The 115,343-nt window shown below is 68.4% G+C and carries 92 protein-coding genes and 3 pseudogenes (2 of these 95 running past the window's edge); 61 read left to right on the top strand and 34 right to left on the bottom strand.

Annotated elements, in window-relative coordinates:
- Positions 1–65 carry the 3' end of a DUF3943 domain-containing protein gene (locus F0U63_RS13740; protein WP_395846349.1) on the top strand. 1,399 nt of this gene lie to the left of the window's left edge, so 65 of the gene's 1,464 nt are visible here — the last part of the coding sequence; its start codon lies beyond the left edge, outside the window; its stop codon occupies positions 63–65.
- A gap of 13 nt (positions 66–78) precedes the next feature.
- Here F0U63_RS13740 and tsaB read toward each other — a convergent pair whose 3' ends face one another.
- The 5 genes from tsaB to F0U63_RS13715 form a co-directional block, all read right to left on the bottom strand.
- Complete coding sequence (gene tsaB / locus F0U63_RS13735; RefSeq protein ID WP_395846348.1) at positions 79–813, bottom strand: tRNA (adenosine(37)-N6)-threonylcarbamoyltransferase complex dimerization subunit type 1 TsaB; 735 nt, start codon at positions 811–813, stop codon at positions 79–81.
- An 11-nt stretch (positions 814–824) separates the two neighbouring features.
- Positions 825–1,286, bottom strand: a complete 462-nt coding sequence (locus tag F0U63_RS13730) for a septal ring lytic transglycosylase RlpA family protein (RefSeq protein WP_395846347.1) — start codon at positions 1,284–1,286, stop codon at positions 825–827.
- Positions 1,287–1,296: 10 nt separating this feature from the next.
- On the bottom strand, positions 1,297–2,931 hold the full coding sequence (gene rseP / locus F0U63_RS13725) for an RIP metalloprotease RseP (RefSeq protein ID WP_395846346.1): 1,635 nt from the start codon (positions 2,929–2,931) through the stop codon (positions 1,297–1,299).
- A 78-nt stretch (positions 2,932–3,009) separates the two neighbouring features.
- On the bottom strand, positions 3,010–3,837 hold the full coding sequence (locus tag F0U63_RS13720) for a phosphatidate cytidylyltransferase (protein ID WP_395846345.1): 828 nt from the start codon (positions 3,835–3,837) through the stop codon (positions 3,010–3,012).
- Positions 3,834–4,631: an isoprenyl transferase gene (locus F0U63_RS13715; RefSeq protein ID WP_395846344.1), complete on the bottom strand. Its 798-nt coding sequence runs from the start codon at positions 4,629–4,631 to the stop codon at positions 3,834–3,836. The genes F0U63_RS13720 and F0U63_RS13715 overlap by 4 nt, the downstream gene beginning before the upstream one ends.
- 296 nt (positions 4,632–4,927) lie before the next feature.
- Between F0U63_RS13715 and F0U63_RS13710 the strand changes: the two genes are divergently transcribed.
- Entirely contained in the window at positions 4,928–5,977 is a 1,050-nt protein-coding gene (locus F0U63_RS13710) for an aldo/keto reductase (RefSeq protein WP_395846343.1), read from the top strand.
- Positions 5,978–5,995: 18 nt separating this feature from the next.
- Positions 5,996–7,633 (top strand): CocE/NonD family hydrolase, encoded by a 1,638-nt coding sequence (locus F0U63_RS13705; protein ID WP_395846342.1) that lies wholly within the window; start codon positions 5,996–5,998, stop codon positions 7,631–7,633.
- An 8-nt stretch (positions 7,634–7,641) separates the two neighbouring features.
- Here F0U63_RS13705 and pip read toward each other — a convergent pair whose 3' ends face one another.
- Positions 7,642–8,601 (bottom strand): prolyl aminopeptidase, encoded by a 960-nt coding sequence (gene pip, locus F0U63_RS13700; protein WP_395846341.1) that lies wholly within the window; start codon positions 8,599–8,601, stop codon positions 7,642–7,644.
- Between the two features lie 196 nt (positions 8,602–8,797).
- On the opposite strand from pip, the gene F0U63_RS13695 reads away from it, so the two are divergent.
- Both F0U63_RS13695 and F0U63_RS13690 read left to right on the top strand, forming a co-directional pair.
- Positions 8,798–10,315, top strand: coding sequence for a Crp/Fnr family transcriptional regulator (locus F0U63_RS13695; RefSeq protein ID WP_395846340.1), 1,518 nt, complete (start codon positions 8,798–8,800; stop codon positions 10,313–10,315).
- Between the two features lie 182 nt (positions 10,316–10,497).
- Positions 10,498–11,745, top strand: coding sequence for a hypothetical protein (locus tag F0U63_RS13690; RefSeq protein WP_395846339.1), 1,248 nt, complete (start codon positions 10,498–10,500; stop codon positions 11,743–11,745).
- A gap of 569 nt (positions 11,746–12,314) precedes the next feature.
- Here F0U63_RS13690 and F0U63_RS13685 read toward each other — a convergent pair.
- Positions 12,315–12,611, bottom strand: coding sequence for a hypothetical protein (locus tag F0U63_RS13685; RefSeq protein WP_395846338.1), 297 nt, complete (start codon positions 12,609–12,611; stop codon positions 12,315–12,317).
- Positions 12,612–12,815: 204 nt separating this feature from the next.
- On the opposite strand from F0U63_RS13685, the gene F0U63_RS13680 reads away from it, so the two are divergent.
- The 5 genes from F0U63_RS13680 (at position 12,816) to F0U63_RS13660 (ending at position 22,927) form a co-directional block, all read left to right on the top strand.
- Entirely contained in the window at positions 12,816–17,285 is a 4,470-nt protein-coding gene (locus F0U63_RS13680; RefSeq protein ID WP_395846337.1) for a hypothetical protein, read from the top strand.
- A gap of 25 nt (positions 17,286–17,310) precedes the next feature.
- Positions 17,311–19,473 (top strand): hypothetical protein, encoded by a 2,163-nt coding sequence (locus F0U63_RS13675; RefSeq protein ID WP_395846336.1) that lies wholly within the window; start codon positions 17,311–17,313, stop codon positions 19,471–19,473.
- 134 nt (positions 19,474–19,607) lie between these two features.
- Positions 19,608–20,744, top strand: a complete 1,137-nt coding sequence (locus F0U63_RS13670; RefSeq protein ID WP_395846335.1) for a serine/threonine-protein kinase — start codon at positions 19,608–19,610, stop codon at positions 20,742–20,744.
- Positions 20,741–21,685 carry an RluA family pseudouridine synthase gene (locus F0U63_RS13665; protein ID WP_395846334.1) on the top strand — a complete coding sequence of 315 codons (945 nt, stop codon included), beginning with the start codon at positions 20,741–20,743 and terminating at the stop codon, positions 21,683–21,685. Before F0U63_RS13670 ends, F0U63_RS13665 begins: the two co-directional genes overlap by 4 nt.
- A gap of 36 nt (positions 21,686–21,721) precedes the next feature.
- On the top strand, positions 21,722–22,927 hold the full coding sequence (locus F0U63_RS13660; protein WP_395846333.1) for a DNA polymerase IV: 1,206 nt from the start codon (positions 21,722–21,724) through the stop codon (positions 22,925–22,927).
- Positions 22,928–22,942: 15 nt separating this feature from the next.
- Here F0U63_RS13660 and pcnB read toward each other — a convergent pair whose 3' ends face one another.
- A complete protein-coding gene (gene pcnB, locus F0U63_RS13655; RefSeq protein WP_395846332.1) occupies positions 22,943–24,667 on the bottom strand; it encodes a polynucleotide adenylyltransferase PcnB in 1,725 nt (574 codons plus the stop codon).
- Between the two features lie 370 nt (positions 24,668–25,037).
- Here pcnB and yjjX point away from each other — a divergent pair, with 370 nt between their 5' ends.
- A complete protein-coding gene (gene yjjX, locus F0U63_RS13650) occupies positions 25,038–25,577 on the top strand; it encodes an inosine/xanthosine triphosphatase (RefSeq protein WP_395846331.1) in 540 nt (179 codons plus the stop codon).
- 93 nt (positions 25,578–25,670) lie between these two features.
- On the top strand, positions 25,671–26,450 hold the full coding sequence (locus tag F0U63_RS13645; RefSeq protein ID WP_395846330.1) for a hypothetical protein: 780 nt from the start codon (positions 25,671–25,673) through the stop codon (positions 26,448–26,450).
- A 10-nt stretch (positions 26,451–26,460) separates the two neighbouring features.
- Here the strand turns inward: F0U63_RS13645 and F0U63_RS13640 are convergent, their stop codons facing one another.
- The 7 genes from F0U63_RS13640 to F0U63_RS13610 all read right to left on the bottom strand — a co-directional run bounded on the left by F0U63_RS13640 (position 26,461) and on the right by F0U63_RS13610 (position 33,895).
- Complete coding sequence (locus F0U63_RS13640; protein WP_395846329.1) at positions 26,461–27,072, bottom strand: hypothetical protein; 612 nt, start codon at positions 27,070–27,072, stop codon at positions 26,461–26,463.
- Between the two features lie 173 nt (positions 27,073–27,245).
- Positions 27,246–28,028, bottom strand: coding sequence for a sugar nucleotide-binding protein (locus tag F0U63_RS13635; RefSeq protein ID WP_395846328.1), 783 nt, complete (start codon positions 28,026–28,028; stop codon positions 27,246–27,248).
- The gene (locus F0U63_RS13630) at positions 28,025–29,068 is read right to left on the bottom strand and encodes a phosphatase domain-containing protein (protein ID WP_395846327.1); all 1,044 of its coding nucleotides are present in this window, start codon (positions 29,066–29,068) and stop codon (positions 28,025–28,027) included. Before F0U63_RS13630 ends, F0U63_RS13635 begins: the two co-directional genes overlap by 4 nt.
- Positions 29,065–30,093 carry a phosphate acyltransferase PlsX gene (plsX, locus tag F0U63_RS13625; RefSeq protein ID WP_395846326.1) on the bottom strand — a complete coding sequence of 343 codons (1,029 nt, stop codon included), beginning with the start codon at positions 30,091–30,093 and terminating at the stop codon, positions 29,065–29,067. Before plsX ends, F0U63_RS13630 begins: the two co-directional genes overlap by 4 nt.
- A gap of 129 nt (positions 30,094–30,222) precedes the next feature.
- Entirely contained in the window at positions 30,223–32,211 is a 1,989-nt protein-coding gene (gltC, locus tag F0U63_RS13620) for an adventurous gliding motility protein GltC (protein WP_395846325.1), read from the bottom strand.
- Positions 32,208–33,068, bottom strand: a complete 861-nt coding sequence (locus tag F0U63_RS13615; protein ID WP_395846324.1) for an outer membrane beta-barrel domain-containing protein — start codon at positions 33,066–33,068, stop codon at positions 32,208–32,210. Before F0U63_RS13615 ends, gltC begins: the two co-directional genes overlap by 4 nt.
- A complete protein-coding gene (locus F0U63_RS13610; protein WP_395846323.1) occupies positions 33,065–33,895 on the bottom strand; it encodes an outer membrane beta-barrel domain-containing protein in 831 nt (276 codons plus the stop codon). Before F0U63_RS13610 ends, F0U63_RS13615 begins: the two co-directional genes overlap by 4 nt.
- Before the next feature lie 42 nt (positions 33,896–33,937).
- Here F0U63_RS13610 and cglC point away from each other — a divergent pair, with 42 nt between their 5' ends.
- From cglC to ybaK, 5 genes are all read left to right on the top strand, one after another.
- A complete protein-coding gene (gene cglC, locus F0U63_RS13605; RefSeq protein ID WP_395846322.1) occupies positions 33,938–34,675 on the top strand; it encodes an adventurous gliding motility lipoprotein CglC in 738 nt (245 codons plus the stop codon).
- 95 nt (positions 34,676–34,770) lie between these two features.
- Positions 34,771–36,192, top strand: coding sequence for a VWA domain-containing protein (locus tag F0U63_RS13600; protein ID WP_395846321.1), 1,422 nt, complete (start codon positions 34,771–34,773; stop codon positions 36,190–36,192).
- A gap of 179 nt (positions 36,193–36,371) precedes the next feature.
- Positions 36,372–36,833: a 5-(carboxyamino)imidazole ribonucleotide mutase gene (purE, locus tag F0U63_RS13595; RefSeq protein ID WP_395848368.1), complete on the top strand. Its 462-nt coding sequence runs from the start codon at positions 36,372–36,374 to the stop codon at positions 36,831–36,833.
- On the top strand, positions 36,830–37,972 hold the full coding sequence (purK, locus tag F0U63_RS13590; RefSeq protein WP_395846320.1) for a 5-(carboxyamino)imidazole ribonucleotide synthase: 1,143 nt from the start codon (positions 36,830–36,832) through the stop codon (positions 37,970–37,972). The genes purE and purK overlap by 4 nt, the downstream gene beginning before the upstream one ends.
- A 9-nt stretch (positions 37,973–37,981) precedes the next feature.
- On the top strand, positions 37,982–38,458 hold the full coding sequence (gene ybaK, locus F0U63_RS13585; protein ID WP_395846319.1) for a Cys-tRNA(Pro) deacylase: 477 nt from the start codon (positions 37,982–37,984) through the stop codon (positions 38,456–38,458).
- A 25-nt stretch (positions 38,459–38,483) separates the two neighbouring features.
- Here the strand turns inward: ybaK and F0U63_RS13580 are convergent, their stop codons facing one another.
- From F0U63_RS13580 to F0U63_RS13565, 4 genes are all read right to left on the bottom strand, one after another.
- Positions 38,484–40,247 (bottom strand): hypothetical protein, encoded by a 1,764-nt coding sequence (locus F0U63_RS13580; protein WP_395846318.1) that lies wholly within the window; start codon positions 40,245–40,247, stop codon positions 38,484–38,486.
- Positions 40,248–40,331: 84 nt separating this feature from the next.
- Positions 40,332–42,332: an alkaline phosphatase PhoX gene (locus tag F0U63_RS13575; protein WP_395846317.1), complete on the bottom strand. Its 2,001-nt coding sequence runs from the start codon at positions 42,330–42,332 to the stop codon at positions 40,332–40,334.
- 112 nt (positions 42,333–42,444) lie between these two features.
- Positions 42,445–43,014: a DUF192 domain-containing protein gene (locus tag F0U63_RS13570; protein ID WP_395846316.1), complete on the bottom strand. Its 570-nt coding sequence runs from the start codon at positions 43,012–43,014 to the stop codon at positions 42,445–42,447.
- 7 nt (positions 43,015–43,021) lie between these two features.
- Complete coding sequence (locus tag F0U63_RS13565) at positions 43,022–43,444, bottom strand: TIGR02266 family protein (protein WP_395846315.1); 423 nt, start codon at positions 43,442–43,444, stop codon at positions 43,022–43,024.
- Between F0U63_RS13565 and F0U63_RS13560 the strand changes: the two genes are divergently transcribed.
- Together F0U63_RS13560 and F0U63_RS13555 are read left to right on the top strand one after the other, a co-directional pair.
- Positions 43,443–45,803: a hypothetical protein gene (locus tag F0U63_RS13560; protein ID WP_395846314.1), complete on the top strand. Its 2,361-nt coding sequence runs from the start codon at positions 43,443–43,445 to the stop codon at positions 45,801–45,803. The genes F0U63_RS13565 and F0U63_RS13560 overlap by 2 nt on opposite strands.
- A gap of 73 nt (positions 45,804–45,876) precedes the next feature.
- A complete protein-coding gene (locus F0U63_RS13555) occupies positions 45,877–46,344 on the top strand; it encodes a YybH family protein (RefSeq protein WP_395846313.1) in 468 nt (155 codons plus the stop codon).
- Between the two features lie 19 nt (positions 46,345–46,363).
- Here the strand turns inward: F0U63_RS13555 and F0U63_RS13550 are convergent, their stop codons facing one another.
- Positions 46,364–47,335: a homoserine kinase gene (locus F0U63_RS13550; RefSeq protein WP_395846312.1), complete on the bottom strand. Its 972-nt coding sequence runs from the start codon at positions 47,333–47,335 to the stop codon at positions 46,364–46,366.
- 113 nt (positions 47,336–47,448) lie between these two features.
- Between F0U63_RS13550 and F0U63_RS13545 the strand changes: the two genes are divergently transcribed.
- Positions 47,449–49,053 (top strand): tetratricopeptide repeat protein, encoded by a 1,605-nt coding sequence (locus F0U63_RS13545; protein ID WP_395846311.1) that lies wholly within the window; start codon positions 47,449–47,451, stop codon positions 49,051–49,053.
- Here F0U63_RS13545 and F0U63_RS13540 read toward each other — a convergent pair.
- The 3 genes from F0U63_RS13540 to F0U63_RS13530 are packed head-to-tail and all read right to left on the bottom strand — an operon-like array spanning position 49,050 to position 52,866.
- A complete protein-coding gene (locus F0U63_RS13540) occupies positions 49,050–49,541 on the bottom strand; it encodes a hypothetical protein (RefSeq protein ID WP_395846310.1) in 492 nt (163 codons plus the stop codon). The genes F0U63_RS13545 and F0U63_RS13540 overlap by 4 nt on opposite strands.
- The gene (locus F0U63_RS13535) at positions 49,541–50,884 is read right to left on the bottom strand and encodes a cyclic nucleotide-binding domain-containing protein (RefSeq protein WP_395846309.1); all 1,344 of its coding nucleotides are present in this window, start codon (positions 50,882–50,884) and stop codon (positions 49,541–49,543) included. Before F0U63_RS13535 ends, F0U63_RS13540 begins: the two co-directional genes overlap by 1 nt.
- A gap of 41 nt (positions 50,885–50,925) precedes the next feature.
- Positions 50,926–52,866, bottom strand: a complete 1,941-nt coding sequence (locus F0U63_RS13530; protein ID WP_395846308.1) for an FHA domain-containing protein — start codon at positions 52,864–52,866, stop codon at positions 50,926–50,928.
- A gap of 176 nt (positions 52,867–53,042) precedes the next feature.
- On the opposite strand from F0U63_RS13530, the gene F0U63_RS13525 reads away from it, so the two are divergent.
- From F0U63_RS13525 to gspN, 16 genes are all read left to right on the top strand, one after another.
- A complete protein-coding gene (locus F0U63_RS13525; RefSeq protein ID WP_395846307.1) occupies positions 53,043–54,038 on the top strand; it encodes a ParB N-terminal domain-containing protein in 996 nt (331 codons plus the stop codon).
- 22 nt (positions 54,039–54,060) lie between these two features.
- Positions 54,061–55,473, top strand: a complete 1,413-nt coding sequence (locus tag F0U63_RS13520) for a sigma-54-dependent transcriptional regulator (protein ID WP_395846306.1) — start codon at positions 54,061–54,063, stop codon at positions 55,471–55,473.
- A 192-nt stretch (positions 55,474–55,665) separates the two neighbouring features.
- Complete coding sequence (gene gspC, locus F0U63_RS13515; RefSeq protein ID WP_395846305.1) at positions 55,666–56,586, top strand: type II secretion system protein GspC; 921 nt, start codon at positions 55,666–55,668, stop codon at positions 56,584–56,586.
- 23 nt (positions 56,587–56,609) lie between these two features.
- Positions 56,610–59,177: a type II secretion system secretin GspD gene (gspD, locus tag F0U63_RS13510; protein WP_395846304.1), complete on the top strand. Its 2,568-nt coding sequence runs from the start codon at positions 56,610–56,612 to the stop codon at positions 59,175–59,177.
- A gap of 3 nt (positions 59,178–59,180) precedes the next feature.
- Positions 59,181–60,971 carry a type II secretion system ATPase GspE gene (gene gspE / locus F0U63_RS13505; RefSeq protein WP_395846303.1) on the top strand — a complete coding sequence of 597 codons (1,791 nt, stop codon included), beginning with the start codon at positions 59,181–59,183 and terminating at the stop codon, positions 60,969–60,971.
- 50 nt (positions 60,972–61,021) lie between these two features.
- Positions 61,022–62,278, top strand: coding sequence for a type II secretion system inner membrane protein GspF (gene gspF / locus F0U63_RS13500; RefSeq protein WP_395846302.1), 1,257 nt, complete (start codon positions 61,022–61,024; stop codon positions 62,276–62,278).
- Between the two features lie 14 nt (positions 62,279–62,292).
- Positions 62,293–62,463 carry a hypothetical protein gene (locus F0U63_RS13495; RefSeq protein ID WP_395846301.1) on the top strand — a complete coding sequence of 57 codons (171 nt, stop codon included), beginning with the start codon at positions 62,293–62,295 and terminating at the stop codon, positions 62,461–62,463.
- Positions 62,464–62,503: 40 nt separating this feature from the next.
- Positions 62,504–62,923: a type II secretion system major pseudopilin GspG gene (gspG, locus tag F0U63_RS13490; RefSeq protein ID WP_002624540.1), complete on the top strand. Its 420-nt coding sequence runs from the start codon at positions 62,504–62,506 to the stop codon at positions 62,921–62,923.
- Between the two features lie 16 nt (positions 62,924–62,939).
- A complete protein-coding gene (locus F0U63_RS13485; RefSeq protein WP_395846300.1) occupies positions 62,940–63,428 on the top strand; it encodes a type II secretion system protein GspG in 489 nt (162 codons plus the stop codon).
- Positions 63,425–64,147, top strand: coding sequence for a Tfp pilus assembly protein FimT/FimU (locus tag F0U63_RS13480; RefSeq protein ID WP_395846299.1), 723 nt, complete (start codon positions 63,425–63,427; stop codon positions 64,145–64,147). The genes F0U63_RS13485 and F0U63_RS13480 overlap by 4 nt, the downstream gene beginning before the upstream one ends.
- Positions 64,144–64,995, top strand: coding sequence for a prepilin-type N-terminal cleavage/methylation domain-containing protein (locus tag F0U63_RS13475; protein WP_395846298.1), 852 nt, complete (start codon positions 64,144–64,146; stop codon positions 64,993–64,995). The genes F0U63_RS13480 and F0U63_RS13475 overlap by 4 nt, the downstream gene beginning before the upstream one ends.
- A complete protein-coding gene (locus F0U63_RS13470; RefSeq protein WP_395846297.1) occupies positions 64,992–65,666 on the top strand; it encodes a type II secretion system protein J in 675 nt (224 codons plus the stop codon). The genes F0U63_RS13475 and F0U63_RS13470 overlap by 4 nt, the downstream gene beginning before the upstream one ends.
- 2 nt (positions 65,667–65,668) lie before the next feature.
- On the top strand, positions 65,669–67,018 hold the full coding sequence (locus tag F0U63_RS13465; protein WP_395846296.1) for a general secretion pathway protein GspK: 1,350 nt from the start codon (positions 65,669–65,671) through the stop codon (positions 67,016–67,018).
- Between the two features lie 2 nt (positions 67,019–67,020).
- Complete coding sequence (gene pilM, locus F0U63_RS13460; protein ID WP_395846295.1) at positions 67,021–68,604, top strand: pilus assembly protein PilM; 1,584 nt, start codon at positions 67,021–67,023, stop codon at positions 68,602–68,604.
- A gap of 3 nt (positions 68,605–68,607) precedes the next feature.
- A complete protein-coding gene (gene gspM, locus F0U63_RS13455; RefSeq protein ID WP_395846294.1) occupies positions 68,608–69,180 on the top strand; it encodes a type II secretion system protein GspM in 573 nt (190 codons plus the stop codon).
- 2 nt (positions 69,181–69,182) lie between these two features.
- Complete coding sequence (gene gspN, locus F0U63_RS13450; protein ID WP_395846293.1) at positions 69,183–70,163, top strand: type II secretion system protein GspN; 981 nt, start codon at positions 69,183–69,185, stop codon at positions 70,161–70,163.
- 217 nt (positions 70,164–70,380) lie between these two features.
- Here gspN and F0U63_RS13445 read toward each other — a convergent pair whose 3' ends face one another.
- Positions 70,381–70,875, bottom strand: a complete 495-nt coding sequence (locus F0U63_RS13445) for a MarR family winged helix-turn-helix transcriptional regulator (protein ID WP_395846292.1) — start codon at positions 70,873–70,875, stop codon at positions 70,381–70,383.
- Positions 70,876–70,970: 95 nt separating this feature from the next.
- On the opposite strand from F0U63_RS13445, the gene F0U63_RS13440 reads away from it, so the two are divergent.
- From F0U63_RS13440 to F0U63_RS13430, 3 genes are all read left to right on the top strand, one after another.
- A complete protein-coding gene (locus tag F0U63_RS13440; RefSeq protein ID WP_395846291.1) occupies positions 70,971–72,239 on the top strand; it encodes an MFS transporter in 1,269 nt (422 codons plus the stop codon).
- A 134-nt stretch (positions 72,240–72,373) separates the two neighbouring features.
- Positions 72,374–74,008, top strand: coding sequence for a sigma 54-interacting transcriptional regulator (locus tag F0U63_RS13435; RefSeq protein ID WP_395846290.1), 1,635 nt, complete (start codon positions 72,374–72,376; stop codon positions 74,006–74,008).
- 145 nt (positions 74,009–74,153) lie between these two features.
- Entirely contained in the window at positions 74,154–74,663 is a 510-nt protein-coding gene (locus F0U63_RS13430) for an RNA polymerase sigma factor (RefSeq protein ID WP_395846289.1), read from the top strand.
- Positions 74,664–74,689: 26 nt separating this feature from the next.
- On the opposite strand, the gene F0U63_RS13425 is transcribed toward F0U63_RS13430, so the two are convergent.
- The 3 genes from F0U63_RS13425 to F0U63_RS13415 form a co-directional block, all read right to left on the bottom strand.
- Entirely contained in the window at positions 74,690–75,358 is a 669-nt protein-coding gene (locus tag F0U63_RS13425) for a hypothetical protein (RefSeq protein ID WP_395846288.1), read from the bottom strand.
- 1 nt (position 75,359) lies between these two features.
- The gene (locus tag F0U63_RS13420; RefSeq protein WP_395846287.1) at positions 75,360–77,531 is read right to left on the bottom strand and encodes a S46 family peptidase; all 2,172 of its coding nucleotides are present in this window, start codon (positions 77,529–77,531) and stop codon (positions 75,360–75,362) included.
- Between the two features lie 81 nt (positions 77,532–77,612).
- Entirely contained in the window at positions 77,613–78,272 is a 660-nt protein-coding gene (locus F0U63_RS13415; protein ID WP_395846286.1) for an MBL fold metallo-hydrolase, read from the bottom strand.
- A 133-nt stretch (positions 78,273–78,405) separates the two neighbouring features.
- Between F0U63_RS13415 and F0U63_RS13410 the strand changes: the two genes are divergently transcribed.
- The 11 genes from F0U63_RS13410 (at position 78,406) to F0U63_RS13360 (ending at position 95,396) form a co-directional block, all read left to right on the top strand.
- Positions 78,406–79,083, top strand: a complete 678-nt coding sequence (locus F0U63_RS13410) for a hypothetical protein (protein ID WP_395848367.1) — start codon at positions 78,406–78,408, stop codon at positions 79,081–79,083.
- A gap of 413 nt (positions 79,084–79,496) precedes the next feature.
- Positions 79,497–81,893, top strand: a complete 2,397-nt coding sequence (parC, locus tag F0U63_RS13405) for a DNA topoisomerase IV subunit A (protein WP_395846285.1) — start codon at positions 79,497–79,499, stop codon at positions 81,891–81,893.
- A 12-nt stretch (positions 81,894–81,905) separates the two neighbouring features.
- On the top strand, positions 81,906–83,846 hold the full coding sequence (locus F0U63_RS13400) for a type IIA DNA topoisomerase subunit B (protein WP_395846284.1): 1,941 nt from the start codon (positions 81,906–81,908) through the stop codon (positions 83,844–83,846).
- 84 nt (positions 83,847–83,930) lie between these two features.
- Complete coding sequence (locus tag F0U63_RS13395) at positions 83,931–85,313, top strand: PEGA domain-containing protein (RefSeq protein ID WP_395846283.1); 1,383 nt, start codon at positions 83,931–83,933, stop codon at positions 85,311–85,313.
- A gap of 24 nt (positions 85,314–85,337) precedes the next feature.
- A complete protein-coding gene (locus tag F0U63_RS13390) occupies positions 85,338–86,558 on the top strand; it encodes a PEGA domain-containing protein (protein WP_395846282.1) in 1,221 nt (406 codons plus the stop codon).
- Positions 86,559–86,605: 47 nt separating this feature from the next.
- On the top strand, positions 86,606–89,089 hold the full coding sequence (gene sppA, locus F0U63_RS13385; protein WP_395846281.1) for a signal peptide peptidase SppA: 2,484 nt from the start codon (positions 86,606–86,608) through the stop codon (positions 89,087–89,089).
- 258 nt (positions 89,090–89,347) lie between these two features.
- The gene (gene rho, locus F0U63_RS13380; RefSeq protein WP_395846280.1) at positions 89,348–90,874 is read left to right on the top strand and encodes a transcription termination factor Rho; all 1,527 of its coding nucleotides are present in this window, start codon (positions 89,348–89,350) and stop codon (positions 90,872–90,874) included.
- A gap of 303 nt (positions 90,875–91,177) precedes the next feature.
- On the top strand, positions 91,178–91,366 hold the full coding sequence (locus F0U63_RS13375) for a hypothetical protein (RefSeq protein ID WP_395846279.1): 189 nt from the start codon (positions 91,178–91,180) through the stop codon (positions 91,364–91,366).
- Positions 91,367–91,466: 100 nt separating this feature from the next.
- Complete coding sequence (locus F0U63_RS13370) at positions 91,467–92,633, top strand: alpha/beta fold hydrolase (protein WP_395846278.1); 1,167 nt, start codon at positions 91,467–91,469, stop codon at positions 92,631–92,633.
- A gap of 102 nt (positions 92,634–92,735) precedes the next feature.
- The gene (locus F0U63_RS13365) at positions 92,736–94,472 is read left to right on the top strand and encodes a serine/threonine protein kinase (protein WP_395846277.1); all 1,737 of its coding nucleotides are present in this window, start codon (positions 92,736–92,738) and stop codon (positions 94,470–94,472) included.
- A gap of 24 nt (positions 94,473–94,496) precedes the next feature.
- Positions 94,497–95,396, top strand: coding sequence for a DUF2381 family protein (locus F0U63_RS13360; RefSeq protein WP_395846276.1), 900 nt, complete (start codon positions 94,497–94,499; stop codon positions 95,394–95,396).
- 23 nt (positions 95,397–95,419) lie between these two features.
- Here the strand turns inward: F0U63_RS13360 and F0U63_RS13355 are convergent, their stop codons facing one another.
- Both F0U63_RS13355 and F0U63_RS13350 read right to left on the bottom strand, forming a co-directional pair.
- Complete coding sequence (locus tag F0U63_RS13355) at positions 95,420–96,178, bottom strand: DUF5953 family protein (RefSeq protein WP_395846275.1); 759 nt, start codon at positions 96,176–96,178, stop codon at positions 95,420–95,422.
- Position 96,179: 1 nt separating this feature from the next.
- Positions 96,180–96,773 carry a DUF6310 domain-containing protein gene (locus tag F0U63_RS13350; protein ID WP_395846274.1) on the bottom strand — a complete coding sequence of 198 codons (594 nt, stop codon included), beginning with the start codon at positions 96,771–96,773 and terminating at the stop codon, positions 96,180–96,182.
- 741 nt (positions 96,774–97,514) lie between these two features.
- Here F0U63_RS13350 and F0U63_RS13345 point away from each other — a divergent pair.
- The 4 genes from F0U63_RS13345 to F0U63_RS13330 all read left to right on the top strand — a co-directional run bounded on the left by F0U63_RS13345 (position 97,515) and on the right by F0U63_RS13330 (position 100,514).
- Positions 97,515–97,970 carry a DUF4265 domain-containing protein gene (locus F0U63_RS13345; RefSeq protein ID WP_395846273.1) on the top strand — a complete coding sequence of 152 codons (456 nt, stop codon included), beginning with the start codon at positions 97,515–97,517 and terminating at the stop codon, positions 97,968–97,970.
- A gap of 117 nt (positions 97,971–98,087) precedes the next feature.
- Entirely contained in the window at positions 98,088–98,588 is a 501-nt protein-coding gene (locus F0U63_RS13340) for a hypothetical protein (protein WP_395846272.1), read from the top strand.
- A 35-nt stretch (positions 98,589–98,623) separates the two neighbouring features.
- A complete protein-coding gene (locus F0U63_RS13335) occupies positions 98,624–99,346 on the top strand; it encodes an HAD family hydrolase (protein ID WP_395846271.1) in 723 nt (240 codons plus the stop codon).
- 424 nt (positions 99,347–99,770) lie between these two features.
- Entirely contained in the window at positions 99,771–100,514 is a 744-nt protein-coding gene (locus tag F0U63_RS13330; RefSeq protein WP_395846270.1) for a CAP domain-containing protein, read from the top strand.
- A 54-nt stretch (positions 100,515–100,568) separates the two neighbouring features.
- Here F0U63_RS13330 and F0U63_RS13325 read toward each other — a convergent pair whose 3' ends face one another.
- A complete protein-coding gene (locus F0U63_RS13325; RefSeq protein WP_395846269.1) occupies positions 100,569–103,055 on the bottom strand; it encodes a glycoside hydrolase family 3 protein in 2,487 nt (828 codons plus the stop codon).
- 137 nt (positions 103,056–103,192) lie between these two features.
- Positions 103,193–103,897, bottom strand: coding sequence for a DJ-1/PfpI family protein (locus F0U63_RS13320; protein WP_395846268.1), 705 nt, complete (start codon positions 103,895–103,897; stop codon positions 103,193–103,195).
- A gap of 114 nt (positions 103,898–104,011) precedes the next feature.
- On the opposite strand from F0U63_RS13320, the gene F0U63_RS13315 reads away from it, so the two are divergent.
- Entirely contained in the window at positions 104,012–104,902 is an 891-nt protein-coding gene (locus tag F0U63_RS13315) for an alpha/beta fold hydrolase (RefSeq protein ID WP_395846267.1), read from the top strand.
- A gap of 29 nt (positions 104,903–104,931) precedes the next feature.
- Here the strand turns inward: F0U63_RS13315 and F0U63_RS13310 are convergent, their stop codons facing one another.
- The gene (locus F0U63_RS13310) at positions 104,932–105,843 is read right to left on the bottom strand and encodes a phosphatidylinositol-specific phospholipase C domain-containing protein (RefSeq protein WP_395846266.1); all 912 of its coding nucleotides are present in this window, start codon (positions 105,841–105,843) and stop codon (positions 104,932–104,934) included.
- 504 nt (positions 105,844–106,347) lie between these two features.
- On the opposite strand from F0U63_RS13310, the gene F0U63_RS13305 reads away from it, so the two are divergent.
- From F0U63_RS13305 to F0U63_RS13280, 6 genes and pseudogenes are all read left to right on the top strand, one after another.
- On the top strand, positions 106,348–108,426 hold the full coding sequence (locus F0U63_RS13305) for a hypothetical protein (RefSeq protein ID WP_395846265.1): 2,079 nt from the start codon (positions 106,348–106,350) through the stop codon (positions 108,424–108,426).
- 179 nt (positions 108,427–108,605) lie between these two features.
- Entirely contained in the window at positions 108,606–109,967 is a 1,362-nt protein-coding gene (locus F0U63_RS13300; protein WP_395846264.1) for an amidohydrolase family protein, read from the top strand.
- A 221-nt stretch (positions 109,968–110,188) separates the two neighbouring features.
- A complete protein-coding gene (locus F0U63_RS13295; RefSeq protein WP_395846263.1) occupies positions 110,189–110,944 on the top strand; it encodes a class I SAM-dependent methyltransferase in 756 nt (251 codons plus the stop codon).
- A 9-nt stretch (positions 110,945–110,953) separates the two neighbouring features.
- Positions 110,954–111,211, top strand: a pseudogene (locus tag F0U63_RS13290) (hypothetical protein); the annotation flags it as partial.
- Between the two features lie 106 nt (positions 111,212–111,317).
- Positions 111,318–112,564 (top strand): annotated as a pseudogene (tnpC, locus tag F0U63_RS13285) (IS66 family transposase).
- A 49-nt stretch (positions 112,565–112,613) separates the two neighbouring features.
- Positions 112,614–112,872 (top strand): annotated as a pseudogene (locus tag F0U63_RS13280) (integrase core domain-containing protein); the annotation flags it as partial.
- Between the two features lie 327 nt (positions 112,873–113,199).
- On the opposite strand, the gene F0U63_RS13275 reads toward F0U63_RS13280, so the two are convergent.
- Both F0U63_RS13275 and F0U63_RS13270 read right to left on the bottom strand, forming a co-directional pair.
- Positions 113,200–113,544: a hypothetical protein gene (locus tag F0U63_RS13275; RefSeq protein WP_395846262.1), complete on the bottom strand. Its 345-nt coding sequence runs from the start codon at positions 113,542–113,544 to the stop codon at positions 113,200–113,202.
- A 10-nt stretch (positions 113,545–113,554) separates the two neighbouring features.
- On the bottom strand, positions 113,555–115,343 hold the 3' portion of the coding sequence (locus F0U63_RS13270; protein ID WP_395846261.1) for a SpvB/TcaC N-terminal domain-containing protein. It continues 8,789 nt past the right edge of the window; 1,789 of the gene's 10,578 nt are visible here — the last part of the coding sequence; the start codon falls outside the window, past its right edge; its stop codon occupies positions 113,555–113,557.

Below are 115,343 nucleotides of genomic sequence, written 5' to 3'. Positions count from 1 at the left end.
GAGGCGGCGCGCGCATCACCCTGAGCTTCATGCCCGACGATGCCTTCGGCGTCGCCGGCCCCTGACTCAGTCGTCGAGTCAGTCTTCCTTGAGGCGCGCGGTGGGCGCGGGCCCGGGCAGCGGAGGGAACTTGGGGTTGAGCTCGGGCGCGGAGGCGCGGACGTAGTGCGGCTCCAGCGCGAAGAGCGCCTCCAGCGACTGCGCCTCGGGCAGCCGCGCCAGGTGCGCGAGCGCCACCGCCGAGGGGAACGTGGGAGCCTCAAGCAGCCGCGACGGGGCCACCCCCAGGCGCTCCAGGGCCGCGCGGTACTCGGGCAGCGCGGGGCCCAGGGCGAGCGCCTCGGGCTCGGCGGCCATGCGCTGGGCGACCTCCTCGGGACTCATGGCCTCCTCGGGGCCCAGGGCCTCCACCCCCAGGCCCGTGCGCCGGTAGGGCCCCAGGTAGAGGTCGTCCTTGCGCGCCACCGCGAGGGCGAAGAGCGACGGCCCCTCGGGGCCCTCCAGCGCCACGGCCGCGAGCGACGAGGCCCCGGCCACCTTGAGCCGCGCCGCGTACGCGAGCCCCTTCACGCACGACAGGCCAATGCGCAAGCCCGTGAAGGAGCCCGGCCCGAGGCCAATCACCAGCCCCTCCAGCGCGCCGAGCGTCACCCCGTGACGGGCGAGCACTTCCCCCACGACACCGGGGAGCGCCTCGCTCTGCTTGCGCGGCGGCGCCACCACCAGGTGCTCGAGGACGCGCAGCCCCTCGCCCTCCCGCTCCACCAGGGCCAGGGACAACGTGAGGGTGGAGCTGTCGAGGGCGAGGAACATGGGGAGGGCTTCTACCCCGCCCGCGACTCGTTGGGCACGTCGAGCTGCGCGTCGAGCTGCGAGACGCGGGTCGCGCAACGGTAGAGCCGCACCCGGGCGAGCCCCTTGTCCAGGAGATCCAGCTTCCTGGCCGCGGCGTGCGACACGTCCACCACCCGGCCCTTCACGTAGGGGCCCCGGTCGTTGACGCGCACCTCCACCGAGCGGTTGTTCTCCATGTTCACCACCTTGAGGCACGTGCCGAAGGGCAGCTTCGGGTGGGCGGCGGTGAACTTCTTCGGATCCAGCTTCTCGCCGCTGGCGGTGGCCCGGCCGTTGTAGCGATCGGCGTAGTAGGAGGCGAGCCCCTCCTCCAGGTAGCCCCGCGTGGCGGAAGCGCGCTCCGCCGTGTCCTCGTCGCCCCGGGTGGCCCGCGCGGCGCAACCCGACAGCAGCCCCAACCCCACGCTCACTCCCACGAACAACCGCCGCATTCCCACCTCGCTATCGGGTGATGTCGTTGAAGAAGGCCATGCCCATGAGCGCCACGAGCAGGATGAGGCCGACCACGTTGGCCATCTCGCGCACGCGCACCGGAATGGGGCGGCGGCGGATGGCCTCCCAGAACGCCGACAGCAGGTGGAAGCCGTCGAGGATGGGAATGGGCAGCAGGTTCATCACCCCGAGGTTGATGGAGATGATGGCCATGAGGTGCAGGAAGCTGTCCCAGCCCTGCTCCGCGCTCTTGGAGGCCAGCTGGTACATCATCACCGGGCCGCCGAGCGTCTTGGTGGACACCTGGCCGCTGACGAGCCCGCCGATGACCTTCACCATCTGACCGACGATCTTCGGCACCACGACGACGGCCTCGCGCAGCGCCTCGCCCACCCCGAGCGTCACCACCACCGTGTCCACCGGCAGCAGCTCCGCCGAGGAGGGCAGCCAGGGCCGCACGCCCAGCTCCAGCCGCGAGGACTCCTGGCCCATCTCGTCCGTGGTGGTGCGCATCGCCTGGGCGAACTGCTGGGTGTGCTCCTGCCCGTCCGTGGACGAGCGCCAGGAGAGCGTGAAGGGCTTCTCCTTGAGGGTGCTCAGCTCTCCGGCCAGGACGTTGAAGGAGCGCAGCGGCTCGCCGTTGAAGCTCACCAGCCGGTCTCCCGCGCGCAGGCCGGCCTTCTCCGCCACGCTGCCGGGGAACACGGACGACACGTACATGTCCGAGGGCTCGGCCCCCAGGGCGGAGAAGCCATCTCCCCCCGGCTGCCGCTCCAGCTTCACCGTGGCGAGGGTGGGCACACCGCCCGACACCGCGCCCACCTCCACCGGCTGCGAGCGCTGCACGGTGACCTCGAGCGGCCCCTGCAGCTTCGCCAGCTGCTCATGCAGCGCCGCCTCGTCCGGGATGTTCACCCCGTTGACGGACAGGACGCGGTCGAAGCTCTTGAACCCCGCCTGGGCGGCGACCGAACCCGCGGGCACGCCCAGCACGGCGGGCTTGCGGATGGGCTGGATGCCAATCTGGCCCCGCTCCACCGAGTCGACGGCATTGGACTCGACGATCTTGCGCGGCGTCACGCTGAGCGTCGTCGACTGGCCATCGCGCTCGATGGTGACGGGCACGGGCCGGTCGAAGCGGCCGACGAAGGCCTCGCGCAGGTCCTCGAAGGTGCGCACCGACTCACCCTCTACCGCGGTGATGCGGTCACCCGGGCGGATGCCGGCGACGGCCGCGGGCATGGCTGGATCCACGAAGCCCACACGGGTGGAGGTGGCCTCGTGCGCGCCCACGAACACGAAGAAGTAGATGAGGATGGGGAAGACGAGGTTGAAGACCGGCCCGGCCACCACGATGAGCGCGCGCTTCCACGGCGCGGCGTTGAGGAAGCCCCGATCCGCGTCCTCGGGCGCCAGCTCCTCGTGGGGCGCGTCGCCGGCCATCTTCACGTAGCCGCCCAGGGGCAGCAGCGCCACCTGGTACTCCGTCTCCCCCTTGGTGAAGGCGAACAGCTTGGGCCCGAAGCCGATGGAGAAGCGGATGACCTTCACCCCACAGGCCTTGGCCACCAGGAAGTGGCCCAGCTCGTGGACGGTGACGAGCACGCCGAGCAGCAGGATGAACAGGGCGGTGTCTTGAAACATGGGCCCAACAGTAACCGTGGGCCTCCGGCACGACAATCCGCTTCGAGGCCCGGCCACCAGGCGAGCGGACATTCGATGCTACGGCAGAACTCCACGCAGGAAGGTGACGTAGACGAAGACCAGGGGCGCGTTGAAGACGAGCGCGTCGATGCGGTCCAGGATGCCCCCATGCCCCGGCATGGCGCGGCCCGAGTCCTTCACCCCATAGGCGCGCTTGAGCATGGACTCGCACAGGTCCCCAATGGGCCCGAGGATGCCGCCGCAAATGCCCAGGAACAGACAGTCCGTCACCGTGAGCAGCGGGAAGAAGCCGGCCCGGGCGATGAACATGCCGACCACCGAGCCCACCAGCCCTCCCGCGAAGCCCTCCCAGGTCTTGTTGGGGCTCACCGCCGGGTAGAGCTTGTGGCGGCCCAGGAACCGCCCGGCGAAGTAGGCGGCGGTGTCATTGGCCCAGGTGATGACGAGCGCGGCGATGACCCACATCAGGCCTTCCTGCATCTGGCGCAGGGCACACATGGCCGTCAGCCCCACCGAGCCGTACAGGAACCCCATCACCAGGTGGGCCACCCGCGTGGGCGCCTCCTGCAAGGGGCCCCGGATGAGGTGGTAGGTGAAGGAGAAGATGAGGAAGAAGGCCGTGACCCAGAAGGCCCCCTCGCCCGTGCGCTCGGGATGGCGCAGGGCCAGCAGGGGCAGCGCGCCGGCGAGCACGATGCCCACCCAGGCCGCGGGCGACAGCTCCTTCTGGGTGATGAGGTAGTACTCGCTGACACAGATGGCCGACGCCACGCCCAACAACAGCGCGGTGTACAGGCCACCCATGTAGAGCAGGAAGACGACGACCGGCAGCAACGACAGCGCCGACACCGCCCGGAGGACGAGATTCTTGTTCTTCTCGTTCACGCCTTGGCCCGCTGGGAGTCCTCTCGCTTGACTTGCGCGGAGGTGAGACCGAAGCGCCGTTCGCGCTGCTGGAACTGCGCCAGACACCGCAGGAAGGCCTCGGTCCGGAAGTCCGGCCACAGCACGTCGCTGAAACACAGCTCCGCGTACGCCATCTGCCAGAGGAGGAAGTTGGACATGCGCTGCTCGCCACTGGTGCGCACCACGAGATCCACCGCGGGCAGATCGTGCGTCCAGAGATAGGACTCGAAGGTCTCGCTGTCCAGGTTCTCGGGCAAGAGCTCGCCCCGGCTGGCGGCCTCGGCCACCCGGCGTGCCGCCTGCAGGAGCTCCTCGCGCCCTCCATAGGAGAGTGCCAGCGTGAGCACCATGCCCGTGTTCTTCGCCGACTCCGCGCGCAGCCGGTCCAACGGCTCCTTCACGAAGCGCGGCAGCTTGTCCACCTCGCCAATGGCGTTGAGGCGGATGCCGTTCTGCAGGATCTCCTCCCGCTCGCTCTCGAGGTACTCGCGCAGCAGGTCCATCAGCGCGGCCACCTCCTCGGCCGGGCGGGCCCAGTTCTGGGAGGAGAAGGCGTAGAGGGTGAGGGCCTTGAGCCCCACGCGGCGGGCACAGCGGGTCACCTCGCGCACGCTGGTGGAGCCCTCGCGGTGGCCCTCCATTCGCGGCAGGCCACGCATCTCCGCCCACCGGCCGTTGCCATCCATGATGATACCCACATGGCTCGGCAGGGGGCGCTCCTGCACGAGTCGCTCGAGGGCTGTCAGAGAAGGGGGTGAGGCAGGGCGTTCCATGAGGGTGCGCAAGATAGAGATCCCACCGGGCCGCGTCCACGGGCGCGTGCGGGAGTGGTCGTCCAACCCCCCCGAGCGGTCGTCCCGTCAACGGGAACGGTCCCTTCCTCCCCAGGCGGGTTCCCGAAGCACCCCTCTTTTCCACCCAGCCGGAATCCAGCCCGGCGGCGAGGGGCCTGGTGGGCGAACCGGGTGGGATGGACGCGCAGGTCGACATCTGGACACCGGGACGCCCGGGAGCCGCCGCGAGGGGGCCCGGCATGCGAGCCTTCCTCGTTCACCCTCGAGAGGAGCACATGGACTCGTCACGCAGGAAGTTCTTGCAACTGGCCGGGATGGCCGCCGTCACGGCGAGCCTGGGGACGCAAGCCGAGGCCGAGGCGGCCGAGGGCCCGACGACCCAGGGCAGCGAGGCCACCAGCCCGGAGGCCATTCCCATGAGGCCGTTCGGCAAGACCGGCGTGAAGGTCTCGGCCATCGGCGTGGGCGGCTTCCACATCGGCAAGCCCCAGGACGAGCAGGTCGGCATCCGCATCATCCAGGAGGCGCTCGACGCGGGCATCAACTTCATGGACAACGCCTGGGACTACAACAAGGGCCGCTCCGAGGAGATCATGGGCAAGGCCCTCAAGGATCGCCGGGACAAGGCGTTCCTGATGACCAAGGTGTGCACGCACGGCCGCGGCAAGGACGTGGCCATGAAGCAGCTGGAGGACTCGCTGCGGCGGCTGCAGACGGACCACCTGGACCTGTGGCAGATCCACGAGGTCGTCTACCCGAACGATCCCGAGCTGCACTTCAAGAAGGACGGCGTGGTGGAGGCGCTCACGCTGGCCAAGAAGCAGGGCAAGGTGCGCTTCGTGGGCTTCACCGGGCACAAGCACCCGGACCTGCACCTGGAGATGCTCAAGCACGGCTACCCGTTCGACGCGGTGCAGATGCCGCTCAACGCCTTCGACGGCTCTTTCCGCAGCTTCGAGCAGCGGGTGCTCCCCGAGGTCCTCCGGCGCAAGATGGCGCCCCTGGGCATGAAGAGCCTGTCGGGCAACGCCGAGCCCGTGAAGAAGGGCGTGGTGACGGTGCAGGAAGCCCTGCGCTACGCGATGAGCCTGCCGGTGGCCGTCACCATCAGCGGCATGGACTCGATCGAGGTCCTCCATCAGAACCTGGCCATCGCACGCGGCTTCAAGCCGATGACGAAGCAGGAGATGGCCGCCCTGCGAAACCGGGTGGCGCCGCTGGCCGCCGACGGCCGCTACGAGCTGTTCAAGTCGACCATGGTCTACGACGGCAACGAGGGCCGGGAGCAGCACGGCTTCCCGCCCCAGGGACAGATGCAGGGCTAGGTGTTAAGGCTGGCAGCCATGACCGTCGCCAGCCGCGTCCTCTCGCGTCTCCTGGAGCTGCCCCCCGCGGACACCCACGACGTCACCGTCGAGCGAGACCTCGAGGTGCCGATGCCCGATGGGGTCAAGCTGCTCGCCGACCGCTACGTTCCTCGGGGAGGCGGGATGTTGCCCACCCTCTTGGTCCGCTCGCCCTATGGCCGGCGGGGCTTCTTCGGGCTCCAGTTCGGAAGGCTCTTCGCCGAGCGCGGCTTCCAGGCGCTCGTCCAGAGCGTGCGCGGCACCTTCGGCTCGGGAGGCCAGCTCGACCCGTTCCGCGACGAGGGCTCCGATGGACTGGCGACGATCGAGTGGATGAAGCGTCAGGAGTGGTTCACCGGTGAGTTCGCCACCGTGGGGCCCAGCTACCTGGGCTTCGTGCAGTGGGCACTCGCGCGCGAGGCGGGGCCCGCCTTGAAGGCGATGGTGGCGCACGAGACGGCGTCCCAGTTCCGCGACCAGACCTACGCGGGCGGTGCCTTCTCGCTCGATACCGTGCTGTCCTGGGTCCACCTCGTGCGCACCCAGGAGAAGACCGGGCTGGGTGGCACGCTCGCGCGGCTCGGCGCGGCCCGCAAGCTCAAGCCCCTCTTCCGGCACCTGCCGTTGAACGAGGTGGACACCCTCGCGGTCGGCGAGCGCGTTGCCTTCTACCAGGACTGGCTCCAACACGACGCGGCGGGCGACCCGTGGTGGAACCCCGCGGACTTCAGCGGCTCGGTCTCCGAGGTCACCGCCCCCGTGCACCTGATCGGCGGCTGGTACGACATCTTCCTGCCCTGGCAGGTGAACGACTACGCCGCGCTCCGCCGGGCCGGGCGCAACCCCTACCTGACCATCGGCCCCTGGACCCACGTCGCTCCCGCGGGGATGGTGGCCGCCGCGCGCGAGTCCCTGGTGTGGCTCAAGGCCCACCTCAAGGGGGAGCGCCATCTGTTGCGAGAGGCGCCCGTGCGCGTCTTCGTCATGGGCGCGAACACCTGGCGCGACTTCCCGGAGTGGCCCCCGCCGGGCGCCCGTCCGCAGCGCTGGCACCTGCAACCCGGCCGGAGCCTGTCACCCGCCACGCCCGAAGCCTCGGAGCCCGACCGCTACCGCTATGATCCGGCCGACCCGACCCCCACCGTGGGCGGCGCGCTCCTGACGCGCGAGGCGGGCCCCCGGGACAACCATGAATTGGAGTCGCGGCCCGACATCCTCACGTACACCAGCGCGCTGCTGGACGAGGACCTCGAGGTCATCGGTCCCGTCCGGGCCGAGCTCTTCGTCCGCTCCAGCCTCGCCCACACCGACTTCTTCGCCCGCCTGTGTGACGTCGACGGCGCGGGCAGGTCCATCAACGTCTGCGATGGACTGCTGCGCCTGGTTCCCGGTAGGCCCGCGCCCGAGCCCGATGGCACCCTGCGCGTCACCCTCGAGCTGTGGCCCACCGCCCACCGGTTCCTCAAGGGCCACCGCCTCCGGCTCCAGGTCTCCAGCGGGGCACACCCGCGCTTCGCCCGGAACCCCGGCAGCGGCGAGCCCCTCGCCACCGCGACGACGCTCGTGCCCGCGGACCAGAGCGTCTTCCACGACCCCGCCCACCCCTCCGCCCTCGTGCTGCCCGTCATGGGCTGAGCGGGAAACTACGCGCGGAACCGGTCCGTGGCCTCGACGAGCGCGTGGGTGATGCCCGGCTCGTACGCCGAGTGCCCCGCGTCCGGGATGATCTTCAGCTCCGCCTCGGGCCAGGCCTTGTGCAGGGCCCAGGCACTCTCGATGGGACAGGGGATGTCGTAGCGGCCCTGGACGATGACGCCCGGGATGTGGCGGATGCGCGGCACGTCGTCCAGGAGCTGGGTGTCATTGCGCAGGAACGCGCGGTGGACGAAGTAGTGGCACTCGATGCGCGCGAAGGCGAGCGAGAACGCGTCCTGGCCGAAGCGCGCGATGAGATCCGTACTGGGCACGAGGTTGCTGGTCCGGGCCTCCCAGACGCTCCAGGCCCGCGCCGCCTCCTGCCGCACCCGGTCATCCTCCCCCATCAGGCGCCGGTGGTAGGCCTGGACCAGGTCTCCACGCTCCTCGGGCGGAATGGGCGCGAGAAAGTCCTCCCACGCATCCGGGAAGAAGGTGTGCGCGCCGTGCTGGTAGAACCAGCGGATCTCCTGCGCGCGCAAGAGGAAGATGCCGCGCAGCACCAGCTCCGTGACGCGCTCCGGGTGCTTCTGGGCGTAGGCCAGCGCGAGCGTGCTGCCCCACGAGCCCCCGAAGACGAGCCACCGCTCGATGCCCAGGTGGCGGCGCAGCGTCTCCATGTCCTCCACGAGGTGCCAGGTGGTGTTCTCCTCCACGCTCGCGTGGGGCGTGCTCCTGCCGCAGCCGCGCTGGTCAAAGAGGATGATGCGGTACGCCGAGGGATCGAAGAAGCGCCGCTGCTTGGGATCCGAGCCCCCGCCCGGCCCTCCGTGGACGAAGACGACCGGCTTGCCCTTCGGGTTGCCGCTCTCCTCGAAGTAGATCTCATGGAGCGCGGATACGCGCAGGTGGCCGGAGTTGTAGGACTCGAGGGGCGGGTAAAGGGAACGAAGCACGGGGGGGGCCATGGCAACCTCTCTTTCGGTCGGGCCGCGCACCCTAGCAGAGGCGTCCCCGCGAAGCGCACGCCTCACGAGCACCCTGTGACGGCGCTCACTCGCCGGATGTTGGCCCCGTCACAGCCTCCCCGCCGCCCTCGGAGCAGAGTGCTTCGTGTCAGGGCAAGCCACTCCCCACGACACGACATTCCCATTCGAGGCCGCCATGTCCCGCATCACGAGCACCGACGTCATCCGCCCCCACACCTTGTCCACCGAGGAGCGCCGCCAGCTCACCGACGACCTCTTCGCCGTCCACCAGCACATCTTCGACGGAGTGGACCGGCAGGCCTTCGCCCGCTACGTCGTCGAATCGAAGGCCGAGCACACGTGGATCCTCGTTCACAAGAACGAGGCGGGCGCCCCCGTCGGCTACTGCGCCGTGCACCTCTTCGAGAAGCAGCTCGGCGGAGAGCCCCTGGCCGTGTTCCGCGCGGAGGCGGGCTCGCTGCGCGCCTACCGGGGAGGCAACGTCAACGCGCGCTTCATCCTGGCGCGGCTGGGGCGCTACATGCTGGAGCATCCGGGCCGGCGCGTGTTCTACCTGGGCTCGTTGGTGCACCCGTCCAGCTACTCGCTGCTCACCAAGTACTTCGGAGAGGTGTGGCCGCGGCGCGAGCAGCAGACGCCACCTGAAATCCTGTCCCTCATGTCCACCCTGGCCTCGGAGTTCGGCCACGAGATGGTGGATCCCTCCCAGCCGCTGGTGCGCCGCGTCGGCTGGCGCACGCGCGAGTCGGAGATGGAGAGGGAGTACTGGAAACACTGCGACAAACCCGCGGCGCGCTACTTCCTCGAGGCCAACCCGGGATACGGCCAGGGGCACGGACTGGTGACGGTGGTGCCCATCACCCCGAGCAACCTGCTGAGCGTCGTCCGGTCGCGGCTGGAACAGCAGCTGCGCCAGCCCCTGGAGAAACTCGCGGCCCGGGTGCAGCGCACGTGGCTCGGGGCCCACCTGCGCTCCACCCAGATGGTTCGCTCGTTGCGCCGCGTGCCGTTCCTCGCCCACCTCGACGAGAGCACCCTGCGCCGCCTCGCCACGCGCGCCGAGCGCCACGTGCTGCCCGCGGGCCAGTACGTCTTCCAGGCGGGCAGCGCCAACGACGAGCTGTACCTGCTCGAGCGCGGCGCGGTCTACGTGCTGGCCCCCACGGCCCAGGGTGAGGCGCTCGTGGACGAGCTCGGTGGCGGCACCGTGTTCGGGGAGAGCGCCCTGCTCACGGGCGAGCGCCGCTCGGCCTCCATCCGCACGGCGACGGCCTCGACGTTGGTGCGCATTCCCCGCTCGGCGCTCCAACCACTGCTCGAGGGGGATGGGCGTCTGCGCGAGGGGATGTGGAAGATGTTCGCCGAGCGGCGCTTCGACGACCTGGTGCGAGGGTTCGAGCGGTACGGGTTCCTCGGACGCAAGGACCGGCTCGGCCTGTTCCAGCACGGCGAGCACCGCGAGCTGACGCCAGGGCAAGTGCATGCGCTCGAGGAGGGCTCCCAGCTGTTCGTGTTGTCGGGCGCGGTGGACTTCGAGCACGAGGGGCTGAGAGTGTCCCAGCGCGGCTCCACACTCCTGGAGGCCCGGCGGCCGCTCCAGGTGGAAGCCCGGGAGAACACGCGGCTCGTCCTCCTGAAGCCGGAGGCGGTGCGGGGAGACGGAAAGGATGAGTCCCCGCGCTTCGCGGCGTAGCACCGGGAGGAGGAGCAACCAGCGCATGAATGTGGCGCGGCCGGAGCCGTCCTTGACCCCAATCCGGCGCTTCGCGCAGGCTTCTCCCTCGTGAGGAACGTCGGAAGGGTGGACGAAACGGTGCCGCACCGGATGGTGCGGACACGGGCCCACCCCATCCTACATTCCCGAGGGAAGGATTCATGCGGAAGAGGACCAGTGGGTTTCACCTGCGGAGCTGGGCGCTGTGCCTGGGAGTGATTGGGGGGGCGTCAGTCCGGGCGCAGGAGGCCGGGAGCGTCTACATCCAGGGCTCGGAAGTGAATCTGCGCGGCAGCGCGAGCACGGATGGGGAGGTGGTGAAGAAGGTCCTCATCGGCACGGAGTGCCAGAAGCTGGAGGGCGCGCAGAAGAAGGGGTGGGTGCGCCTGAAGTGCGGCAAGGCGGAGGGCTTCACGCTGGAGAAGCTCGTGGGGGCGGACAAGCCTGGCCTGGAGACACTGCTGGCGCAGGCCCAGGACGCGGCGAAGAGCGCCAAGGAGCGCCTGGACGCCGCGGCGCGTGCGGCCACGTTGGACCCCCAGAACGAGCAGGCGTCGCAACTGCTCACGCAGCTCTTCTTCGACGTCAACTTCGAGCAACTCGCCAAGGACAAGAAAAAGGGCGGCCTGCACGAGTCCTTCCTCGTCGTGTGCAACCAGAGCATCATGCGGTCGAGTTTCACGCATGAGGAGTGCCTGACTCGGGAATTGGAAAAAATCGAGTACGACTGGCATCAGCTCAGCATCAGGGACAACCGCTTCGTCAGTGCCATGCTCCGGGAGGGGAATCTGGTCGTCTACACCGGGCACATGAAATCCAGGGCGAAGGGCCGATTCGATCCTGACGATGACGAGTTCAGCGTCATCGTTGAATCGCGAAGCAGTTCGACGGTTTCGGATGCGCTCAGAAACTCCTTGCAGAAGGGGGCACGCACCTCGGATCCAAGCCAGAACAAGTACTCGATTATTGATGACGAGTCCGCGGACATGCCGACACTACCTCCCGCAGCATACCAACTACTCCGTTCCCTTCCCCCCGTTTGGTACAACCTGCAAGAGCAATCAGGGGAAAAATTCATCCTGGTGAACTGCGGAGTCATCAGTGGAAACGTGATTCGAGTAGATCTCCATCGGCGCGCAAGCATTCAAACCAGCGATTTGCCCGAAGGAGAATTCCCGCGAAGAGTCGCAAGAATAAAAGACATCTCGAAATCAGACTCCACCTACAACCTACAACTATGCGTTACCCAAAAGTGCCAGACTTCACTAACGATCACCTGGCCAACAAACGAGCCAAGCGTTTCCCAATGGAAGACCGAGCCTCCTGATCCATCGGATGGTTATTACTCCACATCCAAGGGCGCACCCAACAAAATCAAGGTCCGGGACTGCAACCGGGGCATGGAATGACGGCGTAAGGGGGGATGAAAATGGGAATCCAGCAGGAATTCTTCCTGACAGAAAACAAGCAAGGCCTACTGGCTGATACCAACATCGTAGAGAAGGACAGCAAATCCGGAGCTGTTCTTCGCGTCTTCCCTGTCGATCGGTACGAATTTCCTGAGGAAATCAAGCGGCAGTCAAAAGAATGGCATGTAATCAAGGTTCCGCTCCTTGGACAGAAAGTACTGGCCAGTGAAGAGCCGGATTGGTGCGGACGCACATCCGCATCCATGCTCTACAACTACTTCCAACTCCTCCGAGGTGGGGACCAACGTCCAAAATACATTACGCATTCGAGAGCTGGAGACCCGGAATGCGCACTCGACCTCCGATACCCGGGAGGCGAGCGCGCCTTTTTTGGAATCCCTGCTGACAAATCCCAAAGGAAGAACGGATGGACGACCTACCCAAGGGCGGATTACGAAGTAGGGGGTGATTGCCGTGAGCCGAATGGAGAGATCCCGCTTCCTATCGACCGCATCTTCCCCTCGACAGGTGCCCGCCCGACAGGACTTGGAGGTATTCTTCGCTACCGGTCACCGAACTCTAAAAACGAATCCATTGGCAACCTGCTCCCCGACCCCCTGCGGCACGCCGCCGAAGAGATAAAAGGCAGCGAAACCCGTCTCCGGGAGAGATTTGCCCATATCATCGAGTGCCTGCGGGCCAACAATCCTGTAGTCATCTACACGGGTATCGGGATGCGGAGCAAGAAGCTCGGCAACCCCCTCCACATCATCGCCATTGTTGGTTATTGCATCATCAACGTCGGCTCGGAGGAGCAGCTTTGGCTGGTGACTGCTGATCCATCCTCGAAGTTTACCCTCGCCCAAAACGGACGGCTCTCCGCACCAAACCCTGGAGGAGCTGTGGACTTGGGCGGCAGAATTGGTCCAACGCACATGCTCTTCAGGATGCGTTCTGGAATCAGCCCCAAGGGGTTCGCCCTAGAAGGGTTCGCATCCTTCAATCTGGTACGAGCCAAGGTCTTCTTTGAAAAGAACCCAGAAACCATCAGCTCCAATTACAACCTGTTCTTGGATCACTCGCAGCGCCCCTGCGGGCACTATTGCTACCGGGAAACACGGACCGACGCTCCTCCCGAGGTGGTCGACAGCAGCTTCAACCGGCCCCGATACAGCTTTCCCCTGAGGGGAAACACCGTCTCCACCAGCCCCTGGCAGGGCTACCACAACAACGAGTCGCTCGACACCGGCATCGGCGGCTATTACGTGCTCGGCCTCCAGCGCAACCTCCACGGCGGTGTCCATTTCTTCCCGCCCGCGGAGCAGAAGCTCGCCCCCGTCAATGCCGCCGCCCCCGGTTATGTCGTGGCCGCCCGCCTTCCCGGTGACAAGGCCCCGTGCCTCCAGGACGGCGTCCTCGAGTCCTTCGGCAACTGGCCGGGGTTCGTCCTCGTCCGCCACGAGCTCGAGGAGATGCCCTCCGACTCGCAGGCCCAACCCCGCCGGGGCACGTTCTACTCGCTCTACATGCATCTGAGCTCCCCTGTCTTTCCGCCGGGCGTCGCGGACAAGCCGAGCCAGAAGCCCTCGATGCTGGACAACTACTTCAGCCAGGTCCCCTGGTTCCGCGAGCTGTACAAGCGGCGCTTCGGGGCCTGGGTCAACATCTCCGGCCAGGGAGCCGAGCCCGGCACGCTGCGCTGGGCCCAGGAGCCGGTTCCCCCCTCCGACCAGGAGCCCCCCAAGCCCGGCGGCCCGAAGCGGGTCTGCAAGGTGCTCGCCGACAACCTCTCGCTCGAAGACATCACCGTCTGTGACGACAAGGGGCAGGTCCACTGGCTCTACAAGGCGCCCCCGGCCAATCTCAAGGCCGCGCTGGCCGCGCTCGAAAAGGGTCAGGTCATCACCTTCGCGGAGCCCTTCTTCCCCGTGGAGGCCGGAGAGCTCCTCGGCTTCTTGCGCCCCCTGCCCGGCCACAGCGCGATCCTCCACGGCCATCTCAAGGACTTCGAGGACGAGCGCAATGCCCCGGAGTCCGCCCGCAAGAGCAAGGAGATGAAGCTCGACGCGGGGTTCATGCACTTCCAGGTGTTCAGCCCGGAAGACGCCCCCGACAATGGCATCAAGCTGCTCGTCGAGCTGGCGGAGAAGCTCGACACCAAGGGCGGCGGCAAGCCCCGGTTCGTCGAACTCAAGGAGGACACCCAGGACAACTTCCTGGAGCTCGATGAGATCAAGAACCATCTCACGACGACCCTCCCCCCAGAGGATCAGGCGGACTTCAACAAGGCGACCCATCAGTATTTCGCCCAGTCCAGCCAGTCCGATGACGACGGTTTCGGCTACGGCCCCGCCGTCGCGAACTTCCTCGACCAGAACACCTCCTTCGCACCCCAGGCCAAGGCCCCCGAGTGGGAGTCCTGCCACCGCTTCAACTACCCGCTGACGCTCGAGATCGAAACCGTCTACCTGCCTCCTCCGGAGAAGAACAGCATGGTCTCCGGCGGCAGCTACAAGCTCGAGCTGCACTTCGAACGAGCGAACGGGGACGACTGGACGCCCATGCCGCGCCCCCGCAAGGGCTGCGCTTGTGGTCCCTTCGCGGGGAACAGCACGGGTTGCAAGCCGGCGACCCTCGAGATCAACGCGAAGAAGCTCGGCGAGGCCAAGAACGGAGTGCTCTCGTTCTCGTTGATGGTGCCCGCGCTCGCCGAGCGGATGAGACTCAAGGCGGCGAGCGGCTTCGTCATCGACCAGACCATGTCCCTGCCGGGCGCCGATGGCCGGATGTTCGTCGAGGGCATCACCCGGCGCTGGCGCAACGTCCGTCTCATCCAGAAGAACGAGTGGGTCCCCCAGAACGCCAGGACGGTCCTCAAGAAGTTGATCGCCGCGCTCGAGGAGCAGGGCCAGCAGCATCCGAAGGAAGAGGATGTGTCACAGGTCGCGTGGTGTGACCCGGAGAAGGAAGCCCACATCCCCCGGATCATCGAGGGCGAGGAGAAGGCCAGCACGCCCCTCTTCTCCGACTCGGGCCCGCTCGCGCCGAGCCACCTGCTCGAGAACCTGCACCCGGTCACGTCCGTCTGGCTGCTCAACGTGCTCGACAAGCAGAAGAAGGCCGTCGTGCGCGACAACTGGCCCGTACCGGGCTTCCGCAAGGAAGACCCGAGCCCGCTCTACTTCGGTGGCGTGAAGAAGGCGGGCGAGCGGCACCTGGGTGAAAGCCTCCTGGTGACCGTCATCGACGAGGACTACGGCTACGACAAGGAGAACCGGGTCTCGATTCTCGCCCGGCAGGGAGCGAAGACACTCACGATCGCCTCGGGCCGGCAGTTCGCCCCCGGGGGGAACATCGTGCAACCCCTCCCGCTGTCCTTCTGGGGCGATTGGACCCTGGAGCTCACCGACACCGCGACACCGCCCAAGACCCTGTCCCCCAGGCACTCGTCCGAGCTTCTCCAGACGAAGTTCTCCATCCCCCGCCCGAAGCTCATGGGGGAGTTGGACGGCGAGGATCCCATCGTCATCGAGCAGCCCATCCGGCTGGCGGATGGAAGCTGGCGCTGGTTCTTCCCCTTCGAGGAGCCCGCCCCGCTCGAGCTGCCGGGCTTCATCTCGTTGCGGCTCAGCGAGACGCCCCAGGGCCCCGGTACGCCCCAAACCGAGGCGATGATCCCGTTCACCGCGCGTCCCGTGCAGCCCAGCGAGGAGCCTCTGATCAATGACAAGCTGTTCAAGCGGGATGAGGCCAACAAGGACTTCATCGTCGGCCTGACAGAGGAGGGGGAGAAGGTCCTCTCGAAAGGAAAGCAGACGCTCTTCCTCATCAAGGACCGCGTCTCCTTCAAGGACTGCCTGGCGGCCATGGACATCCGCGTGGGCTGGGGGCTCGTGAAGGGGCTCGCCCTGCTCAAGGAGAAGAAACTCCCCTTCGAGTTGCTGAAGATCAAAGAGGACGGTCTGTCCTGCTCCCTCCAGCTCGATGGCAAGCCGGACAAGCACCAGGCCGCCCTCGCGGAGCAGAACGCGCAGGTGGAGAAGCTGGTCACGAAGGGCAAGAAGACGACCCTCGACGTCCGCTTCGCGTCCGCCCGCTGCGAGGATCCACGGCAGCAGGCCCTGTGGCTCTTCGACGAGACGTGCGAGTTCATCCTCAAGAACAAGCCCACGACGACGAAGTCCAAGCTCGGCGCCCTCGCCTACTCGAAATACGAGAGCGCCTGCCGCGCGGGCCAGTCCCCACGCCTGCACGTCATGCTCGTGGCGGCGCTCGGCCAGGTCGCCGCCCAGAACAAGAAGCTGCCTCCGCTCGTGCGCATTGAAACCGGGGGCCTCGCATGCGTCCTCAACGTCGAGGGCAAAGGCGTGGCGGACCGGGTGCGTGTGGCCGCCGCGGAGGCGGGCACCTTCGACGTGGATGTGGCGGACCCCGCGGACAAGCGGCTCGTGCGCCTCACCGCGCACCCCGGACGCAAGAACTGGTTGTCCGTCTCCTTCCACCCCGGCCGGCTCTTCGACCTGCTCGCCCGGGGAGACCTCCCGCCTGGCGCCGAGCGCTTCTATTGGTTCGACTTCACCGCCCTGAGCGGGCTCCCCCTGCTGTACCCCTTTGGTGGCGAGACCACCGGCGAGGGCGATGGTTCCATCACGCGGGCGCGCTTCGAGGAGTTGAAGGCGGAGGCGTCCGACAGCCTGCGCATCTCCCACCCCCGGCCGGGCCTGTACCGGAAGGTGGGCTTTCGCCCGATGGATCCCCAGACGCGTGCCGTGCTCGCCTTCAAGCCCGTTCCCAAGAGGGAGGTGTGCGAGCTGGAGATTTCCGCGTGCGTGTCCGGAACGCCCGAGGATCTCAACAAGTTCACCGCCCGCTTCTCCCGCCTCCTCCCGGGAAGCCAGAAGTGGGAGGTCCTCAAGAATTTCGCCGCGTTGAAACCCAAGAAGCTCGCCGTCCGGAGCGGAGAGGGCGTGGCGGACTGGCTCGTCTCGGCGCGCGTGCCCTACCCCGCCGGAAGCAAGGCCGCGAGCCTTGAGGGGGTCCATCAATTCAAGCTGGAGCTCGTCTCGGTCGATCCGGGCGCCGACCTCAAGAGCCTGCAGGCGGAAGGAAAGTATGACTTCACGCCCCGATGGGAGGGCGGCCTGAAGGTGGAGCGCAAGGGCGAGGTGGTGGAGGTCCGCGGCCACGCCGAGGGCGTCGAGGTGCCGGTGCCCGGCACGAAGGACGCCGCCGGCTGGGCAGTCGCCCGAGAATTCGAGCTCGTCATCGACTTCGACTCGAAGGACAAAGCTCCCGACAGCAGCACCCCGAAGCCGAAGCCGGAGTACATCCGGTACGCCACGCCGCACCCGACCACTCCACGCGGGGGTTGTGATCCGAACGGCGACTTCGTCGCGACCGTCGAGGTCCAGGCGCTGGTTCCCCGCGTCCAGTACCAGTTCTCGGTCCGGCGCCCGCTCGACGCCAAGAGCAAGAAGCCGAGGCCCGTGCGCCAGACCGACATGAAGCCGTGCAGCGCCCCCTTCAAACTCGAGAGCTGAGCCGCGCCCAGGAAAGGAACCCCACATGGCACCCACCGAGAACGCTCCTGGGAGCGAAGCGCCCTCCACGACCTGCCACCTTCCGCTGGGCTACGACGGGGTCGTGCGGATCCGGGCGGCGCCTCGCATCAAGCTCACGCCCAAGCGCCAGGAGCAGCCCGCGCCGCGAGACCTGAACGACTGGCCCATCCAGATAGGCGGCGAATGCGAGAACGTGATCGAGCCGATACCGTGCCGGCTCGAATGGATCATCCAGGGGGACAGCCTCGCCGACAAGCGGGCCTCCCATCCACGCGAGACCTTGCTCGTTCCCAAGGGGAAGACCTTCCAGGTCCTGGAGAAGGATGCCACGGGGCACCGGCCGCTGCGTGTCTCCATCCTGGAACTCGGCCTCATTGGCACGGGGCGCATGGGCTACCGGATCGAGCCGTCCCTCTTCGGCAATGAAGCCGCCGAGATCCTCCCCACGGCTCTCGAGGGCATCGCCTACGCGTTGAAGGCGGACATCCACTTCAGCCTCCTCGCCCCCGCATTCGAGGAGCAATTCCAGAAGGTGATCGGCCTGCTCGGGACGCACGTCGGGTCCGGCATCCAGCTCGAGCCGAACTTCTGCGAGCTCTTCAAGGGGCTCCAGGCGACGGTGGACATCCATCCCACGCCGCCCGAGGGGCTGGAGCCCGATGAGCAGGCGACGGTCCGGATGGAGTGGGTGGTCGGGGATTCCGCGGCGGCCACGCGCTTGCGGTGGAAGGTGGGGTTCGCCTCCACGCCAGGCGATGCGGAGGGGGAGTGGAACCAGGACCACCTCCTGGCGACAGGTGGAGTCGAGTCGACGCCGAAGCTCGCGTTCCAGTATCAGCTCACGCTCACACGCCCGCCTCCTCCCGCCCCGGAGAAGAAGGAGAAGAGCGCCCAGAAGCCGGCCGCGCCGCTGGAACAGCTCCGGCCACTCCCCCGGCCCGCGCTCACGGTGGACAGGCCCCGGTTGACGGACTTCACGGTGTCGCTGAACAACGGCGAACTGGCCATCCAGGGCGCGTTCGAGGGCTTCCACGAAAACGTGGCGCTGGACCTGCAACTCAAGCCCTACGTCCTGTACACGGAGGCGGACACCCAACGCATCGAGGAGCTGGGCGACTACCTGGAGGGCTTCCTCATGGAGCTGCTCTCCGAGCGCCGGTTCAACGCGGGAGACCACTCCCGCGCGCCCCGGAACGAGGATTTCCTCTTCATGGCGACGTGCTCCCCGGATGACATCCAGGCGCGGCTGGCTCCGCTGGAGAACCTGACGGTCACGAGCCGCCAGAACAGGTTCCAGCTCACGCTCTTCAATTTGAAGTCCCTGCCGCGCGAGGACGTGCAGGCGCTCAAGAAGGTCAAGGGCCTGGAGGTGTTCGTGGTGATGACGCCCATGCCTCACGGGGCGGACAAGAACGTGCCCGTCTGGGCCCTCACGGACTACGCGGCGCGCGAGGGCCACAACGCCTCCGCCGGCTTCGCCCCCTTCGACTCCGGCGCGTTCGTCTCACGCGTCTTCGCCTCGGGGGTCTGCACCTCCAACTACGTCACCCCCTCGGGCCACATCGAGGCGCTCTACTCGCCCATGCCCGTCATCCCCGCGGACCGGCGGGAGGAGTTCGAGATCTTCGTCGCCACCATCTGTGGTGAGTCCATCGGTCAGAGCCCGACGGCTTGGGCGGGTGTCGCCCACACGATCATGAACCGGGTGGGACGCAAATACGAAATCTGGGAACGATGCCTCTCGGCGGCCGAGATCATCCAGAACACGGGCTTCGAGGCCTACCAGAAGACCCTCTATCAGGAGGCCATCCGATGCATGCGGGCGCCCGCCCATTCACAGATGAAGGATCGCGACAAGGTGAAGGCCATCATCGACGTGGTGACGCCCATCTTCATGCGACAGGCGGGAAACATGGGCGACGTGGTCTACTTCTACAGTCCGCGAGCCCAGAGCGACAAGGGCCGCTCCACCCCCGCCTTCGTGTCTCAAGGCGGTGACAAGACCCTGGTCTGCATCAACAACCAGCTCTTCAAGACCGCTCCGGGGGAGAAGAGGCCGGACGACTTCCTGTTCTACGCGTTCAAGAACCCGGAGAAGTGGCCGCACATGACGCAGGAGGAGATCCGCCAGGCGCGCAAGGCCCGCGCGGACAAGAAGAGCGGATAGGCCACGGGTCAAGTGGCGTGGGAAAATCCTCTTTTGAATCCCAACAGGGTGCCGAGGGAGGAACCAGCGAGGAGCCGAGTGCACCCGAGGTGGTTTGACCCCGGCGCGATGGACTCTCTAGGATCTTCCGCCTGATGCTTCCCATGGTCATCGGCGGGTACCGTGTCCTCGAGACACTCGGAAGTGGGGGAGTCGGAACCGTCTACCGGGCTCTGGATGGACAGACCAGCGAGCCGGTCGCCCTCAAGGTGCTGTCGGGAGGTCCCACCCGGGACTCCCGCGCGGCACGTCGGCTGCTGCGCGAGTTCGAAACCCTCACGGACCTCTCACACCCCAATGTGGTGAAGGTCTACGACACGGGCATGTTCCAGAGCTCGCCCTACCTCGTCATGGAGCTCATCGAGGGGCTCACCCTGCGCGACTACCTCGCCTTGAAGTCGGAAGCGCCACGCGTCCCGCCCGTGCGTGCGAAGGCAAGCCTGGAGCGCTCCGAGGACGAGTCCGGGGAAGACGGGTCCGAGCCGTCGGGCGTGCTGAAGTTCGATCTGTCGGCCTTCGCCGAGGAGTCCCCCAGCGAGGATTACGACGTCATGCGCTCGGCTTCCACGGAAGCGCCGGGGCGGATGTCACGCGCGCCGGTGGAGCCCTGGCTGGACTCGGACTCGGACGACCTGGATCCGCTGGACTTCGAGCCGCCGGACGACAGGGCGAGGCCCCATGCCCCTCCGGAGACGCGCGAGTCGGTGCTGCGGCTGGAGGAGCTCAACCGGCCGGAGCGGATGGGCCGGCTCAAGGACTCGCTGCTCCAGGTGTGCGAGGCGCTCGCGTACATCCACGCGCACGGGCTGGTGCACCGCGACCTGAAGCCCTCCAACATCATGGTGGACGAGGACCGGCAAGTGCGGCTGATGGACTTCGGCCTGGCGAAGTTCCTCGCGGATGACGCGGGGATGACCCTGGACGGCCGCCTGGTGGGCACGCTGCGCTACATGGCGCCGGAGCAGATCCTGGGCGAGCCGCTGGATGGGCGCACGGACCTCTACAGCCTGGGCGTCGTGCTCTACGAGCTGCTGACGGGCCGGCCTCCTTTTGACGCGAAGTCCCCGGTGGACTTGTGGCACAAGGTGCTGGAAACCGAGCCCCCTCCCCTCTTGGCCCTCAACCCCCGGGCGGATCCCCAACTGGCGCGGGTGGCGCATCGACTCCTCCGCAAGGAACCGGATGACCGGTTCCAGACGGCGGAGGAAGTCTACGAGGCACTCTCCGAGTGAACGCGAGCGCGACGACGCACACGCTGGTGGTGGAGGCGGACAAGGCCGGGCAGCGGGTGGACCTCTTCATCGGAGAGGCCCTGGGGCTGTCGCGCGCGAGGCTCAAGAAGCTCTTCGACGCGGGCGCGGTGAAGGTGGACGGCCGCACGGCGAAGAAGGGGCTCCTCGTCACGGCGGGCCAGCGCATTGGCGTGGTGGTGCCCGAGGAGCGGCGCGAGGTGGTGCCGGAGCCCGGAGCGCCCCTGGTGGTGCTGCACGAGGACGAGGCGCTCGTCTTCCTGGACAAGCCCGCGGGCACCCCGTCCCACCCCTTGCAGCCGGGCGAGACGGGCACGCTGGCCAACGCCCTGGTGGGGCGCCACCCCGAGTGCGCCGGAGCCTCGGAGGACGAGCGCGAGGGCGGGCTGTGCCACCGGCTGGACATCGAGACGTCCGGGGTGATGGTGGCGGCGCGCACGCGCGAGGCGTGGGCGGCGGTGCGCGAGGCGTTCGGCGGGCGCGCGGTGGACAAGCGCTACTGGGCGCTGGTGACGGGACCCCTGGCGGACGAGGGAGAAATCGAGCTGCCCCTGCGCCACCACCCACGGCATCCGGACCGGGTGGAGCCCGCGGTGGAGGGCGGCGAGGGGGCGCGCGAGGCGCACTCGGAGTTCCGCGTGCTGGCGCGCGAGGGCGAGTACAGCTTCGTGGAGGTGCGCATCTCCACGGGCGTGCTGCACCAGGTGCGCGCCCACCTGGCCGCGGTGGGCGCCCCCATCGTGGGCGACGCGCTGTACGAGGGCCGCGAGGAGCCGGGGCTCGGCCGCTTCTTCCTGCACGCCCGCGCGCTCGAGCTCACGCACCCGGTGACGCAAAAGCCCGTGCGCGTCACGAGTCCCCTGCCCCCGGAGCTGCGCGCCGTGCTGGAAAAGCACGCCCTCTCCGTGCCGCCCGGCGCGTGAGGCGTGTCGGAGGGAGCCCGTAGAGTGAGCCCACCCATGCGAGCCATCATCCACGTGGACATGGACGCCTTCTATGCGTCGGTGGAGCAGCGGGATCGTCCCGAGCTGCGCGGCAAGCCCCTCATCGTCGGGGGCGACGCGCGGCGGGGCGTGGTGGTGGCCGCCTCCTACGAGGTGCGCAAGTACGGCGTGCGCAGCGCCCTGCCCATGGCGCGTGCCATGAAGATGGCGCCCCACGCCATCGTGGTGAAGCCCCGCTTCCATGCGTACAGCGAGGCGAGCGAGCAGGTGTTCTCCATCTTCGAGCGCTACACGCCCCTCATCGAGCCCTTGTCCCTGGACGAGGCCTTCCTGGACGTGACGGCGTCGGTGGGGCTGTTCGGCTCGCCGGCGGACATCGCGCGGCGCATCCGCAAGGAGATCGCCGCGGAGACGGGCCTGCCCTCCTCGGCGGGGATCGCCGCGGTGAAGTTCGTGGCGAAGATCGCCTCGGACGTGGCCAAGCCCAACGGCCAGCGCGAGGTGCGCGCGGAGGAGACGGTGGCGTTCCTCGCGGCGCTGCCCGTGGGCCGGCTATGGGGCGTGGGGCCCAAGACGGAGGAGGGCCTCAAGCGCGCGGGGCTGGAGACCATTGGCGACGTGGCCCGGCGGGACGTGGCGTGGATGGAGGCCCGATTCGGCTCGGCCGGACGTCACCTGTGGGAGCTCGCGCAAGGCATCGACTCCCGCGAGGTGGTGCCGGACCGCGAGGCCAAGAGCGTGGGCGCCGAGGACACCTTCGACGAGGACGTGACGGGCCTGGACGCCCTGAGTCCCTACATCCACTCGCAGGCGCTCCGGGTGGGCCGCCGCATGCGGCGCGCGGGAGTGAAGGGCCGGGTGGTGCAGCTCAAGGTGAAGTTCTCGGACTTCACCCTCATCACCCGGAGGACCACGCTGCCCTCCCCCACGGATGATGGGCAGACGCTCTACCGCGTGGCCCGGGAGCTGCTGGAGAAGGCCCACGAGGACAAGCCGGTGCGGCTGACCGGCGTCTCCATGCAGGAGCTGGGCGGCGGCACCGAGCCGCGTCAGCTCGGGCTGTTCTCCGAGCCCGAGGCCCCCAAGCGCAGCGACAAGCTCAACGCGGCGTTGGATCGCATCGCCGAGCGCTTCGGCGCCAAGGCGGTGACGACCGCGGACGTCGCCGGGAGCGCCGAGGCCGATCCCGAGCGCCCCAAGAAGCCCAAGCGGCCCAACTGAAACGTCCGCGACGGCTCACCGCTCGTCGGAGGCGCCCTCCGCGTCCTCGCCGGAGTCGTCGTCCGAGTCACCGTCGAACGTGTCGTCCGACTCCTCGTCACCCGAGGCGTCGTCCGAGGCGTCGTCCGAGGCGTCGTCCGAGGCCTCCGGGGCCGTGGACTCGGAAGCACCCGCGGCGGCCGGGGCGGAGGAGCCCCCTTCCGTCGCTCCGGGCTTGTTGCGAGCACCTCCCCGGCGGCGCCGGCGGCGGCGCTTGCGGGGCGCGTCCCCCTCGGCGGCGGAGCCCTCGGCGGACGGGCGGGAGGAAGGCACGTCCCCGCGCTTCCACGCCTCGAGCGCGTCGCGGTGGCGGCCGGTGGCCTGGACGGCGATCTCGAAGACGATGAGCGCGTCGGCGAAGAGCGGATGGCGGCGGAAGGCCCCCGTCTTCTTGCGCCGCTCCCCCGACAACGTGCGCTGGGCGATGAGCAGCAGGCGGCAGCGCTCGGCGATGCGGCGGGGCAGCCGCGCCGTCTGGACGAACTCGGCCAGCAAGTCCTCGATGGCCTGGGACACCGAGGGACGGCCCGCCGCGTCCAGGCTCTCCACGACGGGCGAGGCCTGGGCGATGGGCACCAGCAACGCGGCGAGCAGGATGGCGTCGTCCAGCAACTCCCCGGAGGCGACGCGCCGGTCGAGCGCCTCGGCGAAGGAGTAGAAGGTCTCCTGACCGCGGCGGCCGTGCTCCTTGAAGTAGGCGGCCACGGGCGGCAGGAGGATCTTCAGCGCATCCAGCGCATCGAGCAGGCGCAGGCTGGGCGCCGCCACGCCGCCGCGGATGAGGCGGAAGGTCTCCTCGAGCAGGCGCGCCGGGGCGCAGCGGGGAAGGTCCTCGACGGCCCCCTCCATGGCGGCATAGGTGCGCGACTCGATGTCCAGGCCCAGCTTGGAGGCGAAGCGCACGGCGCGCAGGATGCGCACCGGATCCTCGCGCATGCGGATCTCCGGGTCGCCGATGGTGCGGATGTAGTGCTCGTCCAGATCCCGCCGGCCGCGCACGTAGTCGATGATGCGGCCCTCGACGACGTCGTAGAAGAGGCCGTTGATGGTGAAGTCGCGGCGGCGCGCGTCCTGCTCGGCCGTGCCGAAGACGTTGTCGTGGGTGATGAGCAGATCCGGGTTCTGCGACTCCTCGGCCTCGCCGCCCTCCTCCTCACCGTTCTCGGACGGGGCGTCGACGAGCTCGGTGGGGTTGGCGCGGAAGGTGGAGACCTCGATGATCTTCCCGCCCTTGAAGTAGATGTGGGCGAGCCGGAAGCGGCGGCCGATGAGCCGGCAGTTGCGGAAGATGGCGCGCACCTCACCCGGGTGGGCGCTCGTGGCGATGTCGAAGTCCTTGGGCGTGCGGCCCAGCGACAGGTCGCGCACGCAGCCCCCCACGAGGTAGGCCTCATGGCCATGGGAGTGCAGGCGGTGGATGACCTTGAGGGCATCCGGGTCCAGCTTTTCCGGATCTATCTCCGCGGGCTTGCCGGAGGGCTGGGGGTCGGGAAGGAAATCCGTGTCCGGGATCGTGTCCTCGGCGGACGGCGCCGTGAAGGCGGGCATGGGGAAGGAAACCTCCTCGGGCTCGGGGACCGGAAGCTCTTCGAGGGGGTCCGGGGACCCGGCCTCGAAGGCCACAGCCTCGCGCGCGTCATCGGGCACGGGCTGGAGCATCGGGTCACCGGCGGGCGGTGGATCAGTGAAGTCTCGCGTCATCTCGCGGTTGACGCCCCAAGGGGGGCGAATCTAAGGGGACGACCTATACCGCATCCTCCCCGGGAGGGAGTAGCTCATGGAGACATTGTTGACGGGGGCAACAAGCCAGGTGGGCACCACCCCCGTCCACCTCTCGCCGAAGCAGCGGGGAGACACCCCCCCACGCCTCGTCCGGGAGCTGGCGGACGGCCAGGATGCCCTCCATAACACCCAGGCCCTGAAGAATCTTCTGGCCACCGCACGCGCCGTATGGATGGCCGTAGGGAGGCAGGGGCCGTCCAGGAGGGCGGCCGGGGAGCGCCGTGGCGTCCCCCGGGTGGGAATGAATTCCAGCGACCGTCGGCGCGAGCCCTCGGGGAGGAACTGACTCATGTCCATGCGCATCGCGGTCGGCTCGACGAATCCCGCCAAGACCGAGGCCGTGAGGGCCGTGTGTGAACAGGCGTTTCCCGGCTGCACGGTGATCGGGGTGGACGTGCCCAGCGGCGTACGGGAGCAGCCCATCGGCACCGCGGAGACCGCCGAGGGCGCGCGCAACCGCGCCCGGGCGGCCCTCGGTGCCGTGTCCGGCGCGCAGCTCGGCCTGGGACTCGAGGGAGGCGTGGATCCGGACCTGAGCCTCATCAATGGCGTGGCCGTGGTGGCGGCGGACGGCCGGGAGAACTTCACCTGGGGCGTGCGCTTCCCCCTGCCCCCGGCCATCGCCTCCCGCGCGCTCCGGGGCGAGGAGCTGGGCCCGGTGATGGACGAGGTCTCCGGGCGCCCGGGCAGCAAGCGGGGCCTCGGCGCGGTGGGCATCCTCACCAACGGCCTCTTCACCCGCACCGAGATGTGGCGGGGCCCGGTGGCCTGCGTGCTGATTCCCTTCCTGCATCCGGAGCTCTACGCCCCGCCCCCCTCGCGCGGCTGAATTCCCCCGGGGCTTCATCGGATTGTCACGCAGGGTTGGTAGAGACCCGGCCGTCCAACCAGGCCGCCGTCCAGCCCTCTCCGGGAGCCACACATGAAGTCCATGACCCTGAAGTCCCTTCTCGGGACCCTCGCCCTTCTCTCCGCCCCCTCGGCCCTGGCCGGGTTGACGCGGTCCCAGCCCCTGTTCGAATCGGCGCTGGCCGCCGCGCGGGCCCCGGGCGGAGCGGGCGGCGCGAGCGTCGAGCGCGAGGAGCTCCGGGACGCGCTCGGTGGATTCATCGCCTCTGACGATGGCACGGTGGACGCCACCGAGCGCGCCTATCTGCTCACCCAGTCGAGCAACCCGGCCTTCTTCACCGGCTTCACGGTGGACGCCCAGAAGTATTTCACCCAGTTCATGGAGCTGAACGACGCGGCCACCACGCCCGCGTCGCTGGGGGCCTATCCCGCGAAGAAGACGCCCGAGGAGGCCTTCGGCGTGGGCAGCCTCTTCATCCACCGCGCCCACGTGCTCGAGGGCTTCATCCCCTACGGCACGGGTGGCGTGGCCAATCAGCTCACCCTGAGCACCACCTACGCCTCGTCCTTCGACATCACGGGCATGGGCTCGTTCGAGCCCATCACCGAGGCGGAGCTGCGCGAGGCCCTGTCCCAGAGACTGATCAGCACGTACGCCACGCCACAGGAGATTGATCAGGCGGTGGCCTACATCCGGGAGATCTTCAAGAACAGCCAGCGCCTCTACCTGGCGAGCTGGAAGAACGAGTACGGCCGCGGAGCCCCCGGAGACCTGGGCGGCTTCGTGGTGGCCGCCGTGAGCTCGGACCGACGCTACGTGCGCTTCGTCGAGGTGCAGACATGGGCGGAGTAGGCCGCCTGGCTCACCCCTCCTCGGCGGTGATGGTGGGCCCCAGGGTGCTCGTGAAGAAGTCCGGGAAGAGGGCGACGTAGTTGCTGCCCGAGCCCATCTCCCCCGGGATGGCACCCGTCTTGGAGCCGCGCACCTCCAGGGTGGTGCCATCCCGGCCGAGGGAGAGCTCCACGTCGTGGACGTTGCCGGCCTGGGTCGAGTTCAGCGCGCCGAGGCTCGTACTGCGCAGCACCCCGAGCGACTGGGGATCCAGGTGGCGGAGCTGGACGGAGACCGCGGCGGAGCCGCTCGGCGAGGACTTGGAGGTGAAGCCGACTGCGACCCCCAGGTCATTGGCCGCGAGCGACAGCGAGGAGTCGTCGTACGTGGTGCCGAGCACCACGCTGCCGCTTCCCCACGCGCATCCGCCCTCGTCCTCCCGGGTGACGACGATCTGCTTCTGGGGCGGCATGCGGCCCGGCTTCAGCCGGGACGAGATCTGGAAGAGGCAACCCTGGGTCGCGGCCGAGTCCAGCGCGGCGGACCGGGTGGCGAGGGGCCGCTCCGTGGCCGGGGGATTTTCCCCACAGGCCAGCAGGAGCAAGGAAAGCAGCGGGGCAATGGTGGGCTTCACGCCTGGCATGGACGCACTCCTCGTGTGCACGGGAGGGCCCACCCCGGACGTGCGGCCCCGGATGGAGGACTCCGAGGCGGAAACACCCTCCACGAGGCAAGGTAGGGAGCAACGATCCGCTTGGATACCGTCCCCCGGCGCTTGTGCTCACCGGCGGACCGCCACCGGCCACCGCGTTCCCTTCAAGGCAGATCCGGCAGCCGCGTCTTGAGCGAGGGCAGACGGATCCGATCGTCGATCATCCGCTGATCGAACACGAAGTGTTCACTGGGTTCCACCCGCCACCGGCCCGAGTGCCAGGTGCTCAGGGCGGAGGCGATCTCATGGAAGGTCCAGCGCTCGTTCGCATCCAACAGGTAGAGCCCCGGCTCCACCCACGCGAGCGCCAACAGGGCCCGCACGGTGTCGTCCAGGAAGGAACACGCCGGGTACCAGCGGGTGCTCGCCTCCACCCGCCCCTGCTCACGCGCGCGCGTCTCCAGCCACGCCCCCATCTGGTTGCCCGAGAAGCCGAAGTCCATCTGCCAGCCCAGCCGCGCCACACGCGCCTCGGGGTACTGGTGGAAGACGCGCGCCTCGGCGAGCCGCTTCTCGTTGCCGTAGCCCTCGGCCGCATCCGGCACCGAGTCCACCGTGAAGGGCCCGCGCGCCCCGTCCGAGAACACCATCACCGAGCTGGTGAAGACGAAGCGCACGCCCACCTGCCGGCAGATCCACGCCAGCTCGCTCGTCCACTCGTAGTTGACGCGCCAGGAGTCGTCCGGACGCTGGGAGGGACTCGAGGCCGCCGCCAGGTGGAAGAGCACGTCGGGCGCCACCGAGCGCACGAAGTGCTCCATGGCCCAGTAGTCGTCCACCGGGACGCGGGAGCGCTCCCAGCGCACCACCTCCACGCCCTGGCGTTGCAGGAAGTCACACAGCCGCGAGCCCACGGTGCCGTGGGCGCCAGTGACGAGCGCCTTCATGCCGGAGGGGGCTTGCGCGTCTTGTGGGTGCGCGGCAGGGCGTGGTGGAGCATGGCCAGGTAGTCCACCGCGCGCGCGGGAGGCGGCGCGGGCTCGGTGCCCAGCGCGGCGAGCCGCTTGGTGAAGGCCGAGATGATGTCCGGCATGGGCCGCAACGCCTGGAGCAGCGCGTTGGGCCCCTCGAGCGCCTGCACCAGCGCCGCCGCCGCCTGCTGCAGGGGCAGGCCCCGGCGCAGCAAGTCCTGGAACGAGTTGGACAGGGTGATGATGTTGTGCCCCGCCGTCTGCACCATCTCCACGGCGACCTTGATGACCTGGGGGGCGGTGAGGTGCCCGTCCGCCAGGAGCACCAGCGCGGCCTGGAAGTAGTTGAAGATGGGCACCACGCGCGGGCCGTAGTCCGCGAAGTGCGCGGGCGGCGTGAGCCGGTCCAGGTGGATGAAGATGCGCCGCACGGGATCCGCCACGGAGATCTTCTTCCACGCCGCGTGCACCCGCTCGACCTCGTCCGGGTACACCGCCGCCTGGGAGAGGATCTGCGAGAGCACCCGCTCGTCCACGCGCCCGGCAACCATGTCCGCGTAGAGCGAGTAGATGAAGGCGTCCGCCTCGGCGTCATCCCCGAAGAGCACCTCCTCGGCCTCGAGGGGCGCGAGCGCGCGGCTCTCGAGGATGGCGGGCAGCTTGTAGCCCACCTGCCCGCGCAGCGCCCGGAAGCGCCCACGCATCAGGTTGCCCACGTTGTCCTTGAGGACGAACTCGTCCCACACCACCCCGTCCAGCTTGAGCTTCTCCTCGAGCACCGAGCGCATCTGCCGGGGGCTGCCGGAGACGATGCACAGGCGTGAGTCGCCGTTGGCGGCCAGCTCGCGGATGAGCGCGGACGCGCCCGGCACCGCCTGCTTCTCGTGGGCCTTCTGGAAGGCCGTGCGCAGGATGTCCCGGATGGAGTCGAACTCCGTCTGCAGGTAGGTCTTGTCCAGGTCCCAGCGGTAGATGCGCCGCGGGGGCCGGGGATCGATGCGGTCCGGGAGGCTCACCGCGCCAGGCCCTGTTGGATGGACTTGCCCAGCTCATTGGCGGCCGCCTTGGCGGCGATCTTCCCCGCGTTGGCGATGGCGCGCGCGTGCGAGCGGCCATGGGCCTTGATGAAGATGCGATCGAAGCCGAGCACCGGCGCCCCTCCATACTGTTCCCAGTCGGTGATGTCCTTGATGCGCTGGATGCCGCCGGCCAGCATGGCGAGCCCCGCGCGCCAGCGCAGGCTCTCCTTGTGCGCGTACTGGGCCAGCTCGAACACCGTCTCGTGCACGCCCTCGAGCATCTTCAGGCACACGTTGCCCACGAAGCCGTCCGTCACCACCACGTCCGCGGTGCCCTTGGGGATGTCCACGCCCTCCACGTTGCCGAGGAACTGCATGCCCGGCAGCCCGGAAATCCTCGCGTGCGCCTCCACCACGTGGCGCGGCCCCTTGGTGGACTCGGTGCCGTTGGACAGGAGCGCCACCTTGGGCAGCTCGTTGCGCGAGATGATGCGTGCGTAGGCCGCCCCCATCACCGCGAACGTCACCAGGTCATCCGCGGTGGCCTCCACCGTGGCGCCCACGTCGAGGATGAGCGAGAAGGGATCCTCCTTGCCACCGTGACGCATGCGCGTGGGGTACACCGCCGCGAGCGCCGCGCGCCGCACCCCCGGCAGGAGCTGGAAGTGGCGCGCGCACGCGAGCACGCACGCGCCCGTGTTGCCCGCGGACACCAGCGCATCCGCCTCGCCCTCGGCCACCAGCCGCGCCGCCACCGACACCGAGGCGTCCGCCTTGCGCGCCAGGGCCTCGCCGGGCTTCTCGTCCATGGCGATGAACGCCGAGGCGTGCTGCACGGAGATGCGCTCGCCGCTGTGCCGGGTGGCCGCCAGCACGTCATCGATGACGGCTCGGTCTCCCACCAGCAGCGCGTGGATGTGAGGGGACTCCAGCGAGAGCTGCGCGGCACCCCGGATGACTTCGGCCGGACCGTGGTCGCTCCCCATCACGTCGAAGGCAATGGTGACGGGCTTGATGGCCATGCGAGCCCCATCCTACTGGTTTGGGAAAAACGATGGGGGGTTGGATCCACCTGGATCCAACCCCCCGGAACTGAATCTCACCCGGCGAGAAGCCCCTCGAAGCGAGGCCCCCGGTCCGGGAAGACAGGCTCAGTTGGCGCCGCTGGCCTGCTGGATGTTCCGGTTGGCCGAGTCGCGCTGCACGCAGCCCTTGGTCATCGTGTACTGGTAGGTGCCCAGCTCGTCGCGCCAGTACTCGCCCTCATAGGGCCAGTAGAGCTGATCATCCGCCACGGCCACCGAGTACCTGTACTTCTTGACGATGGAGACCTGGCCGCCCGCCTTGAGCTGCTCCTCCAGGAACTCCTTCTCCTTGGTGACGGTCTCGAACTTGATGCGCAGACCGTTGGCGAGCAGCTGCTTGAGCGCGGAGAGTTCCGTCTCCAGCTTGCCCTTGGCCATGATGCCGGCCTTCTCGATGAGCGCGGCGCGCTGCACCTTGAGACCCTCGAGCAGCTGCTTGGTCAGCTCGGAGTAGCGGAAGGTGTCGCCCTTCTCGGAGAAGAGGTCCATCTCCCCCTCCAGCTCGAGGATGGAGTCGTTCGTCTTCTTGAGATCCTGGTCGGTGAGGGCCAGGCGCAGGATGCGCTCGAGGATGCGGTCCGTCTCGCCCTTCTCCTGGCCTTCCTTGTTCTTCTTCTGCACGTCGGCGAGCACGCCGTAGGACTCGGCCGCGTCGAGCTGCTTCTTGGTGATGAGCTCCAGCTGATCATGCACGGGCAGGTAGGTGCGCTCGAAGTCCTGGAGGATGAGGCTCGACTCGCGGTAGCGGCAGTTCTCGTAATAGATGACCGCCTTGAGGATCATCGCTTCCGGGAAGTACTCCTCGCGGAAGAAGGGCGAGGAGAGGGTGATGAGGTTGCCGAGCGCCTGCTCGTACTGGCCCACGCGGTAGTTGGCCCAGCTGGACTCGAACATGGACTCGAGCCACTGCGTGGTGCCGCGCTCCACCTTGTTGAAATAGAAGAGGGCGTAGCGGTTCTGCTGCATGCCGTAGTGCGTGCGGCCCAGCTGCATGAACGCCAGCTCGCGCAGCTTCTGGTTCGCCGACACCTGCTCCGCGTCCAGGCCGGCGGTGTTGCGCGTGACGCGCACCACTTCCTTCATGGAGTCGATGGCGCCCAGGGTGTTGATGTCCGTGCGGCGCGCGGACGCGGTGGCGGCCTTGTTGCCGAAGCGGAAGAAGGCCAGGCCCTCGAGGTACTTGGCGCGCGGGTAGAAGACGTCCGTCTTGGGGATGAGCAGCACGAGGCGCTTGACCTCGTTGAAGCTCTTGTCCGCGTCCTCCTTGCGGCCCACCTCGTCGAGCGCCTTGCCACGCACGAAGTGGTAGCGGGCCAGGAGGTAGTGGAACTCGCTGCGGAAGCGATCCGGGAACTCCTGGTTGGCGTGGCGCGCGAGCTCATCCAGGATGACGGCCTCGTTCTTCGTCTTGCGGCTGATGAAGAAGAGCCACTCGAGGCTGGTGCGGAAGAACTTCGTCTCCGGACCCACGGCGAGGATCTTCGAGAACTCACCGAGCGACGAGTGGTACAGGCCCATGCGGTAGAGGGCCTTGGCCAGCACGTAGCGCGCCTCCATGTGGAGGCCGGCGAGCTTCGGGTCCTGGATCATCTCGAAGGCGCTCATCGCCGCCTTGTCGTACTCGTCGTTCTTGAAGAGCGACACGGCGACGTCCAGGCGCTGACGGTCTCCGCTCTTGCCGGACACGTCCACCGCGTCGAAGGACATGGTGGGCGCGGTCTGGGTGGGAGCGGGCGTGTCCGCCGTGAGATCCAACCCCATGGAGGGAGGAGGCTGGGCGGGGGTGCCCTCGACCCCGGGGGCCGTGGGAGCCGCCGGAGCGCTCGTGGCCGCCGAGGAGTCCGAGGAGTCCGCCGCGTCATCCGAGTCCGACTCGTCGGAGGACGGAGCCTGGGTGGCGCCGGGCTTCTTGCCCCGGGGCTTGCGCGAGGACTTCTTCTTCTTCTTGGGCTGGGAGATGTCCAGGCCCTCGAAGCTCTGCGCGGGCGAGGGCTGGGCCCACGTCAGCGTGAGCCCGAGGAGGGAGAGGCAGAAGGGCTTGAGCAGACGTTTCATGATTCAGGAGGGGCGTTGGGGAAGAAGAAGGACACACCCAGCTCGAACAGCAGCTGGTTGCGCAGCGTGGTGGCCGGGTTGACGGCCTTCTCCACGTAGATGAGGTCACGGAACTCGGTGCGCACCGTCATCCACCGGTTGACGAAGAAGCGCATGCCGATGCCGACATTGCCGCCCGCGGTCAGCTCCGTCACGCCGGGCGCGCGGTACTGAATCGCGCTGGCGCCCGCGATGCCGTACAGGTCGAAGTGCAGGAACTGCTCGGACAAGAGCGACATCTTCCCGTAGATGGGCGCCCACTGCACGTCGAGCCCGCCCGTGAGCAGGATCTTCCCCGGCGCCTTGTCCTCCAGGTCCGCGAAGGTGGGCCGGCGGCAGCCGCGGGTGGTGCTGCCGCCCGTCGAATCGAAGGTGCAGATCTGCGCGGCCGCGGCCACCGTGGGCAGGGAGTAGCCGGCGCGCAGGCTCAGGCCCAGCGTCTCCGTGAAGTGGTAGGTGAGCACGCCGCCGAAGATGTACTTCGAATAGAAGGCGTCCTTGATGGAGAAGGTCGCCGAGGGGCTCAGCTCCAGGCGGCCCTTCTTGAGGAAGAGGTGGCCGGAGACGGGCACCACGCGCTCGCGCAGGGGCCCGAGCCGATCCTTGTCCACTTCCGACACGTCACCGGCTTCCTGCTCGGCCGAGCCGGTCACGGCGGGACTGTTGGGCGGGGTGGCCGGTTTGGCGGGCGCGGGAGCGGGCTTGGCGGCGGGAGCCGGGGCGGGAGCGGCGGGAGCCGCCGGCGCGGCGGGCGCCTGGGCCAGCACGAGCCCGGGCACGAGGGCCAGGGCGATCAGCAGACGATGGGCGGTCTTCATTCGGCGTCCCGTCCAGTCGACTTGAGGGGGAAGAAGATGGAGATGCCGGCGTTGAGGGTCATGAGGTTCTGGGTGGCGCCCTTGGTGGTGAACGTGGGCCTGTCCACGTAGGTCGTGTTGATGAGCGCCACGTTCACCGCGAAGAAGTCCCGGGCCACGAAGCGCATGCCAATGCCGAGGTCCGCGGCGGGGAGCATGCCCACCTTGTACTCCGTCGCCGCCTTGGTGTTCACCACACCCAGGCCGCCCAGGAGGTAGGCGTCGAAGTGGAGGATGTCGTTGAGGAAGGCCACCTTGCCGTAGAGCGGGCTCCACTCCACGTCGCCCATGGCGGACAACTGGGGCACCGAGTAGAAGATGCGGCTCTGGAAGGTGGTCTTGGCGATGCGGACGTCATCCTCGGGCAGCACCTGCATGAGCGAGACGCGCGCGGCGATCGCCAGCGTGTCCGCCAGGTAGTACGCCCCGCGCACCGCGGTGCCCAGCTTGGTGTAGTACGGGTCGTTCACCGACAGGGTGACGAAGGGCGCCAGCTCGAAGCGGTTCTTCTTCAGGTACACCTTGCGCTGCACGCTCTTCACGCGATCGTCGAGCGTGACGTCGCGCTCGGCCGGCGTGAGCGGCTCGGCCGGTGGGGCCTCCGCGACAGGCGAGGGCAATGGAGGCTCCTCCGCAGGCGGCTCCGCGGCGGCTTCGGTCTCTTCCTGCTGGGGCTGCTGGGGATCACCGCTCAGATCGAGTCCGAGCCCCTGTTCCTGGTTCTGTGCGAGTGCCGGTGCTGCGGGCGCGAGAAACAACGCGAGCAGGGCGGCCTGGAGGCGATTCACTTCCGGGAGCTCCGTGTCATTGGGGCGTCTTCCCACCAACCGATGTGGATCCATCATCGGAGGCGGCTACGAAGACACATCCTATGCGCCACTCTCGTGGGCCATCAACCGATCAAAACGGTTTCCCCGGCCCATGTTCGCCCCCTCGGTATTCTTGCAAGGTCAATGTCCAGGGCGAGCAAGCGTGGGCGCCCCCGCCGCGCGCGACACGGTTGGCAGTCCGGAGCGCTGTGCTACGCTGGCTCCTCACGTTCTCCGATTCTGGTGAGGTACACGTCGATGTCTGCGCGTCTGGGTCTTCTTCTGGGTGCCGCCCTGCTGTGCGGCGGGTGCGAGGTCCGTTCCGACACTGGGAAGCCATGTGTGCTGGTGAAGAAGGATCCCAACGGGACAACGGGACTGGAGGCCATCCCCGTCTCCCCGAATGACATCTTGTTCAACCAGGACTTCATCTCCTTCGGTGCGGTGGGTTGCGAGAACCTGGTGTGCGTGCGCACCGCGGGCACCGAGCTCAAGACGACGGGCGAGGGCGACGCCATCCAGGTGCTGGGCTATTGCAGTGAACCGTGCACCGTGGGCAGCGCCACCGACTGCACGGTCACCGACCCGCAGACGGCCGAGGACGTCAAGAAGACCCTGGAATGCCGTCCGCTGCTGCTCGATGAGGTGGCGCTGGCGACCATGAAGAAGAACAACCCCGCGATGTTCGAGGACTACTTCGGCCGGACCGAGTCGCCGAACTTCTGCGCCTCCAAGAGCGTGGGCACGACGGGAAGCTGAGCGCGGGTCACGGCGCGCGAGAGGGTCTCCAGACCTTTTCGCCTCGCCATGCGTGAGCAGCCGGGCCCCTCGTCCTCCCGCTGGAGCCCCTCTTCATGAACAAGACGGCCGTCTTCGTCTCCCTGGCCGGCGTGCTCGCCCTCACCGCGCTGGTGCTGGGTCTGCCCCCCTCCCCGTTCCCGTCGCCCCCGGAGGATCCCCATGGGGCCAGTCCGGTGGTCGGCAACCTCCGGGCACAGGCGGAGATGTCGGGCACGTTGAAGATGACGGCCCGGCTGTCCCATCCCTACATCCCCCCGGGTACCTCGGAGCTCTTCGCCACGGTGGACATCACCGGGATGGAAGTGCCGGGCGCCCGGCGGCTGCCGGTGAACCTGGCGCTGGTCATCGACCGCTCCACGTCCATGCGCGGCTACAAGCTGCAACAGGCCCGGCAGGCGGCACGCCACCTCGTGAGCCTGCTGCGCGAGGACGACTGGCTGGCCATCGTCCACTACGGCTCGGACGTGCGCAGCCTGGGAGGACTGCCCGCCACCCCCGACAACCGCGAGCGGATGCTCCAGTACATCGATGACATCTGGGACGATGGCGGCACCAACATCTCCGCGGGGCTCCAGGAAGGCCGCGCGCAGGTGCGCGCCTCCGGGTGCTCCGGCTGTGTCGAGCGCATCATCCTCATGAGTGACGGCCAGCCCACCGAGGGCCTCACCGAGGACGCCGACCTGTCGACGCTCGTCCGGGACATCCGCACCGGGGGCATCACCGTGAGCGCCATCGGCGTGGGCACGGACTTCAACGAGGACCTGATGCAGGGCTTCGCCGAGCTGGGCGCGGGCGCCTACGGCTTCCTCGAGGACGCGGCCCAGCTCGGCACCCTCTTCCAGAAGGATCTGCGGCAGGCATCCACCAGCGTGGCCCGCGACGTGTCCCTGTCCTTCACCCTGCCCCAGGGGGTGCGGCTGGAGGAGGTGCTGGGCTACCGCGTCAAGCAGGAAGGACGCCGCGTGACGGTGCGGCTGCCCGACTTCTCCTCGGGACAGACGGAGCGGGTGGTGGCGCGGCTCACCGTGGAGGACGCACGGGTGGGCAGCCCCGTCCACGTGACCGAGCTGTTCCTGTCCTTCCGGGACCTGCGCGGCGACAAGCCGATGCTCTACGCGATGGATCTGGGCGCGCAGGTGACGCCACGGCAGGAGGAGGTCCGGGCGAACCAGGACAAGGAGGCCACCGTGTACGCGACCCGGGCCCTGAGCGCGAAGAACCTGACGCTGGCCGCCGAGGCCCTGCGCGAGGGGCGCAAGGAGGAAGCCAAGGGGTACGTGGCGCGCAACCGGGAACTCTTCGAGCAGGCGGGCGAGGTGGCCACCCCCTCGGCGGTGGCGGCGGACCTGGCCGAGCAGCAGGAGCTGCTCCGGGACTACGAGCAGGCCGGGGACGACGCGTCCGTGGGCGCGGCCGTCAAGCGCTCGAAGAGCAAGAGCCTGAAGAGCTTCGGACGCCTGGGCTCCACCTATTGAACACCGCTCGGACTCCGGCCGGGCCCTCACCGGGCCCCGGAGCGCCCGGGCTCGATTTTCCGTGTTGACCGGCGCCAGCCCCCACCCTATTTCCGAGTGCTTCCCCCTCGCGGGAATCACCCGGAGGGCGCACAGGAGGCAAGCGCTTGAGCGCGGACACACCGTGGGTAGGCGTCATCATGGGCGGCAAGAGCGACCTGGAGCATCTGCGCCCGGGAATCGACGTCCTCAAGGAGCTGGCCATTCCGCATGAGGTCCGGGTGGTGTCCGCCCACCGCACGCCGGATTGGATGATGCAGTACGCCGAGACGGCCGAGTCGCGGGGCCTGTCGGTCATCATCGCGGCGGCCGGAGGCGCGGCGCACCTGCCCGGCATGGTGGCCAGCAAGACGCTGCTGCCCGTGCTGGGCATCCCCATCCCCGCCACCGTGCTCAACGGCTTCGACGCGCTCATGTCCATCGTGCAGATGCCCAAGGGCGTGCCCGTGGGCACCATGGCCATCGGCAAGCCGGGCGCCGTCAACGCCGCCCTGTACGCCGCCGCCATCCTGTCGCTCAAGTACCCCGAGCTGCGCCCGCGGCTCGCCGCCTGGCGACAGGCCCGCACCAACGAGGTCCTCCAGGACCGGGAGCTCGCATGAGCACGCGCACCGTTCTTCCCGGCGGCACGATTGGCATCCTCGGCGGTGGACAGCTCGGCCGGATGATGGCGCTGTCCGCGCGCACGCTCGGCTATCAGGTGCAGTCGCTGGATCCGGATCCCGCGTGCTCGGCGCGCTTCGTGGTGGACCAGTGCTACACCGCCGACTTCGGCAGCGTCGACGAGGCCCGGCGGCTCGCGCGCGCGAGCGACGTGGTGACGCTGGAGATCGAGAAGATTCCCCTCGCCACCCTCAACGCCGTGGCCCAGCACGCCCCCATGCGTCCGGGCGCCCACGTCCTGGAGGTGGTGCAGAACCGGGGCCGGCAGCGCGCGTGGCTCGCCCAGGGCGGGTTTCCCCAGGGCCCATGGAAACAGGCGAACAGCGAGGCCGAGCTGACCTCGACGGTGGAGGCGCTGGGCGGCCGCTGCTTCGTGAAGGTGTGCGAGGGCGGCTATGACGGGCGCGGCCAGTACCCGGTGAAGTCCAGCGCCGAGGCCCCCCAGGCCTGGCGGGAGCTGGGCCAGCGGCCCGTGGTGGTGGAGGCCGCGCTGGACCTGGAGGCGGAGCTGTCCGTGCTGGTGGCGCGCTCGCCCCGGGGCGAGGTGGTGGTGTACCCGCCCGCCTACAACCACCACGAGGAGCGCATCCTCGACTGGTCCCTGCTGCCAGGACAGATTGCCCCCGACGTGAGCGCCCAGGCGGTGGAGCTGGGACGCGCCATGGCCACGGCGCTCGCGGTCGAGGGGTTGTTGGTGGTGGAGCTCTTCCTGCTCAAGGACGGCCGGCTCCTGGTGAACGAGCTGGCGCCACGCCCCCACAACAGCTTCCACGCCACCGAGGTGGCGTGCCTCACCAGCCAGTTCGAGCAGGCGGTGCGCGCGGTGTGCAACCTGCCCCTGGGCTCGGTGGAGGTGGTGCGCCCCGCGGCCATCGTCAACCTGCTCGGGGACTTGTGGTTGCGCGAGGGCGGGCCCCGCTTCGAGGCCGTGCTCGCCATGCCCGGCGTGCGCCTGCACCTGTATGGCAAGCGCGAGGCGCGCGCGGGCCGCAAGATGGGTCACCTGTCCGCCGTGGGCGCCACCCCCGAGGAGGCGCTCGCCCGCATCCAGGCCGCCCGCCAGGCCATGGGGGCTTGAGAGGAGCTCATGAAGACCAACGCGGCCCGCATCCTCGACTCGCTCGGCATCGCCTACACGCTGCGCGACTACGAGGTCGACCTGGAGGATCTGTCCGCCGAGTCCGTGGCCGCCAAGGTGGGGATGCCGCCGGAGCAGCTCTTCAAGACGCTCGTGGCCCGGGGCGACCGCACCGGCGTCCTCATGGCCGTGGTGCCGGGCAACGGGGAGTTGGATCTCAAGGCGCTCGCGCGGCTGAGCGGCGACCGGAAGGTGGACACCGTGCCACTCAAGGAGCTCCAGCCGCTCACGGGCTACGTGCGCGGCGGCTGCACGGCCATCGGCGCCAAGAAGGACTACCCCGTGTTCGTGGACGAGATGATCGAGCTGTTCGACACCATCTCCATCTCCGCGGGCATTCGCGGCACGCAGATCCTCCTCGCGCCCGCGGACTACCTCCGGGTCACCAAGGCCAAGGTCGGGCCCATCTCGCGCGACAAGACGTAGGGCCCCGCCCCGCTCCCGGTGGTCCTCAGTGCGAGGCGGTCTTCTCCGGCGGCACCCACGCCGGAAGAACGGCCTCGTCGATGCCCGTCTCTCCGTCCTGCTCCAACCGCGTCCTCACGTGGGGTGCCGTGCCCACCAGCACGTCCCGGCCGCCCTCGAAGCGCTGCGCCTTCACCAGCCCCAGGTACGCCCGATCCAACCGCAGCGCCCGCGCGGGCGAGGGCACGAGCAGCGTCGAGATGTCCCGCGTCAGCGCCTTCACCGCATCGGGCCTGAGCGTCCCATCCCCCCGGAAGAAGCGCGCCTGCACCTCGTCGTTGCTCCCGTAGTCGTCGCCTCCGCCCACCTGCTCCAGCCAGTGCGCGTATTCACCCCGGCCATCGGCGCGCCGGGGCTCCGGCAGGCCCTTCAGCCCACGCGTGTCCCAGTGGTACCAGCCCTCCTGCACGGCCGCGCCCGGCGCGTACTTGCGCGCGAAGCTGAACGTGCTGTCCGTCGTCGCCCCCACGCCGCCATGACACCCGATGCAGGCGGTGGTCTCCTCGACGTTCTGGGGCCGCAGCTCGCCGTCCGCCGCCTCGATGAACCCCTGCATCACCCAGCCCGTGCCCGTCCCCACCCCGCGCTCCACGTCCGCGTGCACCTTCTTGAGCACGTCCGGGTGCTTCATCTTCTCGCGAGCCTCGGCCTCGGCCGCCAGTTGCAGCTCGCTGTACGTGCGCCAGCGCGTCTTGCGCATGTAGCGCAGCTCCTTCATCCGCGCGGCCATGCGCACCTGGCCCCCCTCCACATCGAGGTAGCGCAGGCTGTGGAGGAACTCGGTGCCTCGCGGGTAGAGCCCCGCCGCGGGCCAGCCCTCTCGCGCCGCGTCCAACCCCGCCGCCTGCCCCACGTACCCGAACACGCGCCCCGGCCTCGGAGGCCAGACGAAGGCCACGCGCCTCGCCGTCCCCAGCACCCCATCCCCATCGAGATCCGAGCCCAGTTCCCGCTCGTCCGTGGCCGGCACCGGCACGTCCTCCCGCCGGATGAACGCCTCCAGGATGGCGAGGTTGAGGCGATAGATCTCCTTGCTCTCCCGCCCCGCCGCGTCGCGACGGAACGCCTCGGGCAACCGGATGAACACGTCCCCCGCGCTGCCATTGGTGGGCCAGAACATGCCCGGAAACGGCGCGTAGGCGAACGCCCGCCACCCCGTCATCAGCCCGTCCGGCGAATGATCGAAGCCCTCCCCGTCCGTCCGGAACCAGCAGTCCGGCGTGTAGCCCTCCCACCGGCCATCTCCATTGGCGTCCCACGCGGTCGGGGGCTTCGCCAGCGCCGTCGCCAACCGCAGCCCGCCGCTCGCGTCCACGTAGTTGCTCGCGCGCACCCAGGCCAGCACCTCGGCCTCGGACCACTCGACGGGCCGCGGCGGCTGGAGCACGTTCGTCCAGCGGTTGTCCTCCGCGTACCGCGACACCGTGAGCACCGTCTGGAGTTCCGCGTCCTCGACATAGTTCGGCGCCCGCGGGGTCTGATGGCACGCGAAGCAGCCATTGCGCGTCCGTCCCCCCTCCGTGCTCCGGGTGTCCGCGTAGCACTGCGCGGGCAGGTACGCCGAGGGGTTGGAGAGCCGGGGAGCGGCCCGCTCGGGAGCCGGCGGCAAAACCACCGTGAGTGCCTCGCCCACCTGGCGAAAGGGGTCCGGCGTGGGCGGAGGCAACCACGTCGAGCGCCACGCGGCGACGCCTCCCGCGGCGAACAGTCCCAGCACCAGCACCACGCTCGTCACTCTTCGGCGATCCATGTCCTGCCTTCACATGCGAACGCCGCGGAGCCCATCCGGGAGCACTCCCGGACCCGGCCCCGCGGCGGTGTCATGACTGGAGACTCAGTTCATCGCCGGGAACGGGCCGATGTAACCGGTGTACGACTTCGCCGCGCTCGCATCCGCACCCAGCTTGTCCGTGTCGGACTCGCCATACGGGTGCTGGACCTGGGCCTTGATGTACGCGTGGCCGTTGATGTCCGGGTAGAAGTAGACGCCCGTCGTCTCCGAGCCGTAGGGCGTGGAGAAGATGCGCGTGAGCTGGCGGGTGACGACGTTGTAGGCCCACACCACATCGTTCTGGTGGCCCTCGGTCGCGTCCTCGCCGATGAGCAGCGTGTCATACCCGTTGACGAAGCTCAGGTTGTCCGGATTGGCGATGCCGTTGATGCCGCACACGTTCCCGGTCGCCGGCTGCGCGGCGCCGTTGCTGTCCGGCAGCGTGAAGTCGGGAACATGATAAGGGCTGTTGCTCGGGTAGAGGCTGGCACCCGGCGCCTTGAGCCACACTCCCTCGACCAGCGCCGAGGCGGACTCGGCGACATAGTCACTGCCGACGTCCGCATTGGGCGAGACGACCAGCTCGTAGACCGCGCCACAGTCGTTCTGGGCGAGTTGCACGTGGTTGGGACCGCCCAGGTCGCGCGACGCATGCGCGTCGGTCATCCCGTTGTTCACCTCGCTGAAGGCCACGTAGAGGCGGTGGGTGGCGGGGTTGTACGCGAGCCCCTCGGTCTTGCGGAACTCGGTGGTGCCCCCGACGTAGGCCGCGTACCGGCGGCTCTCCAGGCGCGAGGCTGCCACTTCCTGGCCCGGCTTGAGCCGCAGGCACTCGCGGCCCGTCTCGGTGTTGACCGCGCGGAACCCCTGGCTCGCGCTGGGGCACGTCCCATCGGACGCCTGGGTCTCGACCTCGAAGATGTCGGAGAAGCGGATGCCTCCGTCGATCAGCGCCTTGACCTGCGCGTCCGTCGCGCTGGGGCCCAAGGGCAGCCAGTAGAGATCCGCCCGGCCCGCGCCCTGGCGCGCGGCGCTCGTCTGGAACCACCGCGCCGCGTAGAGCTTGCCCTCGGACAGGTCCCCGGGCCGCGTCGCCACGAACATGTAGAAGGCGTCGTTGGTCCCGTCGTCGGTCAGGTACACCGTCTTGCGGTCCGGCATCACATAGGCGAGCTCGAGCGCGCGCCGGCCCGCCGCGTAGTGCTTGGTGACGCTCGTCGTCCCCGAGCCGTCGACCGCGACCTCGACCACGTAGCCGTAGCGGTAGGGCGAATAGACGGCCCGCGCCTGCTCGAGGGTGGCCGTGGAGGCATCCAGCCCGAAGTAGCGCAGCATCGAGCGCTCGGACGAGCTGAGGCCGCTCACCGTGGTGGCCTTCTCGGTGGCACGCGCGTCCGGCGGATACTCCTCGCTGCCCAGGTGCGTGCCCCACGGCGACACGCTGCCCGCGCAGGGCGTCCACAGGCCGTCCACTCCCGAGAAGTCGATGGGCCGCGTGCTCAGGGCCGTGAGCTTGCCGTCCGGTGACTGGCGCAGCTCGGAGAGGTACATCGCCGCGGGCGTGGTCTCGAAGTGGGTGACCTCGAAGATGCGGTTGCCCGCCTGCAAGAGCGACGAGAAGTCATTGGACGGAGAGATGAAGTCCGAGCCGTCCGTGTTCTTCACCGGCTTGCCGTCCTTCTGGATCATCCGTCCGAAGAGCTGGCCGCCCAGGTCGTCGCCACTGCGCAGCACCGTCTCGTAGCCGATGGGGATCTCACGGCCATTCACGCTCGCCTTCGAGCTGGCGTAGACGGCCCGCTTCTCCGCCGGCGTGATCGCGGCGTTGATCGGCGCGAAGGCGAGCGACTTGACGACGCCCGGGGTGCCCGACTCGCCCGGGGCTCCCGGAGTGCCCGGCTCGCCCTGGGGACCCTGGGGACCCTGCGCTCCCGGCTCGCCTTGCGGCCCCTGGGAGCCCTGAGGCCCCGTGCCACCGCTGCACGCGGAGAGCGCGAGCACGGTCACCGACGCACATACCCAGCGCCCGGCCCGGCGCTCCCACTTCGATTGCCCAAATCGCATCGTGTCCTCGCTTCGGAGCACCAGCCCGAGGGGCGGCTCCGAGGGGGACGAACGCTACAAACGGCGTGTGGCGGTCACGCGACATGCGTGTGTCATGCCCGCCACGCGAGGCTCAGGGAATGACGGGGATGTGCTCCACGCCCTCGAAACGCACGTGGGCCCCGCGCCCGAGGCCCACCTTGCGGCTCCACCCGCCGGGCACCTCCAGCACGTAGCGGCCCGGCTCGCTCACGAAGCGCTGGACGAGCGAGCGCGGCGCGGCGTTCTCGATGATGCCCACCACGCGCCCCGCGGAGTTGATGAAGATCATGTCCAGGGGGATGAGCGTGTTGCGCATCCAGAAGCGCTGCACCTCCTCGTCCGGGAAGATGAAGAGCATGCCCTGACCCTCGGGCAGCTCCTTGCGCCACATCAGGCCGCGCGAGCGCGCGTCGGGAGTCGCCGCCACCTCCGCGTCCACCGCGTGCACGCCTCCAGACACATCCTCGAGCAACACCCGCGCCCGCGGCAACGTGGGCCCCACGTCATCCTCCCCATCCTGGTGCTTCACCTTCTGGTGCATCACCTTCCGGGCCGTGGGGGGCACCACCTCGTGCGCCACCTTGTCCCGGGCCTCGGCGGGCCGATAGCACGTCAGCCCCACCAGGGCCCAGAGTCCCCACGCCCCGTGGCGCCGGTTCATCCCCGGCTCATTCCATGTGCAGCTGCTTGTTGAGCAGCTTCTCGGTGAGCTGCGTGCCGAGGCTGTCCGCCATCAGCCGCTCCACCACGCCCTCGAACTCGGAGCGCTGGCGCTCGTCGTTGTAGATGAAGCGGATGCCCATGCCGGGCTCCTCCGCCTCGCCCTGGCTCCAGACCACCTCGCCGAGCAGCTCGAAGGGCCCGTCGCGCTGGGGCACGGTCAGCTTGAACAGGAAGCGCGTGCCGATGGGCAGCGGCTTCTTCGTCTTGATGAAGGTGCCTCCCTTGGAGATGTTCTTCGTGTAGTCGGCGAAGAACGAGTTGAGCTTCTTGTAGTCCACCTTCAGCTCGATGGGCGCGCGAGCGAATTGGCGGCTTTCGGCACCTGTCTTCTGTTCGGCCATGCCCGGCGGAGTATAGGAGAAGGTCATGCGCCAAGTCCTCATCCGTGCCACGAACCTCCTGCGGCGCCCCTCGGGATGGGTCCCCGCCGGGATTCTCGCGCTCGGCGGCTCGGCCCTCGTGCTGCTTCCCCTCTTCGGGGTGCCCGGCCTCGAGCTGGGCCTCGCCCTGTCCATCGGCGTGGGACTGCTCGGCGGCGGCCTCGGCATCGCCTCCGTCCACCAGGAGCGCCGCCTGCTCGCCACCCAGGCCGCCAGCCCCGAGGCCGGGGAGCCCCCGCGCCCGGGTGCGTCCATGCGGCTCGCCTGGAGAGCGCTCGCACCCGCACTGCTCGTCAACCTGGCCGTGCTCGTGCCGCCCTTCCTCGCCGCCACCCTCTACGCGTGGATTGGCACCCGGTGCGATCCCTTCGCCCTGGTGGGCTTCTACCCCCTGCTCACCCTGCCCTCCGCGGGGCTCGCCTCCGTCGTGGGCGTCTTCTGCGGCTTCGCCACCCGGCGCGCGGGCCGGGCCGGGTGGCTCTACGCCGGCATCCTCCTCGTGTCGCTGTGCGTCACCGTCTGGCCCATCGTCCTCGGGCCCCAGGTCTACGCCTTCAACGCCTTCCTGGGTCACCTGCCGGGGCCGCTCTACGACGAGACGCTCTCCCTGTCCTCCGCCCTGCTGTGGTTCCGCGCGGAGACGCTGCTGCTCATCTTCGCCGTCCACGCGCTCACCGAGCTGCTGCTCAACCCCACCGAGGCCCGGCTTGGCCGCCCCCGCCCACGCTTCGGGCCCCTGCTGCTGCTCGGCCTGACGCTCGGCCCGGTGGCCCTCATCGAGGCGCACGCGACGGACCTCGGCCTGCGCATGTCGGACGCCACGCTGCGCGAGCGGCTGGGGGGCGTGCGCGAGACGGAGCACTTCGAGTTCATCTACCCGCGCGCCCTGCGCCGCGAGGACGTGGACCGGCGCGCCCGCGACCTGGAGTTCCGCTACGCCCAGCTCGCGCGTTTCCTCGGCCGCGTGCCCGAGGGACGCATCCGCGTGTGGCTCTACTCCACCGACGACGAGAAGCAGCGGCTGGTGGGCGCCGGCCGCACCCAGTTCGCCAAGCCCTGGCGCCAGGAGCTGCACATCAACGGCCGGGACTACCCCCACCCCACGCTCAAGCACGAGCTGGCGCACGTCATGGCGGCGCCCTCGGGCAGCGGGCCCTTCCGCGTCACCACCCGGCTGGGCGTCTGGCCCCTCATGGGCGTCATCGAGGGCATGGCGGTGGCCGCGGACAACCCCGTGCAGGGAGACCTCACGCTCGACGAGTGGGCCGCGGGCATGCGCCGGCAGAAGCTCGCCCCGGACATCCGCAAGCTCGTGGGCCCCGAGGGCTTCTACCAATCCGCCCCCGCGCGCGCGTACACCCTGGTGGGCTCCTTCCTGCGCTACCTCGCCGACACCCACGGCCCGGACAAGCTGCGCCAGCTCTACGCCCACGCCGACTTCGAGGCCACCTACGGCCGTCCGCTCGACGCGCTCGCCACCGAGTGGGAGCGGCACCTGGACGCGCTGCCGCTCGACGAGGCCACGGTGAACCGCGCCTTCCAGCGCTTTCGCACCGGCAGCCTCTTCACCCGCTCGTGCGCCCGCGAGGTGGCGCGCCTGCAGGACGAGGCACGCGAGCTGCTCGCGGCCGATCCCCCCCGCGCGCTCGCCGCCTACGAGCGCGCCGCCCTCCTCCAGCCCCAGGAGCCCTCCTTCCGCATGGGCCAGGCCCTCGCCCTGGATCGGCTCGAGCGCCCCGACGAGGCCGCCCAGGTGCTCGCTCAGGTGGCCGAGCAGGTGAAGGATCAGCCCGCCTTGAAGGCCGAGGTGGTGCTCGCCCAGGCGGACGTGGAGTCGCGGCGCGGCCAGCTCGCGCCCGCGCGGGCCTTCCTCGAGCACGTCCTCACGCTCGCCCCCAGCCCGGAGGTGACGCGCACGGCGCAGGTGAAGCTCGCCGCGCTGGACTCGCCCGTGCGCTCCACGCTCCAGGCCTACTTCCAGGACGAGGCCGAGGAGCTGCGCCTGTTGCGGCTCGCCTCCGCCCTGCAGGTGGCCCCTCAGGACATCTATGTCCACTACCTGCTGGGCCGGCGCCTGCTCCAGGCGGGCGCCCCCGTCGCCGCCCTGCCCCACCTGTCGCGCACCGTCGAGGGCGAGGCCCCCGCCGCCATCCGCCGCGAGGCCCGCCGGCTCCAGGTCCAGGCGGCCTACCTCGCCGGGGACTGCGGCGCCGTGCGCCACGCCGTGGGGACCCTGCCCGACGAGGGCCCCGCCCTGCGCGCCCTCGTCACCGAGTGGGCCGAGCGCTGTGACTTCGAGGAGCGCCTCTACGGCGGCCCCCTGGTGCCCCGCGATGCTTTCCGCTAGACGCCCCCCCTCGCGGCACGGGGAATGCACCTTCTCGTGCGCGGTTGTGCCCCTTCACGGAGACCCTATCCCCATGAACGTCCGCCCGTTGTTCGTCACTGTTCTGCTGGTGCTCTCGGCCTGTGGCCCCCGCTACATCCCCGGCACGCAGATCAATGACACCGAGGACACCCGAGCCATTCTCAAGGTGATGGAGCGCTATCGCGCGGCCGTCGAGGCGCGCGACGCCAAGGCCATCCTGGCGCTCGTCTCACCGAACTTCCGGGACAACGCCGGCACGGAGGATCCCGTGGATGATCTGACGTCCGAGAACCTGGCCCAGGCGCTGCCGGCGCTGCTCAGCCGGGTGGACGCGCCCCGGCTGGAGATGGACGTGCGCCGGGTGGACGTGAAGCGCGACGGGTGGGCCACGGTCATCTACTACTGGAACGCGAGCTGGCGCGCGCCGGGGCTCATGGAGAGGCCCCAGCGCGACTCGGAGCTCGAGCAGATGGTGCTCCAGCGCGAGGACGGCGAGTGGCGCATCGTCACCGGCATCTGAGCCGGACAAGCGCGCGCGCTCACACGCCCACGAGCGCGCGCAGCCCCTCGGGCCCCATCTGGTGCAGGGCGCGCGCCCGGGCCAGGTAGGTGCGGAAGTCCTTGGGTGCCAATTTGTCAGGCGGCAGGCCGGACAGGTGGAAGTCGCGGATGCGGCTGGCGGTGTAGCGCACGGCGCCGAAGAGCGCGTGGCCGAAGAGGCTCTCGCGCTCGGCGGGCAGGAGCGTGCGCTGCACCTGGTAGCCGCGCAAGAGGCCCTGGCACAGCTCCGGGCGGTAGTGGCCCGAGTCGAAGCACCACGCGTTGAGGGTGATGGCCACGTCCAGCGTCAGCGCGTCCTGGCACGCCATCTCGAAGTCGAAGAGGGCGCTCACCCGCTCCCCCAGCCACTTCACGTTGTCGAGGAAGATGTCCGCGTGGATGACGCCGCGCGGCTCCAGTCCCCCGCGCAGGGACTCGGCGCGGGCGAGGTGGCCGTGCAGCTCCCGGGCGATGGCGGACAGCTCCGCGTCGGGGTGCTGCTCGAGTCCCTTCAACCAGCCGCGCACCACCTCCGGGCCGTAGGGATTGGCGCGCACGCCCAGGTAGGACGCGGCGACGCGGTGCAGCTTGCCCAGCTCCACGCCCAGTGCCTCCAGGTGCTCGGGGGTGAGCCGCTCGCGCGTGAGCTCCTCGCCCTCGAGCCACGCGAAGACGACCACGCGCCCGCCCTGCAACTCCAGGAAGGGCGAGCCGTCGCGGGTGGAGACGAGCCGGGGCGAGGGGAAGTGTGACGCGTTGAGCAACGCCAGCAGTCCCGCCTCGAAGTTCAGGTCATCCGCGGAGCGCACCGTGGTGTGGCGCACGAAGTAGCGGCCCGAGCTCGTCACCAGGCGGAAGTTGCTGTTGATGGAGCCCTGGGGAATGCCCGTCAGCTCCCGCACGGTGCCCAGCGCATAGGCGTCCACCAGCCGTTGGAGGGCCGCCGCGTCGAGTTGGGTATAGAGCGCCATGGAAGTCCTCACCCGCCCCCCGTTGCCGCCACGAGGGAGCGTGCCTATCTCCGAACGGCCCATCGTGACACCCCCCACAAGCTGAAACCATTCAAAACCTCGGAGGCGAGCCCATGGCCACGTCGAATGCAACCCCTGGTGGACCGAGGGGAGGGCGGCAGGGCCTCCGAGGCGCGCTCCTGCAGGTGGGACTGGTGGCGCTGCTGTGCACGGGAGCGGTGGCGTACCTCGTGCACCAGGGCTCGGTGCGCCGGGAAGTGAACACGCGGCTGAAGGCGGCGCGCGCCCTGGCCGTGCGCGACAACCCGGCGGACCTGCGCCAGGCCCTGGTGGAGCTGGACGCCCTGTTCCTCCTGGACGACCAGGTGAAAGATGCCCAGGCGCTGGCGGCCGACGTGAACACGCGCCTGTGGCTGGAGCACCAGCAGCCGGAGGCCCAGGCCCGGGCGCGCGAGCACCAGGCCCGTGCCGAGGCGATGGACTCGCGCTCGGGCGAGCGCTACGGCACCCACGCGCGGCTGCTGCTCGCCGAGGGGAAGACGGAAGAGGCCGGGAAGTACCTGGAGGAGCTCCAGGCCCAGGGCGCGAAGAACCCGAAGCTGGCCCTGGCCGAGGCCCAGGTGCTGCTCGCCCGGGGCCGGCTCGCCGAGGCGCGGCAGGCCTTCGCGCGGGCGAGTGAGGCGGCGTGGAGGGAGCCGCGCTATGCCCAGGCCCACGGGGAGGCCCTGCTCGACGAGGGACTGGCCGCCCAGGCCGCCGAGGCCTTCAAGAAGGCCACGGTCGCCTCCCCCGGGCACCTGCGCGCGCGCCTGTCGCTGGCGCTCGCCCGGCTCTACCAGGGCACGGGCCAGGAGGAGGCCCGGAAGACGGTGGCGGACGTGCTCTCGCGCGAGGCGGAGCTGTCCCCGCCCCTCAAGGCGCGGGCCCTGAGCGTGCGCGCGGCGCTGGCGCTGGCGGAGGAGCGGCCCGGCGACGCCCTCACGGCCGCGGCGGAGGCGCTCGCCGCGTCGCCGGACGAGTACCAGGCCCTGTTCCTGCGTGCGCGGGCACTGGCGCGGCGGGGGGACGCGGGCGCGCGCGAGGCCTTGCTCGCGGCGGTGGAGCGGCGGCGCACCGCGCCCCTGCTCTACCTCGAGGGGGCCCGGGTGCTCCGGGAGGCGCGCGACGGCGAGGGCGCGCTGAAGCTGCTGGATGCCTACGAGGCCGTCTTCCGTGACGTGCGGGTGCCCGCTGGCGAGGGCCAGGAAGTGGGCGCGCTGGAGCGGGATGAGCGCTACTGGCTCGCGCGGGGCGAGGTGATGGAGGCGCTGGCCCGCGGGGACGCCGCGCTGGAGGCGTATGATCGGGCCCTGGCGATCAAGGGCGTGGGCCGGGCGCGCGCCCAGTACGCCAAGGCGGCGCTGCTGCTGTCGCGCGGGGACGCGGCCAGCGCCCGGCCCCTGCTCGCGGAGCTGACGCCGGAGAATGGAATGGGCGCGCTGCCCGAGGCCTACGAGGCCATGGGCCGCCTGCTCTTCTCCCAGGGAGAGTTCGCCCAGGGCTGCCAGCACTACTACGTGGGCCTGAGCCGCGCGCACCAGCAGGGCGCGACCCCGGAGGCGCTCCAGCGCAAGGCGACGGACGTGGAGCGGCGCCTGACGGACTCGGGCCAGGCCGCCATGGCCCGCACCTGGAAGACCGAGACGGACGCGCTGCTGCGCCAGGTGGGCGGGCTCTAGAAGAGCTCGCCGGGACTCAGGCCCCGGTGCTTCGCGCTCACCACGCGCCACTCCCCATCCGCCTGCTTATCGAAGCGGGCCTCGATGAGGTAGGCGCTCAGCACGCTGTCGCGCGCCAGGTTCTCCAGCGTGTCCGCCTCCGAGCGGCCGAAGATGAGCTTCACCTGCACGTCGCCCTGGCTCGGAGACACCTCCGTCACATGCAGGTCCTTCACGAAGACGCGCACCCACTGGCCGCGCAGCACCTGCCCCAGCAACACGCCCTTGAGCTGCTGCTTGTCCCAGCCCTGCTCCGAGCGGAAGGACTCGGCCACGCCGTCCATCAGCTCGGCCATGTCCTTGCGCTCGGCGGCGTCGCTCATCTGCAGCACCCGCCGGGTGATGGCGTCCTTCACCCCCGGCTCCTGCTGGGGCCAGAGGGCGAGCACCACGCCCGCGGCGAGCAGCGCCAGCACCACCCCCAACACCTGACCTCGGGACAGCGTCATCACACGCTCCCGGTGCCCGGGGCATCCACTTCCAGCAGCTCGTCCGCGTCGAGGATCTCCGCGGGCCGCAGCGCCTCGCCGATCTGCTTGAGCCGGCGGTCGGACAGCTGCTCGAGGTACTTCTGGATGTGCGGGTACTTCTTCACCAGCTCATGGAAGGCCGCGCGCGCGAGGAAGGCGGCGGCCGTCTTGCGCGCGGCCACCACGGTGGCCGTGGCGCGCAGGCCCGTGAGCAGGGAGATCTCCCCGGCCACCTCGCCCTCGCGCAGCACGCCCAGGCGCACGGTGCCTCCCGCGGGATCCTCCTTCTGCACCACCAGCTCGCCGGCCAGCACCAGGAAGAGGCCCGGGGAGTGCTCGCCCTCCACCAGCACCTTCTCCCCGGGCGGCAGGGCGCGGAAGTCGAAGCGCTGCAGGAGCGCGGCGCGCTCGGACTCGGGCATGGGCTGGAACAGGGGCGAGGTGGCGATGAGGTTGCGCTCCATGCGCTTGTGCGCGAACTGCGCCAGCACCTGCGGCACCGAGGGGTGGTTCTTGGCCACCGCGTTGAGGTGCTCGCGGCGCACCTCGAAGACCTCCAGGTCCACCACGGCCGTCACGGTGGCCGTGGAGGGAGCGCCCGTGAGCAGCGACAGCTCGCCGAAGATGGAACCGCCCCCGAGGAAGCCCAGCGTCCGGGCCTCCTCGCCCACCTGCCGCGTCACCTCCGCCTTGCCGGCGACGAGGACATACAGCCGGTCGGGGCTGTCGTTCTCGGCGCTCACCACCTCGTCGGCCTTGATGGAGCGGTAGCCCATGCGGGTGACGAGGTCGATGAAGGCCTCCAGGTCCAGCTCGGCGAAGAGCGGCAGGGGGGGCCGATCTCCCGGGTTGGCGCTGCCGCCGGGGTCCGGCGCGGCGAGCACCTCGATGGCGCGGTCGCTCAGCTCCTCGCCCACCATGCCCATCAGGTCCGTCTCCACCTTGCCGTCATAGAGCGTCTCGGGCGGCAGCGGCGGCGGCACCGAGGCGCGCCCGGCCGCGCTGCGCGAGGCGCGTGCATGCAGCCGCACCAGCGTGTCGCGCAGGCGCCGCTCCTGGGGCGCCAGCTCCAGTCCCAGCTTGCATGCCGCCATGGCGGACAGCAGGTAGTCGCGCCGCAACAGGCCCTCGGCGCACGCGTGGTACACGGTGACGGCGCGCTCGCGCTCGCCCAGCTCCGCCAGGCAGCGCGCCGCCATCATCCGCGAGCGATGGTCCGCGGGCACCCGGCGCACCGACTCGGCGAACACCGCCAGTGCCCGCTCGAACTGCCGATCCTCCAGCAGATCCCACCCCAGTTCCCGCAACGATGACTCGTTCATCTGGCTCCTCCCGCGCTGGCGCGCGACCCTAGCGCACCTGACTACGGGGCCGTGTCCCGAAGTTGCTCCTCGGCCTGGATCTTCAGCACCGAGCCCTCGGCGGCCAGCTCGGCGATCATCCGGAACGTCTCCATGGAGCGCTCGGGATCCCGATCCCGCTGCATGTAGGCCTGCCGGTAGACGTCCTCCAGCCGCGACTGCAGGGCCGCCTGTCCCTCCCGGGCCCGGGGATCCTCCGGGTTGAGGCGCGTGGCCTCCTGGAAGAACCCGGCCGCGCCGGGCAGATCCTTGCGCGCCAGGGCCGCCTTGCCCGCGACCACGGAGGACTGCACGAGCTGGCCGCGGATCGTCTCCCCCACGGCGCCCTTGAAGCCGATCTGCCGGTAGAGGTCCGCCGCCGAGCGCAGGGGGCGCGCCGCGGACTCCAGCGCGTTGGAGCTCACCTTGCGCTGGGCGTCCTGGTAGACGCGTTCGAACTGGGGGATGAGCTTCTTGAGCAGCCGGGCCCGCTCGCGGATCTCCTTGTCGGCCGCGTGCTGCTCGATGACCCGGTCACACTCGAGCACCGCGCGCGCGTAGTCCCCCGCGTCGAAGCGCTGCTGCACGGGGCTGAAGGCGGCGAGGACGAACGCCTCGCGCTGGGCCTGGGCCTGACGGGCGGCGGCGGCCCGGCGGTTGTTCTCCTGCAGCTCCGCGTCCACGGCCTCCTGGGCGAGCACCGACTCCAGCTCCGCCACCCGGGCCAGGTAGGGCGGCTGGCGATCCGCGGGCAGCCGGGAGATGAGCATGTGCGCCGTGGACACGTCGCGGGCCTCCAGCGCGGCCTCCACCTGCTTCACCTGGTAGGCGAACTCGGCCTTGGCCAGCTCGTCCTCGAGCTTCACCCGCGCCTCCGCGGTCTTCGCCGCGGTGCCAGGGGGCGTCGACGTGAGCAGCTCACGCGCCTTGGCGAACTCGAAGGCGCCCATGAGCGCGCGCACCTCGTCGAAGGCCTTCACGATGGACAGCTCCTTGCGAGCCGCCGCCAGGAAGTTCTCCGCGTCCATGCCCGGAGCGAGCCCGTCGGCCTGCTCGGCCAGGTCCACCGCCTCCGCGTAGTCGCCGCGCCGGAAGGAGTTGCGCGCCTCCTGCAACAGCGTCTGGGCGCGCAGCTGCTTGGGCGTGAGGGGGGCGGGCTCCGAGGAGTCGCGCTTGAGGAAGAGCACCCCGCCGCCAATGAGCGCGAGCACCAGCACGAGCACGCCCGCGACCATCAGCCGCAAGGGGTCGCGCGGGGGCGGCTTCGGGGGGAGCGCCTTGGCCGCCTCCTTCTCCTTGGCCTCCGCCTCCGCCGCGGCTGCCGCGGCCTCCTCCTCCTCGGCCTTCTTCCGGGCGGCTTCCGCCTCCTCCTCGGCCTTCTTCCGGGCCTCCTCCTCCTCGAGCGCGCGGCGCTCGGCCTCCTCCTTCTCCTTGCGCTCGGCCTCCTCTTCCTCCTGCCGCTTGCGCCGGATCCGCTCCAGCTCGTCGACGAAGCGGATGCTGGTGCGGCCAATGGTGATGACGTCGTCGTGGTTGAGGCGCACCTCCTCCACGCGCTCGTCGTTCACCCGGGTGCCGTTGCCGCTGACCAGGTCGCGCAGCATCATCCCCGACTCGCCGCCGTACACCAGCTCCACGTGGCGGCGCGACACGGACTGGTCCCCGAGCGTCAGCTCGCAGTCCACGCCCCGGCCGATCACCATGCGCACGCCCTGGAAGCGCTTGCGCCGGCCCCGATCCGGCCCCTCGATGATCTCCAGCGTCAGCGGCGGCCCGGCCCGCGTGGCGTCCGGATTGTCGTCCTCCTCCTGGAAGGACTGCTCCCCGTCGTAGGCGCCCTCGTCCTCGGAGGGCGGCGCGTCCTCCTCCTGCTCCTCCACCTCCTCGCTCTCCTCGACGGGAGGCCGGGCCCGGGCGGAGGTGGTGGACGGATGGCGAGAGGGGTCGCGACGGTTGGGAGGCATGGCGGCGCGCATCTTACTCCCCCCGTGCCCGCCTCCCCAGCATGGAGAAGACCCCCACCCTCCCCACTTGACGCACCCCGTCATGGCACCGGGACGCCCGAGTGGACAAACCAGGGAATGACTCCCCGCGCGTGATGCGGAAGCATGCCGCGGGTTTTCCGCTCGAGGGGCATCCCATGGCCGCGAAGTCGCCGCGCAAGAAGGCAGCCAGTGCTTCCACCACGACCCGCCGGCCCCGCCGCAAGAAGGCCGAGCCCGCGTCCAAGGGCCTCTCCGCCGCCGAGGTGGTGAGCGAGGCGCACGCCCCCGAGACGGAGCTGGTGCAGGGCATCCTCGCCGACGGCGGGCAGGTGGTCGGCCTCTACCGGGATCCGCTCGGGGCGCACACCGTGGTGTTCGCCGCCCTGCCGATCGACAAGGTGGAGCCCACCCCCTACCAGCGCGACGTGTCCGAGCCGCACGTCAAGCGGCTCGCCTCGGCGATGGAGCGGTTGGACCGGTTCCTGGATCCCATCATCGCCATCCGCAAGGAGGGCCGGTACTGGACGCCCAACGGCAACCACCGGCTCCAGGCCTCCAAGCTCCTGGGGGGCAAGGCCATCATGGCCCTGGTGCTGCCCGAGGAGGACGTGGCCTATCAGATCCTCGCCCTCAACACGGAGAAGGCACACAACCTCAAGGAGCGCTCCTTGGAGGTCATCCGCATGCACCGGGGCCTCACCGGCGCGCGCGCCGGGCGCGAGGCGGACTTCGCCCACCTCTTCGAGGAGCCCGCCTTCCTCACGCTCGGGGCCGCGTACGAGAAGCGCCCGCGCTTCTCCGGCGGCGCCTACCACCCCTTCGTCAAACGCGCCGAGGCCTTCCTCCCCCTGCCCCTGGCCGAGGCGCTCGCGGTGCGCGAGGCGCGCGCGGACCGGCTGCTGGAGCTGGACGACACCGTGGCCGGCGTGGTGGACGCCCTCAAGGCGCGCGGCCTGCAGAGCCCCTACCTCAAGAACTTCGTCGTGGCGCGCATCAACTTCCTGCGCTTCAAGAAGGAGGGCCCCGTCGAGTTCGACCCCACCCTCACCCGGATGCTCTCCAGCGCCCGCAAGTTCAACCTGGACAAGGTCAACCGCGAGGACCTCGGCCGCATGAGCGGACCCCTGTTGGGGAGCGAGGAAACGGAATGAGGCTTGCAAGGCCGCGCCCATCATGACGACTCCCGCCGCCCCCACCGTTCTGATCGTCGATGACGACCGGGCCAACCTGGACTCCGTCGCGCGCATCTTCCAGCGCGAGGGCCTGGAGACGCTCACCGCCAGCCAGGGCGCCGAGGCGCTCGAGCGGCTGCGCCGGCCCGAGGTGAGCGTCATGGTGACGGACTTGATGATGCCCGGCATGGACGGGCAGGAGCTGCTCAAGGCCGCGCGCACCATCCGCCCGGACGTGGAGGTGGTGTTGATGACGGCCTACGGCACGGTGGAGACGGCGGTGGCCGCCATGAAGGACGGCGCCTACGACTTCATCACCAAGCCGCTCAAGCGCCATGCCCTGGTGAAGGCGGTGCAGAAGGCGCTGGAGAAGCACGACCTGGCGGCGGAGAACCGCGTGCTCAAGGCGAAGCTCGCGGAGATGAGCGGCCCGGGCGGACGCGCCATGGTGGGCCAGTCCCCCGCGTTCCGGGCGATGATGGACACCCTGCGCCAGGCCGCCCCCTCCACCGCCACCGTGCTCCTGCTGGGCGAGTCCGGCACCGGCAAGGAGCTCGCGGCGCGGGCGCTGCACGAGCAGTCCCAGCGCGCCAAGGGCCCCTTCGTCGCCATCAACTGCGGCGCCCTGCCCGAGAGCATCCTCGAGGCGGAGCTCTTCGGCGTGGAGCGCGGCGCCTTCACCGGCGCGGTGAGCCGCCGCGAGGGCCGCTTCGAGCGCGCCCACGGGGGCACCCTCTTCCTCGACGAGGTGGGGGAGATGCCCTTGAGCGCCCAGGTGAAGCTGCTGCGCGTGCTCCAGGAAGGGGAGCTCGAGCGCCTGGGCGGCACCCAGACCGTGCGGGTGGACGTGCGGATTGTCGCCGCCACCAACAAGGATCTGGTGCGCGAGGTGGCCGAGGGGCGCTTCCGCGAGGACCTCTACTACCGCCTGCACGTGGTGGAGGTGCGCGTGCCGGCGCTCGCCTCGCGCCGCGAGGACATCCCCTTGCTCGCCGACGCCTTCCTGCGCCGCTTCGCGAGCAAGAACGGCAAGGTGCTCAAGGGCTTCTCCCCCGACGCCCTCTCCGCCCTGGAGAACTACGCCTGGCCGGGCAACGTGCGCGAGCTGGAGCACGCGGTGGAGCGCGCCGTGGTGCTCGCCCGCGGCGACATCCTCGAGGTGGGAGATTTGCCGGAGACGGTGCGCAAGGGCCCCGTGGGCTCCGCCGGACAACTCGTCATCCCCATCGGCACCCCCATGGAGGAGATCGAGCGCCGGGTGATCCACGAGACCCTGCGGCACACCAAGGGCGACAAGACCCTCGCCGCCCGCCTGCTGGGCATCGCCGCGCGAACCATCTACCGCAAGCTGGAGCGCGAGGCCTCCGGCGGCCCCACCACCGGCGACGGTCCCGGCCCGCTCCCGGACGAGTGACAGGGCGTCAGGCCGCCTCCCGCCGCGTTGACATTTTGTCTCACGCCCCGGAAGCCGGGACCGTCCGCGTCAGCCGGACGAGTTATTCCGGAATGATTTCAAGACCTTGGCTGTAAGGCTCGGGTTGCCCGCCCCCCGATGTGGATGGCACCCCACTTGCTCAATCCCGGGCAGGCCTTTCCTGGACGTGTGATGGAACTCCTCTTCCGCAAGTACTTCTGGACGGTGAACCTGGTGTTCATCCTGCTCGTCGCGCTGCTGGCGGCGAAGACGGTGAACCTGTTCGTCGAGTCGGCCCTGATGCCCCTGCCCTCCGGTGAGGTGGCGGCACGGCAGAAGGCCCGGCCCACCGAGACGCTGGCCTCGCTGGACATACGGCGCATGTCGGAGCTGACGGGCGTGAAGATTCCCGAGCCCGAGCCGGAGGTGGTCCCCCCCACCCAGGCCGCGGTGGATCCCAACGCCGCGCCCGTCAAGAGCAGCCTGCGGGTGAAGCTGCTCGGCACGCTGGTGGCCAGCGACAAGCTGTGGAGCGTGTCGTCCATCCAGGACATGAACAACCAGCGCTCCTACACCTATATGGTGGGCGACACCATCGAGGGCAGCACCGCCCAGGTCATCGACATCGAGCGGCTGCGCGTCATCGTCCTCAACAACGGGCGCAAGGAGTACATCGACAACCAGCCGGGCGATGGCGCCGTGGCCGCGTACACGCCGCCGCCCATGCCCACCACCACGCCCGTGCAGGCGCCGCCCAACGCCGGCCTCGGCAACGGCATCCGTGCCACCGGCGAGAACGACTACGAGATTCCCCGCACGGAGATCGATCGCACGCTGGCCAACCTCAACGACGTGGCCATGCAGGCGCGCATCGTGCCGGCCTTCAAGGACGGCCAGGCACAGGGCTTCAAGCTCTTCTCCATCCGCCCCGACTCCATCTACTCGAAGATTGGCGTCCAGAACGGCGACGTCATCAAGCGCATCAACGGCTTCGAACTCAACAGCCCGGAGAAGGCCCTCGAGGTCTACACCAAGCTGAAGGAAGCCTCGCGGATTGAAATCGAGCTGGAGCGCAACGGCTCGAGCGTCCGCAAGAACTACACCATTCGCTAACCCCCGCCGTACCCCGCCCTTCCATGAAGACGCTTCCGTCCTGGTTGCTCCTGCTGTCCCTGGCGACGGCCTCATCCGCCCTGGCCCAGCGCCCCACTACTCCCGCCGGCTCGGCCGATCGGCAGATCACCCCGCAGGGCACCAACCCCGAGGGAAATGGCACGACCGTGCGGCCCACGCCCACGTGCGAGGAGGTGCGGCGCCGCGCCCGCTACAACATCTACTTCGACAAGGTGGACATCGAGAAGCTCGTCCAGACGGTGTCGGACGCCACGTGCCGCACCTTCATCCTCCCGGAGAACGTGCGCGGGAAGATCTCCATCCTCGGCCCGGAGAACGGGCGCGTGGAGGTGGACGCGGACCAGTTCTACGCGGCGTTCCTCGCGGCGCTCGACGCCAACGGCCTGTCCGTCTACCAGCACGGGCGCTTCCTGAAGATCGTGGACAAGCGCGCCGCCAAGCAGAACCCCATCCCCACCCTCATGGACGACGAGGGCGGGTACACGGGCAACGAGCAGATGATCACCAAGCTGTTCCGCATCAAGAACGTGGAAGTGGAGCCCTTGCGCGGCGTGCTCCAGCAGCTGGTGTCCAAGGACGGCGACACCATCCCGTACCCGCCGGACATCGTCATCATCAACGACGTGGGCTCCAACGTGCGCCGCCTCGAGCGCATCATCGAGCAGCTCGACACGCGCTCGGCCAGCGACGAGGTGCGCATCATCCAGGTGCAGTACGCCACCGCCCAGGACATCGCCGCCACGGTGCAGAAGCTCTTCGAGCAGAAGGGCGGCAACCCCAACCCGGGCATGCCCCAGGGCCGCACCCCGCGCGGCGCCCCCGCGGTGATGACCCCGCCGGGAGGCTCGATGGGCGAGACGATGCCCGTGGGCCCCCCGGGCAGCGACTCGGCCAGTGGCCCGGTGACGTTCTCGCAGATGATTCCGGATGAGCGCACCAACAAGCTCATCGTCGTGGCCAGCCCCGCGGCCTTCGAGCGCATCCAGAGCCTGGTGCGCGAGCTGGACATCCCCACCGCCGGCACCGAGCGCATCAACGTCTATCCGCTGGAGAACGCCAACGCGGAGGAGCTCGCCAGCACCCTGCAGACGCTCTCCCAGGGCACCGGCAACCGGCCGCGCTCGCCCGTTCCCGTGCCCGGAGTGCCGGGCGTGCCCCGTCAGCAGGGCTCGGGCGGCGCCGCCGAGCTCTTCTCCGGCGAGGTGAAGATCTCCGCGGACAAGGGCACCAACTCGCTCGTCATCATCGCCAGCCAGAGCGACTACCGCAGCCTCGTGCGCGTCATCCGCGAGCTGGACAAGCCCCGGCGCCAGGTGTTCGTCGAGGCGGTCATCATGGAGGTCAACCTGGACCGCAAGCAGGACTTCGGGTTGAACGTGCACAGCGGCTACCAGCTGCCCATGCCCGGCAACCTGGGCACCGGCACGGGCCTCGTCGGCACCAAGTACAGCACCACCGGCCTGCCCCCCTCCTTCTCGCTCGCCAACCTGGCCGGCTTCGGTGGCTTCCTCGCGGGCCTCCAGGGCCCCGTCATCCCCGAGCTCAAGGCGCTGGGCCTGGACATCCCCGCCTTCGGCATCGTGCTGCACGCGTTCCAGCAGAGCTCGGACGTCAACGTGCTCTCCACGCCCCACCTGCTCACCAGCGACAACGAGGAGGCGGAGATCACCGTGGGCCAGAACGTGCCCTTCCAGTCCGGCTTCTCGCCCCAGTCGCTGGGCACCACCGGCACCACCGGCGGGACCAACAACCCCGTCAACTCCCTGCTCGGCTCGCTCGGCGGTCTGAGCAGCCTCTACGCCCCCATCACCCGCCAGAACGTGGAGCTCAAGCTCACCATCAAGCCGCAGATCAACGAGAGCGACTTCATCCGCATGGCCATCACCGAGCAGACGGAGGAGATCGCCTCGACGGACGCGGTGCTCGGCCCCACGACGTCCAAGCGCAGCGCGAAGACGACGGTGGTGGCCAAGGATCAGGAGACGGTGGTCATCGGCGGCATCATGCAGGAGCGCACCATCGAGACCGTCGCCAAGGTGCCCATCCTCGGGGACGTGCCCCTGCTGGGCCACCTGTTCCGCTCCACCAACAAGAGCAAGACCAAGACGAACCTGCTGCTCTTCCTCACCCCCTACATCATCCGCGAGCAGTCGGACTTCCGGCGCATCTTCGAGCGCAAGATGGCCGAGCGGCAGCAGTTCGTGGAGCAGTTCTACGGCCAGGTGGCCGGCTACGACGTGCCCGTGGACTTCACCCGCAAGAGCGGCCCCCTGGGCCGCATGCGCCGCACGGTGCTCACCGAGGAGCAGAAGGCGGAGAACGGCGGTCCCGGCATGGCTGGCGAGCGCATCCTGCGGCCCGCCAACGGCACGCCCGCTCCCTCGTCCGGCGCCACTCCCGCTCCCGCCCCGGCGGGGTCCGCGGTGGCCCCGGGGGAAGTCTCGCCGGGCGCCGGGGGTTTGCAAACTCCGGCGGCCACGGAGGCCCCGGAAGTCCAGCCTCCGTCCGCCCCTCCTCCGGAGGATCCGGAGCGGCTGCGCATCCAGCCGGACACCGGAAACCAGGAGTGACCCATGAGCCTGCTCGCTGACGCCCCCCTCGCCGCCTCCCAGGACGCCACCCAGGTCATCGCCCACGGCCCCGCCACCCTGTGTGGCCGGCCCCTCGGGGAGATCCTCCGCCGCACCAGCGGCCTCACCGAGGACAAGCTCCAGGAGGCGCTGCAGCTCCAGGCCGACAAGGGCGGCCGGCTGGGGGAGCTCCTCGTGGGCCTCAAGGCCGTGAGCGAGGAGGACGTGGCCAAGGCGCTCGGGCTCCAGCTGGACCTGCCCTACCTGGCGCGCATCTTCATCGAGGAGATCGACCCGGAGCTCATCAAGCGCGTGCCCATCAACTTCGCCAAGCAGGCGCGCATCCTGCCCCTGTCCGTGGAGGACGGGGCCGTGGCGCTCGCGGTGGCGGATCCCCTGGACACCACGGTGTTGGATCACGCGCGCATGCTGCTCGGCCAGGACGTGCTGCCGCGCATCGCGCTCGCCTCCACCATCGTGGACGCCATCAACAGCGTCTATGACCGCGCCACCAACGAGGCCGAGCAGCTCGTGGGCGAGCTGGAGGCGCAGGACCTGGACTCGATCGCCCAGGAGATCGACGAGGTCAAGGACCTCATCGACGTGGAGGGCGACGAGGCGCCGGTCATCCGGCTCGTCAACTCGGTGCTCTTCCGCGCCGCCAAGGAGCGCGCGAGCGACATCCACATCGAGCCCATGGAGCGCGAGCTGCTGGTGCGCTTCCGGGTGGACGGCGTGCTGCAGGAGATCATCAAGCCGCCCAAGCGCTACCAGAGCGCCATCGTCAGCCGCGTGAAGGTCATGGGGCAGCTGAACATCGCGGAGAAGCGCCTGCCGCAGGACGGCCGCATCCGCATCAAGATGGCCGGCCGCGACATCGACATCCGTCTGTCCACCATCCCCACCACGTATGGCGAGCGCATCGTCATGCGTCTGCTCGACAAGAACACCACGCTGCTGGACCTGACCGAGCTGGGCATGGCCAAGAGCATGCTCGATCAGATGGAGCACCTCATCCGGCGCCCGCACGGCATCATCCTGGTGACGGGCCCCACCGGTAGCGGCAAGACGACCACGCTCTACGGCGCGCTCTCGCGCATCAACACCCCGGACCTCAACATCCTCACCGTCGAGGACCCGGTCGAGTACCAGCTCAAGGGCATCGGCCAGATGGCCATCAGCCCGAAGATCGGCCTGACGTTCGCCCAGGGGCTGCGCTCCTTCCTGCGTCAGGACCCAGACGTCATCATGGTGGGCGAAATCCGCGACAAGGAGACGGCGGAAATCGCCATCCAGGCGTCGCTCACGGGCCACCTGGTGTTCTCCACGGTGCACACCAACGACTCGCCGAGCGCCATCACCCGTCTGGTGGACATGGGCGTGGAGCCCTTCCTCGTGGCCTCCTCGCTCACCGGCGTGCTCGCCCAGCGCCTGGTGCGCCGCGTGTGCCCCGACTGCCGCGTGCAGTACACGCCCACCGACGAGGAGCTGCGGGAGATTGGCCTCAGCCGCGCGACGCTCAAGGAGCGCCACGGGGTGGAGAAGATCTACAAGGCCACCGGGTGCACGTCCTGCAGCCAGAACGGCTACCGCGGCCGCACGGGCATCTACGAGCTGCTCATCGTGGACGACACCGTGCGCCAGCTCGCCCTGAAGAACGTGGACTCCTCCACCATCAAGAAGGCCGCCATGAGCCATGGCATGCACACGCTGCTGGATGACGGCGCGCGGAAGATCGCCCTGGGCGAGACGACCATCGCCGAGGTGTTGAGCATCACCCAAGAGGATCTCTAAGGGACTCGCCGCGGCCCCCCGTGGGGCGCGGCCCCACCGAGTGAGCCACCATGCCAGTCTTCGAGTACAAGGCCCTGGATTCGGCCGGAAAATCCATCCGCGGGATGTTGGAAGCGGACTCCGCCAAGACCCTGCGCTCGCAGCTGCGCAAGGAGAACAAGTTCCTCACCGAGGTCATCGGCCAGGCCGACGGCAACCGGGCCGCGGTGCGCAAGGGCACCAACGCGGCGCAGGCCGACCGCGAGGTGAACTTCGGCAAGCTGGCGCGCGGCCGCATCAGCACCGATGACATCGCCATCACCACGCGCCAGCTTGCCACGCTGCTGGGCGCGGGCGTCACCCTGGTGGAGGCGCTCACCGCGCTCGTGGACCAGGTGGAGAAGGAGCGGCTCAAGCTCATCCTCTCCGAGGTGAAGAGCCGGGTGAACGAGGGCTCCTCGCTCGCCGACGCGCTCGCGGTGCACCAGAAGGTGTTCGGCTCGCTCTACGTGAACATGATCCGCGCCGGCGAGCACTCGGGCGCGCTCGACAAGGTGCTCATGCGCCTGGCCGACTTCACCGAGAGCCAGTCCAAGCTGCAGCAGAAGATCGTCGGCACCATGACCTACCCGGCCATCATGGTGCTGGTGGGCGTGGGCATCCTCACGCTGCTCATGGTGGTGGTCATCCCCAAGGTGACCAAGATCTTCACCACCATGAAGGCCACCCTGCCCTGGACCACGCGCCTGCTCATCTGGACGAGCACCATGCTGCAGGACTGGTGGTTCATCATCTTCCCCGCGCTCTTCGCCATCATCTTCGGCCTGACGTCCTACTTCCGCAGCCCCAAGGGCAAGCCGGTGTGGGACCGCTACGCCCTCAAGGCCCCCATCTTCGGCGGCCTGTTGCGGCTGCTGGCCATCTCCCGCTTCGCGCGCACGCTCGCCACCCTGCTCAAGAGCGGCGTGCCCCTGCTCACCGCCATGGACATCACCAAGGCGGTCATCACCAACTCGGTGCTCGCCGACGTGGTGGAGAAGGCGCGCGACGCCATCCGCGAGGGTGAGAGCATCGCCACGCCCCTCAAGCGCTCGGGCGAGTTCCCGCCGCTCGTCTACCACATGGTGTCGATTGGCGAGAAATCCGGCCAGCTCGAGGACATGCTCCTGTCCGTCGCGGACAACTACGAGAACCAGGTCAACGTGCGCATCGGCGCCCTCACCTCCATGCTCGAGCCCCTGCTCACGGTGTTCATGGGCGTGATGATTGCATTCGTGGCCTTCTCGGTCCTGATGCCGATTCTCCAGGTGAACTCGGCCATCCGGTGACGGAGGTTCTCGCGATGAACGACACGCTCGACCGGTGGATCCAGCGCGTCACGCTCGCGGCGCTGCTCGCCCTCACGGCGGCGCTGCTCACGGTGGGAGGCTTGTTGTATGCCGCTCCCTCCAAGGCCGGCCCGCCGGACTCTGGCAGCCGGACCCAGGACATTTTGACAGGAACACGGCGTTGAACCCCCCGGGGGTTTGCCGAAAAGTCACGAGAGGATGGACATGAGCGACACGAAGACGAAGCGACAGCAGCAGCGCCGCCGCCGCGGCATGACCCTCATCGAGATCATGGTGGTGATCACCATCCTCGGGCTCATCATGGCCGCGGTGGGTGTGTCCGTGATTCCCAAGCTCGAGGAGGCCAAGCAGGACACGGCCCGGCTGGACATCAAGAACATCCAGAGCGCGCTCAAGCTCTACTACACGAAGAAGGGCAAGTACCCCGACACGGGCACCGGCCTGCGCGCCCTGGTGGAGACGCAGAACCTGGACAAGATCCCCCTGGATCCCTGGGGCCACGAGTACGTGTACATGAACGAGGGTGGCAAGCCCGTCCTCATCTCCTACGGGGCCGACGGCACCCAGGGCGGAGAGGGGTCCGACGCGGACATCTCCTCGCGCGACGCCACGGCCCAGAAGTAGCAAGGACAAGACGCCCATGACCACCGAGCACGCCACCACTCCCCCGCGCATCGCAGAGCCGGCCGCCGCACGCCCGACGCGCACGGGGCGGCTCATCGTCGCGGGCGTCATCGTCGTGGCCTCGGCGGGGGCCTTCGGCATCGCCAGCCTCACCTTCGACAAGACGCTCAGCCCGCTGCAGCGTCAGGCGCGCGCGGAGATCCGCGGGCTGGAGGGCTACTTCAAGTCCTTCCACCGCATCACCGGGCGCTTCCCCTCGCAGGCGGAGAACTTCTATCCGCTCTTGCAGGTGGGGCTCATCAAGGAGATTCCCCAGGATCCCTGGGGCAATGCGTACCAGTACCGGATGAGCGAGAGGGGCAACGGCTACATCATGTCCTATGGCTCGGACGGGGTGGCGGGCGGGAGCGGGGACGCGGCGGACCTCATCAGTGGCGGGGTGCTCAACAACGCCATGGTGGGCACCGAGCAGCAACAGCAGGCCGCCCAGGAGGAAGGGCGATGAACACCGCGCGGGCCGTGTGCCGGACCCGCGAGCGCGGGCTGACGCTCATCGAGATGTCCATCGCGCTGGGGATCGCCGCGGTGCTCTTCGCCGCCGTCACCGTGTCCGTGGGTGCCATCACCGGCGCCAAGGCCAAGGCATCCGCGAGCGAGCTGGCCGGCGTCATCCGCTCGCTGTACGACACCGCCGCGCTCACCGGCAAGACGTGCCGGCTCGTCTTCGAGCTGGCGGATCCGAAGAACGAAGAAGGCGTGTCGCGCTACCGCGCCGAGTGCGCCGCGGGCAACGTGACGACCGCGCGCGACCGCGACACGCAGCTGCGCGAGGACGACACCGCCCGCGAGGACGCGAAGAAGGGCCAGTCCCGGAACGATCCGCGCCGCAACTTCACCCGGGGCGACGACGACGAGCCCAGCCTGGACGAGCTGATGGCCCAGGAGCAGGACCGGGTGGAGAACGCCGCGCGATTCTCCGAGTTCACCGGCGAGGAGATTTCCCCCCGGCAGTTGCCCGCGGGGGTGAGCGTGTCCGTGTGGACGCGCCACCAGCGCGAGCCCGCGGACAAGGGCCTGGCCTACCTCTACTTCTTTCCCCAGGGATTCACGGAGAAGGCCCAGGTGTACGTGCGCCAGGGAGAGAACGTGTGGACGCTCGCCATCTCGCCGCTGACGGGCAAGGTCAACATCGTGGGCGAGGCGCTGGAGGTCCCCCGGTCATGAGACGCACGCGTGGCTTCACCCTGTTGGAGACGGTGGTGGCGCTCGCCATCCTGGCGCTCGCGCTCATGGCCATCTTCGACATCAACTCCGGCGCGGTGGCCAACCACGCCTACGCCAAGAAGCTCACCGTGGCCACGCTCCTGGCCCGCTCGAAGATGACGGACCTGGAGCAGAAGCTCTACGACGAGGGCTTCTCCAACGACGACCAGGAGGAGTCGGGCGACTTCTCGGCCGAGGGGTGGGAGGGCTTCAAGTGGCGGGCGAAGATCATCGCCCCGCAGACCGAGGGTGTGTCGCCCGAGCAGCTCATCGGCGCCATCTTCAACCTGCCCATCGGAGAGGGTGGGGATTTGAGCGGCCTGGCCTCCATGTTCGGCGGCGGGGGCACGGGCAAGGACGGCGCGAGCAGCTCCCAGACGACGGCCAACCCCATGGCGGGCGCGGCGATGGGCATGGCCCAGCCCATGTTCACGCAGATGGTGCAGCAGATCACCCAGACGGTGCGCGAGCTGCACCTCACGGTGTACTGGCGCGAGGGCACGCAGGTGGAGAGCCTGGATCTCGTCACGCACCTGGTGTCGCTGGGGCCGGGCTCGGACCGCAATGGCGGCTTCCAGCCCAACAACGGCACGCAGCCGCCCGGCATGTCCGAGCAGTGGGTGGACCCGGCCACGGGCTTCATCGTGCAGAACCCGGCCCCGGGTCCGAACGGGCAGATGATCAACCCGGCCAACGGCCAGCCGCTCATGCGGCGCACCGATTTCCTCTCGCGCTCGGGAGGCCGGGGCGGACAGCCAGGCGCGGGAGGAATCGTGCCGGGCGGCCAGTTGCAGGGGAGGACGCGATGAGAAGGGCTTCCCGACGGGGCTTCACGCTGCTGGAGATCATGATCGCCGTGGCCATCACCGCGCTGATGGGCGCGATGGTGAGCATGGCCTTCCAGACGGGCTTCAACGCCAAGGAAGTGGTGGAGACGGAAGCGGACCACTACCGCATGCTGCGCGCGGCGATGAACCGCATGGCGCGGGAGATCGGCTCGGCGTTCGTGAGCGACCGCTACGACGGCTCGCGCTTCCGGGACCAGAACGACCGGCCCACCAACTTCATCGGCGAGTCGGACTCGCTGACCTTCACCACCTTCGCGCACCAGCGGCTGTACACGGACGCCAAGGAGTCGGACCAGGCCGTGGTGGAGTACTCGCTGCAGACGTCCACGGAGCGCGGGGCCAATGGCCGCATGGACTTGATGCGGCGGGAGAACCCCAACATCGGGGACCGGATGGATCGCGGCGGCACCACGGACGTGCTCTTCGAGGGCGCCAAGAAGGTGGAGTTCGAATACTGGGACTCGGAGCGCAAGGAGTGGGAGGACGAGTGGGACACCCGGCGCACGGAGAAGAAGTCCATCCTCCCCACGCGCGTGCGCATCACCCTGGTGGCGCTCGACGAGAACGGCAAGGAAGTCCGCTACACCACCCAGACCCGTGTGATGCTCAACACGGAACTGCCCAGGTTCTGACGATGACGAGCCCCCAGAACAACAACGCCGGGCCGACGGCGGCCCGCCGCTCCGCCCGGTCCCAGCGGCGGGAGCGGGGCGTGGCGCTCATCATCGCGGTGGTGTCCATCACCCTGCTCACCGTGGTGGCCACGGAGTTCGCCTACAACACGCGCGTGGACCTGCAGCTGGCCACCAACCAGCGCGACGAGGTGCAGGCGCTGTACATGGCCCGCTCGGGCGTGGCGCTGTCGCGACTGCTGCTGCGCTTCCAGAAGCAGGTGGACCAGACGCCCATCCCCAACCTCAGCAGCATCCTCGGCGGCCTGGGAGGAGGCGCCGCGGCGCCCGGAGGGCAGCAGCCCGCGTCCTCGCTCAACATCCAGCTGTGGAAGCTGGCGCGCGTGGACTGCCACATGCTCAAGGGCATGGTGGCCGGTGGCGGCGAGGGCGCCGAGGAGGAAGAGGACGCCCCCGCCCCCACGCTCCACGAGGACGAGGAGGGAGCGGAAGGCGCCGCCGAGCTGGCCGTCACGGGCGCGCGGCGCTCCTTCGGCAGCTTCAGCGGCTGCTTCCTGTCCACCATCCAGGACGAGGAGGAGAAGCTCAACCTCTTGCGCCTCAACGCGGGCCAGGGAGATGCCCTGCCCACGGCGATGCGCCTGGTGGACATGCTCGAGGACAAGCGCTTCGAGTTCCTGTTCTCGCGCGAGGACGCCAATGGCGTGCGCGTCAATGCGCGGGACGTGGTCCTCTCCATCCGCGACTGGATGGACGACAACAAGACGCAGTCCGCGCTGGATCTCGTGTCGGCCGCGGGCCCCTTCGCCGAGGGCTTCTCCGACGAGGGCTCGCCCTACAGCCGCTACGAGCCGCGCTACGAGCCGAAGAACTCGCGCTTCGACAGCCTGGACGAGCTGTACCGGGTGCATGGCGTGAACGACCGCTTCATGGCCGCGTTCCGGGATCGGCTCACGGTGTACCCGGACATGAATGCCAAGCCCAACGTCAACACGGATGATCCGCTGATGATGCACATGGCCATCCTGTCGGCGGCGGACCCGGCGCGGCCGGATCCCCGCTTGAAGGATCCGGTGTTCGTGCAGGAGCTCATCTCGCGCATCCGCGCGGCGCGGGCCTTCAGCTTCTTCGGCATGGGCGTGGCGGACTTCGTGACCGCCATCGAGGCCGCGGGCATCGCCGTCAATCCGACCATCAAGGCGAACGTGGCGGGCAACCGCTTCCTGAGTGACAAGACGACGACGTTCAGCATCAAGTCCGTGGGTGAGGCAGGCTCGGTCCAGAAGACCTTGACCGCCGTCATCCGGCTCGACGACGGGCTGGGCAAGCTCGTCTACTGGAGAGAGGAATAGACATGGCCCGGATTCTGGGTCTGGACCTGGGCAGCCACGCGGTGAAGGGGCTGCTGTTGGATACGAGCACACGGGGCGCGGCCGTGAAGGCCTTCGTCGAGGTGCGCCGCGCGGCGGAGGGCGATCGTCAGGAGACGCTGCGCCAGGCGCTGCGCACGCTGCTCGAGCACCAGGAGTTGAGCCAACCCGACCAGGTGGTGGTGGCGCTGCCCGGCCCCACCCTGGCCACCCACCAGCTCTCCCTGCCCTTCACCGATCCCAAGCGGATCGAGGCCACCATCCCCTTCGAGGTGGAGAGCCAGATTCCGTTCGATCTGGGCGAGGCCATCTACGACTACCAGATCGCCACGCAGGTGAAGGACAAGGGCAGCGAGCTGCTGGTGGGCGTGGTGCGCCGCGAGGAACTGGCCACGCTCATGGGGCTGCTCAACGAGGTGGGAGTGGATCCGCGGGTGGTGACGCACCCGGGCATCACCTACCAGAACATGCTCTTGCAGCAGGGCGTGGACGAGGAGACGGTGGCCATCGTGGACATCGGCCACGAGCGCACGACGCTGGCCATTGGCCGGCCCGGGATGGGCGTGGAGTTCGCGCGCACCTTCTCCGGAGGCGGGTTGAACCTCAGCCGCGCGCTGGCCACCGAGTTCCAGACGCCGCTGCAGGAGGCCCACCACTGGAAGGAGACGCACGGGGCGCTGGCGAGCGCGGCCCAGGCGCAGGGGCCGGACGGGGAGCGGGCCGCGGCGGCGTTCGTGCGCGGCCTGCAGCCGGTGCTGCGCGAGCTGCGTCCGTCCTTCAAGTCCTTCACCGCGCGCACGCGCCGGCAGGTGACGGCGGTGCTGGTATGCGGTGGCACCGCGCGCATGCCGGGAATCGCCGAGCAGTTGACGCGGGATCTGGGCATCCCCGCGAAGGTGGTGACGCTGCCGCAGGAGGCCGCGGCCGCCGTGCCCCCCGGGGATCAGCCGCTGGCGGCGCAGGCCTACTCGCTGGCGCTGCGAGGCCAGGCCTCGGGCGCCAAGGCCCCGCGCTTCAACCTGCGCCGGGGCGAGTTCGCCTTCAAGGGCGACTACGACTACCTGAAGGACAAGATGGGCCTCCTGGCCTCGTTCGCCGTCACCCTGCTGCTGCTGCTCATCGCCAGCGGCGTGGTGCGCAACTCGGTGCTGGCGCGGCGCGAGGCGCAGGTGGACAAGGTGCTGTGTGACGTCACCCAGCGCATCCTCGGCTCGTGCGAGAAGAACTACGACATCGCGCTCAACCGGCTCAAGGGCGTGGAGAGCCCCGCCGCGGCGCTGCCGAAGCTGTCGGCGGTGAACCTGCTGGCGGAGCTGACGCAGCGGGTGCCGGCGGACGTGGCGGTGACGTTCGACCGCATCGACATCGACCTGGAGCGCATCAGCGTGCGCGGCGTGACGGACAGCTCCAAGCAGATCGACACCATCGCCGCCGCGCTCCGGGGCCACCGCTGCTTCAAGGAAGTGAAGGAGGGCAAGGTGGAGAAGACCCGCGAGGGCAACAAGGTCTCCTTCCGCCTGGACATCCAGGTGCAGTGCGCCGAGCAACTGCAGGCGAGCGAGGGCTAGGACATGGAACAGCTCAAGGAGCAGCTCAAGACACTCCTCAATGACGCCCGCGTCTGGTTCGAGCGGCTGAGCACCCGCGAGCGCCGCATGGTGCTGGCCACGGGCGGCGCGGTGGCGGCCTTCGTGGTGTTCCTCATCTTCTTCTCCTTCTCCAACACGGCCAACAGCTACCGCAAGCGCACGGACCAGAAGCTGGAGAAGCTGCGCGAGGTGCAGGTGCTCGCGTCCAGCTACCGCGAGGCCGCCCAGGAGCGCCAGGCCATGGAGCAGCAGCTCACCGGCGGCGACGTGCGCCTGATGAGCTACGTGGAGGAGAAGGCCACGATGGCGGGGCTGACCGTGCCGAACATGACGCCCAAGAACGACGTGGCGCTGGGCGACGGGCAGATCGTCGAGAGCTCGGTGGAGCTGACGTTCACCGACGTGGACATCCAGAAGCTGCATGACTTCCTGACGGCGGTGGAGCGCGGGCCGGGCGTGGTGAAGGTGAAGAACCTGCGCCTGGAGCCCCACGACGCCAATGAAAACCTGACGGCGTGGACGACCGTCGCCACCTACAAGCTGAAGCCGCAATAACCATGGCAACCGAGACCAAGATCGCACGCTGGAAGCTGGTGCTGGGCTACGGGGCGTTCGCGCTCGTGGCCTTCGTGCTGTGCCTGCTGCTCACCTTCCCCTATGACACCTTGCGCGCGCGCGCCGTGGGCGCGGCGGCGGACGCGGGGTATGCGCTGCGCATCGGCTCGCTGCGGCCCGGGCTCTTCGGACTGACGGCCACCCAGGTGCGCCTGAGCAAGGTGCCCCACGGCATGACGCCCGAGTTGCAGGAGATGCTGGCGAGCAACTCGGCCATGATGCCCGGCCCCGAGGAGCTCGGCGAGCCGCTGACCATCGACTCGGTGGCGGTGCGGCCGGCGCTGTTTCCGCCCGGAGTGGCCTTCCGCGCCAGCCTGCTGGGCGGCAGCGCCAGCGGCAGCGTGGGTGGGCTGAGCGACGTGAAGGTGGCGGTGAAGCTGTCGGACCTGGATCCCTCGGGCGGCAACCTCAAGGGCTTCAGCGGCTTGGATCTGGTGGGCAAGCTCAATGGCTCGCTCGACCTCACCCTGCCGAAGACCCGGGGACAGCCGGACCTGAGCCAGGCCAATGGCCAGCTCTCGCTGGACTCGCGCGGGCTCATCATCCAGGGCGGCAACGTCACCGTGCCCATGTACGGCACGCCCACGCCCATGGATCTGCCGCGCATCGCCCTGGGCGACCTCGACGCGCGCATCCGCATCGAGAAGGGCCTGGGCACCGTGGAGGCCCTGCAGAGCAAGAGCGAGGACCTGGAGGTCCAGGGCTCGGGGACGCTGAAGCTCGGCCAGCGGCTGGACGTGAGCCAGCCCGACATGGACATCAAGCTCGGCGCCGAGCCGGAGTTCGTCAAGCGGCTGGGGCTCATCGGCGCGGGCCTGACCATCCTGCCCGCGGACAAGACCAACCCGAAGTTCCGCGTGGCGCACCTGTCGGGCTTCCTCAACCGGCCCACCTTCGGCCCCGCCCGCCAGCAGCCGCGCTAGTTCTCCACCGGGGAGGCGGCGCTCGCCGAGGTGCTCGACGCCTCGCGCCGCCCACCCCACCCCACCCCGACAAGCCATCGCACCGCGAGTCCCGCCCGAGCCCTCATGGCTCGGGAAGGCGCTCCTTCATTGGCTTGAAGTACCTGTATATGCAGTTATCATGAGCGGCCATGTACTCGCTCGAGGAAGCGTCCGAATGAGGACGGCGCTCCACCTGTCAGGAGGCGGCCTTCCGGCGGCGCTTCCCAGCGGCATTCACGTCGGTGCCCACCCCGTCTCCCAACTGCGTGCGAACGACGGCGGACATCATCTCGCGCAAGACAGCGGCCTGGGTGTCGCCAAACGCCTGCTCGAATCTGGCCTGGGCCCGCGACCAGAGAACCCGGGCCCGCTCTCGGACGGCCTTGCCTTGCGGCGTCAGGGCGATGACCCGCATGCGGCGATCCGTGCCCACCTGAAGCTCGACGAGCCCCTCATTGAGCAGCGGCCGGAGGTTGTGCGTGAGCGTCGAGGGATCCATGAAGAGCTGCTCCGCGAGTTGCTTCACCGTCCTGGGGCCCTGCATGAACACGCGGTTGAGGATGGAGTACTGCGTCGTTCGCACGCCACTCGGCGCGAGCGCCTGATCATAGAACTGCGTGACGTGGCGGGACGCCTGCCGCAACGCCAGGCAGTTACACGGGGTCGGAGTGAACTCTTCGTCGGGGGGCATGTCGGCGCTCCACACCGGAGTGTAGCCACTCGCGACAGCCATTTCATGCGGAACGAGAGGGCGCGGCACACCGCCTGGCCCGAGGAGGAAGCATCATGAGCCCACGCAAGCTGCATCATGCCTGGCTGGTCGCCGCCGCCGTGTTCGTCGTCTTGCTGTGCGCGGCCGGAGTGCGCGCGACCCCGAGCGTGTTCATCATCCCGCTCGAGCGGGAGTTCGGCTGGAGCCGGACGCTCATCTCTGGAGCCGTGTCCCTCAACCTCGTGCTCTACGGGCTCGTCGGCCCCTTCGCCGCCGCGATCATGCAGAGCCTTGGCATTCGCCGGACGATGCTCGTCTCGCTCGTCATCATCGCGGTGGGGGTGGCGCTGACGAACCTCATGAACACGCCGTGGCAGCTCTTCGCGTTCTGGGGAGTGCTCGTGGGGCTGGGAACGGGGACGACCGCCATGGTGCTCGGCGCGACGGTCGTGCACCGGTGGTTCGCGACCCGTCGCGGACTCGTCATGGGGCTGCTCACCGCCAGCACGGCGACGGGACAACTCATCTTCCTGCCCCTGCTCGCGGCCATGGTCGAGCGCCACGGATGGCGCAGCGTCTCGCTGGGCATCGCCGCCGTCGTCGCGCTGGTGGTGCCGCTCGTCGCGCTCGTCGTGCGGGACCACCCCTCGGAGGTGGGACTGCGGCCCTACGGCGCGGAGCCCGGCGTGGAGGAGCCGGTGGCCCCTCGCACCAACCCCCTGGTGAACGCGCTCGCCACCCTGGGCCGCGCCTCCAGGCGCCGTGACTTCTGGCTGCTCGCGGGGAGCTTCTTCATCTGCGGGGCGACGACGAACGGACTGGTGGGGACGCACCTGGTGCCCGCGTGCATGGACCACGGGATTCCCGAGGTGCGCGCCGCCGGGCTGCTGGCGGTGATGGGCGCTTTCGATCTCGTGGGCACGACCGCGAGTGGATGGCTGTCGGACCGCTACGACAACCGGTGGCTGCTCTTCTGGTACTACGGCTTGAGAGGACTCGCGCTGCTCTACCTGCCCGCGGCGTTCGAGATGTCGGTCCTGGGCCTTCCCGTGTTCGCGATCTTCTATGGCTTGGATTGGATCGCCACGGTGCCTCCGACCGTCCGTCTCACGACACAGACCCTGGGGTCCACGGACGGGCCCATCGCCTTTGGCTGGATCGTCGCCGCGCACCAGGTGGGCGCCGGGGTCGGAGCCCTGAGCGCCGGCGCGATTCGCGTGAACCTGTCGACGTACACGCCGGCCTGGGTCGTCGCTGGTGCCATCTGCATGGCCGCCTCCCTGCTCGTCCTGCGCATCGGCCGCGGCGCGCCTCGTGCATCCGTGGCCGCGGAGCCCGTGTGAGAGCGCCCCTCCGCCCCGGAAACTGACTGTTGAAGTCGGCCTCCTCGGGTCTACCTCAAAAATGGTCTTCTCCAGTTGCGAGCCCCCTCCCGGCCGGGATAGGAGGAGCGCTCGAATTGTCAGCGAGGACGGCCATGCCGGAGTTGGTGTTCTTTCGTCGGGGCGAGGAGGTTCTGCGGGTTGGACTGGGACGCGAGCGCATGGTGCTCGGCCGTGGCGACAAGAGTGATGTCGTCATTCCCGATCCGGAGGTGAGCCGTCAGCAGGTGGCGCTCACCTTCGATGGGACGCGATGTACCGTGCAGGATCTGTCGGGGAAGGGAACCCAGGTGGGCGGCACCTCGGTGACCCTGGGGGAATTGGCGGATGGGGCGGACATCTCGCTCGGCCAGTGGCGTGCCGTGTTCCGGCTCCACGGCAGCGGTCAGTCCGAGGAGGCCACCGAGGTGGGCGCGCGCACGGAGCTTCAATCCAAGGACTCCGTGTCGCGCTGGCAGCCCGCCCAGGTACGCATCAAGCAGGGGGCCAACGAGACCGTCCACAAGCTCCAGGGTGACAGCTTCACCGTGGGCAAGGATCCCTCGTGTGACCTGGTGGTGCAGGATTCCTTCATCTCCGGCCGCCACCTCAAGGTGGTGCGCCGGGAGGGGCACTTCCAGGTGGTGGATATGAACTCCACCAATGGCACCTGGCTGGGCGCGGTGCGCGTCTTCGAGGTGCAGGTGGGCCTGCCCACCACGCTGCGTCTGGGACAGACGGAACTCACGCTCGAGCCCGTCACCGCCGCCCGCCGCGAGCAGTCCTTCCATGGACTCATCGGCAACGACGCGTCCGTGCGGCAGCTCGTGGAGCTCATCCAGCGGGTGGCGCCCTCGTCCGCCGCGGTGGCCATCCTCGGCGAGTCCGGCACCGGCAAGGAGCTGGTGGCCCGGGCCCTCCACGAGTGCTCCCAGCGCGCCGACAAGGCCTTCATCCCCGTCAACTGCGCGGCCATCTCCAAGGAGCTCATCGAGAGCGAGTTGTTCGGCCATGAGAAGGGCTCGTTCACCGGCGCCACCAACGCGCGCAAGGGCGCCTTCGAGGAGGCCGACGGCGGCACCCTGTTCCTGGACGAGATTGGCGAGCTGCCGCTGGACCTGCAGGCCAAGCTGCTGCGCGCGCTGGAGAGTGGGGAGATCAAGCGCGTGGGCGCCAGCCGTCCCGTCAACGTGGACGTGCGCGTGGTGGCCGCCACCAACCGGGATCTGCTGTCGGCCTCGCGCGACGGCCGCTTCCGCGAGGACCTGTACTACCGCCTGTGCGTGGTCCCCCTGCACCTGCCGCCCCTGCGCAGCCGGCGCGGCGACATCCTCGCCCTGGCCGAGCACTTCCTGCGCATGTACTCGCCCCGGGGGCAGACGGTGCGCCTGGCCCCGGCCACCATCGAGCGGCTCCAGCAGCACGCCTGGCCGGGCAACATCCGCGAGCTGCGCAACGTGGTGCACCGGGGCCTGTTGCTGCGCAAGGGCGCCAACCTGGAGCCCGGTGACATCACCTTCGATCAGGAGGTGAATCGCGAGACGGGCGTCGCCGTGCCCGAGCTGCCCCCCGGCATGACGCTCGAGCAGATGCTGCTCAAGCTGGAGCGGCAGATCGTCGAGGCCGCCCTGCGCCGCTACAACAACAACCGCGAGCGCGTGGCGCGTGAGCTGGGCGTGGCCCGCTCCACCCTCTTCAAGCGCCTCAAGGAATGGGGCCTCACCCGCCAGGAAGAAGACCCGGAAACGTAGAAAATTCCAGTTAACACGGATTTTCTTCCACGAAAGAGGAGAGGGCCCTATTCTGAGCTGTCGCGGAAAAAGCGATTAGATCCTTTTCGCGGCCCATCCGTTGCAATCTCCAGGCACTCGATGAGGGTGCCGAGGAGGCAACACCATGGATGTAGCGGTCCTCCCTTTTCCGTCATTCACCGAGTTGTACCGACAGTACCGTACACGGGCCCTGGCCATCGCTCGCCGCATCGTGGGGGATGCGGATGACGCGGAAGACGTGGTCCAGGATGTCTTCGCACGCCTGGCCCAGCGTCCCAGCGGCTTCGATGGCCGCGCGTCGTCGAGCACGTGGTTGCACCGGGTGATGGTGAACAGCAGCATCAACTGGCTGCGAGCCCGGCGGCGCCGCGAGCGGCTGCGGCACGAGCCCGAGGAAGCCGTCTCGCCCGAGGCGAGCGCGGTGGGCACCGAGATGCAGCGCCACTTCGAGCAGGCCCTGCGTCACGTGAGCGAGCAGCAGCGCCAGGTGTTGTGGCTGCGGGAGATGCGCGGCTACAGCTATCCGGAGATCGCCACCCTGCTGCGCATCCCCGAGGGCACGGTGAAGAGCGCCCTGCACCGGGGCCGCCAGCGGGCCCAGGCCGAGCTGGAAGAGCGCGGCCAGAAGCCCTGAAGCGAGGGCGCGCAGGCGGAGGAGACTCAGTCCTCCGACTTCGCCCCGACGAACTGATCGTCCTTGTCGCGGAAGAGGAGGTTGAAGCTCGTGAGCGAGCCGTAGATGCGGGTGATGTGGCCCTGCATCTCCACCTTCTCGGCGTCCGACAGCTTCGGGTGGGAGTTGAGCTTCTGCTCCATCACCCGGAGCTTGTCGCGCACCATGACGATCTTGTGGAAGAAGGTATCGATGGGGATGTCGCGGCCCTGCAGGTCCGCCTTGCCGGGGACGAGCCGCAGGGTGCCGCCCTCCCACTTGTTGGCCAGCGGGGCATCTCCGCCCTCGCCCACCGCTTCCCGGATCAGCTCCATCAACTCCGCGCGCGTCATGTTCAGCTCCAGCCCTTCCAGGTCCACCACTTCGTCCGGCGAGTGCTCCCGCCGGCGCACAATCGGAGCCACGTTGCGCACCGCGCGCTGGCGCCGGGCCGACTCCGCGACGGCCGCCTGGGTGGCCACGCCGCGCGGCAGGAACTTGTTGCACAGGGGCGCCGAGGGCGGAAACAGCCCGCGCTCGGACTGCAACCGGCACACGCCCACCCAGCCGCGATGATCCACCGAGTGCGCTGCCCACAGCTTGCAGTTGCCGCACACCTTCTCTCCCGGTCCGAAGACCGGAAGAGGGGGCAGAACGATCCCGGTGCCATCCGACATATCAGCGACGCTCCTGCGCCTGGGCGCCCTTGCGCACGCCCAGCTCGCGCAACAGGGCGTCCGCGTCCTCGACTTGATCCAACAGCCACAGCACGTAGCGCACGTCCACGTTCACGTTGCGCGCCACGTCGGGATTATAGCCGAAGTCATTGGACACGTTCTCCCACACGCGGTCGAAGTTGACGCCCACGAGCTGGCCCTTGCCGTTGACGGTGGGGCTGCCCGAGTTGCCTCCGGTGGTGTCCGCGTCCGCCAGGAAGTTCACCGGCACGTCCTTGAGCCGCGGATCCAGCCACGGGCCGTACCTGCGGGCCTCGGCCGCCGCCACGACCTTGGCGGGGGCGTTGAAGGGCTCCTCGCCGGTGTTCTTCTCCAGGACGCCCGCGAGCGTGGTCTGCGGCAGGTAGAAGGCGCCGTCGCGCGGCGCGTAGCCCTTCACCTTGGCGAACGTCACCCGGAGCGTGCCATTGGCGTCCGGGGCCACCGGCTTGCCCGCGTGGGCCAGCACCGCCCGGCGCCACTGGGGCATCAGCCGCACGCCCGCGCCCTCGCGCCGGTCGCGCAGGTCATCCAACGCCACCAGCTCGGCCGCCAGGTCGAAGCCCAGCTCCAGCAGGGGATCCTTGCGCGCCCGGAGCTGGGCCTCGCTCTCGCCCGCCATCTTCTGCCGCTCGGCCAGATCCATCACCTTCGAGCCCGCGTACAGGGCATCGATCCTCGCGGACACGTCCTTCTCCGAGAACGCGCGGCCGAAGGCCTTGTCGATCGCCGCGATGCGCTCGCCCGCGCCCAGCGCCTGCGCCCGCCGAACCAGCGCGAGCACCACGCGCTTGTCCGCCGGAGCGAAGAAGTTCTTCTGCTCGCGCTCCAGCCGGTCCTTCTGCCGGGGCAGCTCACGCTCCATGAACTCGGGCTCGCGCTCGAGGTCCGGCTTCACGCGCTCCTGCGCCATGCGCACCAGCATCGCCGCGAGGCCCGGACCCTTCGTCACGCCGCGGAGGGCGTCGAGCAGGAAGTTGCGCTCGAAGGTCTTCGCGTCCTCGTCGCGCAGGGCCAGCAGCTCCGTGCGCGCCTGGAGCGCCGCGGCCCAGTCCTTGCGCGGGCGCGCCCACTCCACCACCGCCGCCTCGGCCTCGCGCTGCTTCTCCACGAGGTGGCCCCGCTTGAGTCCCGCGAGCTGTCCCCCCGCGTTCTTGTAGCGGTTGTGGAGGCTCTTGAGGTTGGAGGCCACGGCGATCTTCCCCGCGGGATCCTTCTCGCCCTGCTCCTCGAGGATGCGGATGAGCTCGCCGTACACGTCGATGACGCGCGGGTAGTAGCGCGACTGGCGATCGGCCATCTCGTCGGCGAGCATGGCGCGGAAGGTGAGGCCCGGGTAGCCCAGCACCATCACGAAGTCGTCGGGCTTCACGCCCTCGGGGGCCAGCGGGAAGAAGAACTCCGCCTTGTAGGGCACGTTCTGGGCGCTGAACTGGGCCGCCGAGCCATCCGGAGCCACGTAGGCGCGCAGGATGGAGAAGTCCCCGGTGTGGCGCGGCCACATCCAGTTGTCCTCCTCGCCGCCGTACTCACCCACCGAGCGCGGGGGCGCGTACACCAGGCGCACGTCCGCCAGCTCCACCGAGTCGAGCAGGGTGAACTGCAGTCCGCCCTCGAAGCGGGCCACCTTGCAGCGCGTGGCGGGGCGCTTCTCGCACTCGGCGACCAGCTCCTTCTCCTTGCGCTCCAGCGCCTTCTGCCGCGCGAGATCATCCGCCCCGGCGGGCACCGCCTCGAGCATCTGCTTCGTCACGTCCGTGAAGGCCCGGGGCACCTGGATGCGCGCGCCCTTGCCCGGCAGCTCCTCCTCGCGCGTCCGGGCGAGGAAGCCCTGGGTGAGCAGGTCGCGCTGGGGCGTGCTGTGCTCCTGGATGATGGAGAAGGCGCAGTGGTGGTTGGTGATGACCAGACCCGCCTCGGAGATGAAGGCCCCCGAGCACCCGCCCACGTTCACCGTGCCCGCCAGCAGGCCAGTGCCCCGATTGGGATCCCACAGCTTCTGGGGAGCGAGCTGGAGGCCCTGCTTCTTGAGCGCGGCCGCGTCGAGTTGAAGAACCTGCTGGGGGGTCCACTTGCCCTCTCCAGCCAGGACCGGAGCGGACAGGAGCGATAGGAACAGGAGCGCCTTCTTCATGGGGCTCCTTCCCTATCGCTTCTTCCGCCCGCTGGCGATCGTTTCGGCCCGCCCCCGGGGGAGCGTGCAGGGCCCCCTGGTTCACCGCCGGGGGCGCATCCGGTAGGCCACGAAGGAGGCCACGTCGGGGAAGGCGAAGTAGGGGTTGTGCTGACGCACCTCGCCAAGGGACGCCACCGGCACGTTCGCGTAGTCGTGCCCGGGGAGCAGCCGGGTGGTGTCCGGCACCTTGGAGAGCACCTGGGACAGCGAGCGATACATGGCCTCGGGATCGCCGCCGCGCATGTCGCACCGGCCACACCCATTGATGAAGACGGTGTCCCCCGACACCAGCGCGTCCTGGGCGAGCAGGCAGTGCGAGCCCGGCGTATGTCCCGGGGTGTGCAGCGCCTGGAAGGTCCTCCCCCCGACGACCAGCTCCGCGCCCGGATCCAGTGGCCGCAGCGCGCCCGGCGCCAGACCGCGCAGGTCCGCGGAGAAATCCACCTCCTCGCGCTGGGCGTACACCGGCACGTCATGGCGCGAGAGCAGCTCCGGCAGGCCGTTGGTGTGGTCGCCGTGGCAGTGCGACACGAAGGCGCCCACCAGGCGCTTGCCGTCTTGCTCGAGGGCCTTCTCGATCGCGGGCACGTCCCAGGCCGCGTCCACCACCAACACCTCGTCGGAGTCCTTCGGCCCCACGAGGTAGACGAAGTTGTCCATGGCTCCGAGCTTCAACTGGCGCGTGTACAGCGCGTGCATTGGCATCCTCCTGGTGTCCGGCTCGCGGTTATGCCCCACATGAAGGCGGGAGGTCGCGCTTGAGACGCAACACCCGTTCGCATTTGAATGTGCCCCCCCGTGACGACCCCGAGGAGGTCATCCCTTGAGACGAATGCTGCCGACCCTGGCCCTCGCCCTGTTCTCCATGAGCGCTGGGGCCAAGGACCGCGTGACCTTCCGCCACACGCCCCTGCCGGGGGATGAGCGCCCCGTGATCACCGAGGCCGTCGTGGGCCCCCAGGGCAACGACTTCGCGCTGCGGTTGACCTTCAACAAGCCTCCCTTCGGCGTGGAGTGCGGCACGCGCTGCGCCAACTCCACCCTGCTGATCGATACGGATGCCACGGCCGGCACGGGCTTGAAGCTCGAGGGCAAGCAGGCCGAGAACGGCGCGGACTTGGCCATCATCATCCAGGGCGCGAGGGATCTCTCCGGCGCGAGCGGAGACAACTACCTGCGCGTGAAGGTCCGGCACGTGTCGAACGAGGCGAAGACCGTGGACGAGGGGGAGCTCATCGCCGAGCTGGATCACCGCAAGGATCCCGATCGCATCCACGTCGAGGGCAGCACGGTCTTCCTGCTCATCGACGCGAGCGGCGACATGCCCTCGGGCCGCAAGGCGCGCATCGTCTACCACCCCCCCGGCGACAAGGCGATCCAGGCCTCGCTCGCCGGCATGGCCGGTGGCTCGAGCCAGGGCAAGGTGATGATCTTCCGCCGCGGAAGCTGGGGCAAGGCGCCCCAGGGCGGCACGCGCGTCTCGCCCGAGCCCCACGCCGAGCCCAAGTAGCACGGCCGCCCCTCGTCCCGGCGGCCCGGGCACCTGACGGGCAAGCGAACTCCGCGAGTCATGTCAGCCCCCCGGTGCAGTATCCGCCCATGGTCGCCGGATCGAGGTCGGCCCTCCCCTTCGAGGGCCCCCTGCCTGGCGCACCCGGTCCGGCGAGAAACCCCGGCCCCTACCCAGGCAGGCCAGTCCCATGAGATGACCCAGTGAGCCGTTCTCCGTGGCTTTTCGTGGCCCCGAACACTGAACGGACGTATAGGAAACCTACCCCCGAGGCTTCGCAACCCCTCGAATTTGTTCCTTTTCATGATGGGCCGTGGTAGTCCCGCCGGCTCATCTTCACCTGTCCCGGCACCCGGAGTGCGTGAGCCGCGCCCCGCGTTCTAGAGGGATACCACCAGTCCTGGCCTGAACACATGAGCACGCTCGCAACAGCAGCGGACAACAAGACGCGCAAGAAGCAGGGAGCCTCGGGCGGCGGCGGAAACGGAACCGCCGCGGGCTCGGGAGGCAGTGGGGGCGATGGCTCCATGCCCGCCGCGCTCGCCGACGAGGCGCGTCGCCGCTACCTCAACTACGCCTTGTCCGTCATCACCTCGCGCGCCCTGCCCGACGTGCGTGACGGCCTCAAGCCCGTGCAGCGCCGCATCCTGTACGGCATGTGGAACGACCTGAACCTGTCGCACGACGCCAAGTACAAGAAGTGCGCGCAGGTCGTCGGCGCCATCATGGGCCCCTACCACCCGCACGGCGACGCCTCCATCTACGAGGCGCTGGTGCGCATGGCGCAGGACTTCTCCCTGCGCTACCCGCTGGTGGACGGCCACGGCAACTTCGGTTCGCTCGACGGCGACGCCGCCGCGGCCTACCGCTACACCGAGTGCCGCCTGGAGAAGCTCTCCGGCGAGCTGCTCAACGAGCTGGGGCAGAAGACGGTCGACTTCCGTCCCAACTACGACGGCACCCGCACCGAGCCCATCGTGCTGCCCGCGCGCGTGCCGCACCTGCTCATGAATGGCACCACGGGCATCGCCGTGGGCATGGCCACCAACATCCCGCCCCACCACCTGGGCGAGCTGTGCGACGCGCTCATGGCGCTCGTGGATGACAACACCCTCACCACCAAGCAGTTGCTCAAGTGGGTCAAGGGGCCGGACTTCCCCACCGGCGGAGAGATCCTCAACTCCCAGAAGGAGCTGCAGGACATCTACGAGTCGGGCCAGGGCAGCGTGCGCCTGCGCGGCGAGTACACCCTGGAGGACATGAAGCGCGGGGGGCAGCAGATCATCATCACCTCCATCCCCTACACGGTGAACAAGTCCACGCTCGTGGCGAAGATGGGGGAGATCGTCCGCGACCGGAAGCTGCCGCTCGTGGTGGACGTGCGCGACGAGTCCACCAAGGACGTGCGCATCGTCCTGGAGCTCAAGAAGGAGGCCAGCCACGAGCTGGTGATGGCCTACCTCTACAAGAACACCCCGCTGCAGACGAACTTCAACGTCAACCTCACGTGCCTGGTGCCCAACCCGGAGAACCCGGACGTGGGCACGCCCCGGCGGCTGGGGCTCAAGGAGATCCTCCAGTACTTCCTCGACTTCCGGCTCGAGGTCGTCAAGCGGCGGCTGCAGTACCAGCTCGACGAGCTGAAGAAGCGCGTGCACATCCTCGAGGGCTTCGAGAAGGTCTACGACGCCCTGGACGAGATGATCCGCATCATCCGCCAGTCCGAGGGCAAGCAGGACGCGGCCAAGAAGCTCATGGCCCGCTTCAAGCTCGACGAGGTCCAGGTCGACGCCATCCTGGAGATGAAGCTCTACAAGCTCGCGCGCCTGGAGATCCTCGTGGTGCAGAACGAGCTCAAGGAGAAGCGCGCGCAGATCAAGAACCTGGAGGCGCTGCTCAAGAGCAACACGCGGCTGTGGGGCACGGTGAAGGACGAGCTGGCCGAGGTGAAGGCCCAGTACGCCACGGGCAAGCGCCGCAGCAAGGTGAGCCGCGGCGGCGCCGAGGAGATGGTGTTCGACGCCGAGGCGCTCATCGCCGACGAGGACGCGCACGTCGTCCTCACCCGCGACGGGTGGATCAAGCGCATGCGCGAGGTGAAGGATCCCTCCGCCACGCGCCTGCGCGAGGGCGACGCGGTGATGGCGGTGCTGGCCGGCAGCCTCAAGGCCAACCTGGTGCTGTTCACCAACTTCGGCACCGCCTACGTCACGCGCTTCAACGACGTGCCGGCCTCCACGGGCTACGGAGATCCGGTGCAGAAGCTGTTCAAGTTCGACGACGGCGAGCGCGTGGTGGGCGCGCTGTCGCTCGACAGCCGGCTGTGGCGCCCGGAGAAGCTCCTGGGCATCACCAAGCAGGGTCAGGGCATGCGCTTCCCGCTCGCCCCGCACCTGGAGGTGTCCACGCGCGCCGGCCGCCGCTACGCCAAGACGGGCGAGGGTGATGAGATCGTCGGCGTGCAGCCGGTGGAGGACAAGGACCTGGTGGGCGTGCTCACCGAGCACACGAACGTGCTCGTGTGCAAGGTGGCGGAGATCAACGAGCTGGCCGGTCCGGGCAAGGGCGTGAGCGTCATCAAGGTGGACTCGGGAGACCGGGTGGTGGACTTCATCGTGGCGCCCCCGGGCAACAAGGACGCGGGGATTGGCTACGAGACGAACAAGGGCCGCAAGCTCGTGCTCACCCCGGGCCGTCAGGAAGTGACGGGCCGCGGAGGCAAGGGCCACGAGATGTCGCGCAAGGACGGAGTGAAGGAGGTGCAGCGTGCGCCTCTGTTCGTCCCGCTGCCGGAGCCCAAGAAGAATTAGCCGGGGAGAGTCATGGCGACGAGCAACAAGAAGACGACCTATACGGGCGCGGACATCCAGGTCCTCGAGGGCCTGGAGCCGGTGCGCAAGCGCCCCGCGATGTACATCGGCGGCACCGACTCCACGGGCTATCACCACCTGCTCTGGGAGATCCTCGACAACTCGGTGGACGAGGTCATCAACGGCTACGCGTCCACCGTGGAGGTGACGCTGCACAAGGATGGCCGGACGATCACGGTGGTGGACGATGGGCGCGGCATCCCCATCGACATCATGCCCAAGTTCAAGAAGCCCGCGGTGGAGATCATCCTCACCACGCTGCACGCGGGCGGCAAGTTCGAGCAGGGCAACTACATCCACTCGGGCGGTCTGCACGGCGTGGGCAGCTCGGTGGTGAACGCGCTGGCGCGCAAGCTCGTGGTGGAGATCAAGCGCGACGGCAAGCGCCACGTGCAGACGTACAGCAAGGGCAAGCCGACCAGCCCCCTCAAGGCGGACGGCGCCGCGCGCGGCACCGGCACGTCCACGACGTTCGAGCCGGATCCGGAGATCTTCGGCGAGAAGCTCAAGTTCGACGCGGCGCTCATCCGCGAGCGGCTCGAGGCCAAGAGCTACCTGCACAAGGGCATGACGGTCGTCTGGAAGGACGAGACGGCCACGCCCGCCGTGAAGGAGGAGTTCAAGCACGACGGCGGCATCGCCGAGTACCTCACCAAGGTGGTGGCCGAGCGCGGCAAGCCCGTGGTGCCCTCGGGCAGCACGGCCCACTTCTACCACTCGCGCGACAACGGGGTGCGGCTGGAGGCGGCGCTGGTGTGGACGGAGGCCACGGACGAGCACATCCGCTCGTACGTCAACGGCATCCCCACGCCCCTGGGCGGCACGCACGAGGCGGGTCTGCGCGGCGCGGTGGTGAAGGCGGTGCGCAACTACATCGAGACGCACGACCTGACGTTCAAGGGCGTCACGCTCACCGCGGAGGACATCCGCGAGGGCATGACGTGCATCCTGTCCACCTACGTGGTGGAGCCGCAGTTCCAGGGGCAGACCAAGGGGCGGCTCAACAACCCCGAGACCTCGGCCCAGGTGGATGGCGTCATCCGGCCCGCGCTGGAGAAGTGGCTCAACGACAACAAGTCCATCGCCGAGGCGGTGGTGGCGCGCATCGTGCTCGCCGCCCGCGCCCGCGAAGCGAGCCGCGCCGCGTCACAGGCCATCAGCCGCAAGACGGCCGTCAGCCACCGGCTCAACCTGCCGGGCAAGCTCGCGGACTGCTCCGCCACGGAGCCGGGCAACAGCGAGCTGTTCCTCGTGGAAGGTGACTCCGCAGGTGGGAGCGCCAAGCAGGGGCGGGATCGCCGCACGCAGGCGGTGTTGCCGCTGCGCGGCAAGGTGCTCAACTCCGAGCAGGCCTCCACCGACAAGGTGGTGGGCAACCGGGAGCTCACGGACATCGTCAGCGCCCTGGGGTGCGGCATCGGCAACGACTTCGACATCACCAAGCTGCGCTACGGCCGCGTCTTCCTGCTCATGGACGCCGACAGCGACGGCCACCACATCGCCACGCTGCTGCTCACCTTCTTCTACCGCCACCTGCGCCCGCTCATCGAGGGCGGGCACGTCTTCCTCGCCCAGCCGCCCCTGTTCCGGGTGGACATCGGCAAGGAGACGTACTGGGCGCTGGACGAGGAGCACCGCGACCGCATCATCCGCGAGAAGACCAAGGGCAACGCCAAGCCCAGCGTCATGCGCTTCAAGGGTCTGGGCGAGATGACGCCGGACGAGCTGAAGGAGACCACGCTCGATCCGAAGAACCGCCAGAGCCTGCGGGTGACGATCGACAACCCGCTGCTGACCGATCAGGTCATCAATGACCTGATGGGCCGCGACGTCAGCGCGCGCTTCAAGTTCATCATGGAGAGCGCCAACGAGGTCGAGGAGCTGGACGTCTAGCGCGGGCGGAGGGGCGCCCCCCCAAAGGGCGCCCCCGCCGGGGCCATGGTGCCCGGGCCCCCGGCTCGGATAGCATCGGGCCCCGTGCGATTGAAGACCCCTCTCTCCCTGTCGCTCGCGCTGCTGCTCGGCGCGATCCCCAGTGCCCCCCAGGCTTCCCCCGGCCCCGGCACGCTCGTGGCCGCGGCCAAGAAGAAGAAGCCCGCCGCGGCACCGGTCCAGCCCCCCCCGCCCGTCGAGGAGCCGCTGCCCCAGCCCCTGCCGCCGCCCGAGCCCCCCGCCCTGCCCGCGCTGCCCGCCACGCCGTGGGCCGGCAGGACCGTGGTGCTGGCCGTGCCCGCCACCGCCGCCACCGCCGCCGACGCCCTCGACGCCACCCGGCTCGAGGGCTCGCTGAACGAGGCGCTGGTCGGACAGGCCAACGTCTTCCTGTTGAATCCCGTGGAGCGCTTTCCCGCGCCCCCTCCCCTGTCGCTCGAGCGCGGCGATGTCCTCTACAACGAGGGCAAGGGGCTCTACGACAACCTGGATCCCGAGGGCGCGGCGAAGAAGTTCACCACGCTGGCCTCCTACTACCAGCGGCTTCCGGTGGACACGAAGCCGGAGCGTCTGGCGCGCGTCTACATCTTCCTGGGGGCCTCGCGCCTGCTCGATGGAGACACCGCCGGGGCCCAGAAGTTCTTCACCCGGGCGGTGCTCGCCGAGCCCAACGTCAAGCCCGAGTCCGAGCTGTTCGGTCAGGACGTGGACGAGGCCTTCACCGCCGCGAAGACGGCCCTGGCCAGCGCCCCCCGGGGCACGCTCGCCATCGACTCGGTGCCCCAGGGCGCGCAGGTGACGGTGCACGGCGAGTCCCTCGGCACCACGCCGCTCAAGGACGTGGAGCTGCCGCCGGGCCCGCACCAGGTGGTCATCACCCTTCCCGGCCACCTGCCCTTCGGCACCTTCCAGGAGGTGGCCTCGGGACAGCGCGCGGAGGTGCGCCCCACGCTGGCCCCCGTGCCGGGCCTGGGCGAGTTCCGGGAGCAGGCCACCCAGGTGGCCACGTCCAAGACGCTCGACACCCCTCCAGCCGGGGCGCCGCCCGCGGAGATCGTCGCCCTGGGCCAGAAGATTGGCGCGCGCTATGTGGTGCTCGCCCGGGTGGAGCACACGGGGCCGGGCGCCGTGAGCGCCACGCTGGATGCCTGGGACGTGCAGGGCAAGAACCGCTTGCGCGGCGTGAAGTGGAACCCCGCTTCCGCCACGGAGCAGCAACGCGTGGTGCGCCAGGTGAATGACTTCGTCACCGGCAGGTTCTCCAACGGGCTGACGATCCCGCCCGAAGTGGTGGCGGTGGTGAAGAAGCCCTGGTTCTGGGCGGCGGTGGGCGGAGTGGCCGTGGCCACCACCGCCGGCATCTTGCTGGCCAACCAGGGGGGCAAGCCCCTCGGGGCGCGGTTGGGCAATTTCGGCGCGGGCTGGTAGCGCCCGTTCTCAGAGGTACATCACATGAAGATCCTGGCGCTCCTGCTGCTTCCCTCCCTCGCCCTGGCGGCCCCCCCCGGCGCGCCCCGGCGCATCACCTCCATCCTCGTGCCAATGGACTCCGTCGCCGAGTCGGGTGGACCGAGGATGGAGAGCTACATGAACGAGGCCCTGGGACAGTTCCCGGGCTACACCGTGAGCAAGTCCGAGCAGTTCCTGGGCCTGCCGCGGGATGCAGAGGCGGAGACCTCGCTCAAGCGGGGCCAGCAGGGCTATCAGGAGAGCCTCGCCGCCTTCGAGAAGAAGGACTACGAGGACGCCGAGCGCAAGCTGCGCGCCACGCTCAAGGAGTTGCAGGCGGCCACCGCGGCGATGACGGCCTCGTGCACCCCCTTGTGCGACGCCATCGCGCTCTACGCCGCGGTGATGCACCAGCGCGGCGACGTGGAGGAGGCGAAGCTCGCGCTGTTGGACCTGCTGTCGCTCCACCCCACCTTCGAGCTGAACACCAAGCGCTTCAGCCGGGAGTTCATCGCGTTGCGGTTGCAGGTGGCCACGGGCATCAACGCGGCGCTGCGCGGCACGGCGACGGTGAAGTCGCGGCCGGCCGGGGCGCGCGTCTTCATCGACAACCAGTTCCAGGGCTATACGCCGATGACGGTGCCCACGCTCTCGGTGGGCAAGCACCTGCTGCGCCTGGAGCGCCCGGGCTTCCGCGTGGCCGGGCAGGTGCTGGAGGTGGGCCCGGACGACGTCGAGGCGAGCGCCGAGCTGCAACCCACCGAGGAGTACAAGGCCTTCGATGCCCGGCTGGACACGGTGGCCACGGAGGTGACGCGCGCGGACAAGGGCGCCAGCCCGGCGGTGTCCTCGCTCGGCAAGGCGCTCGGACTGGAGCGGGCCCTGGTGGGCACGCTGCGCGACATGAAGGAGAACGGCGCCACCGAGCTGGTGCTGGGGCTGTACGAGATGAGCAGCGGCAAGCGGCTCGGCGTGCGGCGCGTGGTGCTGCAGGGCGATGAGTTCGGCCAGCTCAAGTCGGAGCTGTCGCGCATCGTCAATCACCTGATGAACAACTCCGAGGGGGGCGCGGAGAAGGTGGTGAAGTCGTCGGATCCGCTGGAGAACTCCCACGGCATGGACGAGTGGAATCGGGAGGATCGCGGCGGCAAGCGGCGCGCCCAGGAGAAGAAGTCCAAGGGGGGCGATCCGCTGGACGGAGTGAACGGTACCGAAGATTGGTGAGCCAAGGCGCTTGTGTGGGCCCCCGCGCCTCCTAGAGTCCGTGGGCCATGCGAGCCCTCTCCGCCTTGTCGCTGCTGTGTCCCAGCCTCGTGCTCGCCCAGACGGGGCTCATCCTCCAGCCCGCCGTGCCGCCCCGCGGGGTGACGCTGCCACCCACGTCCGCCGCGCTGGTGGACGAGGCCACGGCGCTGGCCCTCAACCCCGCCAGCCTGCGCCTGGTGGGGCCCGGGCAGCTCACATACCTGCACGAGCGCAACCTCGCGAGCGACCAGGTGGGGGATGGGCTCTTCCTGGGCACGTCGCTCGGCGGAGGCCTGGGAGCGGGCTTCAGCCTCGAGTGGATGCGGGGCCGCGGGCTGCCCGACTACCGCAAGACGTCCTTCGGTCTGGCGCTTGGCGCGGGGGCGCTGTCACTCGGGGTGGGCTACCACGACATCTCCTCGGCGGACGCCACGCTCTCCCGGCTGTCCGGCTTCGATCTCGGCCTCACGCTGCGCCCCTCGCGCCACGTGTCCGTGGGCGCGGTGGTGCGGGACGTGAACGCGCCCCGGCAGGGCGGCTTCCTCCTGCCGCGCGTCTACAACCTCGCCGTGGGGGTGCGGCCCCTGGGCGAGCGCGTGACGCTGGGCGTGGACTACGCGGCCACCGAGGGCCACTGGAGCACGGGACAGCTCTCCTATACGGCGCGCGCCACGGTGATTCCGGGCGTGAGCCTGGGCGCGGGCGTGTCCCATGGGCTGGGCCCGGCGGGTCCGCTCGCCCTGCAACTGTCGGCCACCCTGGACAGCGCGCACTGGGGCCTCACCTACGCGGCCGGCGGCGCCACGAACGGCGGAGCGGACCACGTGGTGGCGGTGCGCCTGTCGGGACAGAAGTACCCGGCGCCGCGGCTCGGCGGGGGCACGGTGGCGCTGTTGGACCTGGATGATCGGCTGGTGGCGCGCGGTGGGCTCGGCGCGCTGCTCGGCGGCGTGGGGAGCGATCCCTACCTGGAGTTGATGCGCTGGCTCGACGGGGCCACGCGGGACGAGCGGCTGCGGGGCGTGGTGCTCAAGGTGGCGGGCCTGCCCGGTGTGGACTGGGGCAAGGCGGACGAGCTGCACCAGGCCATCCTCCGGCTGCGCGCGGCGGGCAAGCGGGTGATGGCGGTGCTGTACCAGGTGGATGACAAGGCCTACCTGGTGGGCTCGGCCGCGGACGAGGTGTATGCCCTGTCCGCCTCCTCGCTGCTCGTCAACGGCCTGTCGGCCCAGGTGACGTACCTGGGAGGGACGATGGAGAAGCTGGGGGTGAGCTGGGACGTGGCGCGGGTGGGCGACTACAAGACGGCGCCCGAGCAGCTCACCCGGCGCGACCTGAGCCCCGCGCAGCGCGAGACGCTCGAGGCCTACCTGGACACGCAGACGGCCCACGACGTGGAGCGGGTGACGAAGGCGCGCCGCCTGACGCCCGAGCGCCTCCGGGAGGCGTGGAGCGAGGGCATCCTCACGGCGAACCGGGCGAAGGAGCTGGGGCTGGTGGATGGGGTGCTGACGCCCGAGGAGTTCGACACCCGGCTGGAGGCACTGGTGCCCGGCGCCCGCTATGACGCCCGCTACTCGCCGCGCGACGAGCGGGACGAGCGCTGGAGCCCGAGGCGGCGCATCGCGGTGGTGCCGGTGCTGGGCACCATCGTCGGGGGCAAGAGCCGCCAGTCGCCGCTGGGCGGCGAGCTGTCCGTGGGCGCGGAGACGGTGGTGCTCGCCCTGGAGCGCGCCCAGCACGATCCGTCCGTGGCGGCCATCGTCGTGCGCGTGGACTCGGGAGGCGGCGAGGTGCTGGCCTCGGACCTGATGTACCGCGCCGTGCTCGAGGCCAGGAAGCACAAGCCCGTCATCGCCTCCATGGGCGACGTGGCGGCCTCGGGGGGCTACTACGCGGCCATGGGCGCGGACGAGGTGTGGGCCCTGCCCACCACGCTGACGGGCAGCATTGGCGTCTTCTTCCTCAAGCCCGCGCTGCGCGGCCTGCTGGGCGACAAGCTCGGCGTGAGCACGGAGACCATCGGCCGCGCCCCCATGCCGGACCTGGTGAACCTGTGGAGGCCCTGGACGGAGCCGGAGCAGAAGGCCATGCAGGCCTGGGTGGACTCGGCCTATGACGACTTCATCACCCAGGTGTCGCAGTCCCGCAAACTGGACAAGGCCCGGGTGGACACCATTGCCCGGGGGCGGGTGTGGACGGGCGTGGCGGCGCGCGAGCGGGGCCTGGTGGACCAGCTGGGGGGCCTGATGGAGGCGGTGGAGGCGGCGCGCAAGCGGGCCGGGGTGCCCGCCGACGAGGAGGTGGACCTCAAGGTGATGGGGGACGCGCGGGGCTTCTTCTCCACCCCGGGCGGCGAGCCCGGCGTGAGCGCCTTGCTGCGGCCCGCCCCCGAGCCCCTCCTCCCGCCCACCGTGCAGGCGTTCCTACGGGAGGCGGGCCTGGAGTCCCCGTGGATGCTGGAACCCGGACTCAAGGCGGTCCAGCCCTACACTCTCAGCGTGCGCTGACGTCGACAGGACGACACCGGAAGACGAAATTCTCCCGGCTTCCGGTGTGTCCTTTGGTAATATCACCTCGCGCTTCCCGGTAGGCCCAGGCCGCCGGGACGCTCCAGGAGCCAGCGGTTCGGTCATCGGGTGGTTCGCGCCAGACGCGCGAGGTCGTCCCCGAGGACCCCGCGGTGGGCTCCTGTCCCACAGCCCGCTGCACCTCGAGGGCTTCCGCCGGGGACTCCTCCTCAGGAACGCACCTCACCCCAGTAGACCATGAGCGAAACCGATAACCGCGATCCCTCCGAGCTCCCCTCCCCCATGGCCGCCCGCGCCGACGCGCCGGACGTGGATGACGGTGATGACGAGGGCGACGAGGGACCCGATGAAGGCGAGGGCTCGGCCTCGCCTGGACAGCCCGCCGCGCCCGGACCGGGAGGCCGCCGCCGCCGTCGCCGCCGCCGCCGCCGGGGAGCCCAGGTGCTCTTCACCCCCGAAGGACAGGCCTACCGCATGGTGCCCGGTCCGGACGGCCAGCCCCAGCAGGTGTTCCTCACGCCGCAGGAGCTGCAGCAGTACCAGCAGCGCCTGGCGCAGCAGCAACAGCAGGGCCAGCAGCACCACGGACAGCAGGCGCCCCAGCACGCCCCGCAGCAGCACCACGGGGAGCGGCAGCAGCGGCCCCCGCCGGTGTCCGCCCAGCCCTCGCTCGCCCCGGTGGAAGGGGTGCTCGACACCGAGGCCAAGGGGCCCAACGCCTACCTGCGCCAGCTCAAGCGCAACCTGTTGCCCTCTCCGGATGACGCGGAGATTCCCAAGAACCTGGTGCAGAAGCTGCGCTTGCGCCCGGGGCAGTACCTCAATGCCTTCGCCCAGATGAAGGGCAACAAGGGCATCGTCCAGCGCGTGGAGCAGGCGGATGGCCGACCGTTGGATCTGATGAGCCGCCTGCCGCACTTCGCCGACCTCACGTCCGTGGATCCCTCCGAGCGCATCAAGCTGGAGAACGGCCATCGGGAGATGGTGACGCGGGTGTTGGACCTGGTCTCGCCCATTGGCAAGGGGCAGCGCGCGCTCATCGTGGCGCCGCCCAAGACGGGCAAGACCATCATGCTGCAGCGCATTGCCCAGGCGGTGGTGGCCAACCATCCGGAGATCCACCTCATGGTGCTGCTCATCGACGAGCGCCCCGAGGAGGTGACGGACATGCGCCGCAACATCAAGGCCGAGGTGCTGGCGTCCAGCTCGGACCGGCCCACGGGCGATCACCTGAAGATCGCCGAGCTGGCGCTGGAGCGGGCGCGGCGCCTGGTGGAGGGAGGCAAGGACGTGATGATCCTCCTGGACTCCATCACCCGGCTGGCGCGCGCCTACAACAAGGAAGTGGACAACTCGGGACGCACGCTGTCGGGCGGCGTGGACAGCCGCGCGCTGGAGCGCCCCAAGCGCATCTTCGGCGCGGCGCGCGCCACCGAGGAGGCGGGCAGCCTCACCATCGTGGGCACGGCGCTCATCGACACCGGCAGCCGCATGGACGAGGTCATCTTCGAGGAGTTCAAGGGCACGGGTAACTCCGAAGTCACCCTGGACCGGTTCCTCGCGGAGAAGCGCATCTTCCCGGCGGTCAACATCGGCCAGTCGGGCACGCGCAAGGAAGAGAAGCTCTTCGGCCACAAGGAATACGAGAAGGTGAAGAAGATGCGCCAGATGCTCTTCGCGGTGAAGCCCGTGGAGGCCATGGAGGCGCTCGTCAAGCGGCTCAGCCGCTACACCTACAACGACGAGTTCCTCGAGGAGTTGTGAGCGTCGTGAGGGATTGAGCCGCCTCCGCCCCCCGGGGCGGAGCGCGTCAGCCCGAGGGCCCGCTTCACGTCATCACCTGACGGGGGCGGGCCCTTGGTGTTCCTGGATGCGGTCTTCGAACCAGGAAGCCACTCGAGTCCTCCAGAAAGCCACATTCGGCTGGCGGCTGGACGTACACGGGATTGTGACGCGGAGCAGATCGCGTGCTTTTCGGCATGCTGGAACAGAAAGCCCCCCTACCCATACCAACGAGGCAAGGCGGATCATTACCAGTTCTGTAACAAGAAGTGCCTCGATGAGTACATGAAGTGCCTGAAAGATCCAAACACCAGCGCCCTTCGATTTCCAACGATGCAGGAAGCTCGGAGCTGGCTGTCCGACCACCAGGACGAAATCCTCACGGGAACCGTGATCGTTGTCGCGGGAGCCGCCATGGTCATCGTCGCGGTGGAAACAGGTGGACTTGCCCTGGTACCACTGCTGGCACTTTGAGGAGACGACCATGGGGAACCGCGCGAACTTCGAACTCGAGAATGTATTGGAGTCTCTGGGAAGAGTTGCTCAAGGGTTTCCGGCCTCCTCCGAGGAAAATATGTCCATCGAGCTGGCGGCCCGGGCACTTCACTTCATCTACACACGGAATGAACTCGACGAGTTCCGAAAACATCTCGAGACATGCGATCAGCCCGCCGCCGACGTCATCCATGTCGAGCAGGAATTCTCGACCATGGACGAAGCCCAACGATGGTTGAGCGCACTGACCCAGCCTCGCTCCGGAATGCTGGTCAGCGTGGCGGGGAACACTCATGTTGTCGCCCGGCAGGACACGGACACCTGGAGGCTCGTGCGCACCCTGTCTCCCCAGGAGTTGGACCAGCGTCCCGCCACGCAACGCTTCGTCGAGGTCGCCGACGGTGTCTCCCTCTGGGTCGAGACCTGGGGCCCGGAGGAGGCTCCCGCCATCCTGCTCATCATGGGAGCCAATGCCTCGGGCCTGGCTTGGCCGGACGAGCTCATGGCGCTGCTGTCCAAGCGGCACCGGGTCATCCGCTATGACCACCGAGACACCGGAGCCTCCACCTGGGCCTTCGACACGAAGCCCTATCCCATCACCCGGCTGGCCGAGGACGCCGTGGCCGTGCTCGATGCGCTCGGCATCTCCCGGGCGCACGTCGTGGGCATGTCGCTGGGTGGCCTGCTCGTACAACTGCTGCTGCTCGATCATCCCCAGCGGCTGCTCAGCGCGACCGTCTTCGGCATCCCCGCCCTCAGTGGCACGCCCGCGCTCGAGGACGGCACGGCGCCCGCCCCCATCGACGAGGGACTGCTCGAGTTCTGGAGCCACATGTTCGAGCCGCGCGACCTCGAGGCGGAGCTCGACTGGCGGGTGGAGAACTGGCGGAGGCTCCACGGACGGGTGCTGCCCTTCGACGCGGAGGAGTACCGCGCGCTCGAGCGCCGCATCATCCGCCACGCCGGCCGGCACGACAATCCGGGCGCCCACGCGCGCGCCGGCACCGCCGGACTGGAGCGCGGCGCACAGCTGGCCCACGTCACCGTGCCCACGCTCGTCATCGCCACCCCGGAGGATCCCATCAACCCCGCGCCCAACGCGCGGCACCTCGCGGGGAACCTGCCCCACTCGACGCTCGTGACGCTCGAGGGCATGGGCCATGCGCTTCCCCGTGTCCTCGTGCCCTCGCTCGCGGCGGCGCTCCTGGGACATGTCGAGGCCGTGGAGCGCGGGACCGGCAAGTAGTCTGCGCTCCGATGGGGTCGGCCCCACGACTGCCTACCTGATGGGTCCAGGGAATGTGATCATCTCACTGGTAGCCTCCGCGGCCTTCGGAGGTCAGGTGGGATGTCCGGCGAACGCGGAGAACAGGATGGGGGCGGACGGAGGGGGAACGAGCCCGTTCCGGGCACCCAGGTGGCGGGGTTCACCCTCCAGGAGTGTCTGGCCAAGGGCAGCTCGGGCAGCGTGTACCGGGCCGAGCGCGGCGGCAGGCGCTTCGCCCTCAAGCTGGTGCCCATGGGGATGTGGGGCGAGCGCGAGGTGGATGCGCTGCGCCGGGTACGGCACACCTCGGTGGTGGGACTGCTCGGCTATGGCCAATGGCCCGAGGACAAGCCGAGCTTCCTGGTGCTCGCCCTGGAGTGGGTGGACGGCGCGGCGCTGGACGTCTGGGCGCGGGAGAACCGGTGCACCGCGGAGCAACTGACGCGGCAGGTGCTGCGTCCCGTGGTGGAAGCCCTGGGGCAGGTGCATGCGGCGGGGGTGGTGCACCGGGACGTGAAGGAGGCCAACATCCTCATGCGCCGGGAGGACGGGCGGCCGGTGCTGGTGGACTTCGGCTCGGCCCGGTACGAGGGCGCCCCGCGCCTGACGATGCGGCTGCCGCCGGGCACCCCCGAGTACCGCAGCCCGGAGATCGTGCGCTTCGCCCGGGAATGGGAAGGAGAGCGCTACGACTCCCAGCCCGCGGATGATTGGTGGGCCCTGGGAGTCACCCTCTATGTCCTGCTCACGCGCACCCTGCCCTTCGGAGACCGGCATGGCCCCCTGACGCGCACCATCCTCGAGCACACGCCGGAGGCGCCCCACGTGCGCAATCCCCGCGTCCCCCGGGTCCTGGGGGAGCTGTGCCTGCGCATGCTGGAGAAGGCACCCGAGGCCCGGTACGCCGACGCCCAGGCGCTCGCGCGCGCCGTGGACGAGGCCCTCGCCCAGGCCGACGGCACCTGGCGGGTTCCGCTCTTCGCCGAGGAGCCGGTGCGAGCCGTTTCCGAGCCTCCCCAGCCCCTGGCGGCGCCCGTGCCCCCGGCCACGCCCGGGGAGAGCCGCGCCCTGCTCCTGAGCCTGTTCGCGGCGCTGGTCCTCCTGCCGGGCCCTCCGCCGACTCCCTCGGAGACGAGGGCCACGACCCCACGTGCTGGGTTGCCTGCCTCCCTCCCGCCACGAGACGCCGGGTTCCGCCAGGAATTGGCAGACATCCCGAAGACGGCCGAAGTTGGTCCACGCGCGGAACTTCTGGAGTCACCACCTCCCGCGCCCGTCCACTCGACACACCGCGAGGAAGAACCGATGCGAAAACCCTCTCCGGGCCATTCCCTGCTCAAGTCCACCCTGGTCTCCGCCGCGTGTGTGGGCGCGGGCTGCGCGAGCGTGCCGCCCCCCCGTCCCCGTCCCCCCCCCGAGTGCCCTACGGGCCATCAGGAGACACTCAAGCGCTTCGGCGTCGTATGGCCTAGCTGGCATACGGTGATCCTCATCCCGTTGGAGGAATCCAGAAAGTCACGCATCGAGAGACTCACCGTCCAGGAAGGACCCTTCACCACCGCCCAGGTCCACGGGGACTGGAAGGGCATCCCGGATCAGACGAAGCTCTACGGGGAGCTCTACTTCAAGGACAACCGGATTCATGGCCATTTCACCCAACTCATCCTTGGCACGGGAGAAGTCCTGCCCATCTGTATGCGCCTCACGGAGGGGATCCATCCGGGGATGCCGATGGAACCCGGAAGCCAGCCGAGCAAGGGCAAGGCCATCATCAACCTCATACCGGCCGTGGAGACCGTGAATCGTTTCTACTACTGACAGCCTCCTGGAGTTCCGCCTTCCATGCTCCCCGCCCCCCTGTACCTTCTATTGCCCCTGGTGCTGCGGCAAGCGACTCCCGAGCCGATGCCAGCTCCCCGGCCAGTCTGTGTGGATAGACAACGCATTGATTTATCCACACGGGCCGCCGCGGGAGTCCAGGAGATCTGTATCGCTCCCGGCAGCCTGACGGGATTTGTCTTTGATCAACCGGCTTCGGTCGATCTGGAAGAGGAAGTGCGTTTCGGCAGGGTGCTCCGGGGACGGGACAGCATCAGCTTCGTGTCACCCCCGGATCTGGCTCCCGGGGAACGGCTGAGACTCTCGGTGCGCTTCGAGAAGGATCCGCCCGAGCACGGGGTGACCTTCATGCTGGTCGCGCATCCAGGCCAGGTGACCCACCAGGTCGATGTCTTCCATGACGGTCGCTCCCGGGCCTCGCTCTGGCAGGAAATCGAGGAGGAACGGGCGAAGAATCAGCGACTGGGTGAAGAGAACCAGTCCCTGCAGGGCCAGTTGAACGCACCTGGCGGACTGTTGAGGGTCTTCCTCAACGGAGAACTGGGTCGCCAGGGGATCGTCTCGAGGGTGTTGAGCGTGAATGTGTCGTGGAACGTGGAGAACTCTCTCACCATCCTGGATGGGACGGTGTTCCGCTCATTCAACAGCGTGGCCGTGCAGGTCTCCGTCAAGAACAGCGGAACCGCCCCCTGGAAGGTGGAGAAGGCCTTGTTCGTGGCGAACCAGGGACAGCGGTTGGAAGGTATCCGCTTTGGCCCCCCGCAGGCCATCTACCCCGGAGTGACGAGCGCCATCTTCGTCGAGGCCAGGGTCGCGCCGGGAACTCCGCTCGAGGCGCTGACACTGACGCTGAACGAAGAAGGACCGCGCTCCATCACCATGGAGAACATCCCCCTGCCCTGATCCACGACGAGCCGAGCCAAGCCTCAAGGGATGGAGCGCCCGCCGATCTCCGGGAAGCGCTCGTAGGCCCGCTTGAGCGCGTCCAGGTGCGCGGGGTTGTCCAGGTCGAGCGGCGCATCCGTGAGCCGGACAACCCACCCTCCTGTCGCGGTTCGCCGCGAGCGCGGAAGCAACTCCGCGTCGCGCGCCGGGTCCGGGAAGCCGATGGCCCGTGCGGCGGCGGCCGACCAGTAGTTCAACCACCCGAGGAAATGTGGAATCTCAGGCGTGGAGCTGTTCCAGGGGAGATTGAGCGAGGGCAGCCCGTGAGGTGGAATGCGAGGCTCATCGCCGGGGTGGCGAAATTGTTGCGCCACGATCCCTCCATAGCCGCTCGGCGTCGCATGCCCCCATACCGCGCGAGCGCCCTCCGCCACTCCCTCGAGCACATCAGCAGCCGCAGCGATACCGACTGCGTCTAGCGGCATGTCCGCATGGACTTCAAAATGCGGCGGACTCCCTGCGGCAAGACCGTTTGGGTTTTCCAATCCGGCGATCGTCACGAGGTGGTCATCGTCATCGTTGCACAGGAACGGAAACCCTTCGTTTGTCAAGTTGGCCGCGACCCACTCATCGCGGAGAGGTAATTCGATGAGCTCTTCCTTTTCCGAAGTCGTCCACCCCAGGAACAAACCAGGCAGAGCACGTTCCATTGCATGGACAACGGCGATCGGCCGAGCGTCATGCGCCATGAGAGCAGGCGCATGGACGATGATAGTGAGGAATTTTTGAGCAGATGTCACTTCAGCACCAGTCCATGACAACGACCTTGAGGGTGGGGTCTTCTTCGAACAGCATAGCCTTGTGCGCGGCACTTCGCACTCCAACGATGAAGTCATACCCGCATTCCCTGGCGAGTTTGGCTTCGCGTCTCAGCTCAGGCAGCTTCATCTTGACAAAGAACCGTTGAGAGCGAAGCGGTTGCTTGTCGAAATTGTCCGTTTTGACGTCCCACAACGTGCGCGTGGCTAGCTGTAGCGCATCGAAGTTCTTCCCATTCACATACACATCCCCGCCGGGAAAACTGTTGTTCGGCATTTTGTCGGCGCACTTGTTGTGCGGGCCATGTCCGCCAAGGTGGCGCGGCAATGGGATGGGCTTGCATCTTGGGTCGTCTTCTTCCACGAGAGCGGACGCGAGCTGCTTCTGCGTCGAGGGCTCCCGGGCCGCTGCTTTCGCCGGACGGGGCTGAGCTTCAATTTCCGACATGAGCTGCCGCGAGGACTCCGAGACGTCCCGCAGCCGTGCATCAAACTCCAGCTGAGCGTCGACCCAGGGCGGGCGGCTGTCAGACTCCGGCCCGGCGGTGCTGGAGGGCCAGAGCAGAACGAGGGCCATGAGCACCGGCCCCACCCTGGAGAGCGCTAAAGGGGTTTCGCTTGCGCTCGAAGGCCCTTTCCGCCGCGGTAAGCTTGCGGTCCAACTGCACCCACTGACGCGGCTCCAGGTCCTCGCGGGCCCGGGAAAGCAGCGCCCTGACTTGGTCCAGATCCGCCTTTCCAATGCGCGACTGTTGCGGTGCCGGCTCCATCGGCGCGGAAACGAGCAGGATGCGCGGGCCCGAAGTAGGAGTCGACGCGAAGGCGTGGGGCCCTGGCCTCGACGGCGGGGCGGGCACGCTCGCACAGGCGGTGAGAAGGAGCAGGAGGGAGCTACAGACTCGCCAACACATGGCGACATCCTTTCAATCCAACGCGAGTGGAGTGGGCGAAGGCGGCCTGTGCTGGAACAGGCGCGTAGAGGGTGAAGATGAGGGTCCTCCGTCTGATCATCGCTTGCACCCTTGACGACAGCCCTCGCTCATCAGGTTGGCTACAGATATGACCCCCGCCCGGACAGGAGCGGTAGCACAGAGGTGGTTGCGCCGAGACTTATACTCGGCACGGCGCAGGGACGGGAGGGCTTCCCGGCGGCCCTCACCCCGGGAGCGGCCCTGGCGCCAGTGGCCGGGTTCGGACTCCCTCGGGAACGGCGAACCTCATTGTCCGCGCACGTCACCATCGTTCAAGATGCGGGCATGCAACGGCTCCACGCCTTGATGGTATCCAGCCCCTCTTTATTAGAACGCAGGGCGCAGCCATGACAGGTGCATCAACCGCGCAACACGTCAAGATCCTCTTCCGCCTCGAGCAGGATGAGGATGGATATCCTCCCGTCAGTGCGGAAACGCTCTGGGCCATCAAGGTGGATGAAAACCTCTATAAGCTCGACAACATTCCCTTCTTCGCGACGGGCATTGCCGTGGAGGACGTCGTCTTGGCGGAGCTGGAGACGGGGCAGCTTCTCTACAAGGAGGTCGTCCATCCCTCTGGACACAGCACGTTCCGTGTCGTCGTGTACAATCACGACGAAGTTCCCGAGGTGCGTGAAACCTTCAAGCAACTGGGCTGCTCGACGGAACAGAGCCACCTTCGAGGTCTGATTGCCATCGATGTGCCGCCCTCCGTCTCATGGAATGAATTGAAACGGGTGTTGAATACAGGCCGTGAGCAGGACCGCTGGGACTACGAAGAGGCCTGCCTGGCACGCTCCTGACCGTCTGGGTTCCTCTCCTCCTCCCTCGATTGGGGGAGAGCCGCCTCGCGAGATTGGGGGATGGCAGCGTCGCGGGGATGGCAGTAATACCCTAGCGAGCAAAAAGGGAGGAACTCCATGCGAAGTCGTACAATGCGCTCGTTCTCCGTGGCCGTCGGTTTGTCCTTCTCGTGGGCGCTCCCCGCGCTGGCGGAGGACCCCTCGTTCAACACCGGGAGCCTCGAATGCGAGGCCATTCATGAGTTGAAAGCGATGGTCGAGAAGCAACAGTCCATCCTCGCGCAGAAGAATGCCTACGCGGTCAACCTGACGGAGTTGCTCGCGGCGGGATACATGCCCGCGGCGTGTCCGGATGGCTCGCGTGTGCGCGTGTCTGGGTCGAATGTCGTGGGGGGCTGTCACTTCACCTATGGGCTGGTTTCCGTGGCGAACAGTCCACAAACCGGTGACTTCTCCTTCGAGGTCGTGGCCCTGGGTGTCAAGGGGACGCCCTCCGAGGGGCTCGAATTGTATATCAACCAGCTCGTGAACCGTCACTATGAATTCATTGAAGCCTATATGTTCAACAAGGGCGTGTACAGCGATGTGGATTTGAATGGGTGCTCGCAGGCCGAGTAGTCCCGCGATTGCATCCGCCCAGCTCGCTCGAGAGGGTGTCGAGGCTCGAGTCCCTTGACACCCTCTCCGCCGTCAAGGACAGCGGAGCCGACCCCATGTTGAAAGCAGTGTTCTATGACCTGGACGATACGCTGTATTCGGCACGGAGCGTTCCCGAAGAAGCAGCCAGACCACTGCTCACCGCGCTGCGGGAAATTCTCGAGGGTTGCGGTGAATTGAAGGCAGTGCGGATCCCCGATGTCCTGAACACGATACGGGATCGTCCTCTCGACGAGGTCGCCAGGCTCCATGGTCTCTCGGCGGAAGTCCTGGCCAGGCTCGGAGGTGTGTTCACAGGCTTCCGCTTGAGCTGCGAGCTGAGGCCCTATCCTGATATTCAGCTCATCGGGCGGATTCCCGGGCTGCGCATCCTCGTCACGACGGGATTCCGGCACCTGCAAGAGAGCAAGATCGAGTGTCTTGGGATTGCTCGTTACTTCGACCACATCATCGTCGATGCCCTCGACGAACCCGGGCGCAAAGGGAAGCAGGCGATCTTCCGCGAGTTCCTCGAGGCCCATCGATTGAAGCCAGAGGAGGCCGTGGTTCTGGGAGACAACCCCCATTCGGAGATAGACGCCGGGAACAAACTGGGAATCCCGACCGTACAAATCCTGCGAGGGCGGAAACCGGCCGCGCCATCCGCGTCGTTCCATGTGGAGGACCTGGCGGAGTTCCTGCAGTGGCTCGAGATGCGCGGCAGGTGCCCTCTTTCATAAAATGAGAAGTGTGGCGGGCACTCACCCAGTCGCGACCTTTCGCGGACCTCTTGCCTTCCTCCTCGTCCGTCAGGCTCGATCTCGATATCCTGACACCATGCGCCACCTTCCAAGACTGAGATCCTTCCGGATGTTGTGCCTCGTCGCCGCCACCGCAGTGCAGGCCTCCGCCTGCGTGGGGGAAGTTCGAGAAGGCGACGAGTTGGGCAGCGGAGTCAGCGCGCCCGGAGAGGCGGGGTCAGGCACGGAGCTTCTGGATGCGGGGACGGACGCGGGGACTCCGGATTCGAGGACGGACGCGGGGACTCCGGACGCAGGGTCTCCCCCCTCCTGCTCGAATATCACCGGCGATCGCGCCACCCAGGTGTGTCTGCGCTGGAAGTGTGACCGCGCGGACCTCTCCGAAGGCACCTGGAGCGGAGCCGTGAACGGCTGCGTCGCGGGAGACCTGGGGGCGAGCGCCCGCGCCAACTCGCTGCGGCTCATCAACCTCTACCGCTTCCTCGCCGAGCTGCCCGCGGTGACCACCGATGCGACGCGCAATCAGAAGGCCCAGGAGTGCGCGCTCATGATGGACGCCAACAACAGCCTGAATCACAGCCCGCCCAGCAGTTGGAGCTGCTACAGCTCCGGTGGCGCGGAGGCCGCGGGCAAGAGCAACATCTGCTCGGGCCGGGCCGTGGGCTGCATCGACCTGTACATGTCGGACTCCGGCAACGCGACCACGCTCGGCCATCGCCGCTGGTTCCTCTCCAATCAGCTCGGCGGAGTGGGCATTGGAGGAACGACCGGAGGCTCCTGCCACTGGGTCATTGGCGGCAGCGGGAGCGCCAACCGCGCCTGGACCGCCTGGCCCCCGCCGGGCCCCGTCCCCCTCGGCGCCATCCACATCCCCGGGAAGACCTCGGTCGATGTCACCGGGTGGTCCGTGCAGACCTACGCGTCCAGCGCCAACCTCACGAACGCGCAGGTCACGGTCACGGACAACGGGCAGCCCGCTCCGGTCACCGTGACGCAGTTGCTCGCCAACTACGGCTCCGCCTACGCCATCCGCTTCAACCCACAGGGCTGGACCACGCAGGCGGGCCATACCTATGCGGTGACCATCACCGCGCCGGGACTGACCAACCCCATCCGCTACACCGTGCAGCCGGTGAACTGCCCCTAGCGGAGCTTGCTCGGGCACCGGTGGCGAAACCGGTGCCCGTTCAGGCCGCGGACCTCAGGCGATGACCGCGTCGCCGTCGTTGGTGGCCAGGCACAGGTCGGTGACGGTCAGGGTCAGCTCCCCCGAAGTCGTCAGGGCGAGCGGAGACGTCACCGACGACATGTTCGCGCCCGCGTCGCGGAAGCTGCTGAGCTTCACCTTGAGCATGCGGAACTCCGTCGCCGAGCCCAGGGTCGTCAGCAGCCGAGTGATGTCGAGAGAGACCGGACGCTCGCCACTCGTCAGCGTCAGCTTCACCGGTGCCGCCGGTGCGCGGTCGAGGCGGTAACGAAGGGCGACCGCCATGTCGCCCGTGGTCTGACGGCTGAGGTCCACGGCCGGACCGGTGATGGCCACGGTGGCCTGCTGTGTCCCCGACCAGGTCAGGGTCCGGCCATTCTCCTGGGCTCCCGCGTCCACCACCCGGACCGAGAGCACGCGCTGGGGGCTGTCCCCGTTGGCCTTCAACGCGGGGCTCGAGCCGCCCGTGTCCGACAGCACCAGCGACCAGGGTTCAGCCACCTTGCCCGAGCCAAAGAACAGCGCCGTGCTGGTGGCGGCGACCGTCGGTCCTGGATCCTCCGACAGCATCTCCACCCGGGCGGGTTGGGCGTAGGAGAGGCCATGGCCATAGGGGAACTGCGGATCGTAGTTCGCGTCGCCCCGGTTCACCGACGCCTGCATGGCCTTCCTGGGCCAGGAGAAGGACAGCTTGCCGGTGAAGTCGCGCCGGGGCTTGCCGTTCGCGTCGCCCACCAGGACATCCGCCACGCCCTCTCCCTGGGTGCCGGGCAGCCACGCGGCCACGAAGGCATCCGAGGCGTTGAGCTCCGGGTTCACCCACAGCGGCCGTCCCGACAGGAACACGGACACCACGGGGATGCCCTGGGCCTTGAGCTTCTTGAGCAGGGCCAGGTCGGTCTTGTTTCCCGGCTGGTACTCGACCGTGGCGATGTCGCCCTGGAACTCGGCGTAGGGGTTCTCGCCGAAGACCACGATGGCCACATCCGGCTTCTTCGTGAACGAGCCGTCCACGCTCAGCTCGGCGCTGCCGCCACCGGCCGCCACCGCGTCGCGGATGCCCGCGTAGATGGAATGCGCGTTCGGGAAGTCACTGTTCGTGTTGCCCGTGCCCTGCCAGCTCAGGGTCCAGCCTCCGCACTGCTTGCCGATGTCGTCGGCGGCATCTCCCGCCACGAGGACGCGGGCGGTCGACTTGAGCGGCAGCACGCCCTCGTTCTTCAACAGGACGAGCGATCGGGCCACGGCCTCGCGAGCGACGGCCCGGTGCTCGGGGGCGCCGAGCAGCTCCAACCGGCCCTCCAGCGGGCGCTCCGGGTTGAACAGCCCGGCCTTGAACTTGGCGCGGAGGATGCGGCGCACGGCATCCTCCAGGCGCGCCATGGGGATCTCTCCGGCGCGCACCTGGGCGAGCGTGTTGTGGAACAGTCCCTTCCAGCTATCGGGGGCCATGTACATGTCGAGCCCGGCGATGAGCGCCTGCGGGCAGTTGTCGTTGGTGGCGCCGGGCAGCTGGCCGTGGGCGTTCCAGTCACCCACGACGAAGCCGCTGAAGCCCATCCGCTCCTTGAGCACATCCGTCAGCAGCGTCTTGTTGCCGGTGTGCTTGACCCCGTTCCAGCTGGAGAAGGAGGCCATCACCGACAGGATGCCGGCGTTGATCGCCGGGGGATAGCCCGCGGCGTGGAGGCGCACGAGCTCCTCCTCGCTGATCTCCGCATCGCCCTGGTCCTTGCCCGCCGTGGTGCCGCCGTCGGCGAGGAAGTGCTTGGCCGAGCCGGCGATGCGGCCCTGTGCCAGCGGCTGACCCGGACGCAGCTCGCCCTGAAGCCCCAGCGTCATCGGGCCCGCGTAGCTCGCCACCACCTCGGGGTCCTCGGAATAGCCCTCGTAGGTGCGGCCCCAGCGGTCATCGCGAGGTACGGCCAGCGTGGGGCCGAAGGTCCAGTCGATGCCGGTGACGGCGCTCTCCAGCGCAGTGACCTCGCCGATGCGCCGGATCAGCTCTGGATCCCGAATCGCGCCCAGGGCGATGTTGTGCGGAAAGAGGGTGGCACCGGGGATGTTGTTGTTCCCGTGCACGGCGTCCACGCCGAAGATGATGGGGATGGGCGTGTGGCCCGGACGCTCCTCGAGGGAAATCGCGCGGAAGTCACGGGAGAGTTTCAGCCACTCGACGGCGGGGGCGCGATCGTCGTTGTTCGGGCCGGAGTTGCCACCCGCGAGGATGGAACCCAGCGGATAGGTGCGCAGATCCTCCGCCTTGATCGAGCCGATGTCGGCCTGGATCACCTGGCCGACCTTCTCCTCGAGGCTGAGCCGGGCCAGCAGGGACTCGATGCGCGCCTCGGTCTGGGCGTCGGTCAGGGCCTCGGGGCTGCGCGCCTGGGGCCAGAGCGCGGGGTGGGCCGTGGCTCGCGGAGGCGTGGGTATTTCGGCCGGAGACTGGGCGGTCGTCGTTCGCAGGGGGATCGTCGTCATGCCCGGCCTCATAAAACAAAGAGGCGTGGGGGATCGATACCCGTTGAAACCGGCTGTTCCGTCTGGCGGTAGCTTTCCGCCGGTCCGGATCTTCTCAAGGGACAGGAACAGTCAAGACAGCAACGAAGCCATGCGATTCAACGTGACGAGCCTCGTGCACTCCCGTCGCTGGCGAGCCGTGACGCCGCTTCCCGCACGGCGGCCTCTCGGATGGCGCGTCGTTCGGCACCCGCCCTGGTGCAGCGGTCGATGATCTCGGGGCGCGCCGTGAATGGCGTTCCACCAACGAAAGGCGGCTCGGGGTCATACTCGATCTGCAACTGGATCTGCTCGGCGGCCTCCTGATCCAGCACGCTGGCAACGACACGCAACGCCATGTCGATCCCTGCTGTCACTCCTCCGGACGTAAAGTACTTGCCATCGACGGTCGTACGATCGTTCACCGGTGTGGCGCCGAAATGTGCGAGCAAGTCGCGCGCGAGCCAGTGAGAGGAGGCTTTCCTGCCCTTCAGCAGGCCCGCCGCGCCCAGCAGCAACGCTCCCGTACAGATGCCAAAGACCCAGCGGGCCTGAACCGCCTGTGAGCGGATGAAGTCCACCCACTGCGGATCACCCAATGCGGCATCGGTCCCTGGACCTCCGGGAACGACCAGAAGCTCGCAAGGCGCTGCCTCGGCGAGCGTCCGGGTCGGCACCAGCAGGAGGCCGCGATCCGAGCGAACCGGACTGGACTGCTTCGCCACCAGCTCGCAGTGAAAACCTGGCGCCCGTGCCAACACCTCATACGGCCCGGTCAGGTCCAGTTGGGTGACCCCTTCGAACAAAGCGAAATTCACCAACATCCCAGCCTCCATGCGTCGCTCGCGTACCGCGAATGTGCGCTCCCCGCTCCCCAGTCTGGCGGAGTTGCTTGCCCTCTTACGCTCGACCATCATCCGTGAGCAAAGGTCCCCACCATGATGAATCCCTCATTCAAGACGCAGGCAGGGCAGAGCGAGTTCACGACCGTCTACGACAAGGCCCTGGAGCGCTGGCCCGTCCCCGTGGAGAGGCTCTTCGTGCCCACGCGTTTCGGGCGGACGCACGTGCTCGTGAGCGGGCCTCGCGAGGCGCCTCCCTTCTTCCTGCTGCACGGGATGACGGGGTCCTCGACCATGTGGGCCCCCAACATCGCCGCGCTCGCCCGGACCCATCGGGTCTACATGCCCGAGGTGCCAGGGGACTTCGGTTGGAGCGAGGTGGCGCAGCCGATGAAGAGTCGTGACGATTGCGCCGCCTGGCTCGGGGAGGTGATGGACGGGCTGAAGGTGGAGTCATCCGTGGTGGGCGGGCAGTCACTGGGAGGCTGGCTGAGCCTCAACTTCGCGCTGAAGGTGCCCGCGCGCGTGAAGGCGCTGGTGCTGATCGCGCCCGCGGGCTGCTTCGTGCAGGTGGGGATTCAGTTCATCCTCCACGCCATCCCATGCATGCTCTTCCCGTACCGCCCCGTCTTCGAGTGGTCCGAACGGTGGATGTGCGCCCCGGGGAACATCGCGCCTCGGGAATCCTCGGAACTGTTCGCGGCGGGGATGAGGCATTTCCGCTCGCGGCTGGGGGCGCGGCCGGGTCCCTTCCCGGAGGAGGAACTCCGGCGGCTACTCGTGCCCACGCTGCTGCTGGTGGGCGACAAGGAGGTCATCACCAACGGCCCGGCCCTGGTGGAGCGTGCGCGGCAACTCATCCCCCACCTCCAGGCCGAGCTCGTCCCCCATGCCGGCCACCTGTTGTCCGGCGAGAAGCCCGAGCACGTCAACGCCCGCGTCGTGCGCTTCCTGGAAGAGCTGGCACGTCCATCCCAGGCCGCATGAGCTGGAATCGGGCGCGGAGGACGGCAATGCTAGAACGACACACTCCCGCGGCGTCGCATGGCCACGGCAAAGGTGTTGTCATTGTAGATTGAGGAGATGGTCGCCGCGTCCGCGTTATCCACGCACACGACCCCGCACTTCGAGGCCATGGCCTGGAGCCGCGGGTTCATCCGGTCCCGCCCGATCTCCCTGGGCTGCGCCCACATGACGACATAGCTGGCGAAATTGAGGAACAGGGTATCCGTCGTCACCCTCAGCGCCGACGACTTCGCCGCGCGAAGGGCGGCCTGGACGGCCTGGAGCTTGTTCTGCAAGGTCGGCTTGTTGTAGAGGTCCTGAAGGCGCACGTTGAGGCGTTGGGGGTGATTGTAGATGGCGCTCGTCACTTGGATGGTCTGGTCTTGGACGTCGTCGCCCCAGGCTCGCGTGTCGAAGTGATACTGATGCGGCTGTGGAAAGCGGCTGAGCACCAGGACCTTTCCGCGCATTTCACCGACGGTGGGCCACCTCGTCTCGCGGTTCAGGCGCCGTACGAGCTTGTTCCCCAATCCGTTGTTGATGATGTCATTGAGCTTGACGCTCCAGTCGGAACTCCCGGGCGGCTCAATCTTGAGCATCAATATCACGAACTCGGACGGATTGGCATTCAGGAACGTCACCACGGAAGTGATCACGTCGGGGATGTAGTCCGGTAATTGATAAGGGCCGTGGTAGAGGCTGAAGCTCTGGCCGTAATAGTTTGAGCCACACCGAAGGTCCAGCGCCCTGACGCCCACGTTCAGCTGCCCGGGAATGTCGAGACTCTGCGCGAACGTCATCGGTCGATTGAACTCGGTCCAGTCTCCCGGGTTGTAGGCGCCCGTATCGTGGGTTCCAGGAATCGCGAGTTCCGTGATGGATCTCCGATCATCGAGCTGGCTCATCCAATCATTGCCGGCCATACACACTCCTCTCTCATCTCGGCGTTGCCCCAGATGGAACGCTCACTTCGGATTGGCTCCGTCCGTGCATTCTCCGGTCACGAACGGCACCGGCCACTCTCCCAATTTCGTCGAGCCCACGAAGAAGAAGAAGAAGCGAGGAGGGTGTCAGGAGATTTTAGATTCGCCAATAGCGGGAGTCAAAGGGACCCGTAGGAAGCTCCCGAGCACGTAAGCAAGTACCCTACAGCCCCCGAAGTGAACGAGTTCCTGTAGTGGAGAGTGGCACCCAGGCGGGCGACATCCCCTTCAGGCGGGAGCAGTCGAGCCGGCAGAGCATCTCCCGGTCGTCCACCGTGGCCAGTCCACCTTCTTTTGGTTGGGGATGACCACAAGACTGTCCAGGGAGGGACGCCGCGGGCGTTGAAACGGGGGGTCGAATGTCTCCTCGGGTACACCCGCGCCCTTGTGCTAGAGTTCCTGGTGCGGAGCCATCCAGGGGAGATGTTATGGATTGCGCTGCCCATGAGAATGCATTCCTCCCTCTCTCCACTCTTGTTTGGACTGACGCTGTCTGGCCTCGCCGTGGCCCAGGTTCCCGTGGGCAATGCGCAACGTGCGGATCTCGCCGAGCAGCTCCGGATCGACGCGGCCCGTTTCCAACGAAGCCAACCGTTGCCAGCACACCCGAACAATGGCGACGAGCAGCGCTACCCCTCCCGGTTCGCCAATTATAGCAAGGGCCTGCCGCATGACTCGACTGGCACCGTGGAGCCCACGGCCTATCAAAAGATGTTGCTCGCGCTCGGCACCGGCAACCCGGCGGACTTCGAGGCCATTCCACTCGGAGGAACGCGCAAGCTGGTCAATCCCCAGTCGGCGTATTCCTTCACCCTCGTAGGGCCGGATCCTCACGCCCTGGCCATCCGCCCCGCGCCCGCCTATGCCAGCGCCGAGACCGCGGGGGAGATGGAAGAGTTGTATTGGATGTCGCTCGTGCGGGACGTGGACTTCTACCAATATCCCAGCGCCGCCGTCACCGTCGCGGCGGCCCAACGGCTCAACAATCTGCCGCACTACCGGGGCGCCAAGGCGGACGGCGCCAGGGTGACCGCCAACCTCCTCTTCCGCGCCAATGTGGGAGGGGCTCTGAATGGTCCCTTCATTTCGCAATTCCTCCTCAAGCCCATTCCCTACGGCGCGGGTCCCTTCGCCTCCGGACCAAGAGAGCCCGTCGGCTATCAACTCCTGGAGCAGCGCAACCTGGAGCGCCGCAGGGGTGATGACCGGATGACCCAATACGAGGAGTGGCTGAACATCCAGAATGGACAGGTGCCCACGCTCAACGGCGGACTCATCGACCAGCTCGAGGGCACCAATGGCACGCGTCTCTACCTCCACAACGCGCGAGGCCTGGCGGAGTATGTCCACAACGACTACCCCATTCAGGCCACCCTGAGCGCCGCGCTCCTGCTCCTGCGCCAGGGAGACTTCCTGCCCGATGGCAGCTACGAACCGGATCCCAAGAGCTCACCCCTGGCCATGGCCTCCTGGAACCCCTACCTCTCCTATGTGAAGCAGGAGGCGTTCGTCACACTCGCCAGTTCCGACACCCTGTCCGTCTCCACGCTGGTCACCAACACCGCGTTGCGCGCGGCCTGGTACCAGAAGTGGTTGGTGCATCGCCGGTTGCGGCCGGAGGAGTTCGGTGGCCACGTGGACAACCAGCTGTTCAACCGTCGGACCTATCCCATCCATCCGGAGTTGCTGGCGTCCCCCGTGCTCGCGCGAGTCTTCAACAACAACACCGCGCTCAACAGCCAGCGTGGCCTCCCTGGCGGGGGGACGTACCTGCTGTCCCAGACCTTCCCCGAGGGCGCCCCCCTGCATCCAGCCTACGGCTCGGGCCACTCCACCTATATTGGAGCGGGGGTGACGATGCTCAAGGCCTTCCACAAGGACTTCCCCATCCGCAACCCCCAGGAAACCTCCAACGGGTCGGGGCTCCAACCCTATACCGGTGGAACGCTGATGGTATTCGACGAGCTGGACAAGCTGGCCTCGAACATTGGCGTGGCACGTCTCTTCGCGGGTGTGCACTGGCGCAGTGACCACGACAGCGCGGTCCGCCTGGGTGAGTTGTTCGCCCTGCGCACGCTGCAGGATCTGACGCGCACGTACAACGAGCAGTTCCCGTCCTTCAACGTGAGGACCTTCTCGGGTGAGACCCTCACCATCACCCCGACCTCTTCATTGCCTGGTGTGGTGAGCTCGGTGGAGTCCTTCTCGCTCATCGACGCCGCCACGGGTCAGGCCGTGCCCGGGTACGCTCCGCTCGAGAATGGCAAGATCATCGACCTGAGCACTCTGGCGGGCCAGGGAATCACCCAACCCGTCATCCAGGCCACCACCTACCCATCGGTGGTAGGCAGCGTCCGCTTCGTCCTCGACGGTGCCACGTCCGCCGACAACAGCGTGCCCTACGCGGTGGGCATGCCCCTCGGACTGGGCGAGCACGCGGTGTATGCCACTCCATACAGTGGAGCCAGTGCCTCCGGCCTGGGGGGCATCCCGCTCTCCATCCGCTTCACCGTGCAGAACTAGCTCGGAGCGTGGAGGGGGCTTCAGGTGTGAGCCCGGGGTTTCCGCCCTGGGCCCATACTGGTCAAGGAGGGCACGGCGGCAGGGCCTGCGTGGCGCGCGTCACCTCCCCGCGGGGAAGTGGCTTGTCTTCCCGCGGCGACCGGGGGAGCGTGGGGAGCCCCGTGCCGAGGAGCCGCGTGATGTTTTCTTCTTCCAGGCGATTGCTGGCGGTCGTTGGAGTGGTCCTGCTCTGGAGTCTCTCGGGGCCCGCCCGGGCCCAGGCGCCCGACTCCCAGGGGCCCGCGCGCCTCGCGCTGCGCGCCGCGAGACTCTTCGACGGGAAGAACGCCCGGCTCCTGCCGGACGCGGTCGTCCTCGTCGAGGGACCGAGCATCCAGGCCGTGGGCACCCGCCTCCCCATTCCTCCGGGAACGCGGGTCATCGACCTGGGCGACGTCACCCTCCTGCCAGGGCTGGTGGACGCGCACTCGCACCTGCTGCTGGAGGTCCCGCTGGACAGCAATGGCTCCCTCCTGGACTACGTGGCCCGGACGAGTACCGCCGAGCGCGCGCTGCTGGGCGCGAAGCTGGGCCGCGAGATGCTGGAAGCCGGCTTCACCACGGTGCGCGATCTGGGCAACTCCGGTCGGAATGGGGACGTGGCGCTGCGCAAGGCCATCCAGGAGGGCTGGGTGACGGGGCCGCGCCTCTCCGCGTGTACCCGCGCGCTCGCGCCGCCCGGGGGGCAGATGGACACGCTCCAGCCGCTGGCGCAGGGTCTCATCGAGGAGGAGTACGCCACCGTCTCGGGCGTGGAGGCGGCCCGGCGCGCGGTGCGGCAGGCACTCCATGACGGCGCGGACTGCATCAAGGTCATCGTCGACAACGGCCCCAACCTGCTCACCCTGGAGGAACTGAAGACCATCACCGAGGAGGCGCACCGCCGCAAGCGCCCGGTGGCGGCGCACGCCACGAACGACGACAGCGTGCGCCTCGCGGTCCAGGCGGGAGTGGACTCCGTCGAGCACGCGTACTCGCTGCCCGAGGACGTGCTGGCGACCATGGCGCGCAAGCGCATCTTCCTGGTGCCCACCGATAGCGCGGCGGCGGATTGCATCAGCGTCGGGGCGACGGCGGCCGACCCGGAGCTCAGGCGCCGCCTGGAGGAGCGCTGCAAGAAGGGCATTGCCCGGCAGCACGAGCGCCTCCGTCGCGCGGCGGCCGCGGGAGTGCCGCTCGCCGCGGGCTCGGACATGTACGGGGCGATACCGGGGCTGACGCGGGGACAGGCCAGCCGGCGGGTGCTCACCGCCTATGCCGAGGCGGGCCTGTCACCGGTGGACATCCTGCGCATGGCGACGGTGAACGCGGCGGAGCTGCTTCGCCTGCACGACCGGCTCGGCTCCCTCGAAGCCGGCAAGCTCGCGGACGTGCTCGCGGTGAAGGGGGACCCGCTGAAGGACCTGGGCGCGCTGGAGCAGGTCCGGTTCGTCATGAAGGAGGGCCGGGTGGTGCTGGACGCCCGGGCCGGGGAAGGACAGGCCGAGGGCGCCGTGCGCTGACGGGCGCCTCCCACCTTCGATGACCCGGGCCTATCGCTCCTTCGGCGCGGAGCCATCCCGGCGGACCTTCGAGGTGGTGTCAGGCGAAACCGGTTCATGCGATTCGTCGGACACCTTCTCTGGGTGCCAGGTTCGCTACCCGCTCCTATACTGTGCGCCGACGAGAGTCGGCCGAGACGGGCCAGCGCCTGGGGCATGGCCCCGAGGAGAGGGAGCCTGCCATGGGAATCACGATGTCTCCGCAGGAGTACGCCACGGCGTTCCGCTTGCTCGCGGCCTCCGCCCGGCACCCCGAGAACATCCAGCAGGTCGTCGAGGAGCGAATCCTCCCCCGGCTGCCGAAGCAGCCCACGCTGCTGGATGTGGGCGCGGGGTCGGGCAAGGTGGCCGAACGGCTCGCGCCGCACTTCAGCTCGCTCACCTTGCTCGAGCCCAATCAGAACCAGATCGCCGGGTTCAAGCTCGAGAAGGCGAAAATCCTTCTCGAGCCCCTGGAGCGCTACCACTCGCCCGAACGATATGAGTTCGTCGTGTGCTCGCACGTCCTGTACCACGTGCCGCTCTCCGACTGGGGAGCGTTCATCGACAGACTGGTCTCGTTCGTGCGCCCCGGAGGCTCCTGTGTGATCGTCATGGCCGCTGGCCGGGGGCCCACCTACGAGCTGTGTCGCGACTTCTCGGAGACGATGCTGTTCGGTGAGCAGTTGCTCACCACCCTCCAGCAGAAGCGGCTGCCGCACGAGGTGCTCCCGACGATGAGCGGGTTCGTGGCGAGGACCTTCGAGGAGATGTACACGCTCTGCCGCTTCTTCGTGCTCGAGGGCTGTTTCACGGCGGAGCAGCTCGCCGCCCTGAGCGAGGACGAGGTGCGCGCGCTCGATGCGAGGATTCGCGTGCACGCCGAGCGCTGCCGGGGCGACGACGGGGTGTATCGCCTGGAGCAGGATGAGGATCTGATCCTCCTGCCCAGGTCGTAGCCCTCCGCCGAGAAGGACGCCCTGCCCAATGACCAGGGCGTCTGCGGCGACACGGGAGGCACCCAGGTGGGCTGGGACATCAAATGGGTGGACGTAGCCTCTGGCGCGGCGGGCGGCAGCGAACTGGCGGATCTCGGCGAATGGGTGGTGACGGAGCCCATTGTCAGTGATCTGGTCACCACCACCGCACGGAGCATGTACAACCACAACACCACGCGCGCCATCTGGTTCTACAACTTCGCGGCGGCGCGGGGCACGTACTACGCCGCCCGTAACCGTTCACGGCCTCGGCTCGGTTGAGGAGGGGCCAAGGGAGACATGACCAAAGAAGTGGTGCTGGACAAGATGACGGCGGGCGTGGTGTACCCGAGGGATGGCGGAGGTGGGCCCCCGAGACGCGCGGATAGCGCAGTTGGAGAAACGGCTGGAGGCGGCGCTGGAGCGCATCGCGCAGTTGGAGGAGGAGAACAAGCAGCTGAGGGAGGAGAATCAGCGACTCAAGGAGCGGCTGGGGCTCAACTCGAACAATTCCTCCAAACCGCCGTCCTCGGACGCCCCCGGCCCCCCGCGCCAGCCGAAGAAGCCCACGGGCCGCCGTCCAGGGGGCCAGCCTGGACACAAGAAGCATGAGCGGAAGCTGTTGCCGCCCGAGCAGGTGCAGCACTTCGTCGAACTCGTCCCCAAGCAGTGCAAAGGCTGTGGACGTCGACTGATGGGGAAAGATGGCAAGCCACACCTGCATCAGGTGGTGGAGGTGCCGCCGTTGTAGTCAACCTCGAAGGGGACATGGCCGAGGCGCTCGCCAAAGCGGTGCTCGAGGCTGGCGAGTACGTGAGGGCCGCCGACAGGGCCCATGCGGATGAGACGGGATGGGTGGAGGGACGGAAAGAGGGCCGAGGCAAACGCGCCTGGTTGTGGATGGTGGCCACCGCACTGGTGGCTGTCTTTCACATCGACAAGAGTCGTGGTGGCAAGGTGGCGCGAGCCCTCCTGGGGGAGGACTTCGCGGGCCTGCTCGTGAGTGACAGGTGGAGCGGGTACGAGTGGTACGACGCGGGCCCGCGGCAAGTGTGTTGGGCCCACCTCACCCGAGACTTCCAGGGCTTCATCGACAGGGGCGGCAAGGGAGGGCAGCTCGGCGAGGAGTTGATGAGCCAACGCAATCTCTTCTTTACATGGTACCACCGGGTGCGCGACGGAAGCATGAGCCGCGAAGACTTCGAGAGGAGGATGCCCGAGGTGGAGCACGAGGTGGGCCGACTGCTGCGCCGGGCTGCGGTGTGCGCGGAGAAGAAGACGGCTGGCATGGCCCGGGAGATTCTGCGGTGGGAGAAGTGCCTGTGGACGTTTGTCGACGTGCCTGACCTGGAGCCGACGAACAATTTTGGCGAGCGATGCCTGCGTCACGCCGTCATGCACAGGAAGACATCTTTCGGGACGCAAGGCCCCGAGGGCAGTCGTTTCGTGGAGCGGATTCTCACGGTCGTTACCACCCTCAAGTTGCAACGGCGTGGCGTACTGGAGTTCCTGACCGACACCTTGAAAGCACATCGACGGGGCCATTCAACCCCCTCGCTGTTGCCGACACCGCAGACGCTTCAGCTCGTAAACGCGGCCTGAGTCGGTGAACGGTTACCGACGCCCTTCTTCCGGGCCAGGATGATGAAGCCTGGCGGCACGAGGGATTGAATGCAGCATGTCGCGCAAGGGCAATTGCTGGGACAACGCCGTGGTGGAGAGCTTCTTCAGTACCTTGAAGCAGGAACTCGTCTACACCACGGACTTCACTACGCGCGAGCAGGCTCGGCTGGCACTCTTCGAGTACATCGAGGTCTTCTTACAACCAGCAGCGGCGGCATTCGACCCTGGGCTATGTCAGTCCAGTGAACTTCGAGCTTGCAGCCCTACCGCAGAAGTTGGCAGCATAACCCCACTGTCCTCGTCAGCGGATCAAGCCCACCTGCCGCGCATCTCATGGGAGGGCGGCTTGGCGTGCGCGCGAGCATCAAGGCCGGGGCTCCGAAGAAGGCGAGGGGGTTCATCTGGGACTCTGGATTCGTGCGACAGGGGAGACCCACATTCAGGCGTTCAACGAGAGCGTAGAGGTTCCATACAGACGTTACCCTCCGTGAGCAACCCTCGGGAGCGATGAACTCCTTCACGTTCGCCCAGCCGTGAGCCCGGGCAGCGCAGTGCAGGGCTTATTATCCGACAGCCTCTCAATCCGGTCGAGAGCAGCAGGTTGGGTTTGGTCATCATTTTACCTGCCTAGCAGGCGAGTCCAAGCCCGGATTAATACCAATGCAGTGAGCAACTGGCCTCGCTCCAGCCGTAATGACAAAGTGCTCTCCTGCTGTTGGGAGCCGGTCCTCCATTTCTTCAACCAGAGCGAATATCCGAGCATTCTGCTCTGCGCCCGGTCCCGGCTGTCCGTCGAGCAGCACCACATAAATACTGAAGAGACCATCGGGTCCATCGGCCTCACGGTAGCCAGTAGTGCCAAATTTCCGAAGAGACGGATATTCAAGTGGAGAAATAATATCTAGCCAATGCACCTTCACTAACGCAAACCGCGCAAATTTTTCAGGATCACCAACCATGATTTCGCCCCTATGGGACCACATTCCCATTAAGCACACCTACGCGCCCGTTTTGATTGATCAGATCAAGCACCGCGCCCTGTGCGGATCTCGCTGGCCCAATTCCATCAAGCATTGGGTTCCGCATCATCTGATCTGCCACGGGTTTTGGAATCTCTACCCGTAACGTCCAGACTGGCTCTTTGTCCCACGCAAAGAATTTCTTACCCCAAGCAGCAGCGTCACGGGGTGTTTCCGCAAACCACTTATTGCCCATTGCTCCAGCGCCAGGCCGAATCGTTCCTGTACGACCGATATCTAGGACCTCGGCCTCAGATACAGCTCGATAAAGAGTAGTGGTTCCCTCTCTTGCTCCGTTCGCGGCGGAACCAGTGGAACGCAATACAGCGCTTCCGCCCTTCACAATACCAAAAGTAGCTACCCCCACTGCAGCATCCACGGCTAGAGCAGTGCCCGTTGTCTTCTCACCAAGTGCTGTTCTTGTAACCGTGCCTCCCGCGGCGCTTGCAGCTCCGGCCATAGCCCCTTGCGCCAGTAGGCTGCCCCCAGCAGTCAGGCCAGCGAGCCCCCCCGCGACTGCGCCACCTGCGGCCGTCGCACCAACCCGGTTCCAGTTGACATCCTCCCCGCGCCAGAGCTGACGACCAAGCTCCACACCGCCACCAATGATACCTCCGCCTACGGCACCAATCGCTGCGGCGACCAAGTTGAGCGCACGACCATTTGGATCCGTATATTTCTGCGGGTTGTGACCTGCATAGGCATATGTTGCCAGATTGACCGGATGGTACACGCCGCCGATGCTGGCTTCCCCATCGAGATACTCGGTGGCTGCGGGATCCGCGCTCGCCCACAGTCCCACGCGAGGGTCGTAGTACCTTGCTCCGAAGTAGTAGAGCCCGGTCTCCTGATCCAGTTCCTTGCCGCTGAACAAGTGCGGAAGTCGCTCGGTGTTGGACCTTTGATCCACCCAGGCCTCACCGGAGGGGAAGTACTGCATGTGCTCATACAGTGCTCCGTCCACATCGGTCACATAACCTGTGCTGCCAATATGATCAGGATGATAGAAATACAGGAAGTTCGTATCCGGCATTCCATCATCCGGCATCTCGCTCGGCACTTCGTAATGTGGATTCTTCTCCACATTGCGACCGCTTTCGTGGCCGTTCACCGAGCGATGCTCCCACCATTTGCCGAGCATCATGGCGACCAAGTCATGCTCATCCGGACGCACATGGGCATCGCCTGGTGACAGCTTGGACGCAATGCGCGTCGTGCCGACATAGACGTGCTTGGTCCCCACGGACCGGTTCCGCACGGTCCACTTGTCATTCACATAGACAGTTTCGCCTTGGGTACCTGTCTTGATGATCCGGTCCCCGCCATCGTCATAGACGAAGCGCGTGGTCCGCCCATTGTCGGAGATCGATCGGATACGGTTTTCCTCGTCCCAGACGATCGTTCGCCGCTGCCCATTGCGGTCGTCGTCCCACCCCGTCTGGTTCCCGTTGTCATCGTAGAAGAACGTCCGGTCGCCAACGTGCGTGGCAGCATGCGGCTTGGCGGAGCCGTAATCGTAATTCCAAGCGTAGGTGGTCTTGTGCTGCGGAATGGGCTTGCCGTCACTGCGATTGCGGATCCAGTGCTGCTGGTTCTTGGACCTGACGTTATGGATGTCGTCGTACTGTAGCACGTACGAGTATTCGTTATGTTTGCCCGGTGGCTGGAACCACGTGCCGGTCGCACTGGTCAGTCGATACAGGTCATCGTAGGAGAAACCTTGCTCGACCCGCCCGCCG

The sequence above is a fragment of the Cystobacter fuscus genome, from assembly GCF_044360685.1.
GTDB classification, from domain to species: domain Bacteria; phylum Myxococcota; class Myxococcia; order Myxococcales; family Myxococcaceae; genus Cystobacter; species Cystobacter fuscus_C.
This window is presented reverse-complemented; position numbering and strand designations above follow the sequence as displayed.

Coding starts and splice junctions, on each gene's coding strand:
- tsaB (WP_395846348.1), bottom strand. CDS start 813: ATGTTCCTCGCCCTCGACAGCTCCACCCTCACGTTGTCCCTGGCCCTG.
- F0U63_RS13730 (WP_395846347.1), bottom strand. CDS start 1,286: ATGCGGCGGTTGTTCGTGGGAGTGAGCGTGGGGTTGGGGCTGCTGTCG.
- rseP (WP_395846346.1), bottom strand. CDS start 2,931: ATGTTTCAAGACACCGCCCTGTTCATCCTGCTGCTCGGCGTGCTCGTC.
- F0U63_RS13715 (WP_395846344.1), bottom strand. CDS start 4,631: ATGGAACGCCCTGCCTCACCCCCTTCTCTGACAGCCCTCGAGCGACTC.
- F0U63_RS13710 (WP_395846343.1), top strand. CDS start 4,928: ATGGACTCGTCACGCAGGAAGTTCTTGCAACTGGCCGGGATGGCCGCC.
- F0U63_RS13705 (WP_395846342.1), top strand. CDS start 5,996: ATGACCGTCGCCAGCCGCGTCCTCTCGCGTCTCCTGGAGCTGCCCCCC.
- pip (WP_395846341.1), bottom strand. CDS start 8,601: ATGGCCCCCCCCGTGCTTCGTTCCCTTTACCCGCCCCTCGAGTCCTAC.
- F0U63_RS13695 (WP_395846340.1), top strand. CDS start 8,798: ATGTCCCGCATCACGAGCACCGACGTCATCCGCCCCCACACCTTGTCC.
- F0U63_RS13690 (WP_395846339.1), top strand. CDS start 10,498: ATGCGGAAGAGGACCAGTGGGTTTCACCTGCGGAGCTGGGCGCTGTGC.
- F0U63_RS13675 (WP_395846336.1), top strand. CDS start 17,311: ATGGCACCCACCGAGAACGCTCCTGGGAGCGAAGCGCCCTCCACGACC.
- F0U63_RS13670 (WP_395846335.1), top strand. CDS start 19,608: ATGCTTCCCATGGTCATCGGCGGGTACCGTGTCCTCGAGACACTCGGA.
- F0U63_RS13660 (WP_395846333.1), top strand. CDS start 21,722: ATGCGAGCCATCATCCACGTGGACATGGACGCCTTCTATGCGTCGGTG.
- pcnB (WP_395846332.1), bottom strand. CDS start 24,667: ATGACGCGAGACTTCACTGATCCACCGCCCGCCGGTGACCCGATGCTC.
- yjjX (WP_395846331.1), top strand. CDS start 25,038: ATGTCCATGCGCATCGCGGTCGGCTCGACGAATCCCGCCAAGACCGAG.
- F0U63_RS13645 (WP_395846330.1), top strand. CDS start 25,671: ATGAAGTCCATGACCCTGAAGTCCCTTCTCGGGACCCTCGCCCTTCTC.
- F0U63_RS13640 (WP_395846329.1), bottom strand. CDS start 27,072: ATGCCAGGCGTGAAGCCCACCATTGCCCCGCTGCTTTCCTTGCTCCTG.
- F0U63_RS13635 (WP_395846328.1), bottom strand. CDS start 28,028: ATGAAGGCGCTCGTCACTGGCGCCCACGGCACCGTGGGCTCGCGGCTG.
- plsX (WP_395846326.1), bottom strand. CDS start 30,093: ATGGCCATCAAGCCCGTCACCATTGCCTTCGACGTGATGGGGAGCGAC.
- gltC (WP_395846325.1), bottom strand. CDS start 32,211: ATGAAACGTCTGCTCAAGCCCTTCTGCCTCTCCCTCCTCGGGCTCACG.
- F0U63_RS13615 (WP_395846324.1), bottom strand. CDS start 33,068: ATGAAGACCGCCCATCGTCTGCTGATCGCCCTGGCCCTCGTGCCCGGG.
- cglC (WP_395846322.1), top strand. CDS start 33,938: ATGTGGATCCATCATCGGAGGCGGCTACGAAGACACATCCTATGCGCC.
- F0U63_RS13600 (WP_395846321.1), top strand. CDS start 34,771: ATGAACAAGACGGCCGTCTTCGTCTCCCTGGCCGGCGTGCTCGCCCTC.
- purE (WP_395848368.1), top strand. CDS start 36,372: ATGGGCGGCAAGAGCGACCTGGAGCATCTGCGCCCGGGAATCGACGTC.
- purK (WP_395846320.1), top strand. CDS start 36,830: ATGAGCACGCGCACCGTTCTTCCCGGCGGCACGATTGGCATCCTCGGC.
- ybaK (WP_395846319.1), top strand. CDS start 37,982: ATGAAGACCAACGCGGCCCGCATCCTCGACTCGCTCGGCATCGCCTAC.
- F0U63_RS13580 (WP_395846318.1), bottom strand. CDS start 40,247: ATGGATCGCCGAAGAGTGACGAGCGTGGTGCTGGTGCTGGGACTGTTC.
- F0U63_RS13575 (WP_395846317.1), bottom strand. CDS start 42,332: ATGCGATTTGGGCAATCGAAGTGGGAGCGCCGGGCCGGGCGCTGGGTA.
- F0U63_RS13570 (WP_395846316.1), bottom strand. CDS start 43,014: ATGAACCGGCGCCACGGGGCGTGGGGACTCTGGGCCCTGGTGGGGCTG.
- F0U63_RS13560 (WP_395846314.1), top strand. CDS start 43,443: ATGCGCCAAGTCCTCATCCGTGCCACGAACCTCCTGCGGCGCCCCTCG.
- F0U63_RS13565 (WP_395846315.1), bottom strand. CDS start 43,444: ATGACCTTCTCCTATACTCCGCCGGGCATGGCCGAACAGAAGACAGGT.
- F0U63_RS13555 (WP_395846313.1), top strand. CDS start 45,877: ATGAACGTCCGCCCGTTGTTCGTCACTGTTCTGCTGGTGCTCTCGGCC.
- F0U63_RS13550 (WP_395846312.1), bottom strand. CDS start 47,335: ATGGCGCTCTATACCCAACTCGACGCGGCGGCCCTCCAACGGCTGGTG.
- F0U63_RS13545 (WP_395846311.1), top strand. CDS start 47,449: ATGGCCACGTCGAATGCAACCCCTGGTGGACCGAGGGGAGGGCGGCAG.
- F0U63_RS13540 (WP_395846310.1), bottom strand. CDS start 49,541: ATGACGCTGTCCCGAGGTCAGGTGTTGGGGGTGGTGCTGGCGCTGCTC.
- F0U63_RS13535 (WP_395846309.1), bottom strand. CDS start 50,884: ATGAACGAGTCATCGTTGCGGGAACTGGGGTGGGATCTGCTGGAGGAT.
- F0U63_RS13530 (WP_395846308.1), bottom strand. CDS start 52,866: ATGCCTCCCAACCGTCGCGACCCCTCTCGCCATCCGTCCACCACCTCC.
- F0U63_RS13525 (WP_395846307.1), top strand. CDS start 53,043: ATGGCCGCGAAGTCGCCGCGCAAGAAGGCAGCCAGTGCTTCCACCACG.
- F0U63_RS13520 (WP_395846306.1), top strand. CDS start 54,061: ATGACGACTCCCGCCGCCCCCACCGTTCTGATCGTCGATGACGACCGG.
- gspC (WP_395846305.1), top strand. CDS start 55,666: ATGGAACTCCTCTTCCGCAAGTACTTCTGGACGGTGAACCTGGTGTTC.
- gspD (WP_395846304.1), top strand. CDS start 56,610: ATGAAGACGCTTCCGTCCTGGTTGCTCCTGCTGTCCCTGGCGACGGCC.
- gspE (WP_395846303.1), top strand. CDS start 59,181: ATGAGCCTGCTCGCTGACGCCCCCCTCGCCGCCTCCCAGGACGCCACC.
- gspF (WP_395846302.1), top strand. CDS start 61,022: ATGCCAGTCTTCGAGTACAAGGCCCTGGATTCGGCCGGAAAATCCATC.
- F0U63_RS13495 (WP_395846301.1), top strand. CDS start 62,293: ATGAACGACACGCTCGACCGGTGGATCCAGCGCGTCACGCTCGCGGCG.
- gspG (WP_002624540.1), top strand. CDS start 62,504: ATGAGCGACACGAAGACGAAGCGACAGCAGCAGCGCCGCCGCCGCGGC.
- F0U63_RS13485 (WP_395846300.1), top strand. CDS start 62,940: ATGACCACCGAGCACGCCACCACTCCCCCGCGCATCGCAGAGCCGGCC.
- F0U63_RS13480 (WP_395846299.1), top strand. CDS start 63,425: ATGAACACCGCGCGGGCCGTGTGCCGGACCCGCGAGCGCGGGCTGACG.
- F0U63_RS13475 (WP_395846298.1), top strand. CDS start 64,144: ATGAGACGCACGCGTGGCTTCACCCTGTTGGAGACGGTGGTGGCGCTC.
- F0U63_RS13470 (WP_395846297.1), top strand. CDS start 64,992: ATGAGAAGGGCTTCCCGACGGGGCTTCACGCTGCTGGAGATCATGATC.
- F0U63_RS13465 (WP_395846296.1), top strand. CDS start 65,669: ATGACGAGCCCCCAGAACAACAACGCCGGGCCGACGGCGGCCCGCCGC.
- pilM (WP_395846295.1), top strand. CDS start 67,021: ATGGCCCGGATTCTGGGTCTGGACCTGGGCAGCCACGCGGTGAAGGGG.
- gspM (WP_395846294.1), top strand. CDS start 68,608: ATGGAACAGCTCAAGGAGCAGCTCAAGACACTCCTCAATGACGCCCGC.
- gspN (WP_395846293.1), top strand. CDS start 69,183: ATGGCAACCGAGACCAAGATCGCACGCTGGAAGCTGGTGCTGGGCTAC.
- F0U63_RS13445 (WP_395846292.1), bottom strand. CDS start 70,875: ATGCCCCCCGACGAAGAGTTCACTCCGACCCCGTGTAACTGCCTGGCG.
- F0U63_RS13440 (WP_395846291.1), top strand. CDS start 70,971: ATGAGCCCACGCAAGCTGCATCATGCCTGGCTGGTCGCCGCCGCCGTG.
- F0U63_RS13435 (WP_395846290.1), top strand. CDS start 72,374: ATGCCGGAGTTGGTGTTCTTTCGTCGGGGCGAGGAGGTTCTGCGGGTT.
- F0U63_RS13430 (WP_395846289.1), top strand. CDS start 74,154: ATGGATGTAGCGGTCCTCCCTTTTCCGTCATTCACCGAGTTGTACCGA.
- F0U63_RS13425 (WP_395846288.1), bottom strand. CDS start 75,358: ATGTCGGATGGCACCGGGATCGTTCTGCCCCCTCTTCCGGTCTTCGGA.
- F0U63_RS13420 (WP_395846287.1), bottom strand. CDS start 77,531: ATGAAGAAGGCGCTCCTGTTCCTATCGCTCCTGTCCGCTCCGGTCCTG.
- F0U63_RS13415 (WP_395846286.1), bottom strand. CDS start 78,272: ATGCACGCGCTGTACACGCGCCAGTTGAAGCTCGGAGCCATGGACAAC.
- F0U63_RS13410 (WP_395848367.1), top strand. CDS start 78,406: ATGCTGCCGACCCTGGCCCTCGCCCTGTTCTCCATGAGCGCTGGGGCC.
- parC (WP_395846285.1), top strand. CDS start 79,497: ATGAGCACGCTCGCAACAGCAGCGGACAACAAGACGCGCAAGAAGCAG.
- F0U63_RS13400 (WP_395846284.1), top strand. CDS start 81,906: ATGGCGACGAGCAACAAGAAGACGACCTATACGGGCGCGGACATCCAG.
- F0U63_RS13390 (WP_395846282.1), top strand. CDS start 85,338: ATGAAGATCCTGGCGCTCCTGCTGCTTCCCTCCCTCGCCCTGGCGGCC.
- sppA (WP_395846281.1), top strand. CDS start 86,606: ATGCGAGCCCTCTCCGCCTTGTCGCTGCTGTGTCCCAGCCTCGTGCTC.
- rho (WP_395846280.1), top strand. CDS start 89,348: ATGAGCGAAACCGATAACCGCGATCCCTCCGAGCTCCCCTCCCCCATG.
- F0U63_RS13375 (WP_395846279.1), top strand. CDS start 91,178: ATGAAGTGCCTGAAAGATCCAAACACCAGCGCCCTTCGATTTCCAACG.
- F0U63_RS13370 (WP_395846278.1), top strand. CDS start 91,467: ATGTCCATCGAGCTGGCGGCCCGGGCACTTCACTTCATCTACACACGG.
- F0U63_RS13365 (WP_395846277.1), top strand. CDS start 92,736: ATGTCCGGCGAACGCGGAGAACAGGATGGGGGCGGACGGAGGGGGAAC.
- F0U63_RS13360 (WP_395846276.1), top strand. CDS start 94,497: ATGCTCCCCGCCCCCCTGTACCTTCTATTGCCCCTGGTGCTGCGGCAA.
- F0U63_RS13350 (WP_395846274.1), bottom strand. CDS start 96,773: ATGGCCCTCGTTCTGCTCTGGCCCTCCAGCACCGCCGGGCCGGAGTCT.
- F0U63_RS13345 (WP_395846273.1), top strand. CDS start 97,515: ATGACAGGTGCATCAACCGCGCAACACGTCAAGATCCTCTTCCGCCTC.
- F0U63_RS13340 (WP_395846272.1), top strand. CDS start 98,088: ATGCGAAGTCGTACAATGCGCTCGTTCTCCGTGGCCGTCGGTTTGTCC.
- F0U63_RS13325 (WP_395846269.1), bottom strand. CDS start 103,055: ATGACGACGATCCCCCTGCGAACGACGACCGCCCAGTCTCCGGCCGAA.
- F0U63_RS13320 (WP_395846268.1), bottom strand. CDS start 103,897: ATGTTGGTGAATTTCGCTTTGTTCGAAGGGGTCACCCAACTGGACCTG.
- F0U63_RS13315 (WP_395846267.1), top strand. CDS start 104,012: ATGATGAATCCCTCATTCAAGACGCAGGCAGGGCAGAGCGAGTTCACG.
- F0U63_RS13310 (WP_395846266.1), bottom strand. CDS start 105,843: ATGGCCGGCAATGATTGGATGAGCCAGCTCGATGATCGGAGATCCATC.
- F0U63_RS13305 (WP_395846265.1), top strand. CDS start 106,348: ATGAGAATGCATTCCTCCCTCTCTCCACTCTTGTTTGGACTGACGCTG.
- F0U63_RS13300 (WP_395846264.1), top strand. CDS start 108,606: ATGTTTTCTTCTTCCAGGCGATTGCTGGCGGTCGTTGGAGTGGTCCTG.
- F0U63_RS13295 (WP_395846263.1), top strand. CDS start 110,189: ATGGGAATCACGATGTCTCCGCAGGAGTACGCCACGGCGTTCCGCTTG.
- F0U63_RS13275 (WP_395846262.1), bottom strand. CDS start 113,544: ATGGTTGGTGATCCTGAAAAATTTGCGCGGTTTGCGTTAGTGAAGGTG.